Source organism: Atribacterota bacterium (assembly GCA_028717805.1).
In the GTDB taxonomy this organism is placed as follows: Bacteria; Atribacterota; Phoenicimicrobiia; order Phoenicimicrobiales; family Stramentimicrobiaceae; genus Stramentimicrobium.
The window spans coordinates 1-103,806 of sequence record JAQUNC010000002.1; the positions used below are offsets into that span (position 1 = coordinate 1).

Annotated in this window: 89 protein-coding genes and 3 tRNA genes; 8 read left to right on the plus strand and 84 right to left on the minus strand. The window is 34.4% G+C overall.

Features of this window, described 5'->3' with window-relative positions; translation table 11 throughout:
• Window positions 1–537: 537 nt before the first annotated feature.
• The 42 genes from aspS to polA all read right to left on the minus strand — a co-directional run bounded on the left by aspS (window position 538) and on the right by polA (window position 48,359).
• Entirely contained in the window at window positions 538–2,337 is a 1,800-nt protein-coding gene (gene aspS, locus PHD84_00580) for an aspartate--tRNA ligase (GenBank protein ID MDD5636306.1), read from the minus strand.
• Window positions 2,338–2,559: 222 nt separating this feature from the next.
• Window positions 2,560–3,855: an asparagine--tRNA ligase gene (gene asnS, locus PHD84_00585; GenBank protein ID MDD5636307.1), complete on the minus strand. Its 1,296-nt coding sequence runs from the start codon at window positions 3,853–3,855 to the stop codon at window positions 2,560–2,562.
• A gap of 61 nt (window positions 3,856–3,916) precedes the next feature.
• Window positions 3,917–5,188, minus strand: a complete 1,272-nt coding sequence (hisS, locus tag PHD84_00590; GenBank protein ID MDD5636308.1) for a histidine--tRNA ligase — start codon at window positions 5,186–5,188, stop codon at window positions 3,917–3,919.
• A 481-nt stretch (window positions 5,189–5,669) separates the two neighbouring features.
• Window positions 5,670–6,764, minus strand: a complete 1,095-nt coding sequence (locus PHD84_00595) for a type IV pilus twitching motility protein PilT (protein MDD5636309.1) — start codon at window positions 6,762–6,764, stop codon at window positions 5,670–5,672.
• A gap of 68 nt (window positions 6,765–6,832) precedes the next feature.
• A complete protein-coding gene (locus tag PHD84_00600) occupies window positions 6,833–7,285 on the minus strand; it encodes a hypothetical protein (GenBank protein ID MDD5636310.1) in 453 nt (150 codons plus the stop codon).
• 62 nt (window positions 7,286–7,347) lie between these two features.
• Complete coding sequence (locus PHD84_00605) at window positions 7,348–8,394, minus strand: type IV pilus twitching motility protein PilT (GenBank protein MDD5636311.1); 1,047 nt, start codon at window positions 8,392–8,394, stop codon at window positions 7,348–7,350.
• Between the two features lie 79 nt (window positions 8,395–8,473).
• On the minus strand, window positions 8,474–9,670 hold the full coding sequence (gene metK / locus PHD84_00610; protein ID MDD5636312.1) for a methionine adenosyltransferase: 1,197 nt from the start codon (window positions 9,668–9,670) through the stop codon (window positions 8,474–8,476).
• Between the two features lie 91 nt (window positions 9,671–9,761).
• Window positions 9,762–10,844 carry a sugar phosphate nucleotidyltransferase gene (locus PHD84_00615; protein ID MDD5636313.1) on the minus strand — a complete coding sequence of 361 codons (1,083 nt, stop codon included), beginning with the start codon at window positions 10,842–10,844 and terminating at the stop codon, window positions 9,762–9,764.
• Window positions 10,845–10,918: 74 nt separating this feature from the next.
• Window positions 10,919–11,815 (minus strand): transglycosylase SLT domain-containing protein, encoded by an 897-nt coding sequence (locus tag PHD84_00620; GenBank protein MDD5636314.1) that lies wholly within the window; start codon window positions 11,813–11,815, stop codon window positions 10,919–10,921.
• A gap of 51 nt (window positions 11,816–11,866) precedes the next feature.
• Window positions 11,867–13,825 (minus strand): methionine--tRNA ligase, encoded by a 1,959-nt coding sequence (metG, locus tag PHD84_00625; protein ID MDD5636315.1) that lies wholly within the window; start codon window positions 13,823–13,825, stop codon window positions 11,867–11,869.
• Window positions 13,826–14,007: 182 nt separating this feature from the next.
• Window positions 14,008–14,892, minus strand: a complete 885-nt coding sequence (rsmI, locus tag PHD84_00630) for a 16S rRNA (cytidine(1402)-2'-O)-methyltransferase (GenBank protein MDD5636316.1) — start codon at window positions 14,890–14,892, stop codon at window positions 14,008–14,010.
• A 315-nt stretch (window positions 14,893–15,207) separates the two neighbouring features.
• A complete protein-coding gene (locus PHD84_00635; protein MDD5636317.1) occupies window positions 15,208–15,900 on the minus strand; it encodes a methyltransferase in 693 nt (230 codons plus the stop codon).
• Entirely contained in the window at window positions 15,863–16,747 is an 885-nt protein-coding gene (locus PHD84_00640) for a stage 0 sporulation family protein (protein ID MDD5636318.1), read from the minus strand. Before PHD84_00640 ends, PHD84_00635 begins: the two co-directional genes overlap by 38 nt.
• 2 nt (window positions 16,748–16,749) lie before the next feature.
• A complete protein-coding gene (gene holB / locus PHD84_00645) occupies window positions 16,750–17,763 on the minus strand; it encodes a DNA polymerase III subunit delta' (GenBank protein ID MDD5636319.1) in 1,014 nt (337 codons plus the stop codon).
• Between the two features lie 22 nt (window positions 17,764–17,785).
• Entirely contained in the window at window positions 17,786–18,472 is a 687-nt protein-coding gene (tmk, locus tag PHD84_00650; protein ID MDD5636320.1) for a dTMP kinase, read from the minus strand.
• Entirely contained in the window at window positions 18,469–18,942 is a 474-nt protein-coding gene (locus PHD84_00655) for a CBS domain-containing protein (GenBank protein ID MDD5636321.1), read from the minus strand. The genes tmk and PHD84_00655 overlap by 4 nt, the downstream gene beginning before the upstream one ends.
• Window positions 18,943–18,962: 20 nt before the next feature.
• Window positions 18,963–19,904 (minus strand): hexose kinase, encoded by a 942-nt coding sequence (locus tag PHD84_00660; GenBank protein MDD5636322.1) that lies wholly within the window; start codon window positions 19,902–19,904, stop codon window positions 18,963–18,965.
• A gap of 140 nt (window positions 19,905–20,044) precedes the next feature.
• Window positions 20,045–20,731, minus strand: coding sequence for a rhomboid family intramembrane serine protease (locus PHD84_00665; protein MDD5636323.1), 687 nt, complete (start codon window positions 20,729–20,731; stop codon window positions 20,045–20,047).
• 819 nt (window positions 20,732–21,550) lie between these two features.
• Window positions 21,551–22,138, minus strand: a complete 588-nt coding sequence (locus PHD84_00670) for a hypothetical protein (protein ID MDD5636324.1) — start codon at window positions 22,136–22,138, stop codon at window positions 21,551–21,553.
• Window positions 22,139–22,167: 29 nt separating this feature from the next.
• Complete coding sequence (locus PHD84_00675) at window positions 22,168–22,374, minus strand: hypothetical protein (protein ID MDD5636325.1); 207 nt, start codon at window positions 22,372–22,374, stop codon at window positions 22,168–22,170.
• 10 nt (window positions 22,375–22,384) lie between these two features.
• Window positions 22,385–22,636 (minus strand): hypothetical protein, encoded by a 252-nt coding sequence (locus PHD84_00680; GenBank protein MDD5636326.1) that lies wholly within the window; start codon window positions 22,634–22,636, stop codon window positions 22,385–22,387.
• 225 nt (window positions 22,637–22,861) lie between these two features.
• Entirely contained in the window at window positions 22,862–24,061 is a 1,200-nt protein-coding gene (gene wecB, locus PHD84_00685; protein ID MDD5636327.1) for a UDP-N-acetylglucosamine 2-epimerase (non-hydrolyzing), read from the minus strand.
• Window positions 24,042–24,497, minus strand: coding sequence for a cytidine/deoxycytidylate deaminase family protein (locus tag PHD84_00690; GenBank protein MDD5636328.1), 456 nt, complete (start codon window positions 24,495–24,497; stop codon window positions 24,042–24,044). Before PHD84_00690 ends, wecB begins: the two co-directional genes overlap by 20 nt.
• 271 nt (window positions 24,498–24,768) lie before the next feature.
• A complete protein-coding gene (gene upp, locus PHD84_00695; GenBank protein MDD5636329.1) occupies window positions 24,769–25,398 on the minus strand; it encodes a uracil phosphoribosyltransferase in 630 nt (209 codons plus the stop codon).
• A gap of 73 nt (window positions 25,399–25,471) precedes the next feature.
• Window positions 25,472–25,930, minus strand: coding sequence for a ribose 5-phosphate isomerase B (gene rpiB, locus PHD84_00700; protein ID MDD5636330.1), 459 nt, complete (start codon window positions 25,928–25,930; stop codon window positions 25,472–25,474).
• The gene (locus tag PHD84_00705; GenBank protein ID MDD5636331.1) at window positions 25,923–26,423 is read right to left on the minus strand and encodes a hypothetical protein; all 501 of its coding nucleotides are present in this window, start codon (window positions 26,421–26,423) and stop codon (window positions 25,923–25,925) included. The genes rpiB and PHD84_00705 overlap by 8 nt, the downstream gene beginning before the upstream one ends.
• Before the next feature lie 11 nt (window positions 26,424–26,434).
• Window positions 26,435–27,367: a peptide chain release factor N(5)-glutamine methyltransferase gene (gene prmC, locus PHD84_00710; GenBank protein ID MDD5636332.1), complete on the minus strand. Its 933-nt coding sequence runs from the start codon at window positions 27,365–27,367 to the stop codon at window positions 26,435–26,437.
• Window positions 27,368–27,665: 298 nt separating this feature from the next.
• Entirely contained in the window at window positions 27,666–28,694 is a 1,029-nt protein-coding gene (prfA, locus tag PHD84_00715; GenBank protein ID MDD5636333.1) for a peptide chain release factor 1, read from the minus strand.
• A gap of 79 nt (window positions 28,695–28,773) precedes the next feature.
• Window positions 28,774–29,463: an FAD-dependent thymidylate synthase gene (gene thyX, locus PHD84_00720; GenBank protein MDD5636334.1), complete on the minus strand. Its 690-nt coding sequence runs from the start codon at window positions 29,461–29,463 to the stop codon at window positions 28,774–28,776.
• A 23-nt stretch (window positions 29,464–29,486) separates the two neighbouring features.
• On the minus strand, window positions 29,487–30,080 hold the full coding sequence (locus PHD84_00725) for a thymidine kinase (protein MDD5636335.1): 594 nt from the start codon (window positions 30,078–30,080) through the stop codon (window positions 29,487–29,489).
• 129 nt (window positions 30,081–30,209) lie between these two features.
• Window positions 30,210–30,455, minus strand: a complete 246-nt coding sequence (gene rpmE / locus PHD84_00730; protein MDD5636336.1) for a 50S ribosomal protein L31 — start codon at window positions 30,453–30,455, stop codon at window positions 30,210–30,212.
• 272 nt (window positions 30,456–30,727) lie between these two features.
• The gene (gene rho, locus PHD84_00735; GenBank protein ID MDD5636337.1) at window positions 30,728–31,981 is read right to left on the minus strand and encodes a transcription termination factor Rho; all 1,254 of its coding nucleotides are present in this window, start codon (window positions 31,979–31,981) and stop codon (window positions 30,728–30,730) included.
• A gap of 545 nt (window positions 31,982–32,526) precedes the next feature.
• A complete protein-coding gene (locus tag PHD84_00740) occupies window positions 32,527–33,297 on the minus strand; it encodes an NTP transferase domain-containing protein (GenBank protein MDD5636338.1) in 771 nt (256 codons plus the stop codon).
• A gap of 49 nt (window positions 33,298–33,346) precedes the next feature.
• Window positions 33,347–34,951, minus strand: a complete 1,605-nt coding sequence (locus PHD84_00745; protein ID MDD5636339.1) for a CTP synthase — start codon at window positions 34,949–34,951, stop codon at window positions 33,347–33,349.
• A 225-nt stretch (window positions 34,952–35,176) separates the two neighbouring features.
• On the minus strand, window positions 35,177–35,812 hold the full coding sequence (locus PHD84_00750) for an MBL fold metallo-hydrolase (protein MDD5636340.1): 636 nt from the start codon (window positions 35,810–35,812) through the stop codon (window positions 35,177–35,179).
• The gene (locus tag PHD84_00755) at window positions 35,809–37,350 is read right to left on the minus strand and encodes an HTH domain-containing protein (GenBank protein ID MDD5636341.1); all 1,542 of its coding nucleotides are present in this window, start codon (window positions 37,348–37,350) and stop codon (window positions 35,809–35,811) included. The genes PHD84_00750 and PHD84_00755 overlap by 4 nt, the downstream gene beginning before the upstream one ends.
• Before the next feature lie 135 nt (window positions 37,351–37,485).
• Window positions 37,486–37,998: a gamma carbonic anhydrase family protein gene (locus PHD84_00760; GenBank protein ID MDD5636342.1), complete on the minus strand. Its 513-nt coding sequence runs from the start codon at window positions 37,996–37,998 to the stop codon at window positions 37,486–37,488.
• Entirely contained in the window at window positions 37,976–39,472 is a 1,497-nt protein-coding gene (locus PHD84_00765; protein MDD5636343.1) for an excinuclease ABC subunit UvrC, read from the minus strand. Before PHD84_00765 ends, PHD84_00760 begins: the two co-directional genes overlap by 23 nt.
• A complete protein-coding gene (uvrA, locus tag PHD84_00770; protein ID MDD5636344.1) occupies window positions 39,459–42,335 on the minus strand; it encodes an excinuclease ABC subunit UvrA in 2,877 nt (958 codons plus the stop codon). The genes PHD84_00765 and uvrA overlap by 14 nt, the downstream gene beginning before the upstream one ends.
• Window positions 42,336–42,631: 296 nt before the next feature.
• On the minus strand, window positions 42,632–44,632 hold the full coding sequence (gene uvrB, locus PHD84_00775) for an excinuclease ABC subunit UvrB (GenBank protein ID MDD5636345.1): 2,001 nt from the start codon (window positions 44,630–44,632) through the stop codon (window positions 42,632–42,634).
• Window positions 44,633–45,017: 385 nt separating this feature from the next.
• The gene (coaE, locus tag PHD84_00780; GenBank protein ID MDD5636346.1) at window positions 45,018–45,635 is read right to left on the minus strand and encodes a dephospho-CoA kinase; all 618 of its coding nucleotides are present in this window, start codon (window positions 45,633–45,635) and stop codon (window positions 45,018–45,020) included.
• Between the two features lie 48 nt (window positions 45,636–45,683).
• Complete coding sequence (gene polA / locus PHD84_00785) at window positions 45,684–48,359, minus strand: DNA polymerase I (protein ID MDD5636347.1); 2,676 nt, start codon at window positions 48,357–48,359, stop codon at window positions 45,684–45,686.
• Between the two features lie 235 nt (window positions 48,360–48,594).
• On the opposite strand from polA, the gene PHD84_00790 reads away from it, so the two are divergent.
• Window positions 48,595–48,683 (plus strand) — tRNA-Leu (locus PHD84_00790).
• A 3-nt stretch (window positions 48,684–48,686) separates the two neighbouring features.
• Here the strand turns inward: PHD84_00790 and PHD84_00795 are convergent.
• From PHD84_00795 to fba, 3 genes are all read right to left on the minus strand, one after another.
• Window positions 48,687–52,178: a DNA polymerase III subunit alpha gene (locus PHD84_00795; GenBank protein MDD5636348.1), complete on the minus strand. Its 3,492-nt coding sequence runs from the start codon at window positions 52,176–52,178 to the stop codon at window positions 48,687–48,689.
• A gap of 279 nt (window positions 52,179–52,457) precedes the next feature.
• On the minus strand, window positions 52,458–53,489 hold the full coding sequence (locus PHD84_00800) for an ATP-dependent 6-phosphofructokinase (GenBank protein ID MDD5636349.1): 1,032 nt from the start codon (window positions 53,487–53,489) through the stop codon (window positions 52,458–52,460).
• Between the two features lie 43 nt (window positions 53,490–53,532).
• The gene (gene fba, locus PHD84_00805) at window positions 53,533–54,399 is read right to left on the minus strand and encodes a class II fructose-1,6-bisphosphate aldolase (protein ID MDD5636350.1); all 867 of its coding nucleotides are present in this window, start codon (window positions 54,397–54,399) and stop codon (window positions 53,533–53,535) included.
• 370 nt (window positions 54,400–54,769) lie between these two features.
• On the opposite strand from fba, the gene hflK reads away from it, so the two are divergent.
• Both hflK and hflC read left to right on the plus strand, forming a co-directional pair.
• Window positions 54,770–55,777 (plus strand): FtsH protease activity modulator HflK, encoded by a 1,008-nt coding sequence (hflK, locus tag PHD84_00810; GenBank protein MDD5636351.1) that lies wholly within the window; start codon window positions 54,770–54,772, stop codon window positions 55,775–55,777.
• Window positions 55,774–56,628, plus strand: coding sequence for a protease modulator HflC (gene hflC / locus PHD84_00815; GenBank protein MDD5636352.1), 855 nt, complete (start codon window positions 55,774–55,776; stop codon window positions 56,626–56,628). Before hflK ends, hflC begins: the two co-directional genes overlap by 4 nt.
• A 70-nt stretch (window positions 56,629–56,698) precedes the next feature.
• Here the strand turns inward: hflC and PHD84_00820 are convergent, their stop codons facing one another.
• Complete coding sequence (locus tag PHD84_00820) at window positions 56,699–58,348, minus strand: NAD(P)-dependent oxidoreductase (protein ID MDD5636353.1); 1,650 nt, start codon at window positions 58,346–58,348, stop codon at window positions 56,699–56,701.
• 11 nt (window positions 58,349–58,359) lie between these two features.
• The gene (locus tag PHD84_00825; protein ID MDD5636354.1) at window positions 58,360–58,860 is read right to left on the minus strand and encodes a TIGR00725 family protein; all 501 of its coding nucleotides are present in this window, start codon (window positions 58,858–58,860) and stop codon (window positions 58,360–58,362) included.
• Window positions 58,861–59,300: 440 nt separating this feature from the next.
• Between PHD84_00825 and PHD84_00830 the strand changes: the two genes are divergently transcribed.
• Together PHD84_00830 and PHD84_00835 are read left to right on the plus strand one after the other, a co-directional pair.
• Entirely contained in the window at window positions 59,301–60,035 is a 735-nt protein-coding gene (locus PHD84_00830) for a hypothetical protein (GenBank protein ID MDD5636355.1), read from the plus strand.
• Window positions 60,036–60,040: 5 nt separating this feature from the next.
• Window positions 60,041–60,643, plus strand: coding sequence for a hypothetical protein (locus PHD84_00835; protein MDD5636356.1), 603 nt, complete (start codon window positions 60,041–60,043; stop codon window positions 60,641–60,643).
• A gap of 112 nt (window positions 60,644–60,755) precedes the next feature.
• On the opposite strand, the gene PHD84_00840 is transcribed toward PHD84_00835, so the two are convergent.
• From PHD84_00840 to ligA, 8 genes are all read right to left on the minus strand, one after another.
• The gene (locus tag PHD84_00840; protein MDD5636357.1) at window positions 60,756–62,003 is read right to left on the minus strand and encodes an MFS transporter; all 1,248 of its coding nucleotides are present in this window, start codon (window positions 62,001–62,003) and stop codon (window positions 60,756–60,758) included.
• Between the two features lie 144 nt (window positions 62,004–62,147).
• The gene (locus tag PHD84_00845) at window positions 62,148–62,669 is read right to left on the minus strand and encodes a hypothetical protein (GenBank protein ID MDD5636358.1); all 522 of its coding nucleotides are present in this window, start codon (window positions 62,667–62,669) and stop codon (window positions 62,148–62,150) included.
• 34 nt (window positions 62,670–62,703) lie between these two features.
• Entirely contained in the window at window positions 62,704–63,882 is a 1,179-nt protein-coding gene (locus PHD84_00850; protein MDD5636359.1) for an FprA family A-type flavoprotein, read from the minus strand.
• A gap of 2 nt (window positions 63,883–63,884) precedes the next feature.
• Complete coding sequence (locus PHD84_00855) at window positions 63,885–64,046, minus strand: rubredoxin (GenBank protein ID MDD5636360.1); 162 nt, start codon at window positions 64,044–64,046, stop codon at window positions 63,885–63,887.
• Window positions 64,047–64,118: 72 nt separating this feature from the next.
• A complete protein-coding gene (gatB, locus tag PHD84_00860) occupies window positions 64,119–65,573 on the minus strand; it encodes an Asp-tRNA(Asn)/Glu-tRNA(Gln) amidotransferase subunit GatB (protein ID MDD5636361.1) in 1,455 nt (484 codons plus the stop codon).
• Window positions 65,574–65,670: 97 nt separating this feature from the next.
• Window positions 65,671–67,104 (minus strand): Asp-tRNA(Asn)/Glu-tRNA(Gln) amidotransferase subunit GatA, encoded by a 1,434-nt coding sequence (gene gatA, locus PHD84_00865; GenBank protein ID MDD5636362.1) that lies wholly within the window; start codon window positions 67,102–67,104, stop codon window positions 65,671–65,673.
• Window positions 67,105–67,197: 93 nt separating this feature from the next.
• On the minus strand, window positions 67,198–67,491 hold the full coding sequence (gatC, locus tag PHD84_00870; protein MDD5636363.1) for an Asp-tRNA(Asn)/Glu-tRNA(Gln) amidotransferase subunit GatC: 294 nt from the start codon (window positions 67,489–67,491) through the stop codon (window positions 67,198–67,200).
• Window positions 67,492–67,519: 28 nt separating this feature from the next.
• Complete coding sequence (gene ligA / locus PHD84_00875; protein ID MDD5636364.1) at window positions 67,520–69,535, minus strand: NAD-dependent DNA ligase LigA; 2,016 nt, start codon at window positions 69,533–69,535, stop codon at window positions 67,520–67,522.
• A gap of 464 nt (window positions 69,536–69,999) precedes the next feature.
• Here ligA and PHD84_00880 point away from each other — a divergent pair, with 464 nt between their 5' ends.
• Window positions 70,000–71,112: a SurA N-terminal domain-containing protein gene (locus PHD84_00880; GenBank protein ID MDD5636365.1), complete on the plus strand. Its 1,113-nt coding sequence runs from the start codon at window positions 70,000–70,002 to the stop codon at window positions 71,110–71,112.
• 13 nt (window positions 71,113–71,125) lie between these two features.
• Here PHD84_00880 and PHD84_00885 read toward each other — a convergent pair whose 3' ends face one another.
• Window positions 71,126–71,938: a succinylglutamate desuccinylase/aspartoacylase family protein gene (locus PHD84_00885; GenBank protein MDD5636366.1), complete on the minus strand. Its 813-nt coding sequence runs from the start codon at window positions 71,936–71,938 to the stop codon at window positions 71,126–71,128.
• A gap of 39 nt (window positions 71,939–71,977) precedes the next feature.
• A complete protein-coding gene (locus PHD84_00890; GenBank protein MDD5636367.1) occupies window positions 71,978–73,366 on the minus strand; it encodes a VanW family protein in 1,389 nt (462 codons plus the stop codon).
• A gap of 138 nt (window positions 73,367–73,504) precedes the next feature.
• On the opposite strand from PHD84_00890, the gene PHD84_00895 reads away from it, so the two are divergent.
• Window positions 73,505–73,580: transfer RNA gene (locus tag PHD84_00895), tRNA-Gly, on the plus strand.
• Between the two features lie 33 nt (window positions 73,581–73,613).
• Here the strand turns inward: PHD84_00895 and PHD84_00900 are convergent.
• The 15 genes from PHD84_00900 to PHD84_00970 all read right to left on the minus strand — a co-directional run bounded on the left by PHD84_00900 (window position 73,614) and on the right by PHD84_00970 (window position 87,928).
• On the minus strand, window positions 73,614–73,832 hold the full coding sequence (locus PHD84_00900; GenBank protein MDD5636368.1) for a hypothetical protein: 219 nt from the start codon (window positions 73,830–73,832) through the stop codon (window positions 73,614–73,616).
• Window positions 73,833–74,075: 243 nt separating this feature from the next.
• Window positions 74,076–74,843: a 5'/3'-nucleotidase SurE gene (gene surE / locus PHD84_00905; protein MDD5636369.1), complete on the minus strand. Its 768-nt coding sequence runs from the start codon at window positions 74,841–74,843 to the stop codon at window positions 74,076–74,078.
• Window positions 74,840–76,237 carry an NAD(P)/FAD-dependent oxidoreductase gene (locus tag PHD84_00910; protein ID MDD5636370.1) on the minus strand — a complete coding sequence of 466 codons (1,398 nt, stop codon included), beginning with the start codon at window positions 76,235–76,237 and terminating at the stop codon, window positions 74,840–74,842. Before PHD84_00910 ends, surE begins: the two co-directional genes overlap by 4 nt.
• Window positions 76,238–76,364: 127 nt before the next feature.
• Window positions 76,365–77,582 (minus strand): threonine synthase, encoded by a 1,218-nt coding sequence (gene thrC, locus PHD84_00915; protein ID MDD5636371.1) that lies wholly within the window; start codon window positions 77,580–77,582, stop codon window positions 76,365–76,367.
• Window positions 77,583–77,615: 33 nt separating this feature from the next.
• Window positions 77,616–77,693 (minus strand) — tRNA-Pro (locus tag PHD84_00920).
• A 79-nt stretch (window positions 77,694–77,772) separates the two neighbouring features.
• A complete protein-coding gene (gene dprA, locus PHD84_00925) occupies window positions 77,773–78,900 on the minus strand; it encodes a DNA-processing protein DprA (protein ID MDD5636372.1) in 1,128 nt (375 codons plus the stop codon).
• A gap of 35 nt (window positions 78,901–78,935) precedes the next feature.
• Window positions 78,936–79,478: a PASTA domain-containing protein gene (locus PHD84_00930; GenBank protein ID MDD5636373.1), complete on the minus strand. Its 543-nt coding sequence runs from the start codon at window positions 79,476–79,478 to the stop codon at window positions 78,936–78,938.
• 4 nt (window positions 79,479–79,482) lie between these two features.
• On the minus strand, window positions 79,483–80,871 hold the full coding sequence (gene rsmB / locus PHD84_00935) for a 16S rRNA (cytosine(967)-C(5))-methyltransferase RsmB (protein ID MDD5636374.1): 1,389 nt from the start codon (window positions 80,869–80,871) through the stop codon (window positions 79,483–79,485).
• A gap of 90 nt (window positions 80,872–80,961) precedes the next feature.
• Window positions 80,962–81,912 carry a methionyl-tRNA formyltransferase gene (gene fmt, locus PHD84_00940; GenBank protein MDD5636375.1) on the minus strand — a complete coding sequence of 317 codons (951 nt, stop codon included), beginning with the start codon at window positions 81,910–81,912 and terminating at the stop codon, window positions 80,962–80,964.
• A 28-nt stretch (window positions 81,913–81,940) separates the two neighbouring features.
• On the minus strand, window positions 81,941–82,426 hold the full coding sequence (def, locus tag PHD84_00945) for a peptide deformylase (GenBank protein ID MDD5636376.1): 486 nt from the start codon (window positions 82,424–82,426) through the stop codon (window positions 81,941–81,943).
• 18 nt (window positions 82,427–82,444) lie between these two features.
• Window positions 82,445–84,508 (minus strand): primosomal protein N', encoded by a 2,064-nt coding sequence (gene priA / locus PHD84_00950; protein MDD5636377.1) that lies wholly within the window; start codon window positions 84,506–84,508, stop codon window positions 82,445–82,447.
• Window positions 84,508–85,743, minus strand: a complete 1,236-nt coding sequence (coaBC, locus tag PHD84_00955; GenBank protein ID MDD5636378.1) for a bifunctional phosphopantothenoylcysteine decarboxylase/phosphopantothenate--cysteine ligase CoaBC — start codon at window positions 85,741–85,743, stop codon at window positions 84,508–84,510. Before coaBC ends, priA begins: the two co-directional genes overlap by 1 nt.
• Before the next feature lie 430 nt (window positions 85,744–86,173).
• Window positions 86,174–86,758 carry a guanylate kinase gene (gene gmk, locus PHD84_00960; GenBank protein ID MDD5636379.1) on the minus strand — a complete coding sequence of 195 codons (585 nt, stop codon included), beginning with the start codon at window positions 86,756–86,758 and terminating at the stop codon, window positions 86,174–86,176.
• Window positions 86,759–86,774: 16 nt separating this feature from the next.
• Complete coding sequence (locus PHD84_00965; GenBank protein MDD5636380.1) at window positions 86,775–87,035, minus strand: DUF370 domain-containing protein; 261 nt, start codon at window positions 87,033–87,035, stop codon at window positions 86,775–86,777.
• Between the two features lie 14 nt (window positions 87,036–87,049).
• Window positions 87,050–87,928: a YicC family protein gene (locus PHD84_00970; GenBank protein ID MDD5636381.1), complete on the minus strand. Its 879-nt coding sequence runs from the start codon at window positions 87,926–87,928 to the stop codon at window positions 87,050–87,052.
• A 426-nt stretch (window positions 87,929–88,354) separates the two neighbouring features.
• Between PHD84_00970 and PHD84_00975 the strand changes: the two genes are divergently transcribed.
• Window positions 88,355–90,154, plus strand: a complete 1,800-nt coding sequence (locus PHD84_00975) for an NFACT RNA binding domain-containing protein (GenBank protein ID MDD5636382.1) — start codon at window positions 88,355–88,357, stop codon at window positions 90,152–90,154.
• Here PHD84_00975 and PHD84_00980 read toward each other — a convergent pair.
• The 12 genes from PHD84_00980 to PHD84_01035 all read right to left on the minus strand — a co-directional run bounded on the left by PHD84_00980 (window position 90,151) and on the right by PHD84_01035 (window position 103,682).
• On the minus strand, window positions 90,151–91,098 hold the full coding sequence (locus PHD84_00980; GenBank protein ID MDD5636383.1) for an RluA family pseudouridine synthase: 948 nt from the start codon (window positions 91,096–91,098) through the stop codon (window positions 90,151–90,153). The genes PHD84_00975 and PHD84_00980 overlap by 4 nt on opposite strands.
• 62 nt (window positions 91,099–91,160) lie before the next feature.
• Window positions 91,161–91,625: a signal peptidase II gene (lspA, locus tag PHD84_00985; protein MDD5636384.1), complete on the minus strand. Its 465-nt coding sequence runs from the start codon at window positions 91,623–91,625 to the stop codon at window positions 91,161–91,163.
• A 282-nt stretch (window positions 91,626–91,907) separates the two neighbouring features.
• Entirely contained in the window at window positions 91,908–94,715 is a 2,808-nt protein-coding gene (gene ileS / locus PHD84_00990; GenBank protein ID MDD5636385.1) for an isoleucine--tRNA ligase, read from the minus strand.
• 550 nt (window positions 94,716–95,265) lie between these two features.
• Entirely contained in the window at window positions 95,266–95,835 is a 570-nt protein-coding gene (locus PHD84_00995; GenBank protein ID MDD5636386.1) for a DivIVA domain-containing protein, read from the minus strand.
• Between the two features lie 62 nt (window positions 95,836–95,897).
• Window positions 95,898–96,167 carry a YggT family protein gene (locus PHD84_01000; protein MDD5636387.1) on the minus strand — a complete coding sequence of 90 codons (270 nt, stop codon included), beginning with the start codon at window positions 96,165–96,167 and terminating at the stop codon, window positions 95,898–95,900.
• Window positions 96,168–96,181: 14 nt separating this feature from the next.
• Window positions 96,182–96,886, minus strand: a complete 705-nt coding sequence (gene phoU, locus PHD84_01005) for a phosphate signaling complex protein PhoU (GenBank protein ID MDD5636388.1) — start codon at window positions 96,884–96,886, stop codon at window positions 96,182–96,184.
• Window positions 96,887–97,625: 739 nt separating this feature from the next.
• Window positions 97,626–98,375 (minus strand): ABC transporter ATP-binding protein, encoded by a 750-nt coding sequence (locus tag PHD84_01010; GenBank protein ID MDD5636389.1) that lies wholly within the window; start codon window positions 98,373–98,375, stop codon window positions 97,626–97,628.
• The gene (locus PHD84_01015; protein ID MDD5636390.1) at window positions 98,375–99,169 is read right to left on the minus strand and encodes an ABC transporter ATP-binding protein; all 795 of its coding nucleotides are present in this window, start codon (window positions 99,167–99,169) and stop codon (window positions 98,375–98,377) included. Before PHD84_01015 ends, PHD84_01010 begins: the two co-directional genes overlap by 1 nt.
• Before the next feature lie 25 nt (window positions 99,170–99,194).
• On the minus strand, window positions 99,195–100,202 hold the full coding sequence (locus PHD84_01020) for a branched-chain amino acid ABC transporter permease (GenBank protein ID MDD5636391.1): 1,008 nt from the start codon (window positions 100,200–100,202) through the stop codon (window positions 99,195–99,197).
• Between the two features lie 9 nt (window positions 100,203–100,211).
• Window positions 100,212–101,123, minus strand: a complete 912-nt coding sequence (locus PHD84_01025) for a branched-chain amino acid ABC transporter permease (GenBank protein ID MDD5636392.1) — start codon at window positions 101,121–101,123, stop codon at window positions 100,212–100,214.
• A gap of 33 nt (window positions 101,124–101,156) precedes the next feature.
• Window positions 101,157–102,305, minus strand: a complete 1,149-nt coding sequence (locus PHD84_01030; protein MDD5636393.1) for a branched-chain amino acid ABC transporter substrate-binding protein — start codon at window positions 102,303–102,305, stop codon at window positions 101,157–101,159.
• A 231-nt stretch (window positions 102,306–102,536) separates the two neighbouring features.
• The gene (locus tag PHD84_01035; GenBank protein MDD5636394.1) at window positions 102,537–103,682 is read right to left on the minus strand and encodes an FAD-binding oxidoreductase; all 1,146 of its coding nucleotides are present in this window, start codon (window positions 103,680–103,682) and stop codon (window positions 102,537–102,539) included.
• Between the last annotated feature and the right edge of the window lie 124 nt (window positions 103,683–103,806).

The following is a 103,806-nucleotide window of genomic DNA, read 5'->3' on the forward strand; positions in this document are numbered from 1 at the left end:
AAGACCGGTTCGTTTCTCTCTTTTACTCTAAGTGATTTTTTACGTAATAATCCCTCCAGAACAATCTTTAATTTTTGACTGCTCTCCCATGTACGCCGTTTCATCTTAGAATAGACTCCTTTCTAATCTTGAGCTTATTCTAACTTAAAATCATCCTTTTGTTAAAGGGGAGCAGTATAAATGAATTGAAATCAATATATTTTTTAGTTTAAATTATGCAGTTTTCAGTAAATAGTAATAGTGAAGAAATCTCTAAAGTAAAAACTTTTCATATTAAATTGTTTTTAAAGGTACGACTTCAGGATATGAGTAACAAAAAACTTCAAGACATAGATAACACTTTCTAATAAAATAACAGATGAAAACTTATCAAAAAGGAGTGTTCATCTGATACCTTGGAGGGAACAAAAAATAATGGAGCAAAGCGACGACGCGATCTCATCCATTTTTACCCGAGGAAATTTTAACCAAAAACTATGAACTAATAACTTCATACCAACGACTAATTTAACGGTATATGGATATGTTAGATACTGATTACAAGTCTATTTTTAAATGCAACTCCTTTAGCTGTTCTGGACTCACCTTTGCCGGGGCTCCTGTTAGCAGACAGGTCGCCTTTTGTGTTTTAGGAAAGGCAATCACTTCACGTATGGAAGTGGCACCTGCCAGTAACATTACCAGTCTATCCATGCCAAAGGCAATACCTCCATGTGGTGGTGCACCATATTGCAAGGCTTCCAGAAGATAACCAAATTTTTGCATTGCCTCTTCAGGTTTGATTCCCAATAAATCAAATATCTTCTGTTGTAGTTCGGTCCGGTGGATACGAATACTTCCTCCCCCAATTTCATTACCATTTAAGACTAAATCATATGCTTTAGAACGAACCTGATAAGGATTATTATCCAATAGAGGAATATCTTCATCTACTGGAGCAGTAAAGGGATGATGCATAGAAGTATATCTCTTTTCGGTTTGGGAATATTCAAATAAAGGGAAATTGGTTACCCATAAAAATTTATATTGTTTTTCTGGAATTATATTTAAAGTATTAGCTAATTTTATGCGGAGCATCCCAATTGCTTGACTTACCTTTTCGCTGCTACCAGCCACAATAAAAATAAGGTCACCAGATGTTGCCTGCATTTCCTTTTTGATTAATGTTATTTCTTCCTCAGTAATATATTTTCCTATAGATGATTGTATTTGATTTCCTTCCTTAAAACGGATATAAGCTAAACCACTTAATCCAAATGATTTAATAAAAGGGTCTAAATCATCAATATTCTTACGGGAAAATTTATTAGGCTTTTCTGTCTTTAAGGCACCAATTTTCCCACCATCTGCTATCACATCTAAAAAAGCACTAAATTCAGTTTTCTTAAAAATTTCATTTAAGTTATGTATCTCCATTCCATATCTTAAATCAGGTTTATCCACACCATATCTGGCAATAACATCATCATAATCAAACCTGGGAAAAGGTTTTACTATTTCAATACCCAGTATTTCTTTGAACAGATGAACCATTAAATCCTCAATAAGACTGAATAACTCATCCCGGTCAATGAAGGACATTTCCATATCCAATTGGGTAAATTCCGGGGCTCGATCTGCTCTTAAATCTTCATCCCGAAAACATCTTACTATCTGGAAATATTTATCGAAACCACTGATCATCAATAACTGTTTAAACAATTGCGGTGATTGAGGAAGGGCATAAAAATTTCCTGGATTGATCCGACTGGGGACAATATAGTCCCGGGCGCCTTCGGGTGTGCTTATGGTTAAAAATGGTGTTTCTATATCCAAAAAACCCCTTTCACTTAAAAAGTTCCGAATTAACTGGCAAACTCGGTGGCGTAATATGAGATTATTTTTCATTTCTGGTCTTCTCAGGTCCAGATAACGAAACTTTAAACGCATATCCTCTCCCACATCAGAATATTCATTTATACTAAAAGGAGGTGGTTCCGATTGATTTAGAATCCTCATCTGATTAACTTTGACTTCAATTTCACCGGTTTTTAAATTAGGATTAATTGCCTCTTCCCCTCTTGACATTACTTCTCCTTTAATGGCAATAACATATTCGTTGCGTATTTTATGTGCCATCAAATGTGCTTCATTAGAAATTTTAGGGTCAAAAACTACTTGAGTTTTACCCTCTCTATCTCTCAAATCAACAAAGATAAGTCCCCCGTGGTCTCGACGGGAATTAATCCATCCCATCAGGGTAACTTTTTCCTTAATATTATTTTTACCCAATTCACCGCAGCTATGAGTTCTTTTCCAGGTTTTCAGCTCATATTTATCTTGTTCAAGAATAGTCATCTTATTGGTTCACTCCTTATTAATATTAGATATGATATATGATATACCATGCAAAGCATAGCGCATAGCGATTAAATTTTTCTTTAGTCGTTAGTATCTAGTTTTTAGTTTTACGTTTTTTGTTTTTAGTTAATAATATATTTCTTATTAATAATATTTACTCATTACTGCGTTCTCTTCACTTTATATAATATTAAGATATAGCTATAACGCACGGATGATTCAGGGATAAATCTTATTCAACATTCGGGGGAAGGGTATAGTTTCCCGGATATGAGGAAGGTTGCATATCCAGGCTACAGTTCTTTCAATTCCCAACCCAAAACCAGAATGAGGAACTGACCCGTATTTTCTCAAATCAATGTACCATTGATAATCCTCTTCCGGTAATTTATAATCTCTAATCCTTTCTTTAATTAACTGGTAATCATCAATACGCTGTCCCCCACCAATTATTTCACCAAATCCTTCTGGAGCAATTAAGTCAGCTCCCAAAACAGTCTCTGGTCTTTCCGGATCCGGTTTCATATAAAAAGCTTTACATTTAGTAGGAAAATGATGAATAAAGACTGGTTTATCATATTGCTTAGAAACAATGGTTTCATCTTCACCTCCCAGGTCTTCTCCCCATTGAGTAGCACTGCCCTCTTTTTGTACTATTTTAATAGCATCATCATAAGATAAATAGGGAAAAGGTGGCTGAATTTTTTCTAAAGCAGAAATATCTCTTTCCAGCACTTTTAGCTCTAAGGAACAGTTTTGCAATACATGGCCAACAATCACTGTAATTAATTCTTCCTGTAATTGTTTATTATCATTAAAATCAAAGTAGGCTGCTTCCGGTTCAACCATCCAGAACTCCATCAGGTGTCTTCTCGTTTTAGACTTCTCCGCTCTAAAGGTAGGACCAAAACAGTATACTTTACCAAAAGCCATAGCGGCTGCTTCGTTATACAATTGACCACTCTGGGTTAAATAAGCTTTATCACCAAAATACTCTGTTTCAAATAGCGTAGTAGTCCCTTCACAGGCAGCAGGTGTCAAAATGGGAGATTCAATTAGGTAAAAGCCCTTTTTCTGTAAAAATTGATGAATAGCTTTCACAATTTCCACCCTAATTCTTAAAATGGCATTCTGCCTCTGGGTTCTTATCCAGAGATGTCGATAATTCATTAAAAATCCTACACCATGTTTTTTTAAAGAGATGGGATAATCTTCATAAGCATTTTGAATAACCTGAATGGTCTTAACCAGCATTTCATATCCACTGGGAGCTCTTTGCTCCTTTTTTATAATCCCCTCTACCAAGATAGAAGATTCATAATTAAGTTCATCCAGCAAATTAAAATATTGATCCTCCATTTCACTCTTGACCAGGATTCCCTGCAAAAATCCTGTTCCATCCCTGATAATCATAAATTTTACTTTACCGCTGGAACGTTGATTATAAAGCCATCCTTTGATAGTAACATATTCCGTTTCATAATTTCCAACCTCTGATATAGCAATCACTTTCATCAGATTACCTCCTACTCAATACCTAAAACAGATAATTTATTAATTTTTAATGAATTAAGATTTAAGCACTGTCTGCAATAAGGTCTTGCAAATAGGTCAAAATTTGGTCTCGGGAAACTGTTTGCTGTGTTCCCTTTAGCATATTTTTTATTATTACCTTATTTTTCTTTAACTCTTCTGGCCCTAAAATAATCACATAAGGAGCTTGTAATTTGTTAGCCATCCTCATCTGTGCTTTTAAACTTCTACCAAGAAAATCCATCTCCGTAGAAATTCCCATTGCCCTTATCTGATTGGCAATTTTCAGGGCAAAAATAATTTGATCCTGACTGGTTGTAGTTACAAAAATCTTAATTCCACCCCAAACCGGAATCTTAATATCTTGCTTGATCATAGTTTCCAAAATTCTCTCCATACCGGCGGCAAAGCCTACAGCCGGAGTGGATTTACCACCCAATTCTTCTGATAGATAATCATATCTACCACCGCCGCCTACTGCATTCTGAGCTCCCAGTTCACCGGATAAAATCTCAAAAGCAGTTTTGGTATAGTAATCCAATCCTCTCACCAATAAAGGATTAATTTGATAGGTAATGTCGAGATTATCCAGGTAATATCTCAATCTGCTAAAATGAGTGGCACAATCCTCACATAAATAGTCAAAAATAGAAGGACATTTCTTGATTTCTATCTGACATTGTTCCTTTTTACAATCCAGTATTCTAAGAGGATTTTTGTCATAACGTAATTGACAATCAGGGCATAATAAACTTTTCTTTTCCTGAAAATAATATCTAAGTGCCTTGAGATAATCAGTTCTGCATTGCCGGCAACCAACACTATTTAACATCAGTCTTAAATCGGTCAATCCTAATTTTTTGTAAACAGCCAGGGAGGCAGCTATAATCTCTGCATCAATAATGGGTAATGAGGATCCAATGGCTTCTAAGCCAAACTGATTGAATTGCCGATATCTACCTGCCTGTGGTTTTTCACAACGGAACATGCTTCCAATATAGAATAATTTGCTCAAGAGATTTTCCCGGCTAAGATTGTGCTCTATATATGCCCTAACTACAGGAGCAGTCCCCTCGGGACGTAAAGTTAAACTTCTCCCTTTGCGATCTTGAAAAGTGAACATTTCCTTATTCACAATATCAGTCGATTCTCCAATTCCTCTAACAAATAATTCAGTATATTCAAAAGCAGGTGTTCTTATTTCTCTATAGCCAAAGTTTTGTAATACTTCTTTTATTGTATTTTCCAGATAATACCAGTAATCTATCTTGGTAGGAAGTATATCACTGGTTCCTTTTGGTAATCTTGCTAACAATATTATCTCCTTACAGGATATTCAAGATGAATCCTTCTCCTTGGTTATCCCCTTTATAGTATTTGGTATATCGTATTATATTAGGCTTATGGAATATTATGTTATTGGTTATGAACTGATTAATAAAAATTTATCCCTTAGTTACAATCCACTCTTTAATAATAAATGATTACAGTTCTATTTTAAGAGAAATTAACACGATATATTCCTAAGCTAAATAAAAAACCTGATAATATTATAGTAATTAATAATATTATCAGGGACGAAAATTTCTTTTCGCGGTGCCACCCTCATTGAATGGATGAAATATCCCATTCCGCTCATTCTTTTAACGCACTGGGACGAATAGATTTGATAAAATCAATTTATTTCAGGAAGACTAATTAGGGGATGTCCTTCGATTGCCTGATATGGTAATCTACTTTCCCCTCTCAATCTATTAGCCAATTATAAATTGAAAAGTACAAATACTGGTGATATTTTACCTAATCTTATCTTTAAAGTCAAAAATATTATCAGAATCAATATAATCAAGAAATGCTTTCTTGCTAATTGCTCTTCTTAATGCTTCCTCTCTGGTAATCTTACCAGCCATTAACAAATCTTTTAAAGATTGGTCTAAACTTTGCATACCAATCTTTCTGCTTATCTGTATAGTGGAGGGTATCTGGTAAATCTTTTCATCTCTAATTAAATTACGAATAGCTGGCGTAGCTAGCATCAGTTCTGCTGCTACCACTCTACCCTGTCCATCCGCAGTTGGAATAAGAGTCTGGGCAATAACCGCTTCAATGGTACCTGCTACTTGCAGGCGTGCCTGAGCTTGTTGATGGGCGGGAAAGGCATTAATTATTCTCTCAATAGTATCGGCGGCACTATTGGTATGGAGTGTAGAAAAAACAAGATGACCTGTCTCGGCAGCCCTTAAAGCCATAGAGATGGTTTCTAAATCTCTCATTTCTCCCACTAAAATTACATCAGGATCCTCCCGTAAAGCAACCCTTAAAGCACTGGCAAAAGAATCAGTATGGTCACCAATTTCTCTTTGGGATATGACACAATTATTGTGTTGATGAATATACTCAATAGGATCTTCAATTGAAATAATATGTTCATAACGGTTATTATTTACTATATCAATTAAAGCAGCCAGGGTAGTAGATTTACCACTTCCGGTGGGTCCGGTAACCAGCACAATTCCTCTGCTCTGCTCTGCTAAAGAACCAATTACCTCTGGCAATCCTAATTGTTCAATTGACATTATTTCTGTCGGAATCAATCTTATTGCTGCTGCTTCCCCCAGTCTATGACGAAAAATATTAATTCTAAATCGTGAGACATCTGGCATTTCATAAGCGAAGTCAAATTGCTTATCTTTCTCAAATGATTTTTTTTGATTATCTTTTAATAAAGTATATATTAGTTCATGAACATCTTCAACGCTTAAGACCGGAAAACTACTTTTCCTTAATTTACCGTTTAAACGAAAAACTGGTGGAATGCCTATATTTAAGTGAACATCTGAAGCACCCTGTTCTTTGGCTAATATTAAAATATCCTGTATCTTAAAGTCCATTTATCTATTTCTCCTCTTGCTATAATACTATAATAATTATTTGTACAAAGAATTACTCGGATTAGTTATTACCATATATCTGGATATTCTTTCTCTATATACTGAATTATTTCAGAAATATTTTTGAAGGATGCGAGGGTTACCTCAAAATTACTTTTATAGGAGGATTTAATTTTCTGTAGGGCTTCCTCGTCAGTGGGATCACTCATAGCTACAACCAAAGTATCGTTCATCTCTATCAGGGGAATTATATTATAATTTTTAATTAAAAATGCGGGAAATTTTTTTAATAAATCCAGATCTAATTGGTTAGTCTCAATTTGAACATAGGGGATATCTAACTGTTTACTTAAAATCCAGTTAATCTGATCCTGTGTTACCAGGTGAAGTTCAATTAATATTTCACCAACTCTTTTATTCCTTATTTTTTGCTCTTTTAATACCATTTCTAATTCTTCCTGAGAGATTAGTCCGTAATCTAATAATATCTCACCCAATCTTTTTTTCTGATTTGCTATCATTATTTACTCCTGTATATCTAACTCCTGTTCCTATTCAGACTAAGATAGTGTTTAACTGTTAATTAATTGGAGAGAACAAATTTTGGATCGCTGGCTTTAAATAAAGCCGTTTCTCTATCAATAACATGATTTTGATATAGCTGACGAAGGGATTGATCCATAGTCTGCATACCCAACTGTTGAGCTCCCTGAATAGAAGCAGGAATCATGTGAATACGTTCTTCACGAATAATATTTTTAATTGCCGGTGTGGCTATCATTATCTCCACAGCAGGCACTCGTTTAGTCTGGTCAATATTGGGAAGTAATGTTTGGGAAATAACTCCCTGTAAAGATTCAGCCAGCTGAATACGGATTTGTCTCTGCTGGTGAGCAGGAAAAACATCTATGATACGTTCTACAGTTTCAGCAGCACTGTTAGTGTGCAGTGTAGAAAATACTAAATGTCCTGTCTCGGCAGCAGTAACAGCCATAGAGATGGTTTCTAAATCTCTCATTTCTCCAACCAAGATGACATCCGGATCTTCCCTTAAGGCACTTCTTAAGGCATAGGTAAATGATTTGGTATGTAGACCAACTTCTCGCTGATCAATAATACAATTCTTATGCTGATGAATAAATTCAATAGGATCTTCTATGGTTATGATATGAAGCTTTTGATTTTCATTAATAATATCAATAAAACTGGATATTGTAGTTGATTTCCCACTTCCAGTAGGTCCGGTAATTAAAACTAATCCTTTTGGTTTTTTAGTGAATTCTACCAGATTCTTAGGTAATCCCAATTCTTCCAATGTCTTAATTTTTCCAGGAATCAACCGGAAGGCGCCGGCTATGCCACTTCTATGCATAAAAACATTTACCCTAAAACGGGCTATATTAACAATCTCTAAGGAAAAGTCAATTTCCTTTAACTCTTCAAATTTTTTACGTTGTTCTTCACTCAAAATACTATAGATCATCTCATAAACAGCATTCTCAGTTAATTCAGGATAGTTTAATTTAGAAAGTAAACCGTTAATACGTAATGTTGGTGGAATACCAACTGTTACATGTAAATCAGATGCTTCCATATCATTGGTAATCTTCAGTAATTCTGTAATATTAATATTCATTAATAATTCCCCCATTTTTATTTCTGAAAAAGAAGTGGAAAGAAAAAAGATTATATTTATTTTATAAGCTAAATTAGTCCAGTTCTTTTCTTAATACTTCAACTTTATCTGTTTTTTCCCAGGTAAACTCATCAATTTCCCGACCAAAATGACCATAAGTAGCAGTCTTTTTATAAATGGGTCTTTTTAATTTTAAATGTTCAATTATAGCTGCAGGCCTTAAGTCAAAATGCTTCTTAATTATCTGGATAATTCGGGAATGAGGAATTTTTTCAGTGTTAAAGGTATCCACCATAACAGAAACCGGATTAGCTACTCCAATAGCATAAGCGATTTCAATTTCACATTTTTCAGCAATTCCGGCAGCAACAATGTTTTTAGCAATATATCTGGCGGCATAACTTCCAGAACGATCTACTTTAGTTGGATCTTTACCGGAAAAACAACCTCCTCCATGACTTCCTACTCCCCCGTAGGTATCCACAATAATTTTTCTACCAGTAACACCAGTATCAGCCTGAGGACCTCCCATAACAAATCTGCCAGTGGAGTTGATATAATATTTGGTATTTTTATCAAGATATTTTTCAGGGATTACTGCTTTGATAACTTTTTCCAAAATATCTTTACGAATAGTGTCTAATCCTACCTGGGGATGATGTTGGGCAGCAATAACAATTGCCTCAATTCTCTGAGGAGTACCGTTTATATATTGTATAGTGACCTGAGACTTACCATCAGGCCTTAAATAGGGTACAATTTTATCCTTCCTTACCTCTGCTAAACGGTAAGTTATCTTATGTGCTAGCGATATTGGTAAAGGCATTAATTCCGGAGTTTCCCGACAGGCGTAACCAAACATCATACCTTGATCCCCAGCTCCGGTAGAGGCGATTTTATCCTTTTCCGGAACTATTTTTTCTTCACGTGCCTCCCAGGCACAATTTACTCCAATTGCTATATCTCGAGATTGTTCCTCAATAGAAGTTAACACTGCACAGGTATCACAATCAAATCCATATTTTGCTCTGGTATAACCTATTTCTCTCACTGTATTTCGGACTACTTTAGGAACATCCACATATCCAGTGGTAGTAATCTGCCCGGCAACTAACACCAGACCGGTAGCAACCAATGTTTCTACTGCTACCCTTGCTTCCGTATCCTGACAATATAAATCATCCAGTATAGCATCAGAAATTTGATCAGCAATCTTATCTGGATGACCCTCTGTAACTGATTCAGAAGTAAAAAAATAATTTTTTCCCAAGGTACCAACCTCCTCTTTATCAAAAATAATGTAGGATTTAAGTTATAAAATAATTTTCTCCTTATTGAGTCATCTACAAATAAAACTATTATTAGATATACTTTTTGAACCGTTCGTCTTTAGCCATCTGATTGATAACTTTTTTGATATCACCTTCACGATTTTTGGGATAAATCAACTGAATAGGTCCATCATTAATAATTACCATATTAGAAAGACCAATGGTAACGGTTACCCCTTTATCATTGACAATAATACAATTTTGTGTATCAATTCCGGTATATTCACCCTGTACAATATTACCATTGGCATCATGTGGTACAAATCTCTCCATAGCATGCCAAGAGCCAATATCTTCCCAAATTATATCTCCTTTCATAACCAGTAAATCTGTAACCTTCTCTAAAACACCATATTCAAAGGAAATAGAATCAACTGTTTTTAATTGAGCTTTTATAACCTCTCTTTTACTCAAAGTGCCTATACTCAAAGCTATTTCATTTATTGCCTTATCAAGTTTAGGCATCCATTTGGCAATAAAATCCAAAATTATGTGTGCAGGAAAGATATAAATAGCACTATTCCATAATAACTGATTTTGTTTACTGTATTGCTCAATCCAATGGGAATCTGGTTTTTCTTTAAACATCTTTACCGAATAAAGATTCATCTCCTTAAAGTTACCTGTTTGGTTAGCAGTACAGATATAGCCATACCTGGATTCTTTTCTCTTTGGTTCAATTCCGATGATAACCGGCTTTTTAAATCTTTGCACAGCTTGAAAGGAGTTATCCAGTAACTGGTAAAATTTATCCTTTTCTGGTATATAATGGTCTATCGGGAAAATAGCAATGTTAATATCCCTACTTCGATTATGAGTTATTAGCAGTGTTGCCAAAGCAATGCTCGCTGCAGTATCCTTTCCCATTGGTTCAATAATATAATTCAGTATATCAATTTCAGGAATTATCTCTCTGATAGGTTGAAATAAATCTTCAATTGTAGCAACATAAATATCATCTGTCTTAAAAAAGGGTAATAGGCGTTCAAAGGTATCTCTGAGCATTAAATTTCCGCTGGGAGCAGCAAGAAATTGTTTTGGTTTATTGAAACGACTATGAGGCCAGAATCGCTTCCCTCTCCCCCCCGCTAAGATAAGGGCAATATTATTCATCTTTTATCATCTCTTCTTTTTAATTTTAATAAATTTTTTATTCTATTGTTCCTATTTATTCCTACCAAGTTATATTAACCATGCTCTTCGTTTAATACTTCGTCAACATCTTCTATTTCAAAACCACGATATTGAGAATAGTAATGAAGTATCTTCTCGGTAAAACCATTTGGAATTTCATTCTCCTGGGAAAGAAATTCCTGAACTTTAAACGGTCCATAATTATAAGCAGTCAGAGCTAATCTTATATCGCCAAAATCATCATAAAGTAACGCTAAATAATGTATACCAATCTTAATATTTTTTTCTGGATTGAGCAAGGTCTTCTCTGCTCCGTCCCATTCAATACCAATATTTTCTGCCAATTCCTTCGCTATGAAACGACGAACCTGGCACAATCCATAGGCATAGGAATCGGAAATAGAATCCACTATAAAATTACTTTCCACTTTAATTAGAGCACAGATTAAGAAGGGATTAAATTTATATTTTAGTGCTACCTCATAAATATTTTTAGCAATATCATATATGGTTTCACTTTCCAGTTGTTTATTATTACTGGAAACAAGATTCACGATACGATTCATATAAAATTCTCTTTTCTTTTCTTCGGATATCATTCCGGTCAATTCCTGTAGCTGCATATAAATTTCAGTAAACTGTTCTTTGGTAATTTTCTCTTTTAGATAATTAGCCATCTGATTGTTAATATTATCTAACTTCTGATTTTGTTCTTCAATTCTCTCTTTTAAGACCCTATTTTCCGTTTGTATATCACTATAAACCTGGTTTAAATTATCAATGGATTGATAAAGCTGTCCATATTGTCTCAAATTATAAATCATTAACAACATCATGACCAATAAAAAAATTATTATAGCTCTATTAAAATATTGGTCTATAATGTTATTCCTTTTTACTTTTTTACCCGTACCTCTATTCTCTTTTTTCTCTTTATTATCATTACTCATTTCATCTTCCTTACAGTTTTTAATTCTAAATTTAATTTAACGTTCCTTAACCTATCTTATCTTGCTACCTGGAGTGATTTCCTTATCAGTAGTTAGAAGTACAACCTGCTCATCGCTTGAAGCTGCCAGCAGCATACCTTGTGATTGAATACCCCTGATGGTAGCGGGAGCTAAATTAAATACTACTACAATATTTTTTCCAATAAGCGCCTCTGGCAAGTAATATTCTTTTATTCCCGCTATGAGGGTTCTTATTTCGGATTTAAAATCAACTTTTATTTTTAATAACTTGTGGGTACCTGAAATATCTTCAGCTGAGATAACTTTACCCACTCTCAAGTCAATTTTTTGAAAATCCTCTAAAGATATGACTGGCAACTGTTTCGTTTCATTCTCTTTTTCCTTATGCTCTTGCTCAAGCTTTTCTTTGCCTTCATGGGTAGCAGGTGAAATATTTTTTCTTTCCTCCTCAATTCTGGGAAATAGATTATCACCAGGATTTATCTTAATATCCGGCTCCAGTTTTCCCCAGCCGGTATCTTCAGGAATAGTCATATTTTCAATATTATCTTTAATCCCTAACTGTTGCCAGATTTTACTGGCTGTTGACGGTATAAAGGGATACACTAATAGAGATATTATCCTCAATGACTCATTAAGGTGGTACAACACCTGTTCCAATCTATCCTTCTTGGTCCTATCTCTTCCCAATAACCAGGGCTCTGTTTGATCTATATATTTATTGGTTCTTTTTATTAGAGACCAGATATTTTCTAAGGCAAGATTGAAAGACATTTCCTCCATATTATTAATTACCTGCAGCACTACTTCTTCTGCCAGCTTTCGTAATTCTATATCAAACAATTCATCCTTACCTGAAGGTGCAGGTATCTTCCCATCACAAAATTTAACAGTCATGGCTACCGTACGACTGAGTAAATTACCGAGATCATTTGCTAAGTCAAAGTTGATCCGCTGAATAAGTAGCTGGCGGGAATAGTTTCCATCCTGACCGAATGATAATTCCCTTAACAAAAAATAACGAAAAGCATCGGCACCAAACTCCTCTGCTACCTGATAAGGATCAATTACATTTCCTCTCGATTTGGACATTTTTTCACCTTCAATGGTCCACCAACCATGTGAAAAAACCATTCTGGGAGGATTTATATCGGCTGCCATCAGCATGGTGAACCAGATAATAGTATGAAATCTTAATATATCCTTACCAATTAAATGTACTGCCTCTGGCCAGTAAAAGTTAAACTTTTTTTCATCAATGCCGTAACCAACCACAGTAAGATAATTTATTAAAGCATCAAACCAGACATAAACTACATGATTCTTATCAAAAGGAACATCAATTCCCCATTTTAGACTTGATCTAATCCTGGTTACGCTCTGATCTTTCAATCCCCTCTTGATGAAACTAATAATTTCGTTCTTTCTTGATTCTGGTTTAATACAATCAGGATGTGATTCAATATGCTGTAATAATCTATCCTGATAGTTGCTCATTCTAAAAAAATAGCTTTCTTCTTTGAATTTTTCAATTGGTCTACCGCAATCAGGGCATAGATTACCTTCTACCTGACTTTCTGGCCAGAAGGTTTCGCATGGTACACAATACCACCCTTCATATTCACCTTTATAGATATCATCTTTTTCATATAAACGATTGAATATTTTTTGTACCACCAACTCATGACGCTTTTCAGTAGTACGTATAAAATCATCCAGTTTGATATTTAAAATAGGCCAAAGATTCTTAAATTTTATCACCACCTTATCAGCAAGTTCTTTAGGTTTTATGCCCAGTTGTTCTGCTGATTTGGCAATTTTCTGGCCATGCTCATCAGTACCAGTGGCAAAAAGAACATCAAAACCTCTAAGCCTTTTAAATCTTGCCATAGTATCTGCTGCAATTGTAGTATATGCATGCCCTATATGTGGGACATCGTTGACATAATAAATAGGAGTTGTAATATAAAAAGCTTTTTTCTTTTCCATAGTTTTATTGATATCCTTTCTCAAATTAATATTTGCTCTAAAAGGAAATTTCGTAGCCGCTTAGTGTTTTATTTTAAAAAGCTTTAATATATACCTGTCTTGTGCCATAAATCCTTTTAGAAAAACTTTTTTACCATTATTTCTTTTCCCTAAGATGTCTTTAAGATTAAAACAAATAATTTTTAATCAGGTCTGTTTGCATTCTTTTTCAATTCTAAGATCTTTTCATAAATCCATTTTTTAGATATATGATACTCTTCAGCAATTAAAGATACAATATCTTTGTTATAATAACCTTTTTGCAGGTAATACATAATTTCTTTTTCCAGCTTATCTTCTTTTCTGGAATCCTTATCACAGAAGGTTGACTCTGTTTTTATAGCTGATTTTCCTTCTAGAACCAGAGTCATTTCTCCCTTAATTTCCTTAGAGCTCAGGGTATCTATTACTCCGGAAAGATCTCCTCTGATTATTTCTTCAAACTTTTTGGTCAGTTCCCGAGCTATAACAATTCTTCTATCTCCCATTATCTGCTTGAGAGCTACCAGGGAATCCTTAATCCTATGGGGAGTTTCATAAAATATGATAGTCCTTTTCTCATCTTTCAGATTTGAAAAAAACCTTTCTTTCTCCCCTTTTTTTCTGGGAATAAATCCTTCAAAAACAAAGCTTTGCATGGCAAATCCTGAAATTACCAATGCTGTAATTAAAGCTGAAACACCAGGAATAGGAACAATGACCATATTATTTTCAATAGCCTTATTTATTAATTCATATCCTGGATCACAGACACCTGGCATGCCAGCATCTGACAACAAAGCAATATTTTTCCCTGTTCTTAACAGTTGTAAAATGTATTCTAATCTCTTTTCTTTGCTGTATTTATGATAACTGATTACTGCTTTCTTAATCTGGTAATGATTTAACAATATTTTAGTATGGCGGGTATCCTCTGCAGCAATTAAATCTACTATTTTTAAAATTGTCAGGCAACGCAGGGTAATATCCTCCAGGTTACCAATAGGTGTTCCGCAAATATACAATTTACCAGATTGTTGTTTTTTCATATAAAATACCTTATTACCGGATTTTTAGTTTAATGTTTATAGGTTTTAGTTATAAATAAACTCAAGGAAATAATTCTTAAAACATTTTCTTTAATTATTAATACTTTTAAAAAAGGTTTTTCTGGTTAATGATAAATCATTTAATATTTATTATTAGTTGTACTAATTTTGAGTAGTGTTTACACTTTATATAAAATTTATTTACTATAAGCAAAAAACTATTAACTAAAAACTATCAATGGCTATTTTTAAGTAACAACATTTTTAGTTTATTTAGAACCTGTTACTTTTCATAAATATTCGTTTTATTTTTTATTAAGGTAAAAACAAGGGAGTCAATACTCTTAGCTCAGTCCCTCCCTCTTTCCTTGCCTCCAGGAGAAATCTTTTAGCTTGATAATCTTTCTTGGTATAGACAAATTGTAATATCTTCGGTTCAAAATAATATTTCTTTAGAGTCATTATTACAGGTATAAAAATATCTGCTCTATGTATCAGGTATAGCCTGCCTCCTTTTTTTAAAAGGTAATTGGCTATCCTCAGCATGCTCTCTAAATTTATATTGATTTCATGCCGGGCTATTAACTGTTCACTATTAGAACTGCTTTTCCCTCTACCAGCCGGGATATAGGGAGGATTGGCAGTAATAACATCAAAATATTCACCAGAAAACTTTTCTTTAAGATTGCTTATGTCTTCCTGAAGAATAAAAACCTGTTTATCTAGATTATTGAGAGATACGTTTTTCCTAGCCAGAGACACTAATTTCTCCTGGATTTCTACCCCATAAATAATATTATTTTTTTGGGGATGGTAGATTAACAGGGGAATTATTCCGCAACCGGTACCCAGGTCTATGATCTTTTCCCAATTCTTAATTTTTATAAACTGTGCTAATAAGACGGAATCGATTGAAAAACAATAGCTATACTTATTCTGAATAACTTTCAACTGATATTTGCCCAATGATTCAATTATTTCCCCCGGCTGCAGATTCATTTTCTGCATGATGCACTTCTCTACTTATCTGGTTATAATTCTTTTGCCATTCCTCAATAGGTACTTTAATCCTATTTTTGATATTTTCATTATCTTCTTTTTCTATAGTTTCAATTATCATATATCTGCTTAAAACATTAACCTCTATTACTTTTCCTTCTTTTCCTTCTTTCGTTTTTACCTGGCTACCCAATTTGGGATATTTTTTTAATTCTTCCAGATAAAATTGGGCTTCAAAATTAAGACAACACTTTAACCGACCACAGGTACCAGATATCTTAGAAAGATTTAAGGCTACACTCTGCATCTTTGCCACATTAATCGGTACCGGCTTAAACTCAGTTAAAAAGCTGGAACAACACAATGGTCTGCCGCAAATACCCAGTCCACCTACCATTTTTGCCTTATCTCTAACACCAACCTGTTTTAGCTCTATTTTTGTTTTGAATTGCCCAGCCAGGTCTTTGACTAATTCACGGAAATCTATTCGATTATCAGCATAAAAATAAAATATTAGACGACTTTTGTCAAATAAGTACTTACAATTAATAAGATGCATATCTAATTTATATTTTTTTATCTTTTCATCACCTATGCGTTGGGCTTCTTGTTCATCTAACTGTATATCCTTCCATTTTTCAAAATCATTTTTTGTTGCCTTGCGAACAATTTTTTTGAGAGGTTCCACCAATTCTTCCGGTTTTATATATAAAATTGGAGTTACAACCTTTCCGATATCCAATCCCAATGATGTTTTCACAACACAAAAATCTCCTATCTCCAAGATATACTTTCCATATTTAAAATAATAGATAAAGTTTGAATTACTAAATTGTATTCCAATAACTCTGGGCATTGTTAATCACCTAATCGTATAATAAAATTTTCTAATAATATTTTAGGATTAATATGTTTTTCTATTCTTTCCGGTATTTCAGTTAAATCATCTAAGATAAGGATTATCTTCTCTTGAGAATAGTATTGGGCGAATTCTTTTATTATATCTATCCTGCTTGGAAAACATAACATTTTCTGTGCCAATCCTAACTTAAAAAATAGTATATCACGAAACCATAAAATCATTATCTCCACAAAATCTAAAAAAGATTCTATAATATCAGTAAATTCATTATCACGAGAGGAAAAGATACTACTTACCATTTGTTCTGGTTTAGTTTTTATTAACCAATCAATATACCTGTTTTTTTTCTTCATCTTCGACTGGTCACTGGCTAATTCTATTGTTTTGCCGGGACTACCAGGAGAAAGCAAGAGAATATCTTCCAGTTGTCTATTATCTAATAGCAAGTTCATCCTGGTTAATACTTCTTTTTGCTCTTCCACTCTTAACGGCTGAAAAGATATTCTGTGACATCTTGAAATAATAGTCGGTAAAATAATCTCGGGTTCTGCAGTAATTAAGATTAGAACTGCAAATTCAGGTGGTTCTTCTAATATTTTTAATAAGGAATTGGAAGCCTCAATAGTCATTTTATGAGCATCATTGATTAAAAATATTTTTTTTCTACTTGCTAAGGGTCGCCAATAGATAATGCTTTTGATTTCTCTAATCTGATCTATAGTGATTACTGAATTAAGTGGGGAAATGATTTGAAAATCAGGATGAATACCCTTTTCAATCTTCAAACAGGAAGAACAGTGATTGCAGGGATTATAATTTTCAGATAAACCAGTACAATTTATAGCCTTAGCAAAGGCTATGGCAGTTATCTTTTTCCCAATACCCTCTTTGCCGGCAAAAAGATAGGCATGCCCTATTCGGTCAAACTTTATTAAAGCTTTTAATAATTGTATGGACTTTTTCTGTCCCACTATCTGTTCAAAATCAATCATTTTCAAAATATTAACCAAATACCTACTATCTATTTAATTCCTATAACTCTAAACTAAATTCTTCCTTAAACTTTTGTGCTAGTTTAGGGTTAATTATTTCAATAATGTCTTTAATCACCATAGAGATATCACGATTAGCATCAATTATCTTTATCCTCTCAGGATTCTGTCGGGCAATTTGATAATAACCATCTCTTACTCTTTCTAAAAATAATTTCCCGTTTACTTCTTTTTTCTTAAGAAATTCATCTTCAAAGCGTAGTTCTGAATTATTACTGGGCATGGTTGCACGTTTTAATCCAATTGCAGTATCAACATCTAAAAAAATAGTTAAATCTGGGATTATATCTTCTATGGCAAAACTATTGAGATAGCTAATTACACTCATGTCAATACCTCGACCAAAACCCTGATAAGCAGTCGTAGAATCAAAATATCTATCACATATTACCATCAAATTCTTCTCTAAAGCAGGTTTAATATTAATTCTGACATTTTCTGCCCTCGAAGCAGCAAATAATAATAGTTCTGCCTTATAACCTAATCCCTCACTTTCTCTTTCCAATAATATTTTACGAATTTTATCACCAACTAAAGTTCCGCCAGGTTCTTTTGTTAATAATGTATCAAATCCATTTTTCAGGAAAATATGATATAATCTTTTAGCAACGGTAGTTTTTCCAGAGCCTTCAAATCCTTCTAAGGTAATAAAAAAACTCTTTTTCATGTTTCTTGCTCCTGATTGCTTTCTTGCTCTTCTTCTTGTTCAATCATCGCCTTTAATAAATCCCTCATGGTGACAATTCCTGCCAGATAACCATTACGTAAAACTGGCAAATGGTGGATTTTGTATCTTATTAACAAATCAGCGGCCATAACTTCATTATCATCCTCATTTATAGTAATAACTTCTTTGTTCATAAATTCCTTTACCTGGAAATGGGCATATTCTTTTAGTTTCTTGGAAAGTTGTATAAATTCAGTTAAAAAAATATTACTACTGATAACCGTTAAATAATTGGGCAATAGTGCCTTTATGATATCATGCTGAGAAATAAAGCCAATAACCTTTTGATTTTCATCTACAATCGGAATACCATTTATACGTTGTAAAGCCATAATTTTAATTACTTCTTCTAAACTACAATTAGATAATACACTGGCTGTATTTCTATGCATAAAATCTTTTATTTTCAATTAGTGCTCCTGTTTGTTAATCATTTTAGTTCAGTTACTTTAATGGAGGGCAGACAGGCGGTGATATCATCTCTACTGTGAAATACCTCACTATCAGTAAGAGAACTAGCTAAGCCGCAAGCCATAGCAAACTGAATGATATCGGCCATTTGCTCTTTCTCTTCTGAAGTAATTTTAATAGCAAAGCCAGCAATTACTGACTCATCTCTTCCAACAATATTGACAAAGCTATCAGCAGTACTTTCTGCTAACCACGACCCTTCCTCAGTAACAATAACATCTTTATTATCCCCAAGAGAAACAATAGCAATTTTTACATCATGCTTAATAATTTCTTGAGCAATCTCCAATGCTGATTCTTGGCTGTCTATTTTTTTATTGAAAAATCTGTATCCTGTAGCCCGTAAATCTGGTCTTGCTAAAAATGGCTTTGCCTGTAAACCCTTATCAAAGGCAGTCCCCGTGGCATCAAGAATAGTAAGAACATTTCTCTGGTGTGCTAATTCAATCAATTGAAAATATACGTCATCCGGTACCTTACTGGGAAGACTACCAGAAAGAGCAACAACCTTACTCTGAGCCATCACTCTGAAAAATATTGACTTAAAATGATTAAGATCATGCTCAGATATCTCAGGCCCCGGTTCACTTAACAAGGTATGGGTATTATTATTTTCTTCAATGATAATCACATTTTCCCTGGTTTCTTCTTCAATATGCCAGAAGTTGGTAGTAATAGAATATTGCCTGAGTTGTTCTGTAATATAATGACTATTATGGCCACCTAAAAAACCTAAAGCCATGGTTTCAAGCCCATAAACCCTAACTGCCTTAGAAATATTAATACCCTTTCCACCTGGAATTCTGGTTACTCTTTTTACTAAATTATACTGGTTCAGCTTGAGCCTATCTAACTTCAGTATCATATCAAGAGATGGATTAAGAGTTACCGTAGTAATCATCTTCTTTTTCCTGATAATAAAAAATTTTTCCTATCAAGTCATTAAAAATTATATCTTAATTGACCAAAATAAGCAAAAAGGCAACTTCCAACCTAAATGTTTTCCTGTCCCCAAGTGTGATTTCTTTAATTATTATATGGTTATTGATAATAATGCCTTTTTCTGGTATTAAATAATTTAATTAAAATTATTCCCCCGATAAATCCTCCAATATGAGCAAACCAGGCAACACCTGTTACTCCTCCCGATGATGATAAGTCTGACAAGCCATAGAACAATTGAAAGATAATCCAGAGTCCTAATACAAATAATGCTGGCAATTTTATTAATCTAATAAAGAATCCAAAAAAGATAAGAGTAGTAATTCTTGCTCTCGGAAAAAGGATAAAATAAGCACCCAAAACACCAGCCACTGCTCCACTAGCTCCAATCATGGGTATCTGGGAATTTGAACTGACTATTACTTGCCCCAAAGCAGCAAAAACTCCCGATAGTACATAAAAAATGATATAGCGAAATTTTCCCAGATAATCTTCCACGTTGTTCCCAAAAATCCATAGATAAAGCATATTGCCAAATAGATGGACAAAACTACCATGCATAAACATAGAAGAAAGAACAGTAAAATAAATAGGAGAAGGACCAGGCGGAAATAAATCTACTCCTTTAGTAATCTCAAAAGGAATTAATCCATAGGCATAAATAAATATATTTTGATCAATTACTATAAAAAATTGATAATAATAGACCAAACAATTAATTAATACAAGAACTATGGTGATTATTGGCACTTTTCTGGTTGGTATTTCATCCCACAATGGTAACATAATCTATCCGCTTCTCTCATTATCATCTTGTAATGTTGTTGCTATATTCCAGTTTGTTATTATTTTTTTATCTTACCTCTTATCTTTCTTTTTGCTGAATCTGCCGGAGCAATATCGGCACTCATTGTACACTCCAGATAAAAAAATAGTCATCTTGTATATCTTAATTTTTATGATAATCAAATTTATTTAACTAATAATATAACACCTTCTCAAAAGATGGTATAAAAATATCAGATTTTTATTATAACACAATAGGATATTCCAGAGGAATTCTTCCCCTGGAATATCCTATGTATTAGTATATAGTACACCAGTATAAAGTATACCGTATAACATTGTAAGGCGACAGACCGTGTAAAAAATACTAATAAATTTTTATTAAAAAACAGATTTTGTAACTTATTTAGCCTTTATCGTTCTTTGATAAAATAATAGAAAAGAAAAAAGGAAATACCGGCTTCCTATATCAGTACTGCCTGGCTATTTTCTCTTAATCTTCTTAAGATTTCCTCTGTTCCCAGGATATTGACTACCCGCTTTAGATTATAAGCCAATAGTGTTAAGGCCATCTCGGCGCTAACCGAAGCCTTTCGCCTGGTCAGGAAATAGGAGGCATCCCAGGCCCTTTTGATGGTACCGAAGGATGTTCCACAATCATCTGCCTGAGCTTGTAAGTTTTTAGATTCTCCCGGGTTTTTCTATCAATATCATCTAAGATGTCCTGGTCTATATGCCGGAAAATAGTTCTTCCTTGGCATTTTTAATACAGCGAGTTTTGACCGGGCAGTTCTGGCAGGCTTTTCGATTACGGTATTCCTAACCGATCAGTTGGCCATATTCTCTTTTGCTCCTGTAATAGGATAACCTCTTACCGGCAGGGCAGTAATAACAATTATCCAGGGGATCATAGCAAAACTGATCCAGGAAAAATTGCTTATCTCCGGTAGAATTGGTATAGACCTTCTTGGGAACATAGTTAGTGATCTTCTTCTTATGACAATAAACTAAATCATGAATATGGTAATAGCCCTTATCAGCCAATACGGTAAAGTTATTCTTGCCTAATATCTTTTTACTCCGTAAGGCCATGGGTGCTAACTGCCTTTGGTCATTAGGTTTATCGGTTACCTTAAAATCAGCAATAAGATTACATTTGGCATCTACGGAAGTTTGCACATTATAGCTAACTTCAACCCTGTGGTTGTTATTCATCAGCCGGGCATCCGGATCGGTGCTGGAAAGTTCATTTGTGTTGTTCTTCTCCAGATTATCCTGATAACCCTGGTATTTGGCTTTTCTCTCTTTGAGCTGATTTATCCTCTTTTGCACCTCAGTAGCATTAGGTTTGCGGTCAACAGATTCTGCCTGATCGGCTTCATCCAACTCTGTAAGATAACCGGCCATCTTCTCATTAATGTAGTTGATATTACGGGTTAGTTTCTTTTTAGAGTAGTTGTTACGCTTGCTGTTGAGGCGCGGAACTTGGAGCCGTCAATGGCAATAAGTTCTTTGCCGAAGAGCTGCCAGTTGTTGCACAGGCGGGTGAAATCCCGGAAGGCTTGAACTAAGGCTTTCTTGTTATCTTTGCGAAAATCAGCTATAGTCTTAAAGTCAGGAGTGAGTTTTCTTAATAACCACATGAGTTCTACATTACGTCTGGCGTCTGGAGGAGCGGATATGATTGAGATAACCGTATAAGTAGATTCTTAACATATCCCCGGGATGATAAGGAGCTCTGCCTTTCTCCTTAGGGCTGGCATGGGTAAACTTTAGTGCCTTTAAGTCTAGCTGGGTTACATATTCATTAATAATGCGTACCGGATTATCAGAAGCAATGTATTCTTCCAGACTTTGTGGAAAGAGGATACTTTGGTTACGGTCTTCACCTGAGATATAGGACATGGTATTTACCTTTAGCTTTCTTTTGTATTATTGTTAATGCTTTTATTATACCATGTTATGTGCTGTTAGGCAGGTAAAAGATGAGTTTTCACACAGTCTGACGTAGGACGTTACATAGATATAATTCCCGGGGTTTAAGGTTTAACCAATACATAGGTAACACTTTTGATTTAGGACATAGGTTACACTATAGACCTGCTATTTATTAACTATAGTAGAAAATAGTTAGTAGTTTCTAATATCTAATAAATTTGCATTGGGGGGAAATTCTTTGGGGAGATGTTTCAGGAAATGATATTGATAAAGGAGATATTGAATAATCCTTTTCGCAGCCAAACCATCTCCATAAGGAGATTTTTTTACTACCATTTTGTGATAATAATCCGAGTTGCTTAATAATCCATCCACTTCTCTACAGATAGTTACAATATTAGTTCCAACTAATTTAGCTGCACCTATTTTTAGCACTTCAGGCCTCTCTGTTTCCGTTCTTAAGATTAATACCGGCTTACCTAATGCCGGAGCTTCTTCTTGAATTCCTCCTGAATCAGTTAAAATTATAGTTGATAAAGCCATTAAATTGGCCATTTCTCTATAATCCAATGGCTCCAGTAAAATAATGTTCTCTTTATCTTGAAGATATTTAGTAACAACTTTCCTGATAATTGGATTTTTATGAATAGGGAAAAGAATAACAGTATTTTTGTGTTTTCGTTGTATCTCGATTAAAGCCTGGCATACCTTTGCCAGAGGTTCTCCCCAATTCTCTCGCCTGTGAATTGTTATCAATATTATCTGCTTCTTCTGGTCTATTAACTTATTGATTCTGCTATCCATAAATTGAAACTTATCTTCTTGCATAAGAAGCAAGGCATCAATAACCGTATTGCCAGTAATAAAAATGTTTTCTCTCGCAATACCTTCCTTTTCCAATATTTTGGCTGTTAGGGGAGTTGGGGTAAAATGATAGTCTGCCAGAACTGTAGTTAAACGTCTATTTATCTCCTCTGGAAAAGGATAGTACTTTTTGAAAGTTCTCAATCCAGCTTCAATGTGTCCTACCTTTATCTTTTGATAAAAAGCTGCCAGGGCACCTGAAAAAGTAGTGGTTGTATCTCCCTGCACCAGTACTAAATCAGGTTGAGTTTTTTTAAAGACCCCCTCTAATTTAAGCAAAGATAAAGAATTTATTTGGGATAGTGATTGCCCATGTTCCATTATACCAAGGTCTATCTTTGACTGAATTTGAAAAAGATTTATCATTTGATCAAGCATTTCCCTATGTTGAGCAGTTAAAATTATGACTGGCTCTATCCAGTGGGAATACTTCTTTACTTCTTGAATAACAGGATACATTTTAATTGATTCTGGCCTGGTTCCAAAAATAAAGGCAATCTTAATTTTTTTATCTGCATTTCTCTGCATAACGAATTTCCTCTACCCCGGCTTCTCCTAATAATTTTCTAGCTAATTCATCTGGATAACTATTCAGGTAAATAACCTTAATAATACCAGCATTAATAATCATTTTACTACAGGTAATACATGGTTGTTCAGTACAATAAAGAATGCTATTCTGGATACTGATACCATGTAATGCGGCTTGAATAATAGCATTCTGTTCAGCATGTAATCCCCTGCATAATTCTTGGTTTTTTCCTGAAGGAATTCCCATTTTCACACGTAAACAACCCACTTCCCCACAATGGGCTAAAGCTCTTGGCACACCGTTATAGCCGGTGGTTAGGATACGTTTATCCTTTACAATGATTGCCCCTACCTTCCTTCTTAAACAGGTGGACCTGCTTGACACCAGTATGGCAATTTGCATAAAATATTCATCCCACGATGGTCTGGACATGATACCTCTCCAAAAATGTTAGGCACTCTAAATAAGCATACCCGTTATACAGTATATTTATTTTCGTAATGCGTAGTATCTAATTGCATCTTTAATACGGTAATTCGCAATGAATTACCAGTGATTAGTGTCTTTATTCAAAATTTTCCATTTTCGGTTTTTAGCTTTTAGTTAAAAATAGCAATATTTTATTTCTTTCTATATCTTAATTATTCATCACTCATCACATTATTTTATATATACGATATATACGATACAAATAGCAAATGAATTATTTCGTGCCAAATAGGCGATCTCCGGCATCTCCTAAACCAGGCACTATATAGGCATGTTCATTTAATCCTTCATCAACGGTAGCAGTATAAATTAAAACATCTTTATAGTTTTTTCTAATCATTTTGATACCCTCAGGAGCAGCAACCAAGCACATAAACTTTATAGTAGATTTGGTAAACCTTCTAATATATTCAATCGTTGCTACTGCGGTCCCCCCGGTAGCCAACATTGGATCAACGACAATAACATCCCTTTTATCAATATCTTCCGGTAATTTAGCATAATAACTAATCGGTTTAAGTGTTTTCGGATCACGATATATACCAACATGACCTACTTTTGCGGAAGGTATTAAGCGTAGAATTCCGCCAACCATTCCCAGTCCAGCCCGCAATATAGCTACAATTGCCATTTTTTTACCAGCAATGATTTTGCCGGTAGTTTTAGCAATGGGGGTTTCAATTTTGATATCCTTCAAGGTGATATCTCTAGTTACTTCATAAGCCATCAAATTAGACAATTCTTCCACAATTTCCCGAAAATCCTTTACATCTGTTTTCTTATTTCTGATCATGGTCAATTTATGCTGAATTAAGGGATGATCCAAGATTATTACTTCTTTCAAAATAGCTCCTCCTTATTTGATTTATGTTGCTTTTCTAACTTTCTATTTTCCCGATTATTGTTACGATAATATTTTATATCTGCTCATAAATATCTTCGACTTTTTGTAATCTAACAATATGACGACTTTCTTGGCTAAATTCAGTCATCAACCAAACTTTAACTATTTCTCTTGCCAAACCCTTCCCCATCACCCTTCCCCCCATTGTTAAAATATTAGCATTATTATGTTCTTTTGCCATTCGGGCAGAAAAGGTATCGTGGCATAAAGAAGCCCTGATTCCTTTGATTTTATTTGCAGCAATTGACATTCCGATGCCAGTACCACAGATAAGAATACCAAATTGATACTCATTATTTACAATGGCTTTACCAACTTTCAAAGCATAATCAGGATAGTTTACAGGCTTTGAATCATAGCATCCGAAGTCTTTATAGATACAGAGCTTCTCTTTTAAATAATTGATAATCTCGTTCTTTAGTTCATATCCACCATGATCACTGGCTATAGCAATTTTATTAATCTTATTCATCTTTGAACTCCTTTCTTAAATAAGAAAATAATAACATGATATCCTGTTTTAATCGTTTATAGATTTCGTCATAAAGGACTATTCCTCTACCATAGGGATCTTCTATCTCATCATTCTTCATACACTTTTTTTGATGACAAAAAAGTCTAAACAGATGCATCCTATTTTTTGCCCAGGGAAAATGCTCTTGCAGATAATTTAGTTGCTGGTGGGTCATAGCCAGAATAAGAGAAGATTTTTTGATGAGCTTACTGTCAACAATTTTGGCTTGATGAGTGGTAATGTCTATACCTTGTTTAGCTAAACTGAAAACAGCTTCTTTGCTTGGGGAAACTCCATTATTAGCTGCAATACCCGCTGATTCTGCTTGGTAGCCCAGTTCGGGATATAGATCTTCTTTTAACTTTTGAAACAGAACTTGAGCTATTACACTGCGACAGGTATTACCAGTGCAAACAAATAGAATATTTTTCTTTTCCAACTTTTTCCTCATTATTTTAGCTCTTAGCTGTTTTTAAATGCTATAATACCTCTATCATGCTGATAATAATCACTGAAGGCGATGATTTCTTTTTGAAAATTGGTATTATTTTTTATCATCCGGTAAACATCATATTTTTGTTGATGACCAATTTCTAAAGCCAAAAATCCACCGGGTTTTAAGAATGCAGGGGCATCAAATATTATCTTTTCATAGAAATTAAGACCTTTTTCTCCTCCCAGGAACGCTCCCGGTGGTTCAAAAAGACGAATTTCATCAGGCAAGCTATTCCACTCTGTTTGGCTCAGGTAAGGAGGATTGGAGATAATCCCATCAAAAGTATTCAAATAATTATTTTTCTGGCAAGGTTGAAAGAGATTTCCCTGATAGAGGTAAATATTTTTCTGACAATGAAATTTTTTAGCATTCATTGAAGCTAATTTAATAGCTTCTATAGAAATGTCAACAGCATGGAAATTCATATATTTATTCTTTTTTTGCAAATAATAGCAAATAGCAATAGGTATTGCTCCGCAACCAACACCTATATCCATTAAACAGAATTGTTTTTTCTCAGGTATCATCTCAATCAATTGTATAACTTTCTCCACCAGTATCTCTGTTTCTGCTCTTGGAATAAATACTCCTTCTGATACAGCCAATTCTAATCCCATAAAATTCTGAAAACCAGTAATATATTGAATAGGAATCCCCATTCTTCTTTCTCTAATCCACCGGTAATATCGTTTTATTTTTATTCGAGAAACTGGTAAATGTCTATTCAGAAATAAATAACTCTTTTCCCTGTCTAATAAATAACTCAGCAATAAAACAGATTCCTGCTCAGCTGTATTATTGCCACTTCTTTCTAATAATAGTTTACCTTTGCTGAGAAGATCTCCGATATATTGTTCATTTTTTTGCTCTAGGGAATTGTTTAAAAAAATAGCCGTCATTTAAGTTCTTTCCTCAAGTTTTCAAATGGAACTCTTCCACCTTGGGAATCCCCATATTAATATACAGTATAGATTATACCGTATAGTGTAATATGCTGTTATTCTGATATTTATTCAATATTTAATATTTTTTATATTGTTTGTAAAATAAGATTGAATTTTCTTTAAAAATTTATACTCTTTGAGGGATTTCAGGGAGTATCTCCCTTGATTACTTTATCTTTAAATCTAATTTTAAAATATATTTCTTTACTCAAAAAGAACACTTTTAGTATCGGAATTTTAAAAAATTCCGATACTAAAAGTGTTCAATAATTTCAAATAAGTTACCGTCCAATATATCCTCTAAATTATAGAAATTTACATTAATACGATGATCGGTAACACGATTTTGCGGAAAATTATAAGTTCTAATGCGTTCACTCCGATCTCCAGTGCCCACCTGTTTTCTCCTCTGCTGTTCGATTTCCTTGTTATGTTCCCCCTGTATACGATCCAATAAGCGTGCTCTCAATATCTTCAGTGCTTTGGCTTTATTTTTATGCTGAGATTTTTCATCCTGACAGGTAACCACAATCCCGGTGGGAAGATGGGTAATTCTTACTGCAGAATCGGTAGTATTAACGCTCTGTCCTCCGGGACCGGTTGAACGAAAACGATCAATCTTCAACTCATTATAATTAATTTCCATTTCAATTTCTTCAGCCTCCGGTAAGATAGCTACAGTAATCGTAGAGGTATGAATTCGGCCTCCCGATTCAGTAACAGGGATTCTCTGTACTCTATGTACCCCACTTTCTTGTTTTAAGGAACCAAAGACATTTTTACCAGAAATACCAAAGATAATTTCCTTAAAACCGCCAATTTCAGTGGGATTAGAATTCATCACTTCTACCTTCCAGTGGTTTCTTTCTGCAAAACGGGAATACATCCGAAACAAATCACTTACAAAAAGTGCTGCTTCCTCTCCCCCAGCACCAGCCCTGATCTCCACAATGATATTTTTCTTATTTCTGGGATCTTCCGGATTTAATAATTCCTGTATAGAATCTTTTATCTTATCCTTCTTTTGATTGAGCAATTCTAATTCTTCATTAATCATTTCTTTTAATTCAGGATCTTGCTCATTTGTTCTAAACTGCTCATTTTCCAGGATTTCCTGCTCAATTTTTTTGTATTCAATATAAAGCTGGGCAATCCTGGCAATTTCACTATGTCTTTTAGCCAATTTTTGAAATTGTTCCTGATTAGCAATTATTTCCGGTTGGGATAATTGTTGATTTAAAGACTGATATTCCTTTTCAATGTCATCTAATACCTTAAACATATATTCTCACTACTTTCCAAATTCAATAAAGATTTTACACCTACTCATATTAAAATTAGAAATTATTATAATATCTTTCTTAGTTATTGCCTGATTGTTCTCTGCTCCAGGGCTTACCACAGGTCATTTCTCCTTCAGGACATGGACCTATCAGGCAAGATGGTCCGGAATCTTGAAAAATATGAGGAGCAATTTCTTTTACCAGCTTCAACATAGAAATTGCCAGCTCTCTTATTTCCCATTGTGCCCTATTACAGCATCTCAATCTAAAAAAATGTATTAATTCACGAGCATTAGCAGTAAAAATAATACTGGTAGTAACCGACTGGGGTAAAATATATCGAGCATCTTCAGCTGGAATTCCCTGTGCTAACATTTCCCGATAAAAAGAAAAACAACTCTGGGAAAGTTCCTGAAATTTCAATAACAAGTCACTATTGTTATTCCGGATGCTTTTAGGGGTGATATGGTTTTGTTTTTTCCCCAACTTGACATATCTTTGGCTCTTCTGGGAAAAAGAAGCTATCCGATGCCTGACCAGTTGATGTGAAGTAATCCTTGATATATCCTCAATTCCAAAGGTAAAAGAGACATGTTCCAGGACAGAATAATGCCCTAACTTCATAATCTTTTTTATTATTATATCGTTTTTTTCCTCTGCAGTTTCTTCTTTTAACTGATCAATAGTTTTATTCGAATAACAAAGCCGAGCTGCTTGGGCAACCGTCTCTTCTGGAAACCTGGTATAGTTTAATATTTGAACCTTCATAGTACTTTTATTCCCTACCAATATTAACTTTTCTGGGCTGGTTTATTGATAACTTCATGATGCACTCTACATCGTGCTTCATAACTTTCCTTAGCACCAATAAGAATGGTTGGGTCGTTATAATCAGCCGGTTTACCATTGACCAATCTTTGAGTTCTGGTAGCTGTTTTCCCACACACCATACAAATAGCATGAAGTTTATCAACATATTCAGCAATAGCCAGCAACTCAGGCATAGAACCGAATGGTTCGCCTCGAAAGTTCTGGTCAAGCCCTGCTACAATCACTCTCTTGCCCTGATTTGCCAATAACTGGCAAACCTCTACAATTTTTCGGTCAAAAAATTGTGCTTCATCAATAGCAATGACTTCAGTATCAGGTTTAACTTCATTCAGAATCTCTAATGCTTTTTTAATACAGGTAGCTTCAACCTTACTACCATTATGGGAATAGATATATTGTACCTGATAACGATTATCTATTAAAGGTTTAAATATCTGCACTTTTTTTCGGGCAATCTGCACACGACGTACTCTTCTTATCAATTCTTCACTTTTCCCACTAAACATGCTTCCACAAATTACTTCTATACTACCCCCGGAACAGGTTTCCTGCATCCTGTATTCCTCCCTTGTCTATATTTCCTAAACAAAAACTTATAATAAAAAACAGAGCCTTTGCCCTGTTTTTTCTTTCTTTATAATAATATGGTAATACTACTTATTCATTATCTGATGAATCGTTATTTATTCCTCTTTTATTTCCTGGTTTTTCTTGCTTTTCCCTAATTCCTGTTCCAAATTATATCTCCTATTAAACTTCTCGACTCTACCAGCAGAATCAAAGATCTTCTGTTCCCCGGTAAAGAAAGGATGGCAGGCAGAACATACCTCTACCCTTATTAACTCTTTTGTAGATTGAGTTTCAAAACTATTTCCACAGGCACAGATTACTTTAGCTTTTCCATATTTAGGATGAATTCCTTTTTTCATTATCATTTCACCTTCATTCTTAATAATATCAGCCCTAAACTCAAGGGGGCAGTTCCTCTTGCAACTTTAAAACTATCCATTTCTTTTTTTAATACATTTCAAACAGTGGATTATTAATTATAGGTAACAAAAACTTTCTACCAAAAAACACTATGAAATTATAACACAAGTACTTTTAAGCGTCAAAGGTAATAAGTACTTTTTTCTATTAACTTTTTTTCTCCATCCTTATGCTTAAACTATTGCTTAGTATTTTCAAGAAGGTATCAGGTCTAATGATTTTCATCCTTAATAGCATTTAGAAAATCATGATTGTTTTTGGTCTTCTTTAGTCTATTTAACAGTAAGCTAATGGCATCAGTGGTATTCTGACTGGATAAAGCCCTTCTCATTAACCAGACTTTGCTTAACTCATCTGCTTCCAATAATAACTCCTCTTTCCTGGTTCCAGAACGCTTAATATCAATGGCAGGGAATATCCTATTATCAGAAATTTCCCGGTCTAAGCGTAACTCCATGTTGCCAGTACCTTTAAACTCTTCAAAAATTACATCATCCATGCGACTGCCGGTTTCAACCAAAGCTGTGGCTAGAATGGTCAGACTGCCTCCCTCTTCTAAATTTCTAGCAGCTCCAAAAAATCGCTTGGGAAAATAGAGGGCTGTTGAATCTAATCCACCTGATAAGGTTTTGCCACTGGTGGGAATATTCAAGTTATATGCTCTGGCCAATCTGGTTACACTATCCAGCAGAATTACCACATCATGTTTTAGTTCTACTAATCTTTTGGCTCTTTCTAAAACAATTTCTGCTACCTTAATATGATTGTTAATAGGTTGATCAAAGGTAGAGCTAATAACTTCTGCCTTTTCCACTGACCGCCTCATATTGGTAACTTCTTCTGGCCTCTCATCAATCAATAATATCATAAGAATAGTTTCAGGATGATTAGCAATGATACCATTGGCAATCTTTTCCAGAAGTATTGTTTTCCCTGCTTTGGGAGGAGATACGATTAAACCTCTCTGTCCTTTGCCAATAGGTGAAAAAAGATCGATTACTCTAGCAGACAATTCGTATGGTTTGGTTTCTAACTTAAATCTTTCCATGGGAAAAAGTGGCGTTAGATTCTCGAAATCAATACGTTCTTTGGACAATTCCGGGTCTTCATGATTAACTGCTTCCACCTTGAGTAAGGCAAAGTATCTTTCACCTTCTTTGGGATAACGAACCTGACCAGAAACAAGATCTCCATTACTTAAGTTAAATCTCTTTATTTGTGATGGTGAAATATAGACGTCATTGGGACCAGGTAGGTAGCCACCAGTTCTTAAAAATCCAAATCCTTCTTTCATAATATCCAGAATGCCTTCAGAAAACATATAACCCTGTTTCTCAGTTTGTGCTTTTAAGATATTAAAAATTAAATCTGTCTTTTTCATTCGAGTACAATTATTGATTTCATACTCATTAGCAATCTTGCACAGTTCACTTATTTTCATTTCTTTTAATTCATTTAATTCCAAAATATAATACCCCCTAAGGTTTTTGAATCTCTTTCAAATATAAACAGCAGATAACACATCATCCCTACCCCGTTCTTTAAGTTTAAACTGTTTTTTTAACCAATCATTACCACTTTTACGGAAGGTGTTTTTTTACAGTCAAATTAATAATTAAATAACTCTTTTTCCGTGATTATCACTATCTTTTCAAATAAAGTTACAATTAACAAATAAAACTACTTTCATTAATTAATAGATAAATAGTGGGAAAAATTCTTGAAGAATAACCCTGTAGTTACATTTTACTAAAATTATATCACTTCCTTTTTAAAAAACAATACATATTTATTTTTCTGTAAAATAATAAATTCCAGTCAGAATGTGCCTCTTGATTACCTTCATCCATTCAATGTTCTGAATTAGATTACCTGTTGTGGTGAACCTTCAATTGAGCGCCCATTTTCTCTTAGTTTCTATCTATCTTGTAAGCAAATAATCTCCAGCTAAAATAACCTATTTTCTCAGATTCAGGTAAATAATAATTTTCTATTAAACTAAACGCTAATTTAGGATGAGGTAGTAGGATTTTTTTGATTTATGGTCTGCAATATCAATTCATAGTCACTCAACTTATCTAAATCAATCATAACTTCTGGATCATCAATCGTGATGCTCTTCACTGGATAGCCAGCTATTAGTGATGCCTTTTCTTCTATTTCCTTGATGGTTAATGTTTTAAGTAGATACTTTATAAGAAATTTTATGCCTAATAAGCGTACATATTTCTTAACATCTTTTCGATTCTGATAAAGTTCATTTAATAACTCTTTATTCTTATCAAACAAAGGTCTGCTAAATATCGCCATATTACCGCCACAAAAGGTCCCTTCATTTAATAAAGCATAGGAACGAACAGTTTCAGGATATTTCTTCAGAATAGTTTCCTTGGTAATAATGGGATAATAAAACAGAGCGTTGTATTGTTCACACTTTTTTATAAAACGATCAATAATCTCTCCGGTAATTAGTGGTATATCTGAAGTTAACAATAAAATATTATCATCATCATTAAAATAATCAAGGCCAATTTTTATATTTTCAATAATGGAATCAGTGGAGTCAAGAATTTTTTTCACTTTTTTCTCAATAAACGGAACTAAATCATATTCTGGCCCCACCACCACAATATCATCCACCAGTTTTGACTCCAGTAAGGCATTAACAACATATTCAATCATGGGAATTTCATTAATCATCAATAAAGCTTTGTTGGTCAATTTATTATTATTCTCTAATTTTCCAATATCTTTTTTACCAGCCAGGATTAAAGCATTCATCTATTATTTACTCCAAATAATTGAAGCCAATTTCTATAGTATTTCACACCTAATCCTTTCTTATTGCAGCTTCGAGAAAGCTTTTAAACATAGGGTGAGGCCTATTCGGTCTGGATTTAAACTCTGGGTGAAATTGCATACCTATAAACCAGGGATGATTTTTTAGTTCAATAATTTCAATAAGGTTATTCTCTAAATTAACTCCACTAAAGATTATACCAGCATTTTCAAATTTTGACAAAAATTGATTATTAAATTCATAGCGATGGCGATGCCTTTCCTGTATCTTATCCTTTTGATAAATTCTATAAGCAAGTGTCTCTTTTGTCAAATTACAGGTATAACTGCCAAGACGCATATTGCCACCCTTAGTGGCAACATTTTTTAATCTTTCCAATAAATCAAAAATTGGATACGGTGTATTTGGGTCAAATTCTACACTATTAGCACCAGTTAGATGTAATTCATTTCGAGCAAATTCTATCAAGGCACATTCCATGCCTAAACAGATTCCCATAAACGGTATACCACTCTCCCGAACATATTTAATAGCTTGAATTTTTCCCTCTATTCCTCTCACTCCAAAACCACCGGGAATTAATATTCCCTGGACTCCTTTCAAAACCTTCTTAATATCATTTTTTAATAACAACTCGGAATCAATTCTTTTAATTTCAATCTTGTATTTATGATAAATCCCGGCATGAACGAGGGCTTCATTGATACTCATATAGGCATCCTTTAAGCGAATATATTTTCCGATAACCGCTATGGTTGTTTTTCTCTCGGGATGGTATAAACGGTGCACCATTTCCCGCCATTCTTTCAAATCAGGTTTTTGTTCTGATAATCGCAACATTTTGACTATCAAATTACCTAAGCCCTGTTCTTCGAGAACAATGGGTACTTCATAAATTGAATCTACATCTCTAGTTTCTATAATGCCCTCTTTTGGTATATCACAGAATAAAGATATTTTTTCCTTTACAGATTCAGTTAATCTTGATTGGGCTCGACATATCAACAGGTCTGGTTGAATTCCTATACTGCGTAATTCTTTAATACTATGTTGAGTAGGTTTTGATTTAATCTCTTTTGGTGCCTTTAAATATGGGAAAAAGGAAACATGTATATAAAGAACATTTTCTTTTCCGATATCATTTCTAAATTGTCTAATCGCTTCCAGGAAGGGTAATCCTTCGATATCTCCTATGGTTCCCCCAATTTCTACAATAATAACATCTAAAGGTGGTTGTCCTGGCTTATTTAGACGTTTTATACTGGCTTTTATTTCATCAGTAATATGAGGAATAATCTGAACTGTCTTACCTAAAAAATCCCCCCTCCTTTCCTTAGAAATAACTGTATTGTATATTTTCCCGGTAGTGATACTATTATCTTTGGTTAAATTGGCATCAATAAATCTTTCATAATGCCCCAGGTCTAAATCAGTTTCGGCTCCATCTTCAGTAACAAATGCTTCTCCATGCTGAAAAGGGCTCATAGTGCCAGCATCCACATTAAGGTAGGGATCATGTTTCTGGATAGAGACTCTTAATCCCCTGCTCTTCAGTATCCGACCAATGGAAGCTGCTGTAATTCCCTTACCTATTGAGGAAACGACTCCCCCGGTTATAAAGATATATTTTGTCATATAAAACCTCTATGTAAATTTTATCAGTAACTTATAGTCGCTACTTGCTGGTATTTGCTCTCGAGAGAAACATTACCCATTGTTGCGATGAACTTATTGAGAAAACTGGAATTATTTTCTGCTTTAGCATAACAGGTATATTATAATCTGAAATAAGAAAAAATTTAAGAGTTAAGTTAAATATTTTTTATTATTTTAAAACTTAAATAGTTAAATAATATTCAATCAATGATTTAAGACATAAATAGTGGTCTTCTCGGGAAGTGACTGAGTATCTACCTCAAAGAAATTTGCACCAATCATTTTAATATTTTGCTTCTTATCTAAAAAAAACGATAGTGGATCAATAGACCACTTAACAGCATCAGTTTTATAATGCATGGGAAGTACTATTTTTGGTTTAACCTGTTCAATAACCAGGTCAGCCTGAGTATGATTAATAGTATAATATCCGCCAATGGGAATAAATAAGATATCCACCTGGTTTATTTCTTCCAGTTGTGTGTTTTCCAGTAAATGCCCTAAATCACCCAGATGGCAAAACACCATTTCATCTGTCTTAATAACAAAAATAGTATTATTCCCTCTATATTTTCCATAGACACTATCATGATAAGAAAAAATTCCTTTAAAAAACATTTTGTGGGTATCCCTATTAACAGTTCCCTTTAAAACAACCGGTTTTCCTTTAATTCCCATGGTGTTATTATGGTCATAATGTTCATGGCTGATGGTAATAATATTAATCTTTTCTTTGGTCATCTTATATCCCAGCGTCTCATCAAAGGGATCAGTAAGTATATTGATACCTCGATTATTGGTGATAAGAAAACAGGAATGTCCCAACCATTTTATCTTCATTCTTTTTTCTTATCTCTCCTACCTTCATGATACTGGATTTCCTGCTCACCTATTATAAAGTGCCAAATATCATTCATCTTCTCCTGAATAAGATGATCAGGGTAAACCAGTATAATACTACCTGATTCTGATAATTCAATCAATTTAAAGGGTTCTTGACTTAATATAGTGATTAAATTTTTAACCTGAATCGGATCAATATTTCCGTTATTCAAGAGATTACGCATAATATCGAGTTCTTTTACCAATAGACTTATATCCATAAAGTTATCTTTGGACCTGGCAGCTTGTAAAATATTAATCACTATTTTTATTAATTGCCAATTTTTCCATTGGTTTTCCCTCAATCCTTTTAATTTGGCTAGGTTATTTCTGGAGTGATGCATTGGGTTGAAGGCAATCCTCAAATCAAGCAAAGAAAAAGGAATTCGTTTATGCTCCTTGATAATGTAATCTAAGATAGAAAGTTCATACAATTGGACTCCTTCTTCGCTGGCTCTATCAATTAATTCCTGTAACATGAATTTTTCTGAAAATAAAATTATGGAATCAGCATTTGTTTTTTCTTTCATTTTTTTCATAGCTTCCCAGTCAAGGGAATGAATGGTATTAATATCGTAATTTCCAGGTAATCCGGTAATAATTAAAGAGTAGGATTTATAAGCAAGTACTGCTCTGGCAATAAATAATTTTTGCTGGAATTCATTGCCGGATTCCGTATCATATCCCAAAAATTCAAAACATCTTTGCAGTGAGCTATAAAAAGCCTCCGGGTTATCTGTATAATAAAGACTAAGATAGAGCTGCTCTGCCTCGTTTAACCATTCCAATAATCCCCACTGTTCCTTGTTTATTAATACAAAACGAACATCATTTTGTAATATATTCTGAATATACCTTTCAAACAAACCTCTTTGCTCAGGTTCTTGTTTGGTTATTTCTGAATAAATTTGAAGAAAGCTAAGGGGTTTGCCTTCATTATGCAAGATTTGATATATTGTATCTCCCATATCTTTTTCGGTATCATATTTAATCTCTTTCTCCACTATAACAAAATACTTCTTCCTGGCCTCATCAATTAAACCTATTAAAATAGTATCATTTATACCTAATTTTCTTTTTTGATACCATTCTTTAAATCCAGATATTATTTTTTGACGATAATCCACCACTGCCTTGATTTCTTCTCCTTCACTGTCAATGAAAATAACATTTATAATACTATCATCACGGTGCCAGGAAAAATAAGGTTTTAAATAGCTGGTTAAGAATATTGTTCCATTACGTAGACAGTAAGAGGTTAAAGTATAGGGCAAGTTAGCTTCTCGATACTTCCACTTTATCAGTCCCCAAATTCCACGTTGATATCTTACAAATCTCTGATCAACTCCCATCAAAGCATTAACATCATGATGTGGATTTTCTGCTTTAATCTCCTTGATTTTCATTATTTCTTCAGTAATTTTGCGATAATGCATAGGACGATGATTTTCTTCAAGAATACTGTAAGCTAAATCAGCGATTGATTTCCTGGGCATTTCCCACCTCCATCCCGGAATACAATCATCTGGTAAAGGTAAGCGTTAATTCCATTTTTAAAATATTACTAAATTTTTAAATGACTTGTAGCTCTAAAGTTTCTAAAATGAAAATATAAAAATGATACATAAACTCTAATATTGCTTTCCTTTATAACTATTCATTAGTTGCACATAAGATTCAGCATGTTCTCTTAAAAGAGAAAGTTCCTTTTCGGTAATCTTTCTGACCACTTTTCCTGGAATTCCCATAACCATAGAATTAGTTGGAATTAAAGTTTTGGGAGTAACGACAGTCCCGGCAGCAATAATAGAATTCTTTTCAATTATTACCTCATCTAAGATATTGGCTCCTGAACCAATTAAAGCAAAATCCTCAACAGTGCAACCATGTAAAATTGCTCCATGTCCAATTGTAACATAATTTCCTATTTTAGTGGGTAAATTTTCTGCTACATGGATTATTGACCCATCCTGTACATTAGTAAAATTACCAATAGAAATAAAATCAAGATCACCCCGCAATACTGCCGAAAACCAGATACTGCTATATTGGCCTACATATACCTCCCCAATCAGTGTGGCATTTTCTGCTACTAAAGAAGTCTCATCTATTACCGGGATTTTATTCCTGTATTTTAAAATCATACCTAACCTCCAATATATCCTTTATTTTTTGAGCAGTTTTTTCTCCAATCCCGGGAAGTTCTTTCAGTTCCTCAGTAGTGGCATTTCTGATATGGTCAATACTTTTGAATTTAGATAAAAGCAGTTTTTTCTTTTCTTCTCCAATACCCGGAATAAAATCAATTAATGAATCTTTAATTATTTTACTCCGTAATTTTTTATGGTAACTTATAGCAAAACGATGTGCTTCATCCCTTATCCTCTGAATCAGAAAGAATACCTCAGAATTCCTGGGCAGTAAAATGGGTTCCTTTTCCCCGGGTTGAAACAGTTGTTCCTCTCTCTTGGCAAGGGAGACCAGATTTAGTGATAAATTCAATTCTTTTAATACCTTCGATATAATATTCAATTGACCTTTGCCCCCATCAATAAGTATTAAATCAGGCAGGCTCTCTTTTGGCAGATGATAATTGTCAAATCGTCTTTCTAAAACCTCTTTCATCATAGCATAATCATTGATTCCCTGTTTATATTTAATCTTAAAATGTTTATATTTCTTTTTATCAGGTATTCCACCCCGAAAAAATACCAGAGAGCCAACTGCAATTTTCCCCTGAATATTAGAAATATCATAGGCCTCTATGGATAAAGGCAATGTTGGTAGCTGTAAATATTCTTGTAAATCCCTAAGGACTTTCCGTAAAGAATCCTTATTTGTTCTCTCCCTGAGATAGAGATTTAATTTTCTCTGGTAAGATTTGCTTATTCTTTCCTGACTGATGACCTTTTCAATCATATTGACAGTATCTCTTATTTTGGCTGCCTTCTCATATAACATTAATTGAGCCGCAATTTTCATCTCCTGTCTTAAGTTCCTCAACAATGATTTATGTCTTCCAGACAATAAAAGACAACATTCTCTCACATTTTTTCGGTATTCATCCTGTTCTATTTTTTTGGCGCAGGGTGCGGAACACAGACCAATTTGATAATCAAGGCAGGATTTCCCGGAATCATATTTCTGTTTACTACAATTTCTGATTTTAAAAATATATCTTAATTTTTGAACTGCTTTCCGGGTAGTTTCTACATCGGTAAAAGGACCATAATACAGTGCTTTCTTTTCAACAATTTTCCTACTTTTTCTAATCAAATGGATAGCAGGAAAAGAACTTGCTCTGGTAATTTGGATGAAAGGATAGCTTTTGTCATCTTTCAACTGAATATTAAAATAAGGTTTATTTTTTTTGACCAATCTGCTTTCCAAAAGCAGTGCTTCCATTTCTGAAGCGGTAATAATATATTCTATATTATCAATCTGCTCAATCATTTGTTTTACCTTTACTGAGTGAGAATTACCCCTGTTGAAATAAGAACCAACGCGATTCCTCAGAGAATTAGCCTTTCCAATATAAATAATCTCACCAGCACGGTTTTTAAATAGATATACCCCACTTTGTTCAGGCAGATTCCTAATCTTATCAATTATGTCCATGCCCTTTCTCCTGTAAAACAAGTTTGTCCTTATGGTAAGTTTCATTCAATACCTTTTTTAAAAATTGTCCAGTAAAAGAGACAGGATGATTAGCTATTTCTTCCGGTGTACCGCTAAAAACTATCTTTCCTCCCTCTTCACCACCACCAGGTCCTAAATCGATAATATGATCAGCAGATTTAATTACCTCCATATTATGTTCAATAACCAGTACTGTATTGCCTTGATCAACCAATCTATTTAAAACATCTAATAATTTTCTGACATCATCAAAATGCAAGCCTGTGGTTGGCTCATCCAGCAGATATAATGTCCTGCCTGTACTTTTCTTACTTAACTCCTTAGCTAATTTTACCCTTTGTGCTTCTCCTCCTGAGAGGGTAGTAGCTGATTGCCCTAATTTAATATAGCCTAAACCAACATCGATGAGGGTTTGTAGACCCTTTTTTATTTTAGGAATATTTTCAAAAAATTGCTTACACTCCTCCACAGTCATATCCAATACCTGGGCAATGTTCTTATCTCGATATTTTATCTCCAGGGTTTCCCTGTTAAACCTTTGTCCCTTACATACTTCACAGGGAATATATACATCGGGAAGGAAGAACATTTCAATTTTCACTATTCCAGCACCTTCACAAGACTCACACCTTCCCCCCTTGACATTAAAGCTAAATCTTCCCGGTAGATACCCTCTCATTCTAGCAGCACTGGTTTTAGCAAATAACTCTCTAATAGGAGTAAAAATACCGGTATAAGTGGCAGGATTAGAACGCGATGTTTTGCCAATAGGAGACTGGTCTATGATAATTACCTTATCAATATTTTCAATGCCCTCCAGTCGATCGTAGTCTCCGGGTCTAACCCTACTGTGATACAATTCTCTCAGTAAAGCCTTGTACAATATCTCTTCAATTAAAGTACTTTTCCCCGAACCGGAAACTCCGGTAATACAGTTAAATTTACCAAGAGGTATGCTGACATCCATATTTTTTAAGTTATGCTGCCTGGCACCAATTATTTTGATGCTTTTTCCGTTGCCCAAGCGCCTCTTTAGCGGAACTGGTATCTGGCATTTATCACTTAAATATTGACCGGTTATCGAAGATTGGTTAGCCATGATATGTTCTTCTTTTCCCACAGCTACAACATAACCACCATGTATTCCCGCACCAGGTCCTAAATCCACAATGAAATCTGCAGCTCTAATCGTTTCCTCATCGTGTTCAATTACAATAACTGTGTTACCCTGATCCCTTAACTGTAGCAATGTTTTTAATAATTTACTATTGTCCCTCTGATGTAATCCAATAGAAGGCTCATCCAGAATATATAGAACTCCAGTTAAACTAGAACCAATCTGGGTGGCTAATCTGATTCTCTGATTCTCACCACCAGCAAGGGTTGAGGAAGATCGGGAAAGAGTTATATAATCCAGACCAACATTCATTAAAAATTTTAATCTATTTAATATCTCTTTTCTAATCTGTCTGGAAATCTCTGCTTCTCTCTCTAATAAATTAAGATTTTCAAAAAAATAAACCAGTTCTTTGACAGTCATATCGGCAAGATCGGCAATGGAATAATCTGCAATTTTTACCATTAAACTTTCTGGTCGAAGTCTCTTTCCTTTACAGACCAGACAATTATTCATAGTCATAAATTTTTGAATCTCAGAACGAATATATTCAGATTTAGTCTCTCGATATCTTCTCTTTAAATTATTTATAACTCCTTCAAATTCATTCTGATGTATCCAGGAATTGCCTTCCTCTAAATCATGGTATTCAAAGGATATTTTAGTATTTCCAGAGCCATAAAGTAAGACCTTCTGCTGCTCTTCAGTTAATTTATGAAAAGGAGTAGATAATTTGAATCCATAATGCTTTGCAACTCCAAGTAAAATATGATACAAATACCTTCCCTTAATAAAACCCCAGGGTACCAAGGCGCCATCTAATATTGATTTTTCTTTATCTGGTACTACCAGGTCAGGATCAAATTCCATTTTAAAACCCAGTCCACTACAATTGGGACAGGCACCATAAGGACTATTAAAAGAAAAAATGCGAGGAGTAATTTCTGGTAAGCTAATTCCGCAATAAGGGCAGGAAAACTTCTCACTAAAGATATATTCCCTATCCTGCTCATCCAGAATTATTACTAAGCCATCACTTAGATGTAATGCTGTTTCGACAGAATTGCTTAATCTACTTTTAATTTCAGGTTTTATTATTAGGCGGTCAACAACCACATCAATGGTATGCATCTGGTAACGAGCGAGATTAAAATCATCATCTACATCAACCATTTTACCGTCAATCCGCAATCTGATAAATCCTTTCTTCCTGATATCATCAATAATCTGCTTATGTTCTCCCTTTTTTGATCTTATAATTGGTGATAATATTTTTATTCTGGTGTTATAAGGAAAATTCATTATCTGATCTATGATCTGATCAATGCTCTGTTTGGTTATTCTTCTTCCACAACCAGGACAATGGGGAATTCCGATTCTGGCATATAGTAAACGCAAATAATCATAAATTTCGGTAACAGTTCCTACCGTGGAGCGGGGATTCTTGCTCGCCTTTCTTTGGTCAATTGAGATTGATGGTGACAATCCTTCAATATAATCTACATCTGGTTTATCTATCCTCTCTAAAAACTGCCGAGCATAAGACGATAGGGATTCTAAATAACGTCTTTGACTCTCAGCGTAGATAGTATCAAAAGCCAGCGATGATTTTCCAGAACCGCTTAATCCGGTAATAACAATAAGCTTATTACGTGGTAGGCTTAAAGAAATATTTTTTAAATTATGTTCTCGGGCACCTTTTATAACAATCTTATTTCTTCCCATTTTTCTGTAAACTCCATTTTTGTAATGTGCATGCCTATTGCATCATAAATAAGTATATCCGTATATAGTATACCAATATACTGTAAAAATTATGTTGTGTGATTAGTATTTAGTATTTAGTGATAAGTGATTAGTTTCACCAGTTTAAAGTTTTCCGTTTTCGGTTTTCAGCTTTTCGTAAAAAATAATAATATTTAATTCTTATTGTTTTCGCTTACTCATTACTTGTACTATATATATTTTCTTCACTTAAAACAGAATACGTTATATAGTATACTTCAATCCCGGGTATTTAGTTATTTAAAAATCAGTCTCTCTCGCTTCAGTCTTTTAATTTCATCCCTTAACAAGGCTGCTCTTTCAAAATCAAGCTCTTTTGCTGCTTGATTCATCTCACCTTGCAAGGATTTTATTAAGGCACTCAGGCTACTCTTGGGCAAATATTTTGTCTTTCCCTCACTCACCTTATCTTCCCTATCAATTTCTTCATCCTGATCCAAATCTTCAAAATAAATCATATCATCAATAGGTTTTTGAATAGTCTGGGGAATAATATTATTTTTGTGGTTAAATTCTAACTGTATCTTTCTTCTACGATTAGTTTCTGATATAGCTCTTTGAATAGAACTAGTCACCTTATCACAATATAGGATAACTGTGCCATTAATATTCCGGGCAGCTCTACCCATAGTCTGAATCAGGGAGGTTTCTGAACGTAAGAAACCTTCTTTGTCTGCATCAAGAATGGCTACTAATGACACTTCGGGTAAATCCAAGCCCTCTCTTAATAGATTAACGCCTACCAGTACGTCAAATTTACCTTCCCTTAGATCTTTTAAAATTTTAATCCTTTCAATGGTACCAATCTCGGAATGGAGATATCTAACCTTAATATTGATTTCCTGTAGATATTCAGCTGTACTTTCAGCCATCATTTTGGTCAGAGTTGTGACTAGCACCCTTTCCTTCTGATAAACTCTCTTTTTAATTTCAGCAATTAAATCATCAATCTGAAATTGAGCTGGTCTTATTATTACTTCCGGATCCACCAGTCCGGTAGGTCTTATTATCTGCTCCACAATCTGATAGCTTTTATTCATTTCGTACCTTCCCGGTGTAGCAGATACAAATAATGCCTTTTCCAGATATTTCTCAAATTCATGAAATACCAATGGCCGATTATCATAAGCAGAAGGTAATCTAAATCCAAATTGTACCAGGCTATCCTTTCTAGATTTATCTCCAGCATACATTCCTCTTAACTGAGGTATGGTCACATGTGATTCATCAATCAGAATAAAAAATGGTCTGGGGAAATAATCCAGCAATGTAGCTGGTGGTTCACCCGGCTTTCTTCCGCTTAAATGTCTGGAATAATTTTCAACACCAGTACAATAACCGAATTGAGATAGCATCTCCAGATCATATTTTGTTCTTTGTTCTAACCTTTCAGCTTCCAGCAACTTCTTCTTTTTTTGAAAATAATCCAATCTATCTGCTAATTCTATTTTAATTGTTTTAATTGCTTCTTCTAATCTTTTCTGGGGAGTAACAAAATGTTTTGCTGGATATATAGTAATCTTTTCTTTCCTTTCAATATTATGTCCGGTTAAGGGGTTAATTTCATGAATTGCCTCTATATTGTCTCCATAAAATTCAATTCGGAAGGCATTTTCCAGATAGGCTGGGAATATATCTAAAATATCTCCCCTTACTCGAAAATGACCTCTTTGAAATTCGATATCATTCCGTTCATATTGTATGTCTATTAATCTTTTTGTTACCTCTTCTAACTCCAATTGCTGATTCTCTTCTAATAATACAACCAGCTGAGAAAAATCAGTGGGAGAACCAAGACCATAGATACAGGAAACACTGGACACTATAATAACATCATTTCTTTCCAGCAAAGAAGCAGTTGCCAATAAGCGTAATCGATCAATTTCTTCATTTATGGAGGCGTCCTTTTCAATATAGGTATCAGTCCTGGGAATATATGCTTCTGGTTGATAATAATCGTAATAACTGACAAAATAACCTACTGCATTATTAGGGAAAAACCGTCTGAATTCACTGCAAAGCTGAGCTGCCAGTGTTTTATTATGAGAAATAACCAGGGTCGGTAATTGTAAATACTGAATGATATTAGCCATAGTGTATGTTTTCCCTGAACCAGTAACACCGAGTAAGGTCTGGATGTCTTTCCCTTCCTGAAAACCCTGGCATATTTTCAGAATGGCTTCTGGTTGATCCCCCTGGGGAGAATAGTCAGATATGATTTGAAATTTTCTGCTCATAGAATAAGCCTTTCTCTTTAATTTGCTTTACTACCAAATAATAAATAAATATTTTTCTCACTCTCCCAATTCCGAGCAAGCAAAAAATATCTAATCCCATTCCAAACAGAAGATGGTCAAAGGGACTAATTCTCCTCTAATCCCTCTTCTATATTTTTTTACACTTCAGCGTTAGATAAAACTTTCTCTGACCATCCGGTTATCATAGAATTTAAATATCGTCTTAAAAAACCTTTTTAGAGTAATGGGATTTTTAGTAATTCCAATGCTCTAAATTATACCACAAGCTATAACTCAATCAGGGTATCTATCTGAAAAATGAAGAAAAGGAGCCAAATTAGGCAAACAATTCAGCTACCTAAAAAGATAGGGCTAAATTCTAAAATCAATTCTCTTCTGCAAGTGATTTTTTTAATTCTTGCCATAAATGCCGTACCTGTTTTTTAGTTTGGACAAGGGAAAAGCAATTATTAATGACATAGTCTGCTTGCTGAAGCTTTTCTTCCATAGGCATCTGGGATTCAATTCTCTTTATAGCATCTTCCTCAGTGAGACTATTCCTGATTAGAAGTCTCTTTAATTGTTCTTCCCGGCTGAGATATACCACAATTATCTTATTCATCATATATTCTAGATGAGCTTCAAATAATAGCGGCGCTTCAATAATACAGATTAACTCTTTATTACCATTATTCCTCATCTGGTTAATTTTCATATTTATAATTGCTGTAACTTCCGGATGAGTTATTTTATTTAATATTTCTAATTTTTCTTTATCCGCAAAAACGATCCTGGCTAATTCTCTGCGATTAATCTCCCGATTATCATACAATATCTCTTTACCAAAATACTCCACAATATTTTGCCAGGCTTTTTCTCCCGGACGAACGATTGTACGGGCAATCTCATCAGCATCAATTACCTGTGCTCCTAATTGTTTAAACATTTCAGCAACGGTTGATTTTCCAGAGACAATTCCACCTGTTAAGCCAACTATTAGCATCTTCAAGAGATTAAACCTCTCTTTTTAAGAAAATTTACCCATTCTCCATTACAGGTCTCCCCAGTGGTAACCATTCTTAAAATTCACTTTTAATGGTATATCCAGATGTAAACAATTCTCCATGATATCTTTAATTATAGCCTGTCTCATTTCCAACTCTGATTCTGGGATTTCAAAAATTAGTTCATCGTGAATTTGTAAAATTAAACCGCTGCATAGATTTAATCTCTCCATTCTGGTGTTTATTCCAATCATAGCTATTTTAATTAAATCTGCTGCTGTACCCTGTATGGGGGTATTAATAGCGGTTCGTTCGTAAAATTCTCTGATTGATTTATTGGGGCTATCAATACCATTCAGATACCTGATTCGATTTAACATAGTTTTGACATACTTATCTTTTCTGGCAAGCTCAATCTGCTCGTTAATATATTCTTTTACCCTATGATATCTCTGAAAATAGGCTTCAATATATTGCTCTGCATATTCTCTGCTTATTCTGAGATTATTGGCTAAACCATAACTACTCATGCCATAAATAATCCCGAAATTAATAGTCTTAGCAATTCTTCTCATCTCCTCACTGACCAGATTTAAATCAATATTAAATAATTGTGCTGCCGTATAGGCATGAATATCATTTCCCTTTAAGAATGCCTCCCTTAAACTCTCATCTTGAGATAAATGTGCCAGAATTCTCAACTCAATCTGGGAATAATCTGCAGATAAATAAATATTCCCTTCCTCGGCAATAAAAGCATTCCTGATAGCCCGACCCAGTTCCGTCCGTACCGGTATATTCTGTAAATTAGGATTGTTGCTACTTAATCTTCCGGTTGAAGTGCCGGTTTGATTAAAACAAGTATGAATCCTACCGGTTTGAGGATTTATTAACCGTGGCAATTTATCAATATAGGTATTCTTTAATTTCTCCAATTCACGATAATCAAGTATTTTAGCTACAACTTCATGCTTTTCAGATAATTCCAATAAAACCTGTGCATCAGTTGAATAGCCTGTCTTAATTTTTCTTACAGTGGGAAGTTTCAATTTTTCAAATAAAACTTGACTTAACTGTTTGGGTGAATTTAAATTGAATTCACCACCAGCTAAATTAAAAATATCTGTCTTAATTTCAGCTATTTTCTGGGAAAATTGCTGGGACATCTTCTTTAAAAAGATGGTATCCAGCTTGATTCCCCTTTTTTCCATCTGGTAAATTACTCTAACCAGAGGGAGTTCAATATCCAGATAAAGTTTATCCAGATCATTTTTAGAGAGTTGTTCCCATAATATCGTTTTTAAGGATAATAATGATTGGGTCTGCCAACATATTTCCTGTTCCTGGTCAGCGAAATGTTTTTCCGGCCCGCCATCCTTTTCAGTATCACTCTCTTTGATTAAGTAATCCTGTATTATTTTGGTCAAACTGTAATCTTGCTGGGAGGGATTTAATAAATAGGAAGCTATCTTAATATCAAAGTAAGGAAACTGGAAAAAATCAATATCATTATATAAATAAGCCCAGGAATTCTTCAAATCAAAGCCGATCTTCTCAATCTTTCCATCCTGAAATAACTCCCTTAACTTGCTTAATATTAATTCCCTGGAAAGATATTTATCTGTTCCTATTAGTACATCATTGCTATTAATTCTTAATAAAAATGATTCATCCAGAAGGCTAATGACAATACCTTTAAGCAATTTATGAGAAGCTGACTGATATGTCTCTAATAAAAACGAAAGATAACCTGCTAATTTAATCTTCTGGCATAATTTTATTAACTGCTCTTCATTTAAAATTTCCTTATATACTACTATACTCTTTTTTATTTCTTTACTATTTTCCCCTTTATGAGGAATCTTCTCTATCAACTTTTTAAATTCATATTTTTGAAACAAGTCTCTAATTTGTCCATAGTCTGGTCCGGTATAAGCAATTCTGGGTAATTTCAAATCAATATCAACATCTCTCTTAATCATAGCTAATTTTTTACTTAATCTAGCTTGCTCTTCATATTGGAATATTTTCTCTCTGATGGACTTATTTTCTATCTGGTGAGAATTTTTAATTATTTCTTCCAAACTACCGTATTGCTGGATTAGTTTTTGAGCGGTTTTTTCTCCAATCCCAGGAACTCCTGGTATATTATCAGACGGGTCTCCTTTGAGACCTATGTAATCGGGAATAAAATGAGGAGAGAAGCCAAGCATCTTTTCAATAGATGCCAGGTGATGTTGTTTCACCTGAGTTACTCCTTTTTGCATCAATAATATTTCTGTATCTTTATCTGCCAGTTGTAATAAATCCCGGTCACCGGTAACAATAACCGGCTTATATTCACTATCTTTTATTTTCTGAACTATAGTGCCAATAATGTCATCAGCTTCATACTCTTCAATTTCAACTGACGGAATATTAAATTTTTGCACGATTTCTTTAATAATAGGCAATTGTTCAATTAATTCCGGAGGCATTTTTTCTCTCTGGGCTTTATACTGGTCATACTGTTTATGGCGAAAGGTTGGTTTAGGAGTATCAAAGGCAATTATGAGACCATCCGGTTTTTGTTCTTCTAATAATCTTAATAATACCAGGGTAAAGCCATAGGCAGCATTAATAAGCTGCCCATAGGAAGTTGTTAACCTGGGTAAGGCAAAAAAAGCACGATATATTAATCCCTGTCCATCAATTAAAAATAATTTTTTGATCTTTTTTATCATCTCTAATACTCTTATTATTTATAAATAAACAATTATCCCGCTTAGCAGGTGGCTCTATTAATCCTAAAACAATACCTACCAAGAAAGTGGTTTTTAATAAAACAAAAAGATATAAAATTTTACCTATTATTGAGATATCACCACAAATAAAACTAACAGAACTATTTTTTTATTAATAGTCATTAGCTTGACATTGATAATAGTCTAATCTATAATTTTTAAGATACTTTTTAACGCCGAAGTGGCGAAATTGGTAGACGCACTGGACTCAAAATCCAGCGAGCCTCACAGCTCATGTCGGTTCGACTCCGACCTTCGGCACCATATCTAATTTTTGCCAGAATCTTCATTTTCCAGCCATATCCTGGTTTGGATTAAACAATCCTTTATTTCTTTGACTAATCCTTTATTATATTTTACTCTTAATTGTTCATCGACATAATGGTGATATGTTCTTGTGCCAGATTTAAAATGAATTATAACTCGATTTGTTCCAGGGTATTTTTGTAATATTTCTTTTAAATCATCTAATTTCTCCGGTTCAAGCCCATCTACATCTACTTCTATATGTAAATTGTGCTGGCTTTTTACTTTTTTCTTTCCCATGGTTAAATTGTTTTTCTGATATTCATTAATCGGGATGATTGTCTCTGCCAATAACTTCATATTTACTTCCATAGCATCCAGACGTCCTTCTACTATAACCACGTTCTCTTCCCTGAGCACTTCTTTGAACTCCTCAAAGGTTTTTGGAAAAACAATAATTTCAATAGTACCATGCAAATCCTCCAGGGAAAAATAAGCCATTATATTTCCATTTTTGGTAGACTTCCTTCTTATATTGGTAATTACACCTCCCAGAATGACATGGCTTTTATCAGAAAAATCTTCCAGGTTAGTAGAATCAGCATTGACAAGCTCAGTCAATTTTTCCTGATAATCCTCTAAAGGATGATGGGAAAGATAAAAACCAAGAGTTTCCTTTTCCATAGTTAAAAGTTCCTGGTCGGTAAATTCTGGCACTGCTGTCAAATTAAAGGTATCCTGAAGATCGTTCACAAGACCATCATTTTTTACCATAAAAAGGCTGGTCTGACCATTTCTTTTTTCTTTTTGCCTATCCTGAGCTATCTGAATTGACCTTTCTAAAATTGACAATAATTGAGCCCTAGAAGCTTTAAGTGAATCAAAAGCACCGCATTTTATTAAACTCTCTACAACCCTCCTATTGATGGTCTTTAAATCCACTCTCTGGCAAAAATCAATTAGAGATGAAAATAAACCACTTTCTCTTCTTTCTTTAATAATACTTTCAACCGCAGCCCTACCCACATTCTTAACCGCTGCCAGACCAAAACGTATGGTTTGTTTATCTACCACAGTAAAATCAATCAAGCTTTCATTGATATCTGGGGGTAATATTTTCAAGCCTATATTCTGGCACTCTTTAATATATTTCACCACCTTATCAGTATTTTGCATAATACTGGTAAGTAATGCTGCCATATATTCTACAGGATAATGCGCTTTAAGATAGGCAGTCTGATAAGATAGAAAAGCATAGGAAACACTATGAGATTTGTTAAATCCATATCCGGCAAAATAAGCAATAAGATCGTATATATCTTCAGCAGTCTTTTTCTCAATATCATTTTTAACAGCACCTTCGATGAATTGTTTTTGCTGTTTTTTCATTACTTCTTTTATCTTTTTGCCCATTGCCTTCCTTAAAATGTCTGCCTGACCGAGGGAGTAGCCTGCCAATTGACTGGCAATTTGCATAACCTGTTCCTGATAGACAATTACCCCATAAGTATCCCTTAAAATTGGTTCCAGTTTGGGATGTAGATATTTAATTTCTACCTTCCCTTTTTTCCGATTTATAAAATCATCAATCATACCACTCCCTAAGGGACCAGGTCTAAATAGTGCTAACAGGGCAGTTATATCTTCAATATTCTTCGGTTCCATTCGCTTTACCAGGTCTGTCATTCCAGAACTTTCTAATTGAAAGATGCCGCAACATTCTCCTTTTGCCAGGATTTCATAGACCTTCTCATCATCTAAGGATATTTCATCTATATTTATTATTTCACCCCTGGTTTTCTTAATAATTTTTATAGTATTGTTAATCACCGAGAGAGTCCTCAATCCCAGGAAATCCATTTTTAATAATCCCAGTGATTCTAAATCTTCAGCTGCATATTGGGTAGAAATTTCCCCTTCAGATGTTAGTTGGAGAGGAACAAAATTAGTCAATGATTCTCGAGATAGGACCACTCCAGCAGCATGTGTGGAAGCATGACGGGATAAACCTTCTAATTTTGATGATATTTCAATCATCTTCTTAATGATAGCATCGTTTTCCATTCTATTTTTTAATTCAGGTTCAATCTGTAATGCTTTCTCTATGGTCATCTTGGGATCCATAGGAATAAGTTTAGCAATCTTATCCACTTGCCCATAGGGAATACCCAGAGCTCTACCCACATCTCTAATTACTGCTCGAGCAGCCATTGTTCCAAACGTAATAATCTGAGAAACTTTATCACGCCCATATTTTTTACTGACATATTCAATTACTTCTCCTCTTCCCTCGAAACTAAAATCAATATCAAAATCGGGCATACTGATTCTTTCTGGATTGAGGAATCTTTCGAAGAGCAGGTTATAATCGAGAGGATTAATATTAGTAATATTCAGACAATAAGCTACCAGACTACCAGCTGCTGAACCCCTTCCCGGACCAACCATTATATTATGTTTTTTAGCATAATTAACGAAGTCCCATACAATTAAGAAATAAGTAGCGAAACCCATTTTTTTTATAATAGACAATTCATAATCCAAACGATCCTTAATTTCACCTTCAAGATGTGTAAATTTTCTTATTGCTCCTTCATAACATAGTTGCTTTAAATAATCATAATCAGTAAGGTTTTCCGGTAAGCTAAAATCAGGTAGATGGGCATTTTGAAAATCTATTTCCAGAGTACACTCCTGAGCAATTTTGCAGGTATTATCCAGTGCCTCAGAAATATCAGCAAAATGTTGCTGCATCTCTTCCTGGGTATTAAAATAAAAATCATCAGTACTAAATTTCATACGATCAGGATCATCAAGATTAGTAGCAGTTTGAATACATAATAAAATATCATGGGCTTCGTAATCTTCTTTGTCAATATAGTGTACATCATTGGTAGCCACCAGGGGAATCTGCAGTAAATTACCCAGTTTGACCAGTTCCTGATTAACCTTAATTTGTTCTGGCATAGTATTGTTTTGTAACTCCAGATAAAAATTACCCTTACCAAATATTTCCTGATAGGATAGGGCTAATTCCTGAGCTTCAGTAAAATTATTTTGTAATATAAGGCGGGGTATTTCTCCTTTCAGGCAAGCTGATAGCCCAATAAGCCCTTCACTGTATTCTCTTAATATTTCTTTATCTATCCTCGGTTTATAATAGAAGCCTTCCAGAAATGATTTGGTAACTAATTGAATAAGGTTCTGGTATCCAGTCTTGTTCTTGACCAGAAGAATTAAATGACTTGGTGATTCCTTCTTACCATTGGATTTATCTTTTCTGCTATGAGGAGCAAGGTAAACTTCACAGCCAATTATTGGTTTAATATTATTGGCAACAGCTTCTTTATAAAACTGTATGGCGCCATACATAACTCCATGATCAGTCAGAGCTAAAGCAGACATATTATTTTCTTTGGCTTTTCTAATTAATTCTTTTATGCGGCATGCTCCATCCAGAAGACTGTACTCAGAATGAACATGTAGATGGACAAATCTTGATTTTTCAGACATACTTTTTTCTCGCTTTTAAAGGGTTAAAGAGGTTCGCTCAAAACTTATAAGAACAACCTAAAAGAAATTTTTAAAAGTAGCAAAATCTATCACCTTAAAGATATTATATACTAATTTGAATTGGTTTTCACACTAAAAGCCAATTAATTGGCAAACAAATTAGCAATATTATGGGAAGCCAATCGAGGCTTCCCATAATATTTTATCTTCTATTGTTTATTATTAATTAAATATGTTGCTCTAAATAAAAATATACCAAACCATTACATTTTTTTATTATTACTTAAAGAATATTTTGGCAAAACTAATCCATTCTTTATTTACTATCTTAATTTCCCTGGTAGCTTCCTCTAGAGGTACTGAAATAATCTTATTGCCCTTCATTGCTGCCATTTTTCCAAAATCTTTCTTTTCAATTAATTCCATTGCTCTTACTCCGGTACGCAAACCCAGGATTCTATCGAATATCGTTGGATTGCCACCTCTCTGCATATGCCCAATTACGGCATGTCTGGTTTCTAGACCGGTTTTCTCGCTAATTACATCACCTAAAGACTGACCAATTTCTCTTTTTTTTAAAATCATATGTCCAAACTGGTCTAATTCTTCCCGACCAGCATTAACACCTGGTAATTCAACACCTTCTGATACTACCACCAGAGCATATTTTTTTCTGGAATAAACACGCTGAAGTTGTTTGCACATCTCGTCAATATCCGGTTTTTCTTCTGGAAGCAATATCCAGTCTGCTCCAGAGGCCAGCCCGGTATACAGGGCAACCCAACCGGCATGCCTACCCATAACTTCCAGTATCATGACCCTGTGATGAGATTTTCCAGTATCTTCCAGACTCTTCATTGCTTCCACCGCTCTGGTGACAGAACTATCAAAGCCAAAGGTAAAATCAGTAGATGATAGATCATTATCCATGGTTTTAGGTGCTCCTACAACATTTACCTTGTACTCTTTAAATAGATTTTGCGCGACTCCCAGGGTATCCTCGCCTCCCATTGCCAGAACAGCATCCAGACCATAATTCTTTATAGTATTCAATACTCTTTCTACTCCGCTTTCCACCTTAAAGGGGTTGGTGCGAGAAGTTCCAAGAATAGTACCGGCTTTATCTATTAACTCTTCTACATCCTGTAAATGAATTTTAAAAAGATTACCATCAATTAAACCCCTCCAACCATCTCTGATGCCAAATACTTCATAATGAAAATCATAGGCTCGATAAACTGCACCACGAATGGCTGGGTTAAGCCCACAACAATCTCCTCCACCTGTTAAAATACCAATTCTTTTAGACATCTTTTACTCCCTTTATTCGTATATCTATATTCATTCTAAATCACTATACTCTATTATGACAACCTAATACTCTAATACGGTCTCTAATAACTTTCTTTGCTGCCTCTTTGGCAACCCCCAGAACCTTCCGAGGATCTATTTCATTAGAGTTCTTATCAAGATAATCCTGGATTGCCCTGGTAAAAGCCATCCGTATCCTGGTATCTATGTTAATCTTGCATATTCCTGCAGCAATTCCTTTTTTTACTTCTTCATCACTTGCTCCAGAGGCTCCATGTAACACCAGGGGAATGCCAGTTAAATCTCTAATCTTTTCGATGCGAGGTATATCCAATTCAGCAATAGGTTCTCGACATCCATGAATTGTCCCCACCGCCGCAGCTAAAGAATCAATAGCTGTTAACTTGACAAACTTGTCCGCTTCTTCCGGATCAGCCATAAATTCCTTTATTTTCTCTCGTGCTATTCCTGGTTCATCACTGGAATCCATCTTCCCAATCTGCCCGATTTCAGCCTCTACCGGAATATCGCAAGAATGTGCCATTTCTACTACCTTTTTAGTTAAAGCAACATTTTCAGCAAATGGTAATTTGGAACCATCAAACATCAATGAGGTAAATCCAGCTCTTAAACATCTGATATTTTGATAATAATCGGTCCCGTGATCCAGATGTAAAACAACTGGTATAAAAGTCCTTTCCGCCAATACCTTTACCATGCCAACTATCATATCTAAACCAGCATATTTAATAGCTCCTTGGGAAGCCTGTACTATCACTGGCGCTCTTTCTTCTTCAGCAGTTTCTATGATTGCCTGTACTATCTCCATATTATTGGCATTAAAGGCACCCACAGCATAATGGTTTTTTTGAGCATCTATTAATATTTCTTTGCTTGTTACTAAGGGCATAAAATTCTCCTTTCTATCTCCTTCTTATTCGTCATTTATAATATTTTATAGAAAGTTTTCAGTAATACTAAACAAAATAATCCACTTGAATAATAAGTAGGAAAAAATTTATTTACATTTTATTATTATATATATCTTAAAGGCTTATTGCAATTAATATTTTACTTTGGGAGTATATACTAAATTTTTGGAAGCAGCAAATTAATATATATTAAATAGTTTATCATATATTATAATTTGACATCTCAATAATATTTGAGAAATATAATAATTAGTGCTATATTCGTATTATCTTAAAGTCAAATCCAATGTGGGTGTGCTATGAACTGTCTTTTTTAAGAAAGAAAAAAAGAAAAGAAAGGAGAATAAGATGAACGATTTTAGAGATGATGCTGGGGAAAAAATAATTAATATAGCTGAAAAAATTCCAAAAATAACATTTGGTAAAAAATTTTTAAAGCTATTGATTCTAATTTTAGTTATTTTATACCTGGTTAGCGGTATTTACATTGTTCAACCTAATGAACAAGGAGTAGTCAGGCGTTTCGGAAAATTTAACAGATTAGATAGTCCAGGTCTTCATTATCACCTGCCCTTTCCCTTTGAATCAGCAGTAACACCTTCAGTTACAGAGGTAAAAAGGATTGAAATTGGTTTTCGGACTGTTCGTGATAGTTATATTGAAGTCCAGGAGGAAGCTCTTATGCTTACCGGGGATGAAAATATTGTTAGTGCCGAGGCCATTGTGCAGTACCGAATTAAAAATGCTGCTGATTACCTTTTTAATATAATTGAACCTGAGCTCACTGTTAAAAACGCCTCTGAAGCTGCACTTAGACAGGTAATCGGAAGTCGTAAAATTGATGATGCCTTAACCGAAGGCAAATACGAAATACAGGAGGAGACAAGGTTGCTTATCCAGGAGTTACTTGATATCTACCAATCTGGAATTTTAGCAATTGCCGTCCAATTACAGGATGTTAATCCTCCTACTGAGGTATCAGCTGCTTTTAAGGATGTAGCCAGCGCTAAAGAAGATAAAAGTAAATTCATCAATGAAGCAGAAGGTTATCGCAATGACATCATTCCCAAAGCCAGAGGAGAAGCGGCTAGAATTATAAAAGAGGCAGAAGGTTATAAAATCGAGAGAATAAGAAAAGCAGAAGGTGATGTGGCTAAATTTAATCAGATCTTAGCTGAATACCAGAAGGGAAAAGAGGTTACTAAATACCGCTTATATATCGAAACAATGGAAAAAATATTACCAAATATGAATAAATTTATCATAGAAGAAACGGAAAATAATGTGTTAAAACTGTTGCCCTTGAATGAACCACTGGTCCAGGACTTAATTAGAAAGGAGGTTGAGCAAAAATGAGAAAAAGTTTAATATTTATTTGCTTAATTTTGATTATCCTTTTGGCAAATTTTACCCTTTTCATTATTGATGAAACAAAACAGGCTATAGTTCTGCAATTTGGTAAGCCAATCAGGGTTATTCGAGAAGCAGGTTTGCACATGAGAATTCCCTTTATTCAAAATGTAATCCTCTTTGAGTCTAGGTTGCTTGTTTACGATGCTCCTCCTACTGAGATAATTACCCGAGATAAGAAAACCCTAATTCTCGATAATTACGCCCGCTGGAAAATTGCTGATCCCCTACTTTTTATGCAAACAGTCAGAGATATTAATGGAGCGCAAGCTAGATTGGATGATATCATTTATTCTGAATTAAGAGTGGATCTGGGTAAATTCGATATGAGCGAAATCGTCTCCTCAAAAAGAACTGAAATTATGGAAACTGTTACCGAACGCAGTAATGAAAAATCTATGGAATATGGAATAAATATTATTGATGTAAGAATAAAACGTGCAGATTTGCCTCCGGAAAATGAACAAAATATTTATGCCAGAATGGAAGCTGAACGGGACAGAATCGCCAAGCAATATCGAGCAGAAGGCATGGAAGAATCCGCCAAAATTATGGCAGAAACAGAAAGAGAAAAAACTGTAATACTGGCTGAGGCATACCGAGAAGCTCAGCAGTTAAGAGGTGAAGGCGAGGCAGAGGCAATTCGAATATATGCAGAAAGTTTTAATCAGGATGCAGAGTTCTATCAATTCCTTAGAACTCTGGAATCTTACCAAAACAGCTTGGGAGAAAATACCACTATTCTGTTATCATCTAAAAATGAATACTTTCAATATATTAACAATATACGAGATTGAAAATAAAATTATTACTCATTATTCAGGGTCTGACTATTTTAATAATTAATAGCCAGACCCTAACATTTCACTAATATCCCTCTGCAAGATCCACCCTGTTTTCTGGTTCTTGACCATGGAATATCCGTTTAATATTATGATATACCATCAATATGTTCTCTTCTATAGCTTTATCGGTATAACCGGCATTATGTGGTGACATAATTAAATTAGGCAATTCTTGAAAGTCATATTTACTGGGTAATACAATCGGAGAATCTTTATCAGGATATTGATACCAGGTATCAATTGCTGCTCCGGCTAAGGTTCCATTTTTAAGATGAAAATAGAGGGCTTTTTCATCAATAATCCTGCCCCGCCCAATATTAATAAGATATTTACCTTTCATCAGTTTTAATATTCGTTCATCAATCATGTTTTCTGTCTTTGGAGTCAATGGTAAGGCAATAATGATAAATTCTGATTGATTAATAACATATGCCAATTGTTCAGTTGTACCCAAAAAGGCTAAGCCATATTTCTTATCCAGCATCTCTTCTTTCTTGAGAGAACGTTTAACTGCATATACCTTCATACCCAAAGATAAGGCTCTTTTCGCAATTTCTAATCCGATTGAACCAAGACCAATAATACCTATGTTTCTTCCATAAAGTTGAATGGTTGGTTCCCCGGAAACGAATCCATGCCACTTACCCATTCTCAAATCACGGTCATTATTGATTAGATTTTTAGCTAGTGCTAATAACAGACCAATTGCATGCTCTGAAACAGCATGGCTATTTCCATGAGTATTGCACACCGCTATATGGGAATAGTTTTTAAAAACCTCCAGATTTTGCTTATCTACTCCAGCAAAAGGTATTTGAAATAATTTTAAGCCTTTAGCCTGACTGAGTTCAGATTCATTTAATTCTCCTCCTACTATCACCTCAGCAGAAGCAATCTGATTGTCCAATTGTTGCTTATTCCCATTAGGAAAAACAATCTCTAGTGGAAGATGATACTCCTGATTATATCTACCCAATAATTCCATCCACCTACTAAAGCTAACCATTTTACTAAATATCAACACCTTCATTTTTTTACCACCCTTATCCAATATCTGTTTTTCTTTCTCCTGTATATATTTTCGGGTTGCCACAATATGCTTGCATTCCAAATTCCATTGCCGGCAATGATTTTCAAAATCATAACAATCACATTCCGGAACTGTCAGGTTTACATGATATGTAGTTTTATTTTTTTTATTCTTGACTAAAAAATAATCCCCTTCCTCTTCTACCATTAAATCTTTGGAGGCAATAACTCTTTTATTCTGCTCCTCTTTAATTAATAGTTTTCTGGCTAATTGGTCAGCCATTTGATTATTTTCCCTTCTATTCCAAATAAAAAAGATGGGGATCTTAAATTCTTTAATTAATTCTTGAATCTTTTCATAAAGGGGAATCATTTTTTTGTTTTTTACCTTAAATTGTCCGTTTAATTGTTTTACTATTAATTGACTATCGCAATAAAACTCAACTGAATCTGCCGGGATATTTTTTATTTCTTCCAGACCTCTGATCACTGCACTATACTCAGCAATATTATTGGTACCCATTCCAATTATTTCATTGATTTTTTTCCATAACTGCCCATCTTTATAAATAACAACTCCAATAGCCATATTTCCAGGATTAGGAATACAGGAACCATCAACACGCAATAATAGTTTTGGCATAAATACCTCTTTTAATTGTGATAAATATCACTTAATTTTTTCTTTACAAAAACTCTTAGCTCGTCCAACTCATTAATAAAATGTACTTTTCCTTCTTTCTGGTAAGGTTTAAGCCATTCGCTGACATCAAATCTAAACAAAATGACTTCTTTACCATAGTTTAAAGCCAGGGCAATTTCAGATATTGTTCCCGCTCTTCCTGGTAAAGCGATAATCAGATCACTGCTTAATATATTAATCACATTTCTGGCTATACCTATACCCGTTACAATAGGAATATCAATATATTGAGAAGCCCAAGCAGGATCATCAACCGGCAATATCCCTATGGTAATTCCGCCATTATCTTTGGCGCCCTTAGCTGATGCCTCCATAACACCAGAAGCTCGACCACCATTTAATAATATCCAGCCTTCTCGGGCTATCATTGCTCCAATTTGATAGGCATATTGCTCATCTTCCGGATTTACAAATTGAGCTCCACCCATTATACCAATTATTATCCTTTTGATAAAACCTCTCTCCTTCCTGTAGTAAATTAACCTTTTTATTTTATATTATATTAATCTATTATATACACTAATATTCTATTTTCTCAAGTTATGATACATAATCTGCGCAAATAACACTTATGATTAATCCTGGCTGAAAATCTTATTCTAGTCACAGGCCTATTTTTTAATAGAGATACACTGCTATCCTTCTATAAAAAAGATAAATTTAAGTTAGAATAATATTAAAAAATTAATCAATACTGAAGGAAACTGGCTAAAAATAGAATAAACTGAATTGAATTATTGTCTAGTATGTCTTGTATAACGCACAATACTTATTTGACATTTTTAAATAATTGGTTAAAATGTTGTAGATGGGAATTGAGGATAAATTAAATAAAAAATGGTAAGTAATAATAAAATTGCCATAAACCTTTTAGTTTAAAGAGGTAGATTATATGGATATGGATGAAAGAATTAGATATGCTTTTGAGCATTCGAAAATACTAAAATGGCCCAAACAGCTACTTTCTTCCTTTGGTTCATCAGAGGTTCATTATCATGTTCTTACTGAACCTGTTTACCAGGAATTTGCCAAAGGAGAGGTGGAGACTGTGGTAAGAGAGGGCAAAGTCAGCTGGTATAGACCTCAATTATTAACTCCAGAGTATATTTTGCGTGTTGAAGGATTCAGCGAAGAAGCCAAAAAAGCATTCTTATCCATAGCTAATGAAATGCCTGATTTGGCAAGTATTCTTTATCGCTTTAACTTTAAGAGAGAAGTTGATTCTATGAATTTTGTCTCTGGTAGTTTAGAATTGGTTGCTGATAAGATTGCCCGAGATATTGATAAAAGAGGTGATAATCTTTCAGCAATTGTTATGGGTGTGGGCGATTTATGGGATATTTCACTATCTAAATTTATCCTTGATATGATGTCAAGAAGTGCTCATCAGTCACAATTCCCAGAACTTAGAAAAAGAGGATTAATAACCTATAACAAGTCGGGTTATCAGGTTGTTTCACGCGATACCCAGGGTATTCCTCTTATTGCCAAGAAAGAAATTGAAACTATGTTTGATAAGGTAAAACATGGTGATATGGAACCAAAGGATTTAAAAATTGAATTAGACCGCTGGGGTCTATTCGAATTCTATCAAGACCGTTTCTTTGAATTGTTTAGAAGGAGGTAGTAATAGTGGGATATATTAAATCTGCTCGGGAAATAGCACTAGAAAAAACAGCTGGTGAAAAGCTGAGTGCTCAGGAAATTGCTGAAATAAAGCAACAGGAAAAAATAGACTCTATTTTAGCAAAATATTATAAAGATCAGATTGAACCAGATCAATTATGGTATCAATTAAAAGAACTTCATGTAAAATATTTAAAACAAGTACAAAATAGCTTTCTTAAATCCTTAACCTACCAGAGTAATGCCTATGATTTTGAGAAAAGGAAAAAAGGTATCTTAGCTATTGAAAACCTGAAGAAAACTAACCAATCCTCAGATATTGAACATTATTTTAATCAACTAACTAAATTACAAGAGGAGTTTCAAAAAGAGAAAGACCAATTAATTCAATATGTAAGACAGGATCTGGAAAAAAACCCTCAGAAGAGATTACAAACCTTTCAACAGGGTAACCAAATTGTTATAAAAGAATTAAGCGTTGAGGAAGTACTGGAACAAGATAAGGGATTAAAACAAAGATTAAATCAAATAGAAAAAAAATATAAAGAATATTTTAATCTATTCAAAGGAAAAATGGCTGACCTTTTCCAGGAAATCAATGACAATTAAAATTAATTTAATTTCCGATTTGGCAATATTTAAAAAATGAATAGGAAGGCTGGTTCTACTTTAAAAAGTCAGAAGAATCAACATTTTTTATTAAATGCAATTTCTCTTCTGCTTATGAATATTTTAAAGTATTATGAGTTCGATTCTCAAAATAATAAAGCAGGTACATTAAAAAAGAGGAAAGGATGGCTAATACAAAAACAAAAGGCCAAATCTTTTCTACTCCAAAATTATTAATGAATAATCCTGACAGATAGGGACCAAAGATAAATCCAGAACCTATCAAGATATGAATAATAGCACTAAATCTACCTCTGTGAGTTATAGGAGTGTGATTTATTATATAGACATCTGAATAGGTAGTAGCAATTATCTCACCTAAAGTCCATAAAACTGTAGAAAGGGCAAATAAGAAGAACCTAGTACTGAAGTAAATTACTCCAAAGCCAAAAGCATATAGTATTGCAGCTAAGGATACATTTAAAATCGGTTTAATTTTACTGGTTATGCTGATGATAATCACTGTAAGAAAGATAACCACAATTCCATTAATAGTCATTATGGAACCAAAATATTGAGGACCTCTTTCTCCGAATATTTTTATCATCTGTATGGGCAGAGTAAACTCACTTTGAACATAAATAAAAGAATACAGTGTGAAGATCAGGGTAAAAAAAACTAAATAAGGCCTGGAGAGAAATACACGGTAAATACTTCCCTGTTCTGCCTTTTCATCACTGTAGTCTGAAACAATAGAGTTCTTTATACTATTGAGACTAGGGAAAGACTCCGCAATGAAGAAATAAACCAGTAAAACAGAAATAAGAGTCGTAACCGTATCTCCAATAAAAAGTAGATTAAGGTAATCATTATACAGTAATCCCGCAATCATGGGACCAATGGCAAAACCAATGTTCATACCCAGATACAACAGGGAAAAAGCTGCTTTTCTATTATCGGGATTGGTCAAATCAGCAACCATTGCCTTCATGGCAGGATAATTGGCACCATTAAAGACTGCTGATATTGTTAATAACCAGGGAATTATTTCGCTGTGCACAACCAGCAAACAGGCGAAAATAAATAGTGCCGAGAGAGTGCTAAAGATGATGAATATTTTTTTCCTATCAAAAACATCAGCCAATTTTCCTCCCAGAAGCAAACCTGGTACCTTAGCGGCAGTAGCCAGCATAACATAGAAACCGGCTTGCTGTTCATTAAACATTAGTGTTTTAGTAAAAAAAATAGCCAGAAAAGGAAAGACAAAACTACCCACAGAATAGACTATCTGGGCAAAAAATAAGATAAATATACTTCTCGGTAATTTTGTATAATCTTCGAAAAGACTTTTTATATTCATCTTCCCCGATTTCCCCAATACCAATAAAAAATATAATAGTTCTAATTGTAAAATAACTTATTGTTTACTATATTGTACCATTTAGTATCTTTCTTTGAGTTAAAGAGTAATTTTTATCATAATCTCTAAAAATAGAGTTGAAATTTAAATTTCTCCTCTTACCTTAAAAAAAGTAATAGCTAGGTTTTCTATCATTCTTGTTATTTCATTCCTAACAATCTGCTTAACTTCTTTCACATCACAAAATCCCAGTATTTCATCCCTCCAAATCTCATAGTTCTTATAGGTACCTGCTCTACATTCAATATAATAGGCTATTGGAAAATCCTCTCCTACTGTCCATACTCTGAACCAGATACTGCCGGTCTTTTTAGCTTTTTCCTCTTCTTGATACAGGTATGCTTCCTCAGCAGGTATTTCCTGAAAAGCAATGCTGGCAAAATTATTTTTATATTTTAGTCGGGCATAATCGGTAAGCTCTTCGCTGCTTAAACCAATTAAAAAAGACTGCTCTCCCTGGACTTTTACAGATATATAACCAAAGGTCACCACATCTTTAAAATCACAATATAAGATATCATCAAGGGAGTCCTGGGAATTTATTATACTGGTAAGGGTAAAAAAGATAATAAAAATCAACAAGCATACTAAAAATCTTTTTGTCATCCTTATATTCACCTCAACTCTGTATATACTTATTCTACTGTATGGTTTTATGCTTTAGTATAATTTGATTAACCAGTTTATCTAATTTGCGGAAATCTTCTGCCCTGGGAAAACTTTTGCTAATTACCGAGGTCAACAGATCTACTTTTAGATTGCTTATTATCTGCAATATATCATGTTCCATTTTGCTTCCCCAACCAAATGATCCGATAATTCCTACAAATCGAGCTTTTGGTCTTAAGATATGACAGAGATAAGCAGCATAAGCTATCTGGGGATGCGGACCGGTTAATACTGTAGGTGAGGCTAAAATGATTGTTGCGGCTTCAACTAATGCCATTGCTAATTCGCCAATATCAGTATTAGTTAAATGATAAGGAGTTACTCTTGCACCCCTGCTAATCAATTGTTCCACTAAATAGTTTACCATGGCTTCGGTACTACCATGCATAGAAACATAAGGTATCACTACCTCATTTCTGACCGAATCAGATACCCACTCCTGATAATTTTTAAGAATAAAATCAGGATGTTCATAGACAGGTCCATGACTGGGAGCAATGATAGCAATGGTTAATTTTTTCAGCATCTGGAGATGATTCTGGATATTTTGCCGGAAAGGCATCATAATTTCAGCATAGTAACGTTTAGCAGCTAAATAATTAGTAATATTATCTGAAGACCATAATTCACTGCTGGCAAGATGTGAACCAAATAAATCACAGGTGAATAAAATCTTCTCTTTGGGAAGATAGGTTAAAAATGTTTCCGGCCAGTGTACCCAGGGTGCAAAAAAGAAATGAAATTCCTTATTACCAAAAACAAAAGTATCTTTATCTTTAATCTCAATAAAATTCTCTTCTTCTAAATGTAATTCATCAATCAACAATTCCTGGCATTTACGGTTGGTAATAACCTTGCAGCCAGGGAACATATTCAATACTTCCCGGATACAACCGGCATGATCTTGTTCTGCATGCTGGGCAATTATATAGCTAATTTTTTCTATCTGTGACTCCTTGATATTCTGAAAAAATTCCTCCTTTTTAGAAGGATCTACTGTATCGATTAGTAATCCTTCTTTCTGATTCTTAATTAAATAAGAATTATAGCTTGTACCATCAGGAAGGGGGATAAGTTCATCAAAAAGTCTTCTATCCCAATCTATGGTTCCTATAAAATAGATATCCTTTAAGATTTTTTTTATAGCCAAAACTATTCCTCCTTTTCAAATTCGTCTTTACTGGCACCGCATAAAGGACAAACCCAATCATCCGGCAAATCATCAAAAGATGTTCCCGGTTCAATATCAGATTCGGGATCTCCTTGTACAGGATCATAAATATAGCCACAAACTGTACATCTGTATCGGTCCATCGATACTCCTCCTTTCTCTATATATCATTTGATTCTATTATTTTTAGGAGAAACATGGGTGAATTAATTGTTTCAGAAAAGTTTTTTTATTCTTTCTTTAAGTAGGTTAAGGACTAAATCTGGTTGTGCTCTGCCTTTAGTATATTTCATAACCTGACCAACTAAAAAATGAATAGCTTTTTCCTTTCCAGAACAATAATCCTTTACCGTCTCTAAATTATCTCTAATAACAATATCAATTATATCATTAATTTCCTTTTCATTACTAATCTGGGTAAATCCACTCTTTTGAACTAAATCAATAGCACTTTGACCCGTTTTACACATCTGTTCAAAGATATTTTTGGCAATCTTTTCGCTGATTATCTTTCGGTCAATCAGCTGTAATAATTCAACTAAATCAGAGACATAAATTGGACAGTTGATTATATCTATATTCTCCTCTCCCAGATAGCGTAATAGTTCTCCCAGAATCCAGTTGGCCAATCTTTTATAATTTGTATAGCTTTGTGTTGCCCTTTCAAAATAATCACCCAATGATTTCACTTCTACCAGACGGTTAGCATCGTAATCGGAAAGCAAATAATCTTTAATAAACCTTTCTCGTCGTTGCTCTGGTAATTCCGGAAAATTATTTTTAATCTCTTCACTCCAGCATTGATCAATAGTCAATGGTAATAAATCTGGTTCAGGAAAATACCTATAATCTTGGGCTTCTTCTTTGCTGCGCATAACTACAGTTTTGCCAGTCGTCTCATCCCATCGTCTGGTTTCCTGTAATATCCTCTCTCCCTGTTCAATTTGTCTTCTTTGTCTTGTAATTTCGTAATCCAGTGCCTGCCTGATAGCCCGGAAAGAATTCATATTCTTTACCTCAGTTTTGGTTCCTAATTTACCATTTTTCTCTTCCCGAATAGAAATATTGGCATCACAGCGCATCGATCCTCTCTCTAAATTGCCATCACAAACATCCAAGTATTGAACCATACTTCTCAATATTTGCAGAAAAAACACAGCTTCTTCTGAAGAGTGCATATCTGGTTCTGTTACAATTTCTAACAAAGGAATACCAGAACGGTTATAATCAATCAGCGAACATACAATTTTACCATCTCTCTCAATATGGACTAACTTACCAGCATCCTCTTCCATATGTACCCTATTAATTCTTATCTTTCTGCTTCCTAACGATTTTTCAGCTCTTATCTCTAAAAATCCATTTGCCGCTAATGGCTGATCATACTGAGAAATTTGAAATGCTTTCGGTAAATCAGGATAATAATAATTCTTTCGATGAAAAATATTGGTCTGGTTAATATGACAATTTAAAGCAATGGCTGTTTTCAAAGCAAATTCCACCGCTTTTTTGTTGAGTACCGGTAGACTTCCTGGTAAACCAAGGCATACCGGGCAGGTATGGGAATTGGGTTCCTGATCAATATAATCTGTACTACAATTACAAAATATTTTGGTTTCAGTTAATAGTTGAACATGAATTTCTAAACCAATTACAATATCACCTGGCATGATTAACTCCTGTCTTTTCATTTATTTACATCAAATCTTTTCAATTCCTTGAAACTATAAAATTTTATCTTGTTTGCAATTATTCGGGATAAATAGGTTAAAATGATAAATCTGGCTTAATCGAATTAATTTCTTTTAATTCTTCCTCTAAATTATAAGCTACTCTTAGCATCTTCTCTTCCTCAAAAGCACGTCCTATAATCTGAATTCCTACCGGCAATTTTCCCTTGGCAGTAAAACCACAATTCATTGATAAACCTGGTAAACCAGCGAGATTAACCGGTAAGGTGTAAGCATCTGTTAAAAACATTGTCAATGGGTCATCTATTCTCTCCCCTACCTTAAACGGGGGAATGGGAGAAGTAGGACAAATTAGTAAATCATATTTTTGAAAAACATTATCAAAATCTTTCTTGATTAGAGTTCTTACTCTCTGAGCTTTTAAATAATATGCATCATAGTAACCGGAGCTTAAGGCATAGGTTCCTAACATTATTCTTCTAATTACCTCGGCTCCAAAACCTTTGCTTCTGGTTTTTAAATACATATCTTCAAGGTCATCACTTTCTTCTATTCTCAAACCGTATTGTACTCCATCGAATTTAGCCAGATTGGAACTTGCTTCCGCCATGGCAATTAGATAATAAGCTGGTAAAGCATATTCAAGATTGGGCAAAGAAGTCTCTTCTATCTTTGCTCCCAACCGTGAAAGCTTATGGATGGTATTCATTACCTTTCTTCTTACTTCTGCATCTAAACCATGGCTAAAAAATTCACGTGGTACACCGAATTTTAAATCACTGATACCTTCCCGACAGGATGACTGAAAATCGGGAACTGAAAGATTGGCTGAAGTGGAATCAAGGGAATCATAACCACAAATAACATTCATCAACTTAGCCACATCCTTAATCCCTTTACCTAAGATTCCAATCTGATCCAGCGAGGAGGCATAAGCAATAACACCATAGCGAGATATACGACCATAGGTAGGTTTAATACCAACAATGCCACAAAAAGAAGCTGGTAATCTAACTGAACCACCGGTATCGGTTCCCAGGGCAATTAATGCCTCATCTGCTGCAACTGCTGCTGCTGAACCACCACTGGAACCACCTGGAACACGAGTTATATCCCAGGGGTTAAGCGTAACCTGAAAAGCAGAATTTTCAGTGGAAGAACCCATCGCAAATTCGTCAAGATTGGTTTTACCTATGATTATCCCCCCGGCATCCTTTATCCTTCTGACTACTGTAGCATCATAGAGAGGAATAAATCCTTTCAATATTCTGGAGGCACAGGTAGTGTCCATATCTTTGGTGCAAATAATATCCTTTATCGCTATAGGCAGACCAGCTAAAGGAGGTATATCTTGATTATTCTTTATTTTCTGGTCAATCTTCTTCGCTTCTAATAAAGCCCCTTCCTTATTAACAAATAAATAAGCCTTCAGTGTTTTATCAATCCTGTCAATCCGATGAAAAATATCTTTTATAACCTGTTCCACGGTAATCTCTCTATTTTTTATCATTTCCAAATAATCAATCACTTTTAGTTCATTTAATTGCAAATTTATTTCCTCCTGCTTCCAGTAAAAAATCTGCTTACTTTTTTCCTAGTTCAATTATAAAATTCTGGGAACTTGAAAATAACCTTTTTCCTTGTATCTGGTCATTCCCATTACTGTGTTCTGGGGTAATGAAGGCTTAACAATATCTTCATGAAAGTGTTTTGAAGAGGTAGCAATATGAGAGGTGGGTTGCACCTGTTCCGTATCCAATTCTTTTAATTTAGCAAAAAAAGAAAGGATATCATTTAATTGTTTAGAAAACAATTCTTTTTGTTCCTCAGTTAACTCTAGTTTAGCTAACTTTGCTACATATTCCACATCTTTTTGAGTAATAATTTTTTCAGCCATAATAAATACTAAGCTCTCCTTTCCTGCATCAACTTTCTATCATTTTCCTAAAATCTTCTTCAGCAATTATCTTTATATTTAATTCTTTTGCTTTTTGATATTTTTGACCGGGATCTTGTCCCAGTAGTAGAAAATCTGTTTTTTTAGTAACATTACTGGCTACTCGACCTCCTAATCTTTCAATTATACCTTTAGCTTCTTCTCTGGTAAAATGTTCTAAAGTTCCGGTTAAAACAAATTGAAGACCTTCTAAAAGATTTTTCCCAGCGGTCTTCTTCTCCGCGGAAAGATTTACTCCAGCTTGTTTGAGTTTTTTGATAATTTCTCTATTCTCTTTTTGCTGGAAAAATAAGATAATACTTTCTGCCATAATAGGACCTATACCCTCTATATTAACAAAATCTTCCCAAGTAAATTTCTCTAAATCCGATAGATTATCAATTCTTTCAGCTAATAATTGCGACGCATATACGCCTACATGTCTGATACCAAGAGCATATATTAAATTGGAGAGAGGTCTATTTTTGCTATCCTCAATAGCTCTAATAATATTATCGGAGGATTTTTCAGCTATTCTTTCCAGATTTAGCAAATCTTCTCTCTTCAAATAATATAAATCGGCAAAATCCTTGATGACTTTAGTATCTACCAGTTGATTAATAAGGGCTGGACCCAATCCTTCAATATCCAAGGCACTGCGAGAAACAAAATGTCTAATTCTTTCCTTGACCTGAGCAGAACAGGAAATATTGTTACAGCGAGAGACAACTTCTTCATTTAACTTCACCACTTGGGAACCACAAACCGGGCACCTCTCAGGCATGCGGAAAATCTTTTCTTTCCCACTCCTCTTTTCTTTAATTACCTGTATAATTTCAGGAATTACCTCACCAGCTTTTTGTATCAATACGGTATCGCCAATTCTTATATCTTTTCTTTTTATCTCATCTTCATTGTGAAGAGTGGCTCTTTGAACCTTAGAGCCAGAAACGATAACTGGTTCTAATAGAGCAACCGGGGTTAAAGCTCCTGTTCTTCCTACTCCCACAATAATATCACGAACTACAGTGGTCATCTGCTCTGCTGGAAATTTATAGGCAATAGCCCATCTGGGACTCTTTGTGGTGGAACCTAATTTCTCTCTCATTGATAATTGATTAATCTTGATAACCATACCATCGATATCATAATTCAATTCATTTTTTCTCTTCTGCCAGGAATTACAATACTCGATAACCTGCTCAATGTTGGCACATGGCTTGATATTGGTATTAACTCTAAATCCGGCAGCCCTAAGAAAATTTAGTACTTCCATATGGGTGGCAAAATATTCCTTCCTGGGCAAGGTAGCCTGATAGATAAAAGTATCCAGTTGTCTACTGGCAGTTGTAGCTGGATCAAGCTGTCGCACAGAGCCTGCTGCTGCATTTCTGGGATTGGCAAATAGATTTTCCATTCTTTTCATTCTTTCTTCATTAAGCTTCTTAAAATTCTCTCTGCTCATATATACTTCACCATAGACCTCAATTATATCCATTCCTTTATATTCTCTTAATTTAAGAGGTATGCTCTTTATGGTTCTAAGATTCTGGGTGATATCTTCTCCGGTAATACCATCACCTCTGGTGGCACCACGAGTCAGAATTCCTTTTTCATAAACCAGGGCAATTGCCAGCCCATCAATTTTCAATTCTACAACATAATCATAATACTGGTGAGGAAAGTTTTTCCTGACACGTTGATCAAAATCTATCAATTCCTGTTCATAAAAGGCATTAGAAAGGCTTAACATGGGAATCAGGTGCCTGGCAGTTATAAATTGTTCCAGTGGCTTCGCTCCTACTCTCTGAGTGGGAGAATCAGGTGCAATAAATTCCGGATAGTCTCGCTCTAATTCAACTAATTGCTTCATTAATAAATCATATTCATAATCGGAAATAAGGGGTTGATCATCCACATAATAGTGATAGTTATGTTTTCTAATCTCTTCCCTCAACCATTCTATTTCTTCTTTAATTTTTATCTTATTTTTCTTCTCAAACATAATATTATATTACACTCATGGATATCTTTTTCTAATATTTTTATCACAAATTCTATCTTATTTTTACCTAAGATATAATGATAATGACAATTATATTTTATCTAATAACCTAACTTAGTAAATATGATTTTTAATTTAGAAAAGAGTATTTAATAATCATAGTATATAACAAAAGCCATAAAAAGCTCAATAGTAGTAATCACTTTAATATTAAAGTGTCTATTAAAAATAAATTTTGGCAGTTATTTTTTACCATAGTATCTTTTAATTATAATAATTAAAAGCTGTAATTATTATATTGCTAAAAATAAATATATTTTATTTTCCTACTATCTTTATTGAAAGATAGATGTCTACAAGTTGCTAATATAAACCTTGATGATTATTATATTTGACAAAAGCGCATACTGCCATTATATTTATAATCGATATCCCAAATAATCTTAAGGAGAACTTTATTTATTATGCAATTCATTAGAAAGAATATAAAACCAATATTACTGGCAATCGTTATCGTTTTCGTTGTTTCCATATTTTATGGTCTGGGTCAATACAGGTCTTCCGGTTCTCGTTCCCAGCAGGTGGGCAATATGATAGCTGAAGTGAACGGCATCGGAATAAGTTACCAACAGTGGCAAAATACCTTTATGAATTTTATTTCCCGTTATGATAATCAAACCCTATCCAGCATCAGTGATGAGGTATTAGCTTCTCTTAAAAACAATATTACCGAACAGCTGGTAAATTCGACCTTAATATATCAATATGCTGAGAAGCAAAACATAAGCATTCCAGATAGTGATGTAAATAATGAAATTGAACAGATTAAAAGCAGCTTTAACTCAGACCAAGAATTTAATAATGCTTTGAGCAAAAATAATCTAACTTTAAATCAATTAAAAGATAACTTAAACAGGCAATTGATGATTAATAAAGTTGTTCAAAATGAATATGATAAGATCGCCATTTCTGAAGAGGAAATAACGCAGTATTATGAGGAAAACAAGAGTTATTTCTTTCAATCGGAAAAGAGAAAGATAAGTCATATCCTAGTTGAAGATAAGGAAGAAGCGGAGCTGTTGTTAAGTCAACTAAGTGATGGGGTTATTGAGTTTGAGAAAACTGCTAAAGATAAATCTATTTGCCCTTCAGCAGAACAGGGTGGTGACTTGGGTTATGTTGTTCGGGGACAAATGGTCCCAGCATTTGAAGAGGCTGCTTTTTCCTTAGAAATAGGAGAACTGAGTAATATTGTTGAAACTGAATATGGTTATCATATTATTCAATGTAATGATATCCAGGAAGAAAAACAATTAACTTTGGAAGAAGCAAAAGAAAATATAAAAAATGTTTTTACCTACCAAAAACAGAATGAGGTAATTGAAGCACTCTTAGCCCAATTAAGAGAAGAAGCCAATATAATAATTCACTACGACTTTACCTCAGAATTAGAAGCCAAAGAACAGGACAAAGATGGTAATCAAATTACAGAAACTGAAATCTCTACTGAAGAAAATCAATTATCAGAAGGAGATGTTTCTGAAGAAGGTATAATTGAAGAAATAATAGAGAACTAACTAAGGTTTGCTCTTACTTTGCTTTTATAATATTTACCATATTAAAAAAAGATAATGTTTTTTGAATACAGTGATAGTGCCAGTTAACTCTTTTAGAGAATTCTATCTTGGTACATGTTTCAAAGGTAATGCCGGGAATCTTATATTGGTGCCAAGCTTCATGTGTTCCTGAACCCTCAACAGGTTTCAGCAGTATATTAAAACAGTTTTCTGGTAAAATGACCTTCTGGTTTAATTGTTTGAGTAAATAACTACTCATTTGATTCAGTAATTCATTATCATGAATATCAAGAACAATGGTCTGTCCATAATGATCAGAGCTCTGCTGATAAAAATCAACTGATTCATGTAAATCCAGCAGGAAATCAACCTTATAATCATTCATTATTCCCATAATCTCTCCTGCTAACCTAGCAACTCCTTCTGATTTCTTATCCCCAGGATATTTTCGATTCAAATCTTCCTCGGGAGTAATAGCACGTACTTCGCTCTGACACGCTGCTTTATTGGTCTTTGGAATTACAATAACCTTTCCTTTTGCCGGTTGGAAATCTTCCATAAATCTTCTAACTGCCGTAACTCCTGCCAGTTCATCACCATGTACTCCAGCTAAAATCATTATTACCGGCCTATCCTGCTGGGAAGAGAAAATATAGGCATCTGTCTCATAATTAGTGTCTTCACAAATGATTATTTTTTCAATAATAGCAGAAGTTTGCTGGTTAAGGGCGTAAACAGATAATGAAGGTGTTATTAAAAATAAGATAAATAAAAAGGTGAAATAGATATATATCTTTTGAAAAAAAATAAGCCTTTTTTCTAACATGATATTTTTAAACCTTTTAATACTTTATTATCCAGAAGTTCAGTCAAACAGAATTTTTTTGGAAACACTGGCATAACGATCTTCAGAGAGTAATTCCATTCTTTCTCCTGAATTATCTATTATTAACCGATAAGTCTTAATACTATAACCGGAAACTCCTTCCTGGATTACATTATTTGCATCATTAGCTGTTCGTGTACCTTCCTGCTTAATTTTAATCACATCATAATCATAAGTTTTTAGATCCTGAGTAATTATTCTGACATTCTTATCCAATCCCTTTTCTCCCCGGATAGTAACCACCAGACTATCTGGCTTAACTTCGCTAAGGATTACAATTAATTGGTCTAAAGAATTTTTAAACTTCAAATCTTTATACCCATAAAATATTGCAGCATCTCTCCCTAAAGGAACATAATTTGTTACCTCACCATAGATAGAATGATTATATCTTTCCATAATTTGAAGATTAGCCAGTAGTACAGCGTTATACAGAGTAGTGGAAACCTGACATACGCCACCACCATATCCATTGATAAACTGTCCATTAGCAATAATAGTGCTCTCTTTATAACCATCTTCTTTATCGGCGGGACCTATTATTTGATTAAAGGAAAATATTTCCCCGGGTTTTATTATAATACCATTAATTTGTTCTGCTGCTTTTTGGATATTATAGAAGGTATTTTCTTCTTTGCCCAGTAAAGAAGTTTCATATGTACTTATGGTCTCAAAAACTCCAATGCTTGCCAAAATTTCCGTAGTGGATACTTCGGGTTCTTGATGATGAACCGGCAAATCAATGCTAATAGGCATATTTGATGGTGTTATTTCAATTATACCATTTTCTATATCCTTTAATAACTGTTCTTCATTTATTACTATTCCTATCTGTGCTGGAATAACTCTATCCGAAGCAAGGGAGGCATCTCGAGAAGGTTGTTCAAATTTTACTTGTAATTGGTTATAAAAAGATTTAAATCTATTTTCCTCAACTCTTACCAAAGGAGAAAGGTGATAATCTTTTCTAATCAAAAGTATTCTTTCCTTTATTCTAAAGAAAAAAGTGCCCCTCCTACCAATAGAATAAGCTTCATTGATTAGTCTGTCTATATCAATGACAGCACCAATATCATCTTGAGGTACTATACTTAATTTCCCTTCCTCATGATTAATTAATATAGGATTGTTAAGGATATCTTCAATAACTGGTTGTAGAATTTGATAAGCTTCGTTCTTTCTTAATCCACCGATTTCCTGATTCATAGTTAACACACTGGGATATATTTTCCCTCTATAGATTAGTAAATCAATTGAATATATTAGAAAAAAGAACAAAATAGAGGCAAGTAATATTAAAAATAACCTACTATTTAACCATTTAGTAGGTCTTGCTTTCTTATTATGATAATAATGGCGATTATACAACTAACTCTCCTTTCTCGCTATTTTCTATCTTGGCACCTGGTCTGAAAGTATTTTTTAAGCAAAAATCTAATTGAAAATATATGAATTTTCCTTTATAATATTACCTGCTATATTGGTAATATCTATTTACATACGTGAGCGGGAATAGCTCAGTTGGCAGAGCGTTGGCTTCCCAAGCCGAAGGCCGCGGGTTCAAACCCCGTTTCCCGCTCCATTGTTATTATAAAGTCCTACCTTAGTAATAAAATTATGATGGTCCGAATAATTTAGTGATAATATCTTCCCCTTTGAGCATTAAAAATACCAGATAAATAAGCATCGCCAACAAAAAACCCAGTAATATTCTTCCATAAAAAATAGGTATCCTGAATCTTTTATTATCCGATTTCATCATTCTAGTAATAATCTGCGAAAGGATAACTATTATAAATAATAGAATAAACAATACAGCGATTTGATCAGCCATCTTAACCTGCCCTACTCTCTCGTATTTACTAATGACACATCTTAATTAAGGTAAGTCTATTATTAGGGATTTATTTAAGATAATCAATAAGAGTTATGCACTCATTTCCGGTCAGCCTCTTTTACTATTTTTTCCTCATTTCTATTATCTATTTTTTAACTTATCTATCCGGTTAATATTTTCTTGTGGTTTGTGTCTCAAATTAATATATTTCATTACTTTATGGAAAAACTATTTTATTGATTAATAATTAAGTCTGTGAATCCACTTTTCTAATTCATCCTGATTAATAGCTGCCCTTAACTGAACAGCAAAAGGAGTGATGGATACATAATTATTCTTTATAGCCCAATAATCACTATTCTTATCCATTTCTCCAACTGGTGCGCTTCCCGCAATCCAAAAATATTCCACCTGCTCAGTTCTGTAAATACTTTCAATTGTTTTTTGATGAAAAACAGGCGCGGGTTGTGTTAATTTAAATCCTCTTATATTATCATAATCAGTTCCGGGAATGTTAATATTTAATACCATTGGTATCTGGCTAATATGTGATGGTAATGTTTTGATTATCATATCCATCACCTTAATAGCTCCGCCAAAAGAAATGTTATCTGTTTTATCTATAGATATGGCCATGGAAAAGATATCATGGAAAGCTCCTTCTATAGCAGCACCGACTGTTCCCGAATAAAAAACATCTCTCCCCAAATTAGCACCGGCATTGATTCCTGCCACCACTAATTGCGGCTTATCATGAGACAACAATTTATCCAGACCAATTATCACACAATCAACCGATGTCCCACTTAAGGAATAGCCAAAAAAACTACTTCCTGACCATGTTTTACAACAGCAGACTGTTTCATAAATAGTAGTTGAACACCCTGAACCGCTCCTTTCCCGATCAGGTGCTATTACTGTAACCCTGCCTATTTTTTCCAAATATCCTTTTAATTCTACCAAACCTTTTGCCTGTATACCATCATCATTAGTTAATAGTATGTTCAATAATTTTTGCCCCTTCTATGATTAACTTCCCGAGCAACAATAACACCAGAAACAGATGATTGAATAAGGCCTCTAGTGATTCCTGCTCCGTCACCAATGGCAAAGAGATTTTTTATTTTTGTTTCCAGCTGCTGAGATAAGTCTAATCTTGCTGAATAAAACTTAACCTCTGCTCCATACAATAAAGTTTGTTCACAGTAAACACCAGGAGCAATTTTATCCAGGGATTTTAACATCTCCAAAATATCGCTAAGAATTCGATAGGGTAAAACAAAACTCAGATCTCCTGGTGTAGCACTGCTTAAGGTTGGTATTACTATAGAATGATCTATTCTGTCAGGTGTAGACCTTCTTCCTAAAATCAAATCACCCAGACGTTGAATAATTACTCCACCACTTAAAATATTGGCTAAATTGGCGATATGTTTTCCATAGGCAATTGGTTCCTGGAAAGGTTTTGTAAACATTGTGCTTACTAATATAGCGAAATTGGTATTATCGGTCTTTTTATTACTATAACTATGACCATTAACCGTGGTAATACCGTTATTATATTCCATCACTACTTCGCCAGAAGGACACATACAAAAGGTACGTACTTTATCATCAAAGCAGGCTGAATAGTAAATCAACTTTGATTCATAAAGTGTATCAGTTAGATGTTCTAAAATCACTGCTGGAACTTCTACTCTTACTCCAACATCTACCGGATTGCGAAAAATCGGTAATGCTAATTCTGTAGCTTGATTCTTTAACCATTCTGCGCCCACTCTACCAGGAGAAAGAATAACATACCTTCCTTTAATATATTCTCCAGTTGAGGTAATGACTCCACTAACTTCATTATCTTCTTTGACCACCCTATTGACTTCAGTATCGGTTCTAATCTCTAGTTTATCTTTTAGAAAATCATAGATATTTTTTAATATGGTGAAACATTTCTCTGTTCCTAAGTGCCGAATCTTAGCAGGAATAAACCTTAGATTCGCTTTAGCTGCTTCTCTTTTAATTTGTTCAATTTTTTCCTGATTGTTACCATAGACACTGTCTTCTGCTCCAAACTGGCGATAGATTTTATCAACATAATTAATTAATTGGTTTAATTCTTCTTCGCTAATGTAATCAGACAGGTTGCCACCAAAATCACTAGTAAGATTTAGTTTCCCATCACTAAAGGCACCGCCTCCGCCCCATCCTGATAATAATGAACAGGGACTACATTGCTGGCAGGCAGTTTTTTGCTCTCTCATGGGACATTTTCTCTTGGTGATATTTTTGCCTTTTTCTAAAATTAGAATAGTAATATCCTTTCGATAACTCTTTAGTAATTCCAGAGTAGCAAAAATACCTGCTGGCCCTGCTCCAACTATAATAACATCATATCTTTTATCCATTTGCTCCACCTTATTCTTAAGATTGAGGTACAAATATAATCCTTGCTCAGCTCAATCTTCATGGTCAAAGAAAAAATGCCCTGCTGGACAGTCCTTTTTGAAAATTCCACTAAAATTTAATAAAATATTAATCCTTTAATTTAGAAAAAATTATCTTTTTTAAATATTCTAATCGGCTTGTAGAAACACTAAATTTATGTTTTTCTAATATGCCTGTATATTTCAGTCCAGCTCCAGTCACCAGAGCAACACAACGAGATTCTTTACTTATTACTCCCTCTTTTCTCATTTTCCAAATAGCAGCAACTGAAACTGTCGCAGCAGGCTGGGCAAATATCCCTTCTTTAGCCAACATGCGTTGCCCTTGCATTGCTTCTTGATCAGAAACAGTAGTTACTATACTATTATACTTTCTTAGTTTCCTTAAAAGCTCATTACCACTGGGTGGAAAAGGATTAGCAATGGCATGGTCAATGGCCTGGGGATTTTCTACTGGAGCAACCTTATCCTGTTGATTAATCCAGGCCTGATAGATAGGTGCACATCCTTCTAATTGAACACAAATAATTTTAGGCAATTCAGCAATTAAGCCCCGTTCAAAAAATTCCAGAAAACCCTTTATAATGCCCCGGGCATTGCCCCCAGAACTGGTTGGGATTACTACATATTGTGGTATGTCATAATTTAACTGTTCACATATTTCAAAGGCAATAGTCTTTGATCCTTCTACTCGGAAAGGTACATCTGAATTCATAAAATAGATACCTAATTCCTGACCAATCTTTAAGCTTTCATAGTAAATCTGACCATAATCACCCTTTACTCTGATTAAAATAGGTTCGTAAATCAAAATAGGATTTATCTTTTCTTCTGGCAGGTCAGCACTAACTAAAATAAGTGTCTTTATACCGGCACGAGCACCATAAGCAGCTACCGAAACAGCCATATTACCGCTGGATAGTGTACCAATACAATTATAGCCCAGACTGATAGCATGCTGTAAAGCGACATAGGTACCTCTATCCTTAAATGACCAGGTTGGATTAACAGTTTCATTTTTTAAATATAAATAATCCAAATCCAGTAGCTGAGAAAGTAGATTGGAATTAATTAAGGGAGTAAAACCTTCTTTCAAAGAAAGCTTACGGTTTATTTTGGAAAAGGAATAAAAGGGAGCATAATGAGTTAAAATATTTTCCGGAAGGGAGATCTTATCTTTATCAAAATTTTGTAGTGAGCTAACCTTAATCTCCAATGGCTCAAAACAATCATCACAGCGGGGGAATACTCTATCCAGAGGATATTCTTTTTGGCATCCGGTACAAACCAGGCACTCCTTATTCAATATACTCACCCATATCAATCTCAAACTCTGGTCTGGTCGGGGCGAGAGGATTTGAACCTCCGACCCCCTGAACCCCATTCAGGTGCGCTTGCCAAACTGCGCTACGCCCCGACTTAGCTTTTACACAAGTATATTATACAGGAGCTTACCTCTTCTATCAACCAAATAAAGGGAAATAAAATAAAATTTCTTATATTCTTATATATCTTTTTCCCTCAATTTCCCTAATTATATTCTTCAATTCCAGAGATAGTAAAACTTCACTTATCTTTCCATAGGGAAGAGCTGTTAATTCAGTTATTTCATCAATATGCAATGGTTCAATGGAAATGTATTGTAAAAGATTCTGTTCATAATCAGTAAGCTCACCAGTATTAACACAATTCGGTCTTCTATCTTCAGTTTTTTCTCTCTCTGAGAAGAGTTTGTTTTCTTCCTGAAATTCTTCCAGAATATCATGATAGCTGTTTACCAGTTTGGCACCCTGCTTAATGAGATTATGACAGCCGGTAGAGAGAAAAGAATGAACACTTCCTGGAACTGCAAATACCTCTCTTCCCTGTTCCAGGGCATAATCTGCAGTAATCAAAGCTCCACTTTTTTCACCAGCTTCTATAACTAAGGTTCCCAGAGCTAATCCGCTAATAATTCTATTTCTCCTGGGAAAATTATTCTTTTCCGGTTTGGTAAAAATGGGAAATTCGGTAACAACTGCTCCCTTTTCTATAATACGATGAGCTAAACTTCTGTTTTCCGGAGGGTAAATTCTATCAATGCCAGATCCTAAAACTGCAATGGTTAATCCATTAGCTTCCAGAGCACCTAAGTGGGCATTGGTATCAATACCCTTAGCCAATCCACTGATTACGACATAACCAGATTTTGTTATCTCACTGGCTATTTCCCGGGCAACCTTTCGTCCATAATAAGTAGCCTTTCTGGAACCAACAATAGCTATGCCTTTTGATTGTTTCATAATGGTAACAAAATCTCCCTGATAATAAATAACCGGTGGTGGGCTGTAGATATTTTTCAAAAGGGAAGGATACCCTTCGTCCTTGATAGTTATGACTTTGATGTTTCTCTTTTGTAATAAGTCCCATTCTTGTTCTGGATCAATGTGTTGTTTTTCTTGTTCGATTTTATTCAGGATTTCTTCTCCGATATGCAATAAATTCATCATATTATTTGTTCTTATATTACAGTTCCACGCTTCTTCCAAAGAAGAAAAATGCTGCCATAATTTTAAAAAACGTACCGGACCAATCTCTTTTACCCTATTCCAAGCTAACCAGTATTTTAATTCCTGTTTTTCCATACTCCCGAACCTTATTTCTGGAATTTTTTAATTCATTAATATAATCCTTTACTTACTAATATATTGACCTTCCCATCATTAGCTTTACTTCCTCCCGCTTGTGGTGTTTGAGCTACGATTCTACCTTCAGGTAACTGATGGTGCAGAGTATAAGCGATATCACCAATTTGATAGCCATATTCTGAAAGCAGCGCTTCTGCCTCAGCAATAGTCTTTCCCACCAGATCAGGAATTTCCTGAAATGTCCCTCCTGCTCTAATTTCTACTTCTACGGTGCGATTCTTTTTTATTTCTGTCCCGGCAGGCGGCTTTTGAGTTATGACATCATAATGCTCACCCTGTGGGAAGATATGGTCATCAATAATCACCATCTTTAAACCTGTGTTATATAATGTCTGACGGGCAGCATCGAGTTCCATGCCAATGACCGAGGGAACCTGAACCACAGGAACCGCAAAAACAGTTTGATAGGCAAGAAAGGCAGCATATCCTCCCAAAATTACTGCACCAATACTAAAAAATATGATAAACAATATACGGGTGAATATAATCAGTGATCTGGCTACAAAATTATCCATATTGTTATTCCTTAAAATTATTCTTTTTCATCTTTATTATATAAAATCCATCAATATTTTTGCCAGAATATCCTGGAATTAATTGTATTGCTTCTTTAATGTTAGTTTTATAATTTACTATACCATTTTTCTCAACAAACTGTGAACTTTCCTGGATGGTAAAATTGGTATGTTTCTTGATAAATTTTAATATTATATCCTCGTTTTCCTCTTTTTCTATACTACAAGTAGTATAAAGCAATTCACCACCCAGTTTCAAATATTGGGCAGCTGTATCAAGTAAGTTTTCCTGTATTTGATTTAATCCATTGAGGTGGCTTATATCCCACTGCTTCCATTTTATGTCAGGTTTTTTTCTGATTACTCCTGTTCCAGAGCAGGGAGCATCAACCAATATTTTATCAGCTTTTCCCAGGTATGCACTATTTAGTTTTCGGGAATCAATTAGAACTGGAGAAATAATTTCAATACCAAGTCTCCTGGCTTCAGCAACAACCATTTCCAGTCTACTTTGATTTATCTCCAAAGCCATTATTTTACCCTTATTTTGCATAAGCTGAGCCATATGAGTGGTTTTCCCTCCGGGACCGCTACACATATCAATAATTGTTTCACCAGCAACAGGAGCCAAAAACTCTGAAGCCAGCATTGAGCTTTCATCCTGAATAGTAAATAAACCTTCTTTAAAGATTGGTATCTTGCCAACTTCATAAAAATCTTTTATTATAATCGCAGTGGCAGGAAGATATACACTTTCCTGAAAAGTTATCTTTAATTCAGACAATCTTTCCCGGAATTGTTGCATGCTTATTTTTAGGGAATTAATCCGCAATGTGAGGCTGGGTTTAATATTGTTCGCTTGGCAAATTTTCAAACACATGTCTAAACCAAATCTATTAATCCACCTTCTCACTAACCATTCTGGAAAAGAATAAAAGACAGAAATATAGTTAATTGGATCTGACTTAATATCAGGCCAGTTAATATTAGCAGATTTTCGAATAACATTTCTTAGGATAGCATTTACCAGACCGGAATAACCTTTAAATGGACTTTGTTTAGCCAATTCCACTGATTCATACACTATAGCGTAGTCTGGTACTTTTTCTAAATAAAGAATCTGATAAATTCCCATTCTCAGGATATTTTGAATAGTTAAGGGAAATGTTACTTTTTTATTGGTGAGAAATTGACTTATAATCCAGTCCAACCTTTTTTTGAAACGGGTTACACCATAACTTATTTCCTGCATTAAAGCTTTATCTTGATCTATTGGTTTATATTTTAAAAAAAAAGAAGGAAGTAAAATATTTAAATAAGAATTCTGCTTTTCCAACCGATTTAAGATTCTTAAAATTAATTTCCTACTAGGTATGTTACGATATAGATCCAAAAATATTACCTTTTACTTTAATCTTATTTCAGTCTTATTTTAGTATTTAAAGTCATCTACAATTAACATTATCTTCACTAAAAAGAATCTTCAATTAAATGAGTTACCAATTTCAATATGGTAACCATTAATAAATCCAGAGGCATCCATTTCTTTGGAACCCGCTGGAATAAGCCTTTTGATGACAATAAAATTACCATCTCCGGCTAATACCATTATACCACTTTTATTGAGCTTAACTATAGTTCCTGGTTTTTGCTGAAATAGATTATTATTTATCTTTATTTTCTCTAACAGGCTGGTCTCACTAATTTTAATTCTTTTGTCCTTAAATTCAGTATAGGCTCCGGGCAAAGGAGTGAGGCCTCTCACCAGATTATAGATTTCTATAGCTTTTTGATACCAATCAATTCGGCAATCATCCTTATTTATTTTTCTGGCATAAAAATATTTTTCCTTTGGTTGAGGGAATCTTTCATATTCTCCTCTTTCGATGGTTAACAATACCTCTTCCAGTAAGATAGCACTTTCTATGGCCAGTCTGATGCTTAATTGCTCGAAATTTTCCTCAGGTAATATCTCTATTCTTTTCTGAAGAATAATATCCCCCGCATCAATCCTTTCATTCATAAATAAAAATGTAACTCCAGTTTCTTGCTCCCCTTTTATAAGTACCCAGTTAATTGGTGCTGGACCTTTATATTTAGGCAACAAGGAGGGATGGATATTTAAACAGCCTTGAGTTGGCAGCTTTAGTATTTTACCGGAGAGTATTTGGCCATAGGCAACTAGAATTATTAAATCAGGATGTAGCCTGGCAATCTTTTGAATAGTACTATCTGCATTGATGTCTTCTGGTTGAAATAGGTATAAGCCAGATTGAGAAGCCAGTATTTTGATAGGAGAAGCTAACATTCTTTTTCCCCTACCCCCAGGTCGATCCGGCGGGGTCACAACAGCCACAATATCCTTCTGCAAGGAAATTAACTGCTTTAATATCGGTACGCCAAAAGAAGATGTACCAGTGAAAATAATTCGCACTATACTATTTCCTCTCCCCTGCTATTTTTTACTCAATATTTTTTAACTGCTCTTTTAACATTAATCTTTTAGCAGGACTCAGTCTATCTATAAAGAGATAGCCATCCAAGTGGTCGATTTCATGTTGCAAAACAATAGCCAAAAAACCTTCCTGAGTAATCTGAATCTTTTTTTCATTTAAATCCATAGCCTCTACCGTAATTATGGAGGACCTGCGTACAGTAGAGTATATCCCAGGTACACTCAAGCATCCCTCTTCTTCTTTGGATTCCCCTTCTCGTTTAATGAGAACCGGATTAATTAAGACAATTACTCCCTTTTCCTCTGTATCCAGAACAATTATCCGTTTGGAAACACCCACCTGGGGAGCTGCTAAGCCGACACCTCCTTCTGCATACATTGTTTCAATCATATTCTGTACCAGTTCTCTGATTTCTTCATCGACCTTATTCACAGGCAACGCTTTTTCCCTTAAAATAGGGGAGCCATATTTTTGTAATTTTAAAATAGCCATTTTTCTCCTCCTATCACACTAATATAACCTTATTGGCTCAACATCAATTACCAATTTAACCTTATGTTTCTGATATTTTAAAACATAGGGGAACATTTTTTTTCTTACCTGTTCAAAGTTTTGTTTTTCATTTTGTATTCTAACCAATAAACTAACTCTATTTCTACCCTTATCTTTAACTATAAGCAGATTATCTTCATTTATTACAGTATCCCTTCCCATAATACTCCATACATCAGATTTATGAATAAATTCTCCAAATTCTAGGGCACTTTTTCTCACCAGATCCTGGCTAGCTCCAGCAAAATCAATCCTTATTATCTTAGTAAAGGGGGGGTATTCTAATTCTTTTCTGAGCGTTATCTCCTTCTGATAAAATAAAGGATAACTTAACCCTTTTATCCCCTGTAGGCTATGATGTTCAGGTTGACAGGTTTGGATTAATAAAATTTTTGGTTTTTTTTGTTCTAATAAGCTTAGAATTACCCGATAAATAAATTGAAAGGTAATTTCAGCAGACCTATAATCGGGAATATTTAAAAGATGGTCAACTAAAATAAAACCAACTAAATAGACCTGCTGGAAATTTAACTTCTGAAATAATAACTGAGTACCTATTAGTATATCTATTTCTCCCTCTTGAAACCTGTGCAGTAATTGTTTTTGAATCCTAAAATTAGGAGCAACATCCTTATCAAAACGTTGAATTACTGCTTTAGGGAACATTCGGTGAATTATATCTTCCACATATTGGATTCCAAATCCCATAGGTTTTAAGGCTTGTTTTCCACAATTGGGACAATTTCTACTATAGGATATCTTATTCCCACAATTATGACAGAGAAAAAAGCTATTTTTTGCTTCTCTGTGATAAGATAACAATGAGCTACAATCTGGGCATTTCATTACCTGACCGCACTGTCCACAGGAAATATAACTGGCAAAACCTCGCCTGTTGAGAAACAAAACTATACCTTTCTTTTCCCTGAGACATTCAGCAATCTGTTGTTGCAACTGAAAACTGATGACTCTTTGAAATGATTTTTCCTCTTCTAGGTCTACAAAATATGTTTGTAATAAATTTTTTGGCTTGGTATTATGAACATAATCTTTAGTTTTTAAATGATAATGGCCATTTATTCCCTGCCAATAACTTTCTATTGTTGGTGCACCAGAACCCAAAATTACCCTGGCAGACTCTATTAAAGCCCTAGCCTGGGCAACTTCTCGAGCATGATAGCGGGGAACTCTCTCCTCCTTATATAAAGCTGAGTCCTCCTGTTCTACTATTATGAGACCAAGATTTAAAAAGGGGAGAAAGATATTGGACCTGGTACCCATAACTACTTTGATATCTTCTTTCTGCGCCATGATAAAACGAAGATATTTTTGATTCTGACTTATGTTTTTATCAAAGATAGCTAAGGATTTTCCTAATTTTTTACCTAGTTTTTCCTTCAAATCATTACAACTGAACTGATCAGGTATAAGGATTAATATCTGTTTCCCCTCCTGAATAGTTTTCATAATCAATGAGATATAATAAAGATCCCTTTCTCTATAACTATGGTAGTGAAAAAGCACTGGTTTGTTGAAATTATCTGCTATCAAGGTATGCTGTGCTGAAAAAAGATTATATTGACAATTATTAATTTGAGGTTTATTATCTTCATTTCTTTTTCTATAACAAGGTTTTTCTTTATCTAAAATTCTACCTGCTAAGTGGATGTTATTCAGAACAGAAGCAATCTTTTTATTAGATATCCGGGAAGGTACAATATAAGATATTACAGTTCCTCTGGGACATAGATAATATCTAGCTATCCAATCAGTTAAGGCCAGAATCCCCCGGGATAGAATGGGAACAGGATCCAGGACCTCTTCAATTTCTTTCAGATCTTGGAATTCTGTTTCCTTATTGATATTTACCACAATTCCAACTTTTTTTCTATTTTGAAAAGATATTGTAACCCTCTTTCCAACTTCAACTGCTTCCTTTAGAGATATGGGAATGAGATAATGAAAACCATGATCAAGATTTATATTTAGAGGAATGACCTCGGCTACATTATTGTTTATCATTATACTATAATAGCCTTACTTTGATGTTCAAAATATGACTTTACTAAATCAAAAAGGTATTCTGCAACTTCATATTTTGACATCAGGGGCAAATCAATAGTCTTTCCACTACGCTCAATAATCAATACCTTATTGGTATCGGCACCAAATCCACTATCTTCTCTACTGATATCATTTGCTACAATATAATCCAAATTTTTTGACTTTAATTTTGACAGGGCATTTTCTTTTAGCTTTTTCACTTCAGCTGCAAATCCAATCAGAATCTGTTTCCCTTTCTTTTCTCCAACCTCTTTTAATATATCAACATTTTTTCTCAACTCTAAGCGGATAACATCAGCTTCTTCCTTTTTTATTTTTCCTTTAAATTGATTCACCGGTCGAAAATCTGATACCGCAGCTGCAGAAATAAATACATCTACCTCATCAAAATAATACAGTACCTGTTCTCTCATCTCTGCTGCAGTATTTACCCGAATAGTCTTTATCCCCTCAATATCCTGTAGAAAGGTAGGCCCGGAAACCAGAATTACCTTAGCACCACGGTTTTTTGCTACTTCAGCTAAAGCAAAGCCCATTTTACCGCTTGAGTAATTAGAGATAAATCTAACCTGGTCTATAGGTTCTCTGGTTGCCGCAGCAGTTATGAGTATCGTTTTCCCATTTAAAGAATTGGCATTACCTATTATCTTCTTGATAAAACTAATTATATTGGCAGGAGTTGTCATCCTTCCATCCCCATATTCCCCACAAGCCAAATCACCCTTTTCAGTTTCTATAAAATGATAACCTTTTCTTCGTAGATAGCCAATATTATTTCTGAGAATCGAATTATTAATCATAACCTTATTCATGGCTGGAGCAATGATAACTTCACCCTGAAAAGCTAACATAGTAGTACTTAATAAATCATCTGCTATACCATGTGCTAATTTGGAAATAACATCTGCCGATGCCGGTGCAATTACCAGCATATTAGCCCAGCGAGCTAGAAAAATATGTCTTATCTCAGGATCCTCCTCATCTGGAGAAAAGAGTCTGGTATAAACCTTATTTTCAGATAAGACTGCCATAGTCAGGGGGGTAATAAAACGGGTAGCATTTTCAGTCATCACTACTTTAACCTGAAATCCCTCTTTCTTCATCAGCCGAACTAACTCTGCACTTTTATAAGCGGAAATCCCTCCTGTAATACCCAGAATTATGTTTACTTTTTTATCCTTTTCATCAGTCATAATGTGTTCTCCCCCATAGGATATTCCAGGGGAATCCTTCCCCCTGGAGAACCCCTTTATTAGTATATAGTACAGTATTTAGTATACCATTAATTTAGCCATCAGTAGTTGGTAGCTAGTATTTGGGTACAGCATTGGGTTCTTAGAGTAAATTAGTTTAAAGTTTTTAGTTCAAATCTCCTCAGGTAAAATAAATGAGATTGCTTTATCACTTTGCTCCTGTAATTACAGAAAAAGAAAAATACTCCTTATAATTACAATTTCGTTATGAGTCATACGTATTGCGAAAATCATAAGTAAGTGTAATACCCAAATAGAAGTTTAACCAAAAACTAAAAACCTTTAACCATAAACTTCAAGGTCATTGCTTCGTCGCCTTGCTCCTCGTAATAGTAATTATAGCAGAAACTTCCTTAGACAGTTACAACTTTTATTTATTTTCTCTGATCCTGCATCTTTCACTAACAATAATAGCCTTCAGTTCCTCTAAGGCTTTCCCTAGTTGATTATTAACAATTATATAATCGTAATATCTAATATATTCCATCTCATAATGGGCATCATTTAGCCTTTTTTTTAGATTTTCCTCATCCTCTGTACTTCTTCCCCTTAACCGATTTTCCAATTTATCCCAGGAAGGTGGTGCAATAAAAATAAATATTCCTTCCGGATATTTATTTTTTATCTGTAATGCTCCCTGAACGTCAATCTCCAGCAGCAGATCTTTGCCTTCAACAAGTGTTTTATTAATAGTGCTTAATAAAGTACCTTTGCAATCTCCATGAACCTTTGCCCACTCAGCAAATCTATTCTCCTGGATATATCTTCTAAAAGTTTCCTCATCTACAAAAAAATAATCAATCCCTTCCCGTTCTTCCCTTCTTGGCTTTCTAGTAGTTACCGAAACTGAGTATTGTAAATCTGGAACGTGTTCAAATAATTTTTTTCTGAGAGTACCCTTGCCCACTCCTGATGGACCAGAAATAACAAATAGATGACCCCTATATTTCTCCATTTAATTCACCTATCTACTAATCATTTTCTCTCTTCTGATAACTATTTAGACGATTAATGACTGTCTCTGGTTGTAAGGCAGATAAAATAATGTGATTACTATCAGTGATGATAATAGACCTGGTTCTCCTCCCATAGGTAGCGTTCACTAATTTTTTAGATTGTTTTGCCTCTTCTCTTAATCTTTTCATAGGTGCTGAATCAGGGTCCAAGATAGATATTACTCTTTCTAAATTTACAAAATTTCCAAATCCAATATTCATCATAAATTGATTCATAAAATACTCCTAATTTATTCAATATTTCTTGATTGTTCTTTAATCTTTTCTAACTCTTCCTTTAGTCTAATAACTTTTTCAGATATGCTCTGAGTAACAGATTTAGCACCTATAGTATTTATTTCCCTGCCCATCTCCTGGGTATAAAACTCCAGCTTCTTCCCTATAGGCTTTCTATTTTTGGCAATTCTCTTTAGCTGATTGATATGGCTTTTTAATCTGGTTATCTCCTCAGTAATGTCACTCCTTTGCACTAAAAATGCCACTTCCATTTCACTCCTTCCCTCGTCCAGTGAAATAGTCTGTGTTAGCTGCTTTATTCTTTCTTTTAACTTCTCCTGAAATTCCTTAAGACATTCGACTTTTTCCTCTTCTATCTCTTGCACTATTTTTTTCATGAGGGTAACTCCTTTTAGAATATCTTTCATTAATCTGTTGCCTTCCTCCTCCCTACTCTGCACCAAAGAATCCAGAGCTCTATTTAGAGAAACTTTTATTGATTCCCATTTCCCTTCCTCTTCCTCTTTTTTAATAAATTCAAATATTTCTTTATATCTGAGCAATGAATCCAGATTAATTTCCTCCTCTATTTGGGCAATCTCTTTTAATCTATGTAATGATTGTAAATAGGACTTCAGTAAATCTTCATTTAATTTAATCTGGCTAATCCGATCATTACCATCATCAACTTTAATAAAAACACTAACAGTTCCCCTATTTATTCTCTGTTGAATAATGTTCTCTATTCTTTGCAGAATATCCAATGATTGGATAGGAGGCATCTTGACTTTGATATCGCAATAGCGATTATTTACTGTTTTTATCTCTGTTATAGAAGTAATACCATTAACCTCAGCTTCATTCATTCCAAAGCCGGTCATACTTTTTACCAAAGATTTCTCCTTTCTCTTCCTCGTATTTTAAAATCATTTTAGGAAATTCCCCTGACTCTGTCAAATATATAAAATTAATCCTGGAGCTTATAGTTATTAGTTATAGGGTAAAATAAGGATTTATTACATCGATACCCTTTTCTTCAACTATAAACTATGAACAGGAAATGGAAAACCATTTGCCAGCCATTAAACCTCAGGATATTCAAGGCAAAGTAATTATGATTATTATATGCTCTATACTTAAAATTTAATTTATCATAAATTGTTCTTTATTTAAAAAAGAGTACTCTATGAAATCGGAATTTTTAAAAATTCCGATACTATTAAATAGAAATGTCTTGACCAGTAGTAATAAATATATTATAAATGACCTGTAATCATTACTATTTTTTATCTAATATTTTAAAGATAAGAGGAGAGAAAATGATACTGGATAGCATTGCTTTATCACTGGTAGCTTATGAAATTAATAAACAGATAATTCCAGCCAGGATTGTTGACCTCCACCAAATCGAACAATATGGAATATTGCTGGTTCTAAAAAATAAAAAAGGTGACCATAGAATATTCTTTTCTCTGAAACCGGATAAAATGACTTTCTTCATAAGCGAGATTATTCCGCCAGAAGATAATGTTAGCTCAATATTTGCCAAACAATTAAAAAGTCAACTTCAGGGAGGTAAGCTATCAAATATAGAGCAGGTAGGCTTTGACCGTATTATCAAACTTACCATCCAATCCTATCATAAATTTGGACCCTCAGTAGAATATAATCTAATAATTGAATTTATGGGTAAACATAGTAATGCCATCCTAATTGATGAAAATGGTTTTATCAAAACTGCACTAAAACAAGTTGGCTCTGAACTGAATAGGTACCGGGAGATTAAACCAGGAATTCCATATAAATCCCCTCCCGCACAAGATAAATTGAATCCTCTGACTGTAAGTAAAGAACAGTTCCTGAATATTTTCCGCAGAAACAGTGCTTCATCTCAACCAGATTATTGGTGGCAACTTTTAGGCTATAATTTCCAAGGCATAAGCCAAAAAAGTGCTAGAGAGATAGTTTCTTTCTTGAACTTTCCTGCTGAACAACCAGTCTCTGAACTTCAATCAGAACAACTAATTAACCTTTGGGAAACATTCTGTAACTTTAGAGAGAAAATTATTCAGCACAACATAACACCACTGTTGTTAATTGATAGAAATAGTGGTAAGGTAATCGACTATTCTTTACTTTCACCCATAGGATCACCGGAAATAGAATATTTATCTTTTAATCAGGTTTCGGCTTGCCTTGAATCTTTTTATTGCCAGATTAGCAAAGAGGAAAAGAAGCAGGAATTGCATCAAATAATAAGTAAAATCCTGAATAAAAACCGGGAAAAATTAGAAGAAAAAAATAAATTTTTAAAGAGAAAAAATAAAGAGATAGAGGATTGCGAACAATATAAAAAGAAAGGAGAATTAATTAAAGCGAATTTATGGAATATAAAATACCGCATTCATCAGGTTACCCTTATAGATTATACTGAACCTGGCCATCCCAGGGTTGATATTGAATTAAATACTAACTTATCACCACTACAAAATGCCCGTCATTTTTTCCAGAGATACAAAAAATTAACCGTGAATAGAGTAAGAATAAAAAAACAACTATTGGAGAATCAAGAATCTTTGAAGCAATTAAATGAAATTTATTTAAAATTATCGGAAAGTAATAATTCTCTCAGCAAATTAACCGCTCTCTATCAGAAATTAGTGCAGTTAAATTATATTAAAGGGGGGGGAAGAATCGGGAATAAGAATTCGGTAAGAAGAATCCCTTCTATTCTAAAATTTCTTTCTGCTAACGGTTGGACTATATTGGTGGGAAAGAATAGTCAGCAAAATGAATATATCCTAAGGCATCTTTCCAACGGCAATGATTTCTGGTTGCACCATCAGCTTAAATCCGGTGCCCATGTTATAATAAAAAACCACCAGAATTTATCATCCCCTCCTCCTGATACACTAACCTTTGCTGCCCGATTAACCGGATATTATAGTAGAGTGAAAAATCATGAGACAGCTCCAATAATATATACCTTAAGAAAATATGTCAAAAAACCAAAAAATAGTAAAATTGGTAAGGTAGTTTACTCTCAGGAAAAGAGTATACCGGTTCTCATTGATTATGAGGAAATACAGAAAGATATAAATAAGATGATAATAACTTAAAGAGTAGAAAGTACTTTTAATTGTGTCAGAAAATCATCTGGCAAGGGTGAGGTAAAGGTTAATATCTGATGATTAATCGGATGCTGGAATTGTAAAAAATGGGCATGTAAAGCCTGCCTTTCAATCACTATCAAGGAATTATTTTTTTTACCAAAACCATAAACCTTGTCACCAACCACTGGATGTCCCAGATAATGCAAATGAACTCTTATCTGATGAGTACGACCAGTATATAATCTGATTAATAACAGGGTAAAAGAAGCAAAATGTTTGATAACCTGAAAATAAGTCCTGGCTTCTCGACCACCTATAGCAGTAATTGCCATCTTATTCCCATGTTTGGGATCTCTCCCAATGGAAGCTTCAATATAACCTTTCTCATCCTTTACCGCTCCATGTACCAGAGTGATATACCTTTTTACTACTTTCCTTTCTTTAATCTGTTCACTTAACTGATGATGTGCTTGTTCTGTTTTAGCAATCATCATTAAACCCGACGTCTCTTTATCCAACCGGTGAACAATTCCAGGTCGATTAACTCCGCCTATACCCGAAAGCTGTCGTCGGCAATGAAAGAGAAGAGCATTGACCAAGGTACCTTTGTTTACCTTTCCAGTGGGATGAACAATCATACCAGCATCCTTATCGATGACCATTAAATGCTCATCTTCATAATAGGTGTTAAGAGGAATATCTTCGGCTTTTAATGATAATTCCTGAATATCAGGTATGGCAAAGCAGATGGTATCTCCTGATTTTAAAACATAGCTTGGCTTTACCCTCCTGTTATTTACGGTAATATGACCAAAATTAATTAATTCTTTAATTCTGTTTCTTGATAAATTGGCAACTTCTTCCTTGGCTAAAAAAGAATCCACTCTAATCTTTTCCTGCTCTAAATACTGAAGTTTACCAGTGATTTTTGGGAAATCAATCTCGTTCATTTTAGCAACCTCGAAACAGGTAAATATCCTCATTGGGTAATTTGCTTATCGGAAAATGTGTTTCATTCTTCCAGATTATTATCATCTCTTGCACCTTCCGGCTGGAATAAAAAATGAATTATCAGAAAAAAGAATCCAATATTAATAGCCGAATCAGCAACATTAAAGATAGGCCATATTCTGAAATCTAAAAAATCAATTACACTTCCAATTCTTAAACGATCTATTAGATTACCCAGGGAACCTCCTAAAATCAAAATAAATGAGAAAAATATTAACCTACTATGTCGAGCTATCTTTGATAAGAAAATAATTCCTAGGAGAATAATTAGCAAACCAATAACGATAAAAGTTGTATTGCTAAACCTTAACAGGCCAAAAGCCGATCCTGGATTCTGAATATAAGTGAAATGAAATATCTTATTTATGATGGGAATAGATTCCCCCAATTCCAAATTACTCGATATCCATATTTTACTGGCCTGGTCAGCAATGATTACCAGTAATACTCCTATAACAAAACGCATTGGATCTCCAGTAATACAGGATATTCAAGGGGAATCTTTCCCCTTGAGAACCCCTTTATTAGTATATAGTACATAGTATACCGTATAGCGTACCAAGTGGTGTAAAGTGCTTTGACCATTTTAGTAGCTAGTATCTGGTATTTGACATTTAGTAAATCTTACCATGTAATTATTTTTTTTATTTTATCTTTTATGTTATTACAGTATATATTACTGTAATATTTTTGTTTCAGTATCCTGAGAATTAATGCTTTTGTAGTAACTTAACACTCTTTCTGAAAATCAACTATCATTTTCTTTTTCTAATACTGATACACATCTCTGACAGATATTGGGATAACGACTATCCGATCCTACTGTTTCAGAATAACACCAACATCTTTCACATTTTTGGCCGGGGGCTACTCTTACAACTACAGAAAGTTCTGGAATTTCTTCTCCTGTAAAAACATTTTCTTCAGAAATTTGCTCTTTAAAAAAGTATAAATTTACCTTTGAAACAATAAATAACATTTCCAGTTTACCATCAAACTGAATTAAATAATCATACAGGGATTTACTCCCAGCATAAAGATCAACCTGTGCTTGCAGTGAATTACCGATAAGACCATCCTTTCTCCGGATTTCCAGAGCTTTTAAAGCATCCTTTCTTACTGCCAGTAGCTTATCCCATTTCTGTTCCAGTTCTATTTGTACCAATCCTGGATCGATTTCAGGCCAATTAGCCAAGAAAACGCTCTCTTCCTGCTTGGCAATCTGGTTCAAAGATTGCCAGATTTCTTCAGCTGTAAAGCTTAATACTGGGGCAATCAATCGGCTTAAAGCATCTATTATTTTATATAAAACCGTCTGAGCAGCTCTGCGAGATATCGAATCGCAATTTAAAACATAGATCCTATCTTTAATAATATCCAAATAGAAGGAACTTAAATTTAAAGTACAGAAATTATGAATATCATGATAGAAAGAATGAAACTCATATTGGTCATAATTTTCGGTAGTTTTCTTTATTAAATTCTGGAACTGGCTTAAGATAAGCTTATCGATTTCTTCCAACTGTTTATAAGTAACTGAATGTTGTTCAAGAATAAAATCATATAAATTTCCCAGAATAAAGCGGGAAGTATTTCTTATTTTTCGGTAAATCTCTACCAGTTGTTGTAATATTTTCCTGGAAATCCTGATATCCTTTTTATAATCAGAAGAGGCTACCCAGAGTCTTAAGATATCTGCTCCATACTGGTCAATAACCTCCTGAGGGGGAATAACATTACCGAGGGATTTAGACATCTTCCTGCCTTCCTCATCAACGGTAAATCCATGTGTTAAAACTGATTTATAAGGAGCCTGATCAAAGGCTGCTACAGCTGTCAAGAGTGAGGTTTGAAACCATCCCCGATGCTGATCAGAACCTTCCAGATATAATTCACAAGGCCAGTGCAGCTGTTTTCTATTCATCAGTACTGCTGCATGGCTGCAGCCAGAATCAAACCAGACATCCATAATGTCTTTTTCTTTCTCAAATTTAGTTCCCTGACAATGGGGACACTGAAATCCCCTGGGGAGAATCTCTTCGGCACTCATCTCAAACCAGGAATTCGACCCTTTTTCTTTAAACAATTCTTTTACCGCATGAATAGTTTCGGGAGTAATAACAATCTCTTTACATTTCTGGCAATAAAAAGCCGGTATGGGGACACCCCATACTCGCTGACGGGAAATGCACCAATCAGTTCTTTCTTCGACCATGCCATATATTTTTTCTTTTCCCCAGCTGGGAATCCATTGAACCTCATCAATAGCTCTTAGTGATTGTTCCCTAAATTTATCAACAGAAACAAACCACTGTTCTGTGGCTCGAAACAGAATTGGATTCTTACATCGCCAGCAATGGGGATAAGAATGCTTTATTTTTCCTGCTCCTAATAGATATCCCTTCTCTCGTAAGGCTGTAATTATTTTTTTATTTCCTTCTCGATAATCAAGCCCATTAAAAGGTCCGGCATTTTCGTTAAGCCTACCCTTGCTATCCAATACTGAAATCACAGGAAGCTCATATTTTATACCAATCTCATAGTCTTCCTGTCCGTGTCCGGGTGCTGTGTGTACACATCCAGTACCTTCCTCCAAGTTAACATGCTTTCCCAATATAATAACAGAGTCTCTTTCCAGTAATGGATGTCTACATTTAATACCTTCAAAAATACTACCAGGTTGCTCACTTAAAATCTTATAGTTAGTTAAGCCTATTTCTTTCATTACTTTTTCTATCAAACCAGTAGCAAGAATCAAATAACCATGTTCTGTCTTTACCAAACTATATTTTAAATCAGGATTAAAGGTAATAGCAAAGTTACCTGGGATAGTCCATGGTGTAGTAGTCCAGATTACCACATAAGTTTCTCCTTTTTTTGCTTCTGGAAATATTGAGCTTAAATCATCTATAACTTCAAATTTAACATAAATAGAATCACTTACTTCATCGCTATACTCAATTTCAGCGGCAGCTAGGGCGGTTTCACAGGAAGAACACCAGTAGACTGCTTTTAATCCTTTGTAAATATAACCACGTTCATACATTTTTCCAAATACATCAATCTGGATAGCCTCATACTCGGGTAAAAAGGTCAAGTAAGGATTTTCCCAATCAGCAATGACTCCTAATCTCTTAAATTCTTCCCTTTGAATATTGATATACTTTTTGGCATACTCCTGACATTTTCCTCTTAATGCCACCGGATCGATGTCGTTTATTGTTACCTTGAGATCCTGACTTACTTTATGCTCAATAGGCATACCATGTGTATCCCAACCTGGAACATAATAGGCATTAAATCCTCTCATCCATTTAAATTTAGGTATAATGTCTTTCAGTATCTTATTATAAGCAGTCCCTATATGAATATTCCCATTGGCATAAGGTGGTCCATCATGTAAGATAAATTTTCTCCTATCACGATACTTGACTAACAATTTTTTATTTAGCTCTATATCTTGCCAAAATTTAAGCATTTTTGGCTCTTCTTTTGGTAAATTAGCTTTCATTGAAAAATCAGTTTTTGGTAAATTAAGTGTTGTTTTAAAATCCATAAATAACTCCCTTTTCCTCATAAGATTAGAAATTAATTTAATTTCATAATATAATTTTAAAAAAATTCATCATATATTTATCATTTTAGATACTAATCTTCAGATATAAAATAAAAACCCCTTGCCGGTAAAGGGCAAGAGGTTAATACTTCCTGCGGTACCACCTTAATTTTTACCTATAGTTTCATGAATAACCGTAAAGACCTATAATCAAAAAAATTAAATTAAAGATTAAACTGATGTAAATGAAACTATAATACTTTCTAGGAAGAATGCTAAGCATTCATCCATCACTTGCTTTAACGGTGCAACCGTCTTGACTTATTATTATCCTTTCAGTCAAAATTTGAGAGGTGATTTTGGGTATTTTTATAACCTACTCTTCCTCAATTTCATTGTTTGCTAAAACAAAGATCACAAAGATTTTACCATTATCCCTTAATTATTATATTTTTGAATTTATAATTAATTTTTATATAATTAAAATATTGTTAATAATTATAATAATTATTTACTAAAAGGTTAATATTTTATGGGCATCCTTTTTTATCTAATCAATATTCTTATTCTGAATATCTTCGATACCCCGATCTTGTTCAGGATACAATTTCATTTTCAGATTTTCAATAGATTTATCCTGAATATAGCTGGAACCTATTTCCCTCTCTGCCTCTTCCGGAATCTCTTCCTCAAGCATACGCATATGCAGTTTTAAGGTGTTTTTCAGTTCCTCTAAAATAATAAACTTTTTCTTCTTTAAAGCTACAATTTCATTGTTTATATCTAATATTTCCTGCTTAGCCCTTTGTTTGATTTTCTCAGCTTCAATTTTAGCACTATCTATTATAGCTTGAGACTCTTTTTGCACACTTTCTTTAATACTGGAGGCACTCTGCTGGGCATTAATTAAAGCACTCCTCAAAGTCTCCTCCATTCTAGAATATTCTTCTAACCTGGCTTGTAGTTTTTCTATTTCTTCCTTATTCTTAATATTCTCATTTAGTACTTCTTCATAGTCTTTAGCAATCCTATCTAAAAAATTATCAACCTCTTCCTCGTTATATCCTCTAAAAGACCTACCAAACTGTTGTTGTTCAATGTCCATTGGAGTAATTCTCATCAATTACCCTCCTTCTCTTTGCAGTCTATTTTTTTATCTCTTATATTCTGCCATTTAACTTATTAATAATATAAATTTACAATAAGTCTTATCAAAGATGTCCTGAGTAAATTAAGCAAAAAAAAGACAATAATAGGTGATAAATCAATCCCCATTCCACCCAATGATATTACTATACGAAAAGGAGCCAAAATCGGCTCAGTAACTTTATAGATAAATCGGACAATGGGATTGGTATGATCAATCTGTACCCAGGATAAAAATATTCTGGCTAAAATAATGTAACTATATATTCTAAATAAATAATTAATTATATTAATAATAAATACCATCTTCTCTTCTTTATTCAGTCCATCTCTTCCTGAGGTGTTATTCTTTGTTTCATTCTTTCCCCGTTAACAATATATACCACTCTCTCTGCTAAATTAGTAGCATGATCACCTATTCTTTCTAGATTATCGGAAATAAAAATAAGGTGAATTCCCCTGCTGATGGTATGAGGATCTTCTAGCATAAAAGTAAGCAACTCTCGAAAAATCTGCTGATTTAACTGATCTACCAACCTATCCTGATCCCAGACCGATTTCGCTAAATCAACCTTCCCACTCAAATAGGCATCAAGACTATCTTTGAGCATACTTTGCGTTATTTCTGCCATCCTGGGAATATCAATTAAGGGTTTGACCAATGGTTTTGAGGACAGATACTGGCTTGCTACTGCAATATTTACTGCTCTATCACCAACTCTCTCTAATTCAGAAATTGCTTTCATTCCACAGGTTATAACACGTAATTTTTTAGATACTGGGTGTTTTAAAGCAATTAATTGTAGGCATTGTTCTTCAATATCCAGCTCCATCTGATCAATCTTTTCATCACTATCAATTACCCGCTGTGCCAGTTGCTGGTCTTGGTTAATCAATGATTGTATGGAGTATTCTAAGGAATTCAATACTAAGCCGAATATTTCTCTTAAACTATCCCGTAACTCTGACAATTCACCATTAAATAATGTTATCAATTCTTTATCTTCATTATTATTTTTATTCATATCACTTTTCTTTCTGTAATTGTATCTAACTTCTAATTGACATCATTCAACTATATAAAATTAGAACTTGCATATACTATAACAAAAAAGAATCCTTTTTTCAATTAATTTAAATCAATAGTATATTCAAGGGGAATCCTTCCCCTTTAGAACTCCTTTAATTAGTATATAGTATACCGTGGTGCGTAGCTCATTACATAGATATAGTATACCGTACTAAGTATATTGTATACTATCAATTTGGTCGTCAGTAGTTGGTAGCTAGTATTTATTATCTGGTATTTGGTTCTTAGAGAAAATGGTTTAAAGTTTTCGGTTTAAATTCCTTGGGTAAAGGTGGATGAGATTACCTCAATGCTTTGCTCCTTATAATGACTGAAAAGGAAAAACCCTTATAATGATCATTTGGTTATGAGTCATGCGTATTGGGTGAATCATAGGTAAGTGTTATAGCCCAAAGAAGATTAACCAAAAGCCAAAAACCTTTCACTATAAACTTCAAGGTCCTTGCGAGCACTGCTTAGGCAGTGCTTAGCAATCTCATACAGTTATTTTCACATAAAAGTTATGCTATAAAAAATTATTTCTTCTCACAATATACTCTCTCTGAAGGGAATAGGTAGGGAATAGGTTATGACAAATAAAGAAAACCAATGACTTAATCAGCTTCTTATTTTTCTCTGTAACCTTTTGTCAATGGTTTTAGGTTCTCATTTCCTTATCGGTTATTTTGACAACTTTAGCTTATTCTATTCTTATTTCTTTGTAATGCCGCTCCACCAAGATAGGCTTCCTGAACTTTTTTGTTATTCTTTAGTTCTGAGCTAGAACCACTTATGGTAATATTCCCGGTTTCCAGTACATAACCTCGGTGAGAAATGGCCAGGGCTTTCCGGGCATTCTGCTCCACCAATAGAATAGCAACTCCTTGTTCATTTATCTCTCTAATAATCTTAAAGATCTGCTTTACCAATATAGGAGCTAAACCCAGAGAAGGTTCATCTAAAAGCAGAAGTTTAGGATCACTCATTAATCCCCTACCAATTGCCAGCATCTGCTGTTCTCCTCCAGACAGAGTACCGGCTAACTGATTTTTCCTCTGTTTCAGAATGGGAAAGAGATTGTAAACCCTTTCTTTTCGTTCTAAAACAAGTTGTCGATTGCTTCGGCGGTTAAAGGCTCCTAAATTTAAATTTTCTTCTACAGAGAGGGTAGCAAATACCCTTCTGCCTTCCGGAACATGTGAAATTCCATCAATAACAATGCGGTAGGCTTCAGTGTTTTTTAATGATTTATTAATAAAAGACATCTCCCCTTTGTGAATAGGTATTAAACCGGATATGGCTCTTAATAATGTGCTTTTACCCGCACCATTTGCTCCTAAAACCGTAACAATCTCACCCGGATTAACCTCCAGGGAAATCCCTTTCAGCGCTTTAATGGAACCATAATTAATATGAAGGTTTTCAATTTTCAATAGATTATCCATCAGGAATAGCCTTCCTCCTCTTCCTCTTTTCCTAAATAAGCTTCAATAACAATGGGATTATTATAAATTTCTTCCGGCTTACCTTCGGCAATTTTTTTACCTTCATCCATTACCGTTACCAAATCAGAAATCCCCATAACTACATTCATATCATGTTCTATTAACAAAATTGTTAAATTATCTCTGAGTAGATTATCTAAAAAACTCATAAGATCTTCAGTTTCTTTATCATTAAGACCACTACTTGGTTCATCTAATATTAATAAATCAGGATCACTTGCTAGAGCTCGAGCAATCTCTAACATTCTCTGGTTACCATAGGCAATATTCTTAGCCAGTTCATGTTTATGATTAGATAAACCCACCTGCTCTAACCTATTCTCAGCAATTTCCATTATTCTCCGTTCTTCTTTAAGCTGAGATGTTGTTCTAAAAATAGAGTGCCACATTCCTGAACTACTTCTGGCATGCTGACCAGCCATAACATTCTCCAGACAGGTCATATTTGGAAACAGCCTGATATTTTGGAAAGTACGGGCAATGCCTTTGAATAATATTTGATGGGGTTTGAGCCCAAACAATCTTTCCCCTTTAAAGAAATATTCACCACCATCCGGTTGATAAATACCGGTAATTACATTAAATACTGTGGTTTTACCAGCACCATTCGGACCAATTATACTGCTGATTTTACCTTTAATGACTTTTAAATCAAACTGGTTCACAGCAATAAGTCCACCGAAACGTTTTGTTAGTTTCTTTGTTTCCAGTATAATATCATTTTTTCCCGTCATCTTTTACCTTTCCCATATCTTTATATTATAATTCACTCTGGTCAGCTCCTATTAAAATTGATGTAGTTTGAATTCTTCCCCTCTGTCTAGGCCACACGCCTCCAGGCCTAAACATCATCATTATAATCATTACTGCTCCAAAGAAAAGCATACGATATTGAGCAAAGGCTTGAAATATCTCAGGGAAAAGAGAAATGGCAGCTGCCCCAATAAATATACCTGGAATGGAACCCATCCCGCCTATTAACACTATGCAAAATAACAAACATGATTCCATAAAGGTAAAACTCTCTGGGGAAACAATCATTAGTTTGGTGGCATAAATACTCCCGGCTACTCCTGCTAAAGCAGCACCTAGTACAAAAGCTAATAATTTGTAATTTCTAACATCAATTCCAGATGCCTCTGCTGCAATTACATCTTCTCGAACATAATTCCATGCTCTGCCGATTCTAGAATTCTGCAGTCTAATTAAAGCCACAACACTGAGTCCAACTACAATCCAAACATAATAATAAAACTTCAGACAATTATCTATTATCAACCAGCTACCTATGGCTGGAAAACAAATTCCGAAAACACCATTTGGACCACCGGTTAAGCCAAAGGGATTATTAAGCAAGGTTAATCGAATAATTTCTCCCATGCCTATAGTAACAATACATAAATAATCCCCCCTTAAATGAATGATGGGAGAACAGACCAGATAAGCAAAAATCGCGGCAGTAATAGCACTAATTGGTAATAATAGCAATACCGGGATTCCAAAACTGGTATTTAAGATAGCGGTAGTATATGCTCCAATAGCAGCAAAGCCCATATGCCCTAAATCAAACAAACCTACCTCTCCCAAAACAATATTTAAACTAAGACCTAATAAGGTATAAATTCCAAAGAAAAAGGCTACATCAATAATATAATCATTTTTTATCACCAGGGGAAATAAAAGAAATGATATTATTACTATAATAACAATCCAATTACTCTTTATATTAAACTTATTTACCTGACTATTTACACTTTTTGCCATCATATATGGTACCTACACCTTCTCAGCAATTTTTTCACCAAGAATACCGGTTGGCCTAAAGATTAATACCAATATTAAGACTAAAAAAACAAATACATCTTTATAAGCGGTTGAAACATAAGTTGAACCAAGCATTTCCAGTACCCCTAGAATTAATCCCCCAATCATTGCTCCAGGAATATTGCCAATACCACCTAAAATTGTAGCAGTAAAAGCTTTTAAACCAAAATTCCAACCCATAATAAAACTAATCTTGCGATAATACATACCTACCATTACACCAGCAGTTCCTCCTAAAGCAGGGCCAAGGGCAAAGATAAAAAAGATGATTAAATTAATGTTTATACCCATTAAAGCAGCCGTCTCCCTGTCTAAGGCTGAAGCTCTGATAGCAGCACCAAAGGTGGTTTTTTGAACAATATAATATAGAATTCCCATTAACAGAAAAGAGAGAAGCAAAATAATTATTTGTAATATATTAATTCTAAAACCAGCAATATTTAATATGTATCCTGGAATAACCTCAGAGGTATAAGCCTGTGGACGTGGCCCCCAAATAACCATAATGGCATTTTGAATAAAAATTGAGGCACCTAAGGCCGATACCACTGCTGGTAATCTGCCAGCTGGGTATATGGGGCGATAGGCAATTCTTTCCACCACTATACCTAAAATACCGGTTCCGATTGCGGCTATTAACATAGCCGCAATCATACCGCCCCATACGCCTAAGGTAGAAGTAACATAGGATATCCCCATTACTAATAAAGTGTATCCCAAATAGGAACCAAAGGTAAAGAAATCACCATGGGCAAAATTAATTAATTTCATCACTCCATAAACCATTGAATAGCCCATAGCAATCAAGGAATAAAATGATCCAATGGTTAATCCATTTAATAGCTGTTCAATAATTATTTTCATAGAGCAAACCTTCTACCTCAAAAAAATGATTCATTATATTTTCACTATTGAGTAGTTTCCGTCAGTATTAACAACATAGAGATTGATTCCGGTGCCAACTCGATCGCCTTTTTCGTCAAATCCGATTGGTCCGGTAATGCTGGGGAATTCTGTCATTTCATTCTTCAAGTAATTCACCAATGCCTCAGAATCGGTAGAACCGCTCTTATCAATTGCTTCTGCCAACACCATTAAAGCATCAGCAGCATAAACAGGCCAAGGACTGGAAGGTAAGCTGCCATATGCCTCTTGATATTTGGCTTTAAATTCCATAGCTTCTGGATTGGTGAAATATTCTATTAAGGCTTCCTGAGTCATATAACATCCGGCAGCGTATTCTAAACCTGCTATTCTTATGAAATCTTCATTAATGGCAGCATCTCCTCCTACAAAGACAGCATCAATACCAATTTCTCTAGCCTGTCTTATAATGAGACCTGCTTCGGGGAAATATCCTGTGAAATAAAAGACTTCCGGATTTGTTTCTCTCAACTTGGTTAAGGGAACTGTATAATCAGATTCTCCAGGAGTAATAGCATCAAAGTAAACTACATCAATATTACCAACTGCTAGTGCAGCATTTCGTGCCTCTTCTGCTAAACCCAAAGCGAAGGAGGTATTATCATGCATAATTGCCACTCTTTTGGCTTTAAAATAAGGCACCACTTCCTCAGCAAAGAATATCCCTTGTGTATCTGTTCTGCCACAGGTACGGAAGAAATATTGTAGTCCTCTTTCTGATAAATGAGTAACAGTTGCTCCATAGGCAATATTGACCTTCTTAAATTTTTCATAAATATCTGAAGCAGGCTGCGTTACAGAAGAACCATAAGTAGCAATAGCTGCCACTACTTCCTTCATGGAAACCAATTTCATAGCTGCCAATGCTCCTGCTCTCGGTTGACAGGCGTCATCCACTACTTCAATCTTAATCATCCTACCACCTAAAACACCGCCTTTTTCGTTAACCATCTTAGCTGCAGTCTCTACACTTTGTTTAGCCATTTCTCCTTCAATGGCTTCGGCACCGGTAAGGGGTCCCTGTAATCCAATCACTACCGGTGGTTGTTGCGCCAAAACATTAATGGAAAAACATACGCTTAAAATCATCACAATAGTTAAAATATGTTTCATTCTATTCATAATCTCCTCCTTTAAACTTATTTCTAAAGTGATATAAGCTCAAATTTCACTTAATTCTTTAGGTTAGCATCACCTCCTATTTTAATAGTTGAGACAAAATATCTGGATTTGACTTAATAGTTGTCTCATTTTAGGATAATCACACATCATATATTAAGACTTTCAGCAGAAAATAACAATTTTGACTATGTTATTTTTTATAGCTACATCAAACTTCAATTTATATATGATTCACACCACTGATGGTTCTAAGATTAACTCTCCCCGTTCAAATCGAGTAATACTTAACTTTTCTATGGGTAGCAAGGTACGGCCTTCCATAATATATGCTGCTAACATCCTTCCGGTAATAGGAGCAAGCATAAATCCATGACCACTAAAACCTACAGACATATAATACCCTTTTAATTGTGGGTGTTCACCTAGAATTGGCTGTGAATCAGGACTCATAGTATAAGAACCTGACCATTGTCTGACTACCCGCACGCTACTTAAAACAGGAATTAAATTGATCATCTTCCTCGCCATTTTAACAGCAAATTGCCAGCTAGTTCCCAGGTTATGACCTATAATTTCATTCTCTGGATCACCATAACCTCCAATAATGCTGCCATGCGGAAGTTGCTGAAAATAATAATTACGAGAAAAAGACATTAGCATTGGTTCCCATAATGGCTCAATGGGTTCAGTAACCATTATCTGATGTCTTTGAGCATATACTGGTATTTTAATACCGGCAATTTCGCCCACTTCTCGGGCATACCCTCCTGCTGCATTAACTACTGTATCGGTCAATATACTCCCTTGATTAGTTATAACTGCATGAATCTTTTGTCCTTTAGTTACTATTTTTTGTGCTCCAGTAAATTGATATAATTTTACTCCTAACCTTCGAGCAGCCTCAGCATAGGCAAATGTAGTTAATAACGGATTAACATTACCATCAGTTGGACAGTAAGTAGCTGCCAGCATATCTTTGATATTTAAAGCTGGCACTATTTCTTTTGCTTCACCAGGTGTTATCAGTCGGGCAGGAATATTGAGACTATTCTCTAACTGGATGTTTTTCTGAAACTGATTAACCTCTTTTTCCGTATAAGCAATAATAAGATAACCTTTTTGATTTAGCTCAATATCATATCCCAGCTCATCACTAAGTTGTTCAAATATTTTAACACTATCTCGGGCTAAAATGCAATTCATTTCTGTACCAAATTGCTGACGGAATCCTGCGCCACATCTTCCTGATGACCCGTTAGCTACGGTATCCTTTTCCAGAATAACTATATTCTTCTGTCCCTTTTTTGCCAGGTTATAGGCAATACTACAACCCTGTACTCCTCCACCAATAATAACAATATCAGCCCTATCACTCATCCTGACCTCCTGCCAGTATCCCCAGGGGAACAGGCTTGGTAGGGGGTCGGAAGGTGGAAAGGGGTATCTCCTCTACTTTTTTGTTCAGATATCGGGCTATAGCCTGGAGAAGTACTCTCCGGCA

Coding starts and splice junctions, on each gene's coding strand:
- PHD84_00840 (MDD5636357.1), bottom strand. CDS start 62,003: ATGAATATAAAAAGTCTTTTCGAAGATTATACAAAATTACCGAGAAGT.
- priA (MDD5636377.1), bottom strand. CDS start 84,508: ATGATAAACAATAATGTAGCCGAGGTCATTCCTCTAAATATAAATCTT.
- PHD84_00845 (MDD5636358.1), bottom strand. CDS start 62,669: ATGACAAAAAGATTTTTAGTATGCTTGTTGATTTTTATTATCTTTTTT.
- prfA (MDD5636333.1), bottom strand. CDS start 28,694: ATGTTTAAGGTATTAGATGACATTGAAAAGGAATATCAGTCTTTAAAT.
- PHD84_00765 (MDD5636343.1), bottom strand. CDS start 39,472: ATGGACATAATTGATAAGATTAGGAATCTGCCTGAACAAAGTGGGGTA.
- PHD84_00930 (MDD5636373.1), bottom strand. CDS start 79,478: ATGGATAATTTTGTAGCCAGATCACTGATTATATTCACCCGTATATTG.
- rpiB (MDD5636330.1), bottom strand. CDS start 25,930: ATGAATAAGATTAATAAAATTGCTATAGCCAGTGATCATGGTGGATAT.
- PHD84_00615 (MDD5636313.1), bottom strand. CDS start 10,844: ATGAATAATATTGCCCTTATCTTAGCGGGGGGGAGAGGGAAGCGATTC.
- PHD84_01025 (MDD5636392.1), bottom strand. CDS start 101,123: ATGAAAATAATTATTGAACAGCTATTAAATGGATTAACCATTGGATCA.
- PHD84_00750 (MDD5636340.1), bottom strand. CDS start 35,812: ATGAAGATAAAATGGTTGGGACATTCCTGTTTTCTTATCACCAATAAT.
- gatB (MDD5636361.1), bottom strand. CDS start 65,573: ATGCCAGGTGATATTGTAATTGGTTTAGAAATTCATGTTCAACTATTA.
- thyX (MDD5636334.1), bottom strand. CDS start 29,463: ATGAAGGTTCAAATATTAAACTATACCAGGTTTCCAGAAGAGACGGTT.
- PHD84_00900 (MDD5636368.1), bottom strand. CDS start 73,832: ATGGCTGATCAAATCGCTGTATTGTTTATTCTATTATTTATAATAGTT.
- PHD84_00680 (MDD5636326.1), bottom strand. CDS start 22,636: ATGTCCTATATCTCAGGTGAAGACCGTAACCAAAGTATCCTCTTTCCA.
- coaBC (MDD5636378.1), bottom strand. CDS start 85,743: ATGACTGATGAAAAGGATAAAAAAGTAAACATAATTCTGGGTATTACA.
- PHD84_00740 (MDD5636338.1), bottom strand. CDS start 33,297: ATGAATGCTTTAATCCTGGCTGGTAAAAAAGATATTGGAAAATTAGAG.
- aspS (MDD5636306.1), bottom strand. CDS start 2,337: ATGACTATTCTTGAACAAGATAAATATGAGCTGAAAACCTGGAAAAGA.
- rsmI (MDD5636316.1), bottom strand. CDS start 14,892: ATGAAAAAACAACAATCTGGTAAATTGTATATTTGCGGAACACCTATT.
- PHD84_00675 (MDD5636325.1), bottom strand. CDS start 22,374: ATGTGGTTATTAAGAAAACTCACTCCTGACTTTAAGACTATAGCTGAT.
- hflK (MDD5636351.1), top strand. CDS start 54,770: ATGAACGATTTTAGAGATGATGCTGGGGAAAAAATAATTAATATAGCT.
- ligA (MDD5636364.1), bottom strand. CDS start 69,535: ATGTTTGAGAAGAAAAATAAGATAAAAATTAAAGAAGAAATAGAATGG.
- PHD84_00725 (MDD5636335.1), bottom strand. CDS start 30,080: ATGCAGGAAACCTGTTCCGGGGGTAGTATAGAAGTAATTTGTGGAAGC.
- tmk (MDD5636320.1), bottom strand. CDS start 18,472: ATGAAAAAGAGTTTTTTTATTACCTTAGAAGGATTTGAAGGCTCTGGA.
- PHD84_00760 (MDD5636342.1), bottom strand. CDS start 37,998: ATGATTTTAAAATACAGGAATAAAATCCCGGTAATAGATGAGACTTCT.
- PHD84_00855 (MDD5636360.1), bottom strand. CDS start 64,046: ATGGACCGATACAGATGTACAGTTTGTGGCTATATTTATGATCCTGTA.
- PHD84_01020 (MDD5636391.1), bottom strand. CDS start 100,202: ATGATGGCAAAAAGTGTAAATAGTCAGGTAAATAAGTTTAATATAAAG.
- PHD84_00600 (MDD5636310.1), bottom strand. CDS start 7,285: ATGATAGCAAATCAGAAAAAAAGATTGGGTGAGATATTATTAGATTAC.
- PHD84_00820 (MDD5636353.1), bottom strand. CDS start 58,348: ATGCCAAAACTATTATTGCGTGTTGATGGTTCCTGTATTCCTAATCCT.
- fba (MDD5636350.1), bottom strand. CDS start 54,399: ATGCCCTTAGTAACAAGCAAAGAAATATTAATAGATGCTCAAAAAAAC.
- PHD84_00795 (MDD5636348.1), bottom strand. CDS start 52,178: ATGTCTGAAAAATCAAGATTTGTCCATCTACATGTTCATTCTGAGTAC.
- wecB (MDD5636327.1), bottom strand. CDS start 24,061: ATGCAGAGAAATGCAGATAAAAAAATTAAGATTGCCTTTATTTTTGGA.
- PHD84_01010 (MDD5636389.1), bottom strand. CDS start 98,375: ATGGATAATCTATTGAAAATTGAAAACCTTCATATTAATTATGGTTCC.
- uvrB (MDD5636345.1), bottom strand. CDS start 44,632: ATGAGCAGAAAATTTCAAATCATATCTGACTATTCTCCCCAGGGGGAT.
- rpmE (MDD5636336.1), bottom strand. CDS start 30,455: ATGAAAAAAGGAATTCATCCTAAATATGGAAAAGCTAAAGTAATCTGT.
- PHD84_00635 (MDD5636317.1), bottom strand. CDS start 15,900: ATGCAGAAAATGAATCTGCAGCCGGGGGAAATAATTGAATCATTGGGC.
- PHD84_00910 (MDD5636370.1), bottom strand. CDS start 76,237: ATGGATAAAAGATATGATGTTATTATAGTTGGAGCAGGGCCAGCAGGT.
- PHD84_00880 (MDD5636365.1), top strand. CDS start 70,000: ATGCAATTCATTAGAAAGAATATAAAACCAATATTACTGGCAATCGTT.
- lspA (MDD5636384.1), bottom strand. CDS start 91,625: ATGCGTTTTGTTATAGGAGTATTACTGGTAATCATTGCTGACCAGGCC.
- PHD84_00595 (MDD5636309.1), bottom strand. CDS start 6,764: ATGGACTTTAAGATACAGGATATTTTAATATTAGCCAAAGAACAGGGT.
- PHD84_00745 (MDD5636339.1), bottom strand. CDS start 34,951: ATGACAAAATATATCTTTATAACCGGGGGAGTCGTTTCCTCAATAGGT.
- PHD84_00660 (MDD5636322.1), bottom strand. CDS start 19,904: ATGATTACTACGGTAACTCTTAATCCATCTCTTGATATGATACTGAAG.
- metG (MDD5636315.1), bottom strand. CDS start 13,825: ATGGAAAAGAAAAAAGCTTTTTATATTACAACTCCTATTTATTATGTC.
- asnS (MDD5636307.1), bottom strand. CDS start 3,855: ATGAAAGTGATTGCTATATCAGAGGTTGGAAATTATGAAACGGAATAT.
- def (MDD5636376.1), bottom strand. CDS start 82,426: ATGGCTATTTTAAAATTACAAAAATATGGCTCCCCTATTTTAAGGGAA.
- gatC (MDD5636363.1), bottom strand. CDS start 67,491: ATGGCTGAAAAAATTATTACTCAAAAAGATGTGGAATATGTAGCAAAG.
- uvrA (MDD5636344.1), bottom strand. CDS start 42,335: ATGGGAAGAAATAAGATTGTTATAAAAGGTGCCCGAGAACATAATTTA.
- PHD84_01015 (MDD5636390.1), bottom strand. CDS start 99,169: ATGACGGGAAAAAATGATATTATACTGGAAACAAAGAAACTAACAAAA.
- PHD84_00980 (MDD5636383.1), bottom strand. CDS start 91,098: ATGAACGAGATTGATTTCCCAAAAATCACTGGTAAACTTCAGTATTTA.
- coaE (MDD5636346.1), bottom strand. CDS start 45,635: ATGCTAATAGTTGGCTTAACAGGTGGAATTGTCTCTGGAAAATCAACC.
- PHD84_00995 (MDD5636386.1), bottom strand. CDS start 95,835: ATGAGAATTACTCCAATGGACATTGAACAACAACAGTTTGGTAGGTCT.
- PHD84_00690 (MDD5636328.1), bottom strand. CDS start 24,497: ATGTCCAGACCATCGTGGGATGAATATTTTATGCAAATTGCCATACTG.
- gmk (MDD5636379.1), bottom strand. CDS start 86,758: ATGGAGAAATATAGGGGTCATCTATTTGTTATTTCTGGTCCATCAGGA.
- PHD84_01030 (MDD5636393.1), bottom strand. CDS start 102,305: ATGAATAGAATGAAACATATTTTAACTATTGTGATGATTTTAAGCGTA.
- PHD84_00705 (MDD5636331.1), bottom strand. CDS start 26,423: ATGAGGAAAAAGTTGGAAAAGAAAAATATTCTATTTGTTTGCACTGGT.
- polA (MDD5636347.1), bottom strand. CDS start 48,359: ATGATAAAAAAGATCAAAAAATTATTTTTAATTGATGGACAGGGATTA.
- dprA (MDD5636372.1), bottom strand. CDS start 78,900: ATGGAAAAACAGGAATTAAAATACTGGTTAGCTTGGAATAGGGTAAAA.
- PHD84_00665 (MDD5636323.1), bottom strand. CDS start 20,731: ATGTTACCATTGTGGGATGAAATACCAACCAGAAAAGTGCCAATAATC.
- PHD84_01035 (MDD5636394.1), bottom strand. CDS start 103,682: ATGAGTGATAGGGCTGATATTGTTATTATTGGTGGAGGAGTACAGGGT.
- PHD84_00975 (MDD5636382.1), top strand. CDS start 88,355: ATGATACTGGATAGCATTGCTTTATCACTGGTAGCTTATGAAATTAAT.
- PHD84_00670 (MDD5636324.1), bottom strand. CDS start 22,138: ATGGCCGGTTATCTTACAGAGTTGGATGAAGCCGATCAGGCAGAATCT.
- PHD84_00965 (MDD5636380.1), bottom strand. CDS start 87,035: ATGAATCAATTTATGATGAATATTGGATTTGGAAATTTTGTAAATTTA.
- gatA (MDD5636362.1), bottom strand. CDS start 67,104: ATGATAAAAAATAGAGAGATTACCGTGGAACAGGTTATAAAAGATATT.
- PHD84_00640 (MDD5636318.1), bottom strand. CDS start 16,747: ATGCCCAGAGTTATTGGAATACAATTTAGTAATTCAAACTTTATCTAT.
- PHD84_00830 (MDD5636355.1), top strand. CDS start 59,301: ATGGATATGGATGAAAGAATTAGATATGCTTTTGAGCATTCGAAAATA.
- PHD84_00800 (MDD5636349.1), bottom strand. CDS start 53,489: ATGTCTAAAAGAATTGGTATTTTAACAGGTGGAGGAGATTGTTGTGGG.
- PHD84_01000 (MDD5636387.1), bottom strand. CDS start 96,167: ATGGTATTTATTATTAATATAATTAATTATTTATTTAGAATATATAGT.
- hflC (MDD5636352.1), top strand. CDS start 55,774: ATGAGAAAAAGTTTAATATTTATTTGCTTAATTTTGATTATCCTTTTG.
- phoU (MDD5636388.1), bottom strand. CDS start 96,886: ATGAATAAAAATAATAATGAAGATAAAGAATTGATAACATTATTTAAT.
- ileS (MDD5636385.1), bottom strand. CDS start 94,715: ATGGATTTTAAAACAACACTTAATTTACCAAAAACTGATTTTTCAATG.
- PHD84_00885 (MDD5636366.1), bottom strand. CDS start 71,938: ATGTTAGAAAAAAGGCTTATTTTTTTTCAAAAGATATATATCTATTTC.
- PHD84_00620 (MDD5636314.1), bottom strand. CDS start 11,815: ATGAGTAATGATAATAAAGAGAAAAAAGAGAATAGAGGTACGGGTAAA.
- prmC (MDD5636332.1), bottom strand. CDS start 27,367: ATGACGGCTATTTTTTTAAACAATTCCCTAGAGCAAAAAAATGAACAA.
- PHD84_00755 (MDD5636341.1), bottom strand. CDS start 37,350: ATGCCCAGGAAATCAATCGCTGATTTAGCTTACAGTATTCTTGAAGAA.